Origin of the sequence: Streptomyces sp. NPDC018947, from assembly GCF_044390505.1 — a bacterium.
GTDB lineage: Bacteria > Actinomycetota > Actinomycetes > Streptomycetales > Streptomycetaceae > Streptomyces.
The window spans coordinates 1-110,132 of the sequence record NZ_JBIRZD010000017.1 but is presented as its reverse complement, the minus strand read 5'-3'; the positions used below and the strand labels follow the sequence as shown (position 1 = coordinate 110,132).

The following is a 110,132-nucleotide window of genomic DNA, read 5'->3' as shown; positions in this document are numbered from 1 at the left end:
GCCTTCGAGACTGCCGGGCGCGGATCAGCAACCGATCAGCGCGCGACCGCCGCCCACCGACCAGCGCGCGTACCGTGGTGATCTCGGACCACGGCGGAGCGGGGCGGACGGAACATGGAAGCGGTCACCTTCGGGGTGCTCGGAACCGTCGTCGCCGCACGCGACGGCGAGGCGCTCGACCTGCGCGGCCCCCGGCACCGGGCCCTGCTGGCCCGCCTGATCGCGGCCCGGCGGCGGGTGGTGCCGGTCGCACGCCTGGTCGACGACCTGTGGGACGTACCGCCCGCCCGCGCCGTGGGAACCGTACGCACCTTCGTCGGCGACCTGCGCCGGGCCCTCGAACCGGGCCGGCCGCCCCGCGCACCGGCCCGCCTGCTGATCACCGACGGCCCCGGCTACGCGCTGCGCGCCGCCCCCGGCGCGGTCGACGCCTGGCGCTTCGAGGAGGCCGTCGCCCACGCCGACCGGCTCCCGCCCGCCCAGGCACCGGCCCGGCTCGGCGCGGCCCTGGAGGAGTGGCGCGGCCCCGCCTACGCCGACTTCGGCGACGAGGCGTGGGCCCGGGGCGAGCGCGCCCGGCTGACCGAACTGCGCCTGCGCGCCGTCGAGCGGCGGGCGGAACTCCTCCTCGGCCTCGGCCGGGCGGCCGACGCGGTCCCCGACCTGGACGCCCACCTCGCCGAGCACCCCTGGCGCGAGGAGGCCTGGCGCCTGCTCGCCCTCGCCCTCTACCGCACGGGGCGCCAGGCCGACGCCCTCGCCGTGCTGCGCCGGGCCCGCACCCTGCTGGCCGGAGAGCTGGGCATCGACCCCGGACCCCGGCTGCGCGAGCTGGAGGCCGCCGTCCTCGCCCAGGATCCGGCCCTCGATCCGCCCGCCGAGCCCGTGGACGCGGCGGCCCGCCTGTGGTCCCGGGCGACCGAGGCGTACGACCGCGCCGTCGCCACCGGGGCCCGGGCCCGCCTGGAATCGACCGTCGGCCTGCTGCGCGACCTCGCGGTCACCGGCGGCGGCGGCCTGGAGGCGGCCCGGGAGCACCGTACGGCGGTGGTCGCCGCGGCCGAGGAGACCGGCGACGCGCGGCTCGCGGCCCGGGTCATCGGCGCCTACGACGTCCCCGCGCTCTGGACCCGTGCCGACGACCCCGAGGCGGCCCGGCGCATCGTCACGGCCGCCGAGCGCACCCTCGCCGCGCTGCCGGACGATCCCTCCGCGGCCCCGGCCCGCTGCCGGCTGCTCGCCACCGTGGCCCTGGAGTCGCGCGGCGTCCGCTCCCCGCGCGGACCCGAGGCCGCCGCCGAGGCCGAGCGGATCGCCCGCCGCCTGGACGACCCCGCGCTGCTGGCGTTCGCCCTCAACGGCACCTTCCTGCAGTCCTGCACCCGGGCCGGCCTCGCCCCCCGCCGCGACGCGATCGGCGCCGAACTCGTCGCCCTCGCCGCCCGGCACGGCCTGGACAGCCACGAGGTGCTCGGCCACCTGATCCGCGTCCAGGCACGCGCCGCGCTCGGCGACCTCACCGCCGCCGACGCGCACGCCGACGCCGTGGACCGCCTGGCCGCACGGTACGAACGGCCCCTCGTCGGCGTCTTCACCACCTGGTACCGGGCTCTGCGGCAGGCCGCCGGCGGTGCCCCGTACGACCGGGCCGAGGCCGCCTACCGGGCCGCCGCCGCACGCCTCGACGGCGCCGGAATGCCGGGTCTGGAACGCGGGCTGTTGCCCCTCGCCCTGCTCGGCCTGCGCCTGGCCCACGGACGGCCCGCGGACGTGGACCCGCGGGTGGACTGGGGGCCCTACCGCCCCTGGGCCGAACCGTTCGCCCTGCTGGACGAGGGCCGCGACACCGAGGCCCGGTCGGCCCTGCGGGCCCTGTCCGAGCCGCCGCCCGACCTCTTCCACGAGGCGCTGTGCTGCGCCGAAGCCGCCCTCGCCCTCGCCCTCGGCGACCGGGCCGCCCAGGACCGGGCGTACCGCAGGCTGCTGCCCGCGGCCGGTGAACTCGCCGGTGCGGGCAGCGGATTGCTCACCTTCGGGCCCGTCGACGACTGGCTGGCCGCGCTCGGCCGGGCCCGCGGCACGACCGGCACGCCGCCGGACCCTGGCCGCTGACACCCGCCCCGGCGGCGTGTCGGCCGTACCGCGCCGGGTACCCGGCCGTACGTGGAGCGGCGGCGCGCGACGGCCGTGTTCCGGGCCGACGCGGCCTGGCCGGAAGCGCCGGACACATCGTGCCGGGTCCGCCGCCGCAGGACGGTTTACCGGCCCGGGTACGGGCTACGCGGCCCGCACACGGGCACCGTACCGACCCCCAGGGAGGCGCGACCATGACACAACGCGTCCGCGACGTGATGACCCCCGCCGCGGTGGCCGTCGAACCCATGACCACGGTGACGCGGGCCGCCCGGCTGATGCGCGAGGAGAACGTCGGCGACGTCCTCGTGACCTACGACTGCGACCTGTTCGGCCTGCTCACCGACCGCGACATCGTGATCCGCGGCATCGCCGAGGGCCGCGACCCGGACGAGACCACGGTCGGCTCCGTCTGCACCCCGCCGCCCGTCGTGACCCTCGCCCCCGACGACACCACCGACCGCGCCGTCGAGCTGATGCGGCGCCACGCCGTCCGCCGGCTCCCCGTCGTCGAGCACGGCGGCGTCCCCGTCGGCGTCATCAGCCTCGGCGACCTCGCCGCCACCGAGGACCCGCGCTCCGCCCTGGCGGACATCAGCACGGCCGCCCCCGGTCACTGACCCCGGGGACGGAACGGAGGAAGCGACATGTGCCCCCAGGCACGCACCGACGACCGCCGCGCAGCCACCCGCACCGCCCGGCTGCGCAGCCGCATCCCCGAACCCGACGAGGAACCCGACCTCCTCGGCCAGTACCTGGCCCAGATCGGCGCCACCCCGCTGCTGACCGCCGAGGAGGAGGTACGGCTGGCCCAGCGCATCGAGGCCGGCGTCCGGGCCGGGGAGGAACTGGAGGCGGCCGACACCGGCGAGCCCGGCCCGGAACCCGAGCGGCGCCGCGCCCTGGAGGCCGCGGTCCACGACGGACTGGCGGCCAAGGACCACATGGTGCGGGCCAACCTCAGGCTCGTCGTCTCCATGGCCAAGCGGCACGCCCACCGGGGACTGCCCCTGCTGGACGTCATCCAGGAGGGCAACCTCGGACTGATCCGGGCCGTCGAGAAGTTCGACCACACCAAGGGCTTCAAGTTCTCCACCTACGCCACCTGGTGGATCCGCCAGGCCATCGAACGGGGCCTCGCCACCCACGCGCGCACGGTGCGGCTGCCGGTGCACGTCGTGGAGCAGCTCCAGAAGCTCGCCAAGGTCGAGCGCAAGCTGCGCGCCGCCCTCGACCGCGAGCCGACCGTCGAGGAGGTGGCCGCCGAGAGCGGCGTCGACTCCGAGAAGGTCGTCTGGCTGCGCCGCGTCGGACGGGACGCCGTCAGCCTCGACACGCCGGTCGACGAGACCGGGGAGACGGTCGTCGGCGACCTGATCCCCGACACCGAGGTGCTGCGCGCCCCGGAGGTCGCCGAGTTCCGGGCCCTCGCGGAGGAACTGCGGGAGGCCGTCGGCACCCTGGCCCCGCGCGAGGCCCTGATCCTCAGCCTGCGCTACGGACTGCACGACGGCCGGCCCCGCACCCTTCAGCAGGTCGCCCAGCACGTGGGCCTCACCCGCGAACGCGTCCGCCAGCTCGAGAAGGAGTCCCTCGCCGACCTCCGCGCCCCCGAGAAGCGGGAGCGCCTGCTCGACTGGGCGGGCTGACCCGGCCGTCCGCCCCGCTCAGCCGGCGTCCTCGGGCATCCGCAGCCGGGCCCCCTGCCGCAGCAGCTCGTGCTGCACCATCCGGTACGGCAGCCCGCGCGGCCCCCGGCCGTGCCGCACGGTCAGCGCGGCGCACACACCGGCCGCGTGCCCGGTCGCCATGGCGATGGGCATCACCCGGTACGACGAGTGCGCGACGTGCGTACCGGAGATGCAGCGCCCGGCCACCAGCAGCCGCTCGGTGCCGCGAGGGATCAGGGAGCGCAGCGGGATGTCGTAGAAGCTGCCGCGCGGCACCCGCTTCAGGACGGTTCCGGTACCGCGCGGGTTGTGGATGTCGACCGGGTAGGCGCCGTGCGCCACCACGTCCCGGAAGGTCCGCGCGGCCAGGATGTCGTGACCGGTGAGCTGGTAGTCGCCGAGGACACGCCGGCTCTCCCGCACCCCGACCTGGGTGCCGCTCTGCATCACGTACGACTCCTCGAAGCCGGGCACGCGGGTGCGCAGGAAGCGGTCGATCTGGGAGAGCTGGCGCCGCGCGGTGTACTCGGCGCGGGTCAGGTCCCACACGCTGGTGCCGAGCACCCGGTTCACGCGGGTGCTGTTGACGGCGACCTCCCGGGGGTGCGGGGTGGCGAAGAACAGGATGTCCTCGCGCGGCAGCCTCAGCTCACCGGCCGCCCTGGCCTCCTCGATCAGGTCCCACAGGCCGTGCACGCCGCGCCACTGGTCGGGGTGCGCGCGCACGTACTCCGCGAAGTCGGGCCGCGCGAAGTCGGCGACGCGGAACATCAGCGTCATCGGCTGCACGAGCCCGTCCTCGGGACGCCCGATCTCGTACGCCGCCCCACAGGCGGTCGCCACGTCCCCGTCGCCGGTCGCGTCCACGACCACCCCGGCGTCGATCACCACCGGCCCGGACTTCGTCTCGAACACCACCCGCCAGCCGGAGCCGTCCTCCAGCGGCAGCGCGCCGGACGCGAAGGAGTGGAACAGCATCCGCACCCCCGACTCGTCCATCATCTCCAGCAGCGCCAGCTTGAACAGCTCCGGGTCGAAGGGGACCGTGTACCCGGTTTTCGGGGACGGCGGCAGGCAGCCCCCGCGGCCCATGAGCCGGTCGAGCAACTGCCACAGCACGCCCGCGACCACCGGCTCGCCCTCGCCGTGGTCGGTCGGCAGCAGCCGCGAGGTGTCCCCGGCCTCGGTGAACGCGGCCTGCTTGTGCTCGTTGTGGAACGACATCAGCGGCATCACCAGGGCCACGGTCGCGTTGCCGCCGAGGAACCCGTACCGCTCGACCAGCACCACGTCGGCCCCGGCGTCCGCCGCGCCCACGGCCGCCGCGAACCCGGCCGGGCCGCCGCCGACCACCAGGACGTCGCAGCGGCCCCCGTGCCGGGCGGGGCGCGGGGGCAGGGTGACCGTGCGCTGCTCGCGGGGCTCTTCCAGGATCGGCATCGCACTCCTCGGGCGGTCGGGCCTGCGGGCGGCGGGGGCCGCGGGCGTCAGGCGTGCAGCGGGCGCGGCTCCGCGACGGCCGGCCGGTGGTAGTGAGCCGTCTGCTCCGCCCGCCCGCCGTCGACCTCGTCGAGCAGCGAGCCGCAGCGCACACAGGTCTCCCGCGCCGCCGCCGACAGCTCCCGTATCCGAGCCGCCAGGTCGTCACGGCGCCGCGGATACTCGTCCCACAGCCGGTCCACCTCCGCCAGCAGCAGACCCGCCTGCTCCCGGGCCACGCCCACCAGGGCCGGGGCGCCGAGCCGGCGCGCGAAGTCGAAGACCTTGCCGGAGTACGGCAGCGGCAGCACCGGCACCCCGGAGAGCGCCGCGAAGATCACGAAGTGCAGCCGCATGCCGACGGCCAGGTCCAGATGGCGCATGAAGCCCAGGACCTGCCCGGGGCTGTAGTCGCCGTGCAGGATCCGCCCCTTGTCCGGCGCGGTCATGTGGGACAGCACGGCGTGCGCGTGCCGTACGTCGTGCCGCTCCATCGGCAGGAACACCACGTGCGCGTCCAGCCGCCGCACGAGGAAGTCCGCCACGTCGGCGAGCAGCGCGTGGTAGTCGCCCTCGTCGAGCTTCTCGGCGGCCCGGCCCGGCTCCCGCACGGACATCCCCACCAGCCGGACACCGGTGCGGATGCCCTCGTCGCGCATCATCGCCTCGGTGAAGGGCTCCGGCTCCAGCAGCAGTGCCGGGTCGGCCGTGACGGTGACCTCGCGTTCCAGGCCGACCTCCTCCAGGACGAGCCGGGACTCCTCGTCCCGCACGACCACGTCGTCCATGTCGGCCAGGACGGTGCGCACGGCCTCCCGGTCCTCGGCGTCGGTCAGCGGCCCCGCCCCCACGGCGTAGGCGAAGGTGGGCACGCCCCGGGTCTGCGCCGCGCGCACGACCCGCAGGTAGCGGCGCGCCTCCCCGTTGTAGAGGATGCCGCCGCCGCCGAGCACCAGCAGGTCCAGGCCCGGCAGCACGTCCAGGACGTGGTTGCGGCTGACGCCCTCCCACGGCACCACCTCGTCGGCGTCCGGGTGATGGGCGCGGGTGTGTTCGGCGTCCCGGCTGAGCACGACGAGGTGCGCGTCGGGCCGCTGCGCGCGCAGACAGCTCAGCACACACGTCAGGATCGCCTCGTCGCCGGTGTTGAACCCTCCGTAGGAGCCGAGCACGCCGATGCGTGGGCCCGGCCGGGCGGAGCGCGGGGAGTAGGGGGCAGTTGTCATCCGGGGGCTCCTGTTGCGTCGGAGTCGGCCGGCCAGCCGGGCCCGGCACGCGGACGGCCCTCGTCCGCAGGATGCCGGGTTGCCTGCGCCGCCCTGCGGAAACACCCCGTTGCTCCCGTACCGCCCCCGGTTCCCCCTGTGCCGGTGCGAGCGGCGGGCCGGGTCCGTCAGATCACGGCGTCCGCGCGCAGCGCCGCGATGTCGGCCCGGGAGCGGCCCAGCTCCGTGAGGATCGCGTCGGTGTGCTCGCCGACCGCCGGTACGGGGTCCATGCGCGCCGACAGCCCGGCGAGGTCGGCGGGCGGCAGCAGGGCCCGTACCGTGGCGCCGCCGGGCACGGTCACCGGGCGCCAGCGGTCACGGGCCTCCAGCACCGGGTGGTCCAGGAACGCGGCGACGTCGTTGACCCCGGCGCAGGCGATGCCGAGGTCCTGCAGCTCCTTGAGGACCTCGCCGCTGTCCGAGCGGGCGATGCGGGCGGCGACCACGGCGTCCAGTTCCTCCCGGTGGGCGACGCGGTCGGAGCCGGTGGCAAACCGGGGGTCGTCCGTCAGCTCGGGCCGTCCGAGGAAGCCTGCGCACAGGGCGGCCCACTCGCGCTCGTTCTGGACGGAGAACAGCACCTCCTTGCCGTCCGCGGCCCGGAAGGCGCCGTAGGGCGCGATGGTGGCGTGCCGGGTGCCCAGGCGCGGGGGCTGGCTGCCGCCGTACTCGGTGTAGTAGGCGGGCTGGCCCATCCACTCCGCCAGGGCCTCGAACAGGGAGACCTCCACCGGATGCGCCCGGCCGGTGGTGGCGCGGGTGTAGAGGGCGGTGAGGATCCCGCTGTAGGCGTACATCCCGGCGGCGATGTCGGCCACGGAGATGCCGACGCGGGCGCTCTCCTCGGGGGTCCCGGTGAGCGACACCAGCCCCGTCTGGCACTGGACCAGCAGGTCGTAGGCCTTGCGGTCGGCCCACGGTCCGCTGGTGCCGTAGCCGGACACCGTGCAGGGGATGAGCCGGGGGTGGCGCTCGGCGAGGGTCGCGGCGTCCAGGCCCAGGCGTCCGACGGCACCCGGTGCGAGGTTCTGCACGAACACGTCGGCGCCGTCGAGGAGCCGGTGCAGGATCTCCAGGCCCCTCGGGTCCTTCAGGTCGAGGGTGAGGGACTCCTTCGAGCGGTTCAGCCACACGAAGTAACTGGAGTTGCCGTGCACGGTGGTGTCGTAGCGGCGGGCGAAGTCGCCCTCGCCCGGCCTCTCCACCTTGATCACCCGGGCGCCGAGATCGGCGAGCTGCCGGGTGGCGTAGGGCGCCGCCGCGGCCTGTTCGAGGCTGACCACCGTGACCCCGGCGAGGGGAAGCCGCTGCACGCTGATGTCTCCTGCCGCCGAGCCGGACACCCGCGGGCGGTGCGCCCTTTGGGCCTTGTCCGCTGATTTCTACGGCGCCCGGACGGCGGATGTCAACGGTGCCGGGCTCCGCCACGGCCGCCCCCACCTGCGCCTTCCCCGTCGGCCCGGCCCGTCAGGGGCCCGCGGGGCGCGGTTGGGCGGGCGAGGGGGTGCCGCGGGAGACGACGCGCGTCCCGCGGTCGTCGACGACCCGGGCCTGCAGCGAACCGCAGGCGCACCGGGTCCACACCGTGCCGCCCGCCGCGGTGGCGTGCGTGGACACCACCTGGAAGGGCTCGGCACCGTCGGGCCACCCGCAGTGCGGGCAGACGGCCCCGGTCGTGCTGGGCATGGCGGCTCCTTCGGGATTCGGTGACGCGTCGGACGAGGACGGGTGGAGTGACGCGCCGCAAGGACAGTGGTACGCCGGTGGGGGAGTGGTACGTCAAACGGGCGGTGCCCGCCGGAGGGGGCCGGCGCGCCGGGAGGTGACGGAGTGCCGGCCGGGAGCGGCCGACACGGACAGAGTGCGGCCTCGCCTCCGTTCACGTCCAGGTTGACTTCCCGGACCCGATTGTGAAGCGTGGGCTTCATGATTGACCTGCGCAGGCTGCACGTCCTGCGGGCGGTCGCCCACTACGGCACGGTCACCGCGGCGGCCCACGCCCTGCACTTCACCCCGTCCGCCGCCTCCCAGCAGATCCGGCAGCTCGCCCGCGACCTGGGCGTCGAGCTGCTGGAGCCGCAGGGCCGCGGGGTGCGGCTCACCCCGGCCGCCGAGATCCTGCTCTCCCACGCCGACGCCATCCGGGCCCGCTGGGAGGAGGCGGAGCTGGAGCTGCGCGCCGGGGAGGGGGTGCCCGCGGGGCCGCTGCGGGTGACGGGGTTCCCGGCGGCCGTCTCGGTGCTGCTCGCGCCGCTGGCCGTGCGGCTGGCGGAGCGGCATCCGCGGCTGTCCGTCCGGATCCGGGAGGCCGGGGTGCGCGAGAGCTTCGACCTGCTCTTCGAGGGGGAGAGCGATCTGGCCGTGGTGGAGGCGACGCCGGACAACCCGCCGGCGGCGGACGCGCGGTTCGACCAGCGGCCGCTGCTGGACGACCCCTTCGACCTGGTCGTGCCCGAGGGCCATCCCCTGGCCGGCCGGGACGTCGCCGGCCTGGGGGAGGCGGCCCACGAGCCGTGGATCGCGCCGGTGCCCGAGAGCCCCTGCCGCCCGCACGTGACGGCGGCCTGCGGCGCCGCCGGGTTCACCCCCGACGTGGTCCACCACGCCCTGGACTGGAACGTCACCGCCCACCTCGTCGCCCACGGGCTCGGCGTCGCGCTGATCCCGCGGCTCGCCGGGCCGGCGCCGGACCTGCCGATCGTCCGGGTGCCGTGCGCGGAGCGGCCCCACCGCACGCTGCTCACCTGCACGCGCAGCGGCGGCCACCGTCGCCCGGCTCTCGCGGCGGCCCTGGAGGAACTGCGCGCACTGGCGTCGGAGGCGGTGGGCTGAGGGGCCCGGCGGTCCGTGCGGGGGAGTGCGGGGCCGGCCCGGACACACGTCAGGACCGGAACCCGGTGAGTTCCGGTCCTGTGCGTCACCTCGCGGCGGGTCAGGCGGCGGCGACCTCACCGGCGTGGCCGTGCAGGCGGGCGACGACCTCGGTGAGCTGCTCGGCGACCTCGGTGTCGTCCGCCGGGTGGGTCTCGGCGAAGCGCGTGAGGGAGCCCGGGATGGACAGCTTGACGTCCTCGAGCACCTTGCCGCCGGCGATGCCCACGGCCTTGCGGGTGTCGTCCTGCGCCCACACGCCGCCGTACTGGCCGAAGGCGGTGCCGACCACGGCGGCGGGCTTGCCGCTGAGGGCGCCGGCGCCGAAGGGGCGGGACAGCCAGTCGATGGCGTTCTTCAGCACCGCCGGGATCGTGCCGTTGTACTCGGGGGAGAAGAAGAGGAACGCGTCGGCGGCCTGCGCGGCCTCGCGCAGCTTCACGGCGGCGGCGGGGACGCTGCCCTCGACGTCGATGTCCTCGTTGTAGAACGGCACGTCGGCGAGGCCCTCGTAAAGCTGCACCTCGGCACCCTCCGGTGCGAACTTGGCGGCCGCCTCGGCGAGCTGGCGGTTGTGCGAACCGGCGCGAAGGCTGCCGACGAGCGCAAGGATGCGGACAGACATGAGTACTCCCACTGCTGATACAGGGCTGCTGAAACGGCCGATGCCGGGACACCGCCGACGATCCGGACCGAGGTCCGTTTAATTTCTAACATCCTAAGCGGACCGCGGTCCAGTTTTGTTCCCGATGCTTTACGCTGTTTTCATGTCCGCCGCCCCGCCGCCCCTTCCCCCGGCCCAGGAGACCGACGGCTCACCCGAGTTGCTCCAGCTCGGCACGGGAGCCGACCTCGACGGGCCCTGCCTGCGCGCCGACGCCGCGCGCAACCGGGCCCGACTGCTGGAGGCCGCGGCGCGGCTGGTCGCCGAGCACGGCGCGGCCGGCCTCACCATGGAGGCGGTGGCCGCGGCGGCCTCGGTGGGCAAGGGCACGGTCTTCCGGCGCTTCGGCGACCGCACCGGTCTGCTGATGGCGCTGCTCGACCACTCGGAGAAGCAGTTCCAGGCCGCCCTCCTCGCCGGGCCGCCGCCCCTCGGCCCCGGCGCCCCGCCGGTGGAGCGGCTGCGGGCCTTCGGCCAAGCGATGCTGCGCCGCAGCGTCGACGAATTGGCCCTGCAACTGGCCGCCGAGCCGAGCGCGGAACGCCGCCACACCTCCGCCCCGCGCCGCTTCCTGCGCGGCCACGTGGCCCTGCTGCTGCGCCAGGCGGCCCCGGACGCGGACAGCGAGCTGCTCTCCCACACGCTGATGGCCTACCTCGACGCGGCCCTCATCCACCACCTCACCGAACAGTGCGGGGTGCCCGTGGCGCGGCTGGAGGCGGGCTGGCTGGACCTGGTGGCCCGGGTGACGCGCACGGAGCAGGTCAACTGACCGCGCGGCGGCGGGATTTGGTCCCATCCGGACGACCGTCCCCCGCCCGCGCAGGGCACCCGGGCCTCTGCCAAGATGCCGTACGTCATGGTGCAGATACCGAAAACGCCCGCCCCCGCGTCCCTGGCACCGCACTCCGTCCCCACGAGTGCCGATGTGGCCCGCCTGGCCGGCGTCTCGCGCGCGACCGTCTCCTACGTCCTCAACAACACCGGCGCCGTCCGGATCAGCGAACCCACCCGCCGCCGCGTCCAGGAGGCCGCCCGCGAACTCGGCTACGTCCCCCACGCGGCGGCCCGTTCGCTGCGCGCCGGACACAGCCGCACGGTACTGATGCCCGCCCCGGCCTTCCCCGTCGGCCGGCTCTACAGCCGGTTCATCACCGACCTCCAGTCCTCGCTCGGGCGGCTCGACTACACCGTCGTGCAGTACGGCACCGCGGCCGCGCACGACGACGAGGCCGCCCGCGCCTGGGCCGAACTGCGGCCCGTGGCCGTCCTCGTGCCCGGCTCCGGTCTCGGCCCGCGCGGGGTGGAACTGCTCAAACGCTCCGGCGCCCGGGCCGTGGTCACGCTCTCGCCCGAGCCCGTCGAAGGCGCGCACGCCCTGCTCATGGACCACGAGGCGGTCGGCCACTGCGCGGGACGCCACCTGTACGACCGCGGGCGCCGCCGGATCGGCGTCGTCGTCCCGGCGGAAGCCGGCCTGGAGGTCTTCTCGACGCCCCGCCTGCGGGGCCTGCGCCGTGCCCTCGACGGCACCGGCGCCACCGTCACCGAACTGCCGCTCGCCTACGAGGAGCGGGACGCCGCCCGGCTCGCCGCCCGCTGGCCCGCCCTCGGCCTCGACGCGGTGTTCGCGTACAACGACGAGTACGCGATGCTGCTGATGCGGGCCCTGCAGGACGCGGGCGTGGACATCCCCGGGGCCACGGCCGTGGTCGGCGCCGACGACCTCATGATCGGCCGGCTGCTGCGGCCACGGCTCAGCACCGTCCACCTCGAACTGCCCTCCGGCCGCGAACTGGCGGCCCTGGTCGACCGCGCGGTGCACGACCCCGGCGCCGCACCGGAACTGCACACGGTGCTCGGCGCGAGGGTGGTGCACCGCGAGTCGAGCTGACGGGCAGCCGGACCCTACTGGCCGTCCTGCCCGGGCTGCCCGTCCTGGCCCGCCTGGGCCTGCTGCGCGGCGACGGCCTTGCGGACCTCGTCCATGTCCAGATTGCGCGCCTGGCCGATGACGTCCGTCAGCGCGGCCTCCGGCAGCGCGCCCGGCTGCGCGAACACGGCCACCTGGTCACGGACGATCATCAGCGTCGGAATCGACTGGATGCCGAACGCCTGCGCCAGTTCCGGCTGCGCCTCGGTGTCCACCTTGCCGAACACCAGGTCGGGGTTCTCCTCCGCGGCCTTCTCGTAGACCGGGGCGAACTGACGGCACGGCCCGCACCAGGACGCCCAGAAGTCGATCAGGACGAACTCGTTGTCCGTGACCATCTGGTCGAAGTTCTCCTTGGTGAGCTCCACGGTGCTGCTCATGACGTGTTCCCTCTTCCTGGTGTCGGCGTCAAGCCGTCCGCACAACACGGCCGAGCGGGCGGCTATTCCGCGCACGTACCCATGTGGCCACGCCGCACACCACCCACCACACTGGCCCCATGACGGAAACGGAATCCAACGCGTACGACGTCGTGGTGATCGGCGCGGGCCCCGTCGGCGAGAACGTCGCCGACCGCACCCGGGCGGCGGGACTGTCCACCGCGATCGTGGAGAGCGAACTGGTCGGCGGCGAATGCTCGTACTGGGCGTGCATGCCCAGCAAGGCCCTGCTGCGTCCGGTCATCGCCCGCGCGGACGCCCGCCGTACGCCGGGCCTGAGCCGGGCGGCCGAGGGCCCCCTCGACGCCGCCGCGGTCCTCGCCCACCGCGACGACTACACCTCCCACTGGAAGGACGACGGCCAGGTCCGGTGGGTCGAGGGCATCGGCGCCGACCTGTACCGCGGCCGGGGGCGCCTCACCGGCCCGCGCACGGTGGAGGTGACCGCCCCCGACGGCACCCGCCACGTCCTGACCGCCCGGAACGCCGTCGCCGTCTGCACCGGGTCCCGGGCCGCGCTGCCGGACCTGCCGGGACTCGCCGACGTACGCCCCTGGACCAGCCGTGAGGCGACGAGCGCCCAGAGCGTGCCGGGCCGGCTGATCGTGGTCGGCGGCGGAGTCGTCGCCGTCGAGATGGCGACCGCCTGGCAGGCCCTCGGCGCCCGGGTGACGATGCTCGTCCGCGGCAAGGGGCTCCTCGCCCGCATGGAACCGTTCGCCGGCGAACTCGTCGCCGAGGCGCTCACCGAGGCCGGCGCCGACGTCCGCACCGGCACCTCCGTGGAGTCCGTCGCCCGCGAGAACGGCACCGTCGTCGCCGTCACCGGCACCGGCGACCGCGTCGAGGCCGACGAGATCCTCTTCGCCACCGGCCGCGCCCCGCGCACCGACGACATCGGCCTGGAGACCGTCGGCCTGGAGCCGGGGTCCTGGCTCCCGGTCGACGACAGCCTGCGCGTCGACGGACACGACTGGCTGTACGCCGTCGGCGACGTCAACCACCGCGCCCTGCTCACCCACCAGGGCAAGTACCAGGCCCGCGTCGCGGGCGCCGCCATCGCCGCGCGCGCCTCCGGCGAGCCCGCCCTGGATTCCGGTCCGTGGGGCGCGCACGCCGCGACCGCCGACCACGCCGCCGTGCCCCAGGTGGTCTTCACCGACCCGGAGGCGGCCGCCGTCGGTCTCTCGCTGGCCGAGGCGGAAGAGGCCGGCCACCGCGTCCGCGCCGTCGACGTCGACCTGTCGACCGTGGCCGGCGCGGGTCTGTACCGCGACGGCTACAAGGGCCGCGCCCGCATGGTCGTCGACCTGGAGGACGAGACCGTCCGCGGCGTCACCTTCGTCGGCCCCGGCGTCGGCGAACTCATCCACTCCGCGACGATCGCCGTCGCGGGCCGGGTCCCGGTCGCCCGGCTCTGGCACGCGGTGCCGTCCTACCCGACGATCAGCGAGGTGTGGCTGCGGTTGCTGGAGGCCTACCGGGACAACTGAGGCCGCTGGTACGGAGCCGGCGACGGGCCCGGGGAGCAGGCGGCGGTGGCGGGGTTCTGGGGCGCGTGCGTCCCGCCGTCCGGCGCCTGGAGCGGGGCACGGCGCGCGGGGCCGCGGGTGTCGCGGGACAGGGGGCGGGTGCGTCCCGCCGTGCCCGCGGTGAGCGGGGCAGGGCGCGCGGGCCCGGCGGGCGTCGCGGGACCGGTGGTGCGTGCGGCCGGTCGTCGTCCGCGGCGTCAGGGGAGACCGGTCGGCCGGGGCGGTCGGGTGATCACGGCGGGTTCGCCGGGCGCGGCAGGCGAGGGGCCGGGGCGGCCGGGACCGGGGCGGCCGAGACCCGGGGCGTGCCGGACGAGCGGCCGGCCCATGGCGACGCGGCCGGCCCCGCTGACGCGGTCGGCCCGCTTGAGCCGGCGGGCAGCTCAGGGCAGGTCGAATCCCAGGGCCGCCGCCGCCCGGTCCGGAGTCGGCTGGGCCCACAGCTCGGCCATCGCCCGCGCGCCCGCGAAGGAGCGCAGCTCGGCCCGGTCCAGATACAGGGTGCCGTCGAGGTGGTCCGTCTCGTGCTGCACGATCCGGGCCGGCCAGCCCGAGAACACCTCGTCCACCGCGCGCCCGTGCTCGTCCCGGGCGGTCAGCCGCACCTCGGCGTGCCGCGCCACCACCGCCTGCCAGCCCGGCACACTCAGACAGCCCTCGTAGAACGCGGCCCGGCGGTCACCGACCGCCTCGTAGCGCGGATTCACCAGCACCCGGAACGGCTGCGGCACCCGCCCGCGCGCCGAGCGCACCTCGTCCGGGACGGGTGCCGGATCCTCGATCACCGCGATCCTCAGCCCCACCCCGACCTGCGGCGCGGCCAGGCCGACCCCCGGCGCCGCGCGCATGGTGACGCGCAGTGCCTCCACGAACCGGGCGAGCAGCGCGGGCTCCAACTGCCCGTCGAACGGCTCGGCGACGCGCCGCAGCACCGGGTCCCCGGCGGCGACGATCGGCAACGGGCCGCCCGTGCCGAGCAGTTCCTCGACCCGCTCGGCAAGAGGCGTGCGCCCACTCGGAGTTCCCATCGGGCCAGGATGCCACGGCGACCCGGTGAACGACGGTGCCCGGCTCCCCTCGGAGGAGCCGGGCACGTCACTCACCTCGCGGCACCGGTGCGGAGGGCCGCCGGGCACTCTCCGCTCAGATGTCCTCCGGGAAATCGCCGGCGAGCGCGGAGGCGATCCGCAGGTGCGTGTCCGCCTCCTCCTGACGCCCCTGCCGTTCGAGGGTGCGGCCCAGCATCAGCCGGGCGTAGTGCTCGACCGGATCGCGCTCGACGATCACCCGCAGCTCGGCCTCCGCACGCCGGAGCTGGGCCGAGTGGTAGTAGGAACGCGCCAGCAGCAGCCGCGGCCCGGTCTGCTCGGGCACCTCCTCGACCAGCCCGTCCAGGACGCGCGCGGCGGCGGCGTAGTCCTTGGCGTCGAAGAACATCCGCGCGCGCTCCCAGCGCTCCGCATGCGTTCCGTGGTCGTAGTACGTCGTGTCCACTGGTGACCTCCTTCGGACGCTGCAACCAGGGAGCTTCGTTGAAAATTCCACCAGTCGCCGGCGCGGCTCCGTGCCCCGCCACCGGCGGTACTCCGCATGTCTGTGCGCGAGGGTGACGGGGCGGCGAGGGACTGACGCCGTCGGCGGTGCGGGGCTAGGTTTGCGGCATGAGCAATCTCGACCGCGAGGCGGTCCCCTCCGTGTGCGGCGGCCGCGGCTTCGTGGTGGCGGAGCCCGTACGAGAACTCCTCAGCCCGCGCCGGGTCAAGCTCGGTGAGTCCACCGAGGTCCGCAGACTCCTGCCCAACCTGGGCCGGCGCATGGTCGGGGCGTGGTGCTTCGTCGACCACTACGGTCCCGACGACATCGCGGACGAGCCCGGCATGCAGGTTCCGCCGCATCCGCACATGGGCCTGCAGACGGTGAGCTGGCTCCACGAGGGCGAGGTGCTGCACCGGGACTCCACCGGCAGCCTCCAGACCATCCGCCCGCGTCAACTGGGCCTGATGACGTCCGGCCGGGCGATCAGCCACTCCGAGGAGAGCCCGCGCTCGCACGCCCGCTACCTGCACGGCGCGCAGCTCTGGGTCGCCCTCCCCGACACCCACCGCCACACCGACCCGCGCTTCGAGTTCCACGCCGAGCTGCCCCGGGTCACGGCCCCCGGCCTGACGGCCACCGTGCTCCTCGGCGCACTCGACGGCACGGCCTCGCCCGGCACGACGTACACCCCCCTCGTCGGCGCCGACCTCTCCCTCACCCGCGGGGCGGACGTACGCCTCCCGCTGGAGCCCGACTTCGAGTACGCCGTCCTGGCCATGTCCGGGGAGGCCCACGTCGACGGCGTCCCCCTGCTGCCGGGCTCGATGCTCTACCTCGGCTGCGGCCGCCACGACCTCCCGCTGCGCGCCGACACGGACGCGGGCCTGATGCTCCTCGGCGGCGAGCCCTTCGAGGAGGAGCTGATCATGTTCTGGAACTGGATCGGACGCTCCCAGGAGGAGATCGCCCAGGCCCGCCGCGACTGGATGGAAGGAACACGGTTCGGCGAGGTCAAGGGGTACGACGGGGACCCGCTGCCCGCGCCGGTGCTGCCGGCGGCGCCGTTGAAGCCGCGGGGAAGGATGCGCTGACCTGCGGGAACGTCTGAAGCATGCCTGAAATGACCCACTCGGACGCACTTCGGCACGGGACCGTCTGTCACGGCATGCGCCTTCGCACCCCCCGATCACACCGCCCCTGTGGCTCGTTCGCCCTCCGGACAGCGGCGAGCCGGTGTCCAGGACAGGGCGACGAGGCGCGCGTTGCTTCAGGCCCCGGCCGCCTGCCGAAGCCGTGCGAGGTGCTCGTCTTCGGCCGGGGGCCGGGTGAGGTCCGGGCGGGCGGCGCGGAGCCGCGTGTGACCTGTCGGGCGCGAGGCGCCTCGGGTGACCGGCGAGGTCTTGTCAGTGAGCGGTCACCCGGATAGGACTGTCCCTGTAACTGATCACCGGGCGGTGACACCTCTCCATGTCGCCTGCTCGGTGATGCCGTGTGCGCGGGAGGGGCGGTGCCGTGAGGTCGGCCGACGCCACGGCGTGACGGCCGCCGGACACGCGGTGCCTCAAGTCGCCGTCCTCCTCCACACGGACCGTTGAGGCTCGTAGGAAGGTGGGGCAGCTCATGCAGCACGCGCAGTTCACCGGGGTGAGCCGACGCCGCGTCCTCGGCACGGCGGCCGGGCTCGCCGCCGCCGCGACGGCCCTGCCGGCCGCGACCGCGGTCGCCGCGGACTCCGCGCCCACCGCCGCCCGTTGGCGCAGACACGTGGCACGCGTGACGATCACCCGGGACGACTGGGGCGTCGCGCACGTGCTGGGCGAGAGCGACGCCGACGCCGTCTTCGGCATGATGTACGCCCAGGCCGAGGACGACTTCAACCGGGTGGAGACCAACTACCTGGTCGCTCTCGGCCGCCTCGCCGAGGCCGAGGGCGAGAGCGCGATATGGAAGGACCTGCGCCAGCGGCTCTACCTCGACCACGAGGAGCTGAAGAAGGCGCACGCGCGCTGCCCGGCCTGGTTGCGGGCGCTGACGCAGGCGTGGGCGGACGGGCTGAACTACTACCTCGCCACCCATCCCGAGGTACGTCCCCGGGTCATCCACCGTTTCGAACCCTGGATGCCGCTGAGCTTCTCCGAGGGCAGCATCGGCGGCGACATCGAGTCCGTCCCGCTCAGCCAGCTCGAGGCCTTCTACCGCGGGCGGAGCCTGCCGATGACCGACGAGGAGCGCGGTCTGACGTTCCGGGAACCCACCGGCTCGAACGGCATGGCGATCGCACCGAGCCACACCCGCGACGGCCATGCGCTGCTCCTCATCAACCCGCACACCAGCTTCTTCTTCCGCGCCGAACAGCATGTGACGAGCAAGCAGGGGCTCGACGTCTACGGAGCGGCCACCTGGGGCCAGTTCTTCATCTACCAGGGCTTCAACGCCGACACCGGATGGATGCACACCTCCAGCGGCGTCGACAACATCGACAACTTCGCCGAGACGATCGTGACCGGCGACGACGGCGAGCACTCCTACCGGTACGGCGACGAACTGCGCCCCGTGACGACGAAGCAGGTCACCCTCTCGGTACGCACCGAGGACGGCGGCCAGGAGGAGCGCCGGTTCACCACCTACGCCACCCACCACGGCCCGATCGTCCGCGAGGAGGACGGCAAGTGGATCGCGTGCGCGCTCATGAACAAGCCCGTCGACGCGCTGAAGCAGAGCTACCTGCGCACCAAGACGCGGGACTACGACGAGTACATCGGCGTCGCGGAGCTCAAGGCGAACAGCTCCAACAACACTCTCTTCGCCGACTCCAAGGGCGACATCGCCTTCCTGATGCCGCAGTTCATGCCGAAGCGCGACGACCGCTTCGACTACCTGAAGACCGTCGACGGCAGTGACACGGCGACCGACTGGAACGGCCTGCACAGCCTGGCGAGCATGCCCCAGGCCGTGAACCCGAGGAACGGCTGGGCGTTCAACACCAACAACTGGCCCTGGACCGCGGCGGGGGACGACAGCCCCGACGCGGCCGACTACCCGCGCTACTTCGACCGGTTCGGCGAGAACCCGCGCGGACCGCAGGCGATCCGGGTGCTGACCGCGCGCAAGGACTTCACGCCCCAGACCTTGATCGACGCCGCCTTCGACCCGTACCTCACCGCCTTCGCCCGGCTGATCCCCGGACTCGTCGCCGCCTGGGAGGCCCTGCCCCGAAGCAGCGCGCGCAGGAGGCGGCTGTCCGCCCCGATCGCCCTGCTGCGCGACTGGGACACCCGGTGGTCCGCCGAGTCGACCGCCATGTCGGTGGCCGTCTTCTGGGGCGAGGACCTGTGGGCGATGACGACCCGGGCGGCGGCGGACGCCGGGCTGTCCGGCTGGGACTACATGGCCGAGCGCGCCACCGACACCCAGCGCCTCGACGCCCTGGACACGGCGGTGGCCCGCCTGGTGCGCGACTTCGGCAGCCAGGAGGTGCCCTGGGGCGACATCAACCGCTACCAGCGCAACGACGGCGCCATCGTCCAGGAGTTCAGCGACGACAAGCCGAGCGTCCCCGTCCCCTTCGCCTCGTCGCGCTGGGGCTCGCTGGCCTCGTTCGGGGCCAAGAGCTACCCGGGGACGAAGCGGTACTACGGCACCAGCGGCAACAGCTTCGTGGCGGTGGTGGAGTTCGGGCCCCGAGTGCGCGCCTGGGCGGTGACGGCGGGCGGCGTCAGCGGTCACCCCGACTCGCCGCACTTCGCCGACCAGGTCGAGCGCTACGCGAGCGGTGACCTGCGGCGGGTCTACTTCCATCCCGACGAGCTGACGGGTCACATCGAGCGCAGGTACCGGCCGGGCGACTGAGAGGGCGGTCGGCGCGAGGAGGACGGTGGACGCGCCGCCCTCCCCGGCGCCGGTCGGCGCCGTCACGGGGTCTCCTGCGCCGTCCTCACGGTGGGGTCGCCGGCGGCGAGGCGGTCGACCGGGTGGCGGTCGGGTCCTGACCCGCACCCGGCGCGGCGCAGGTACTCGAGCGGCCCCCGCATCCGCCGCACGAGAGGGGACTACGACATGCAGTACACCCACCTCGGCCGCAGCGGCCCGAAGGTCCGCCTCGCGTCGCCCGCTCGGACCGTTTCAGCCAGGCGTTCCCACCGGAGGAAGCCGCCGATGGCGGTCGTCATGACCGTCAGGGACAGGTGTCCCGTCCCTGGTCACGTCGCCCGGGACGGTGTCCGGCCCGCGTCCGGCAGGTGGCGCCGGAACCAGGTGGTCAGGCCGGCGTCGACCTCGCGGGCCAGTGGGAGCTGCGGCGCCGGGTCGATGCCGGGCTCCTCGGCGAGCGGATGCCCCAACCCGGGGATCGACAGCAGTGCGGACCGTTCCCCCAGCGCGTCGACGAGATCCAGGGCGTCGGCACGCAGCGCCGGGTGATCCGACTCGCCGCTGACGACCAGCAGTGGCGCACGACCGGCGATGGCGCTCGCCCTGGCGACGAAGTCCAGACGGTCGACGACCTCCTCGGATTCCGCGTCGTACGGGTAGTCCCCCGGGAACAGGCCGACAACGGACCGCATCCGGACGGCGGCGTTCACGACGGCGGCCGCGAAGACCGGAATCCCGGTGTCCGCGAGGACCCGCAGCGCCACGGCCCCGCCCAGCGAACCGCCGAGCACCCCGATCGGGCCGTCGCCGACCGGCAGTTGCTCACGCACCGACGCCAGCGCGGCCGGGAACTCCTCGGTCGCCTGTCGGACGAACGGGTGCAGGTAGGACATCAGGGGGTCCTCGCGCGCCAGCTCCATGACGGCCGTCGTGCTGCCGCCGACCATGCGCGCCCCGCACATCGGCATGCCCAGGTGCACCCGCCACGCGGGCAGGCCGTTCATCGGTAGAGCGGCGGCGAATGCGGCGTCCGACCTCGGCGCGTCCAGCATGTGCCAGGTGACGATCAGCGGCGCGGAACCGTTGCCGGCCGGTGGAAGAGCGGTGAACGGTACACCGGCGGCCGTGCCGGTCAGTGAGGAGTCCATGCGCGCCACGGTAGGTCCCCGGCCGCACACGGGAGCCGGTATCGCCGCCGGCGAAACCGCACGGCGCCGGCGGGTACCGCGAGACGGCCGTCATCGGGATCCCGCCCGGCGCGGACCGGAGGTTCCGTGGCACCCGGCGGGCCGGGCCCCGCGCCCGGCCACGGGACCGCACACGTCAGCCCCCGCCCGCGAACCGGTCAGGCACGGAGGGCGGGAGCGCGATCCCGTCCGGCAGCGGCCCCGAGATCCGGGGCACCGCGGCCCGCGTCCCCGAGAGCGAGCGGACGTCCGCTTCCGGTCGAGGATGCGACGGGCGCTTGTCAGGGACACGATCGGCCGTTACGTTCCCGACGTGTCACCCGACCCGGCCCGGCGTCCCGTGCGGGCTCCCACCCCCCCACCCAGGAGCACTCGTGAGGTTCCTCAGACGTCTCGCGGTCCTGGCCGTCGCGGCCCTGACGGCGTTCGCAGGACTGTCGGCCGCCCCGGCGCACGCCCGGGAAGCCGGTGCGACGGCCGCCCCCGTCTTCAAGGCGCCCTACCCCTGCGGCCAGCGATGGACGTACAGCCACCACTCGGCCGAGGTGCGGCGCGCGCTGGACTTCGTGCGGGCCGACGGCGGCTCCACGGCCGGCACGCCGGTGCTCGCGTCGGCCGCGGGCCGGGCAACCCGTCACTGGCAGGCCGACGGCGCCGGGAACTACATCGTCATCGACCACGGCGGCGGCTGGGCGACCTACTACTTCCACCTGGCGGCGTTCTCCGTGCCGAGCGGCACCTCGGTGGCCCAGGGCCAGCAGATCGGCACCACCGGCAGCACGGGCAACTCCTCGGGGGCGCACATCCACTACGAGCAGTTGCTCAACGGGGTGGGACAGAACATCGTCATCAACGGCGCCGGGCTCCCGTACCCCGGCAGCTACCACCAGGCCTACCTGACCAGTGACAACGGCTGCGGCGGTGCAGGCACCGTGTTCAGCACCTGGGGGGCCGGGGTGAACGTCCGTTCCGACGCCCGCCTGAGCGCCCCCGTCGTCACGACCCTCTCCGGTCCGACCACCGTGCGCGTCGTGTGCCAGAAGCAGGGCGACACCGTCACGGCCGAGGGCTACACCAACAACTGGTGGAGCAAGCTCCTCGACCAGAACGGCTTCATCACCAACATCTACATCGACCACCCGGACGCGAAACTGCCCGGAGTCCCACTCTGCTGAGCCCGGCCTGATCGCCTGGCCGCCCTCGCCCCGCAGGCGGGTGCCGCCCCGCGCGGTCCGGCGGGACGGCACCCGGTGCCCTGCGCGCCCCTCCCCGCGGGACGGGGGCGCGGTCGTCGTGCTCGTGGTCGTGGAGCCCGGTGACCCTACGGTGCGACCTCCTCCAGGGGGCGGCCGCTCGTCTCCTCCGCCCAGGCCGCCGCCGTCAGCGAGCCGGCCAGGGCCACGGCCGCCAGGGCGACGAACACCGTGCCGATGGCGCCTCCCGCGTAGAGGGCGCCCACCACGATCGGGCCGAGGATGACGCCCAGGCGGTTCATCGCGCCGCCCACGCTGGAGCCCAGTGCCCGGATCCGGGTGGGGAAGAGTTCCGGCGTGTACAGGTAGAGGCAGATGTTGGAGCCGAAGAGGAAGACGGAGGCCAAGGACGTCCAGGCCAGCACACCCGTCGCCGAGTCGCCGGCGAGCAGGCCGAGGAGCAGCAGGCTGAGCGCCGCCGCCGCCATGCACCAGATCACCGTGTTGCGGCGGCCGACCCGGTCGACGGTGAGGGCGACGACCAGGCAGCCGGCCAGGCCCGCGCAGCTCGTCACGGTCGAGTAGAGGAGCGCCGTGGACAGGTCGAGGCCGAAGTGGTCCTTGTAGATGGTCGGCAGCCACGAGGTGATGCCGTAGTTCGCGAAGTAGCCCGTGAACCACAGGAGTCCGACGACCAGTGTGCGCCTGCCGTACTTCCCGTGGAGCAGTTCGCGCAGGCCGCCCCTGCCCGGTGGCGGGCCGGCGGGGCGGGCCGGGGCGGGGGCGGGCAGGGGGGCGCCGGTGATCCGCTCGACCTTCTCCTCGATCGACGCCATCGTCGCCAGGGCCTCGTCGTGCCGGCCGTGGTCGGCGAGCCACCGCGGTGATTCCGGCACCCAGCGGGCGAGGGCGAGGCACAGCAGGCCGGGGACGGCCGCGAGGCCGAACACCCAGCGCCAGCCGAGCAGCGGCACCAGCCAGGCGGCGAGCAGCGCGCCGGCGGTCAGGCCGGCCGGGAAGACCAGTTCGTACAGGAGGACGAAGCGACCGCGCCGGTGGGCGCGGGTGATCTCCGCGATGAAGGTGGCCGCGATCGGCACCTCACCTCCGATGGCCATGCCCTGGACGAAGCGGATCGCCATGAACGGCTCGGGGGAGGTGCAGAGCGTCAGGGCCAGGTTGCAGAGGCCGGACAGCGCGATGCAGCCGGCGATGACCTTCACCCGGCCGATCCGGTCCGCGAGCCGGCCCGAGGCCAGCGCGCCGATCAGCATGCCGATCGAGCCGACGGTCATCAGGGCGGTGATCCGGGTCGTGCCGAGACCCCACTCGCCGCGCAGATCCGGAAGCGCGTAGGCGATCAGGAGCTGGTCGAACGCCTCGAAGAAGGTGACGGCGCCGACGACGAGCCGGACCATCACCTGCCAGCGGCACAGGGGCAGTCGTTCGAAGCGGGCGCCGATGGCGGCCGCGAGGCCGGCGGAGTCGCCCTTTCCGCCGGTGGCAGCACGGGCTGCGTCGATCGTCATGTGTGGTCTCCGGTGCCCGTACGGTGAGAAACACGCGAGCCCGCACGGGAGGGTTCGGGCCGTGCGGCACGGCGGAGCAACCGCATGCCGGGCGGCGATGAGGGGCTGGAGAGGTGCGGCGGGGCGGGACGGGCGGGCTGCACGGACGGTGCCGCCGACCCCAGTTGTGTAGGCGCTGAATGTCTCAGGGCTTAAGTTCTACCGGTAGTCCGCCACGGTTAGGCAAGCCTTACTCCTGACCTCGCGAAAAATTCACCGCCCGGGGTCCCTTGCGGCCCAATTAGTTAAGCCCTTAGATTCCCAGTGCCTAGACACCGCGGTTCGGGGCAACGCCCCAGTCCTGTCCGCGAGTTCTCCCACCGTCCTTTCCCGGAGGCCCCCATGCCGCGCATCCCAGCCGACGAGATCCTCATCGCCGGGCACTGGCGACGCGGCGGCGGGCTGCCCGTCCGGACGGTGGACCCCGCCGACGGCAGCGTCATCACCACCGTCCACGCCGCCTCGGCGGACGACGTGGACGAGGCCGCGCACGCCGCCGCCGCGGCCGCCGCCGCACCCGAGTGGCGGGACCTCCCGCCCCATCGCAGGGCCAGGGTCCTGTACCGGATCGGCGACCTGATCGAGGAGAACGCCGACGCGCTGTCCGCCCTGCAGACCGCCGACACCGGCAAGACCCTCGGTGAGACCCGCGCCCTCGCGCTGAGCGCCGCAGGCACCTTCCGGTACACGGCCGCCGCCCTGGAGACGGCCGAGGACGCGCTCACACCCTCGCGCGGCCCCTACGTCACGATGAGCACCTACGAACCGATCGGCGTCGTCGGGGCGATCAACCCCTGGAACTCGCCGATCGCCTCCGACGCCCAGAAGGTCGCCCCCGCCCTGGCCGGCGGCAACGCGGTCCTGCTCAAGCCCGCCGAGTGGACCCCGCTCGTCTCCCTCGCCCTCGGACGCCTCGTCCACCGGGTCCTCACCGGGGAACGGCTGCCGGCCGCGCTGCTCGCCGTCCTGCCGGGCAAGGGCCGCATCGTGGGCGACGCGATCGTGAAGCATCCGCTCGTCGGCCGGATCGGCTTCACGGGCGGCACCGCCACCGGGCGCGCCATCGCCCGCGCCGCCGCCGGCAAACTCGTCCCCGCCTCGCTCGAACTGGGCGGGAAGTCACCGACGATCGTGCGCGAGGACGCGGACACCGAAATGGCCCTCGCGGGTGTGATGTACGGGATCTTCTCCTCCAGCGGCCAGTCCTGCATCGCCGGTTCACGTCTCTTCGTCCACGCCTCGCGCTACGACTCCTTCGTCGGCGAACTGGTCGAGCGGGTCCGCCGACTGCGGGTCGGCCCGGGCACGTCCCCCGACACCCAGGTCGCGCCGCTCGTGCACCACGCGCACCGCGACGCCGTCGCGGCGGCGGTCGACCTGGCCCGTCAGGAGGGCGGCCGGGTGCTGTGCGGCGGATCCGCGCCCGAGGGCGAGCGGTACGCGAAGGGCGCCTACTACCTGCCGACCGTCATCGACTCCCTGCCGAACTCGGCCCGCGTCTGCCAGGAGGAGGTCTTCGGGCCGGTACTCGTCGCGCTGCCCTACGAGGACGAGGACGACCTGGTCGCCCAGGCCAACGACTCCGTCTACGGGCTGGCCTGCGGCATCTGGACCCGCGACGCGCGGGCCGCCTGGCGGCTCGGCCGGCGGATCGAGGCCGGGACCGTCTGGATCAACACCTACAAGCAGTTCTCCGTCTCCACCCCCTTCGCCGGGATGAAGGACTCCGGGCTCGGCACCGAGAAGGGCCGCGACCTGATCCGCGCCTACCAGCGGCAGAAGTCCCTGTACTGGGGCACCGACACCACGCCCCTGCCCTGGGCCAACTGACCCACCCCTTGGGAGATTCCGCTATGAACCACCCCCCGATCGGCCGGCTGCGCGCCCTGCGCTCCGTCGAGCTGCTCACCCCGAACTTCTCCGAGGCCGTCGACTTCTACGAGGAGGTGTGGGGCCTGCGGGTCGTCGAGGCCGAGCACAGCGCGAGCTGGCTGCGCGGCACCGGCGAGGAGCACCACGCCCTGCACCTGACCCGCTCGGAGACGATCGGCCTGGGCCGTCTCGTCTTCGCGCTCGGCACCCCCGCCGAGGTCGACGAGGCCGCACGCCGGCTCCGGGCCCGCGGCATCGCGCTCGCCACCGAACCCGGCCCCCTCGACCAGGTGGGCGGCGGCTACGGGCTGCGCTTCCACGACCTCGACGGGCGGCTCGTCGAACTGTCCGCCGACACCTGGGCGGTCACCGGGCGCAGCCGGGACGTGCCCCTGCCGGTGGGCGTCACCCACGCCGTCCTCAACACTCCCGACATCGACGCCTCCGTCGCCTTCTACCGCGACGTGCTCGGCATGCGCGTCTCGGACTGGTCCGAGCATCAGATGGCGTTCCTGCGCTGCGGCTCCGACCACCACTGCGTCGCCTTCAACCAGGCACCGTGGGTCTCCCTCAACCACGTGGCCTACGAGATGACCTCGATCGACCACTTCATGCGGGGCCTCGGCCGGCTCCGGCACCACGGGATCACCCCCGAGTGGGGACCCGGCCGGCACGGCCCCGGCAACAACACCTTCTCCTACTTCACCGACCCCACCGGTCTGGTGTGCGAGTACACGAGCGAGGTCGCGCAGGTCGTCGAGGAGACCTGGATCTGCAAGGTGTGGCGGCGCACCCCCGAGCTGTCGGACCTGTGGGGGACCGCGGGCCCGCCGTCGCGGCGCATCCGCGCCCACATGACGGGCACGCCGGACGGCAGACCCGTCGTCGCGCCCGTGGACGCCCCCGCGGGCACCTCCGCCCGCACCGAAGGAGCGGCGGCATGAACGGGCCGACGCGCAAGGTCGGACTCATCGGCTGGGGCGCCATCGGCCGCACCGTCGGCGGCGCGCTCGCCGCGGGCGAGGTGCCCGGCGCCGAACTGGCGGGCATCGTCGACAACCGGCCGCTCGGCGACGCCGTCCCCGCCCCGCAGCTCACCGTCGAGCAGGCCCTCGCCTGCTGCGACCTGATCGTCGAGGCCGCGGGACAGGGCGTCGTACGGGAATGGGGCGAGGCGATCCTCGCGTCCGGCACGGACCTGCTCGTGGCGTCCACCGGAGCACTCACCGACGAGGAGCTGTCGAAGCGGCTCCTGGCGGCCGGGCCCGGCCGGGTGTACTTCACCGGCGGCGCGGTCGGCGGGCTCGACCTGCTGCAGGCCGTGCGCGCCATGGGACCGCTCGGCGAGGTCACGCTGACCACCACCAAGCTGCCGTCCACCCTGGAACAGCCCTGGATGGACGAGGAGACGCTCGCCCGGCTGCGCTCCACGACCACGCCCGTGGAGATCATGCGCGGCACCGCGCGTGACGTGCCGGTCAAGTTCCCCAGGTCCACGAACGTCGCCGCCTCGGTGGCACTCGCGGTCGGCGACCTCGACGCCGTACGGGTACGCGTCGTCGCCGACCCCGCGGCCTCGCACACCTCGCACGTGATCGAGGCGAGCGGGCCGCACGGCTCGTACCGCTTCGAGATGCGCCACGTACCCGACGCGGCCAACCCGGCCACCAGCGGGGTCGTCCCCCACGCCGTGCTGCGCTCGCTCGCGGCCCTGGCCGGACGCCGGGGGCAGATCCTGTGACCGCCCACGACCTCGCCGGGCTGCACCTGGAGGAGGCCGGCCGCGAAGGTCCGCTGGTGCTCTGCCTGCACGGCATAGGCTCCTCGTCGGCCGCCTTCGCCCCGCAGACCGAGGCGCTCGCGGGCGCCCACCGGATGGTGGCCTGGGACGCGCCCGGGTACGCCGGGTCGGCCGACCCCGAAGGGGACCTGACCCTCGACGACTACGCGGACACCGCCGCCGGCGTCATCCGCGCCCGTGGCACCGAGGCCCACGTCGTCGGCGTCTCCTGGGGCGGCGTGATCGCGCTGCGGCTCGCCACCCGGCACCCCGGCCTCGTCGCCTCCCTCACCGTCGCCGCCTCCACACCCGGCTCCGGCACCGACCCGGAGAAGGCCGCCGCGATGCGCGCCCGGGTCCCCGAGCTGGAGAGCCTCGGCCCGCGCGCCTTCGCGGAGCGGCGCGGCCCCCGTCTCCTGTCCGAGGACGCGCCGCCCGACCTGGTTCGACGCGTCGTCGACACCATGGCCGGCGCGGTCCGGCCGCCCGGCTACCGGCAGGCGGCCGAGTCGATGGCCCGCACCGACCTGCGCGGCGAACTCGCCCACGTCACCGCGCCCACCCTCGTCCTGTGCGGGGAGAAGGACCGGATCACCGGCCCCGACGCCTCACAGGTCCTGGCCGGCGGTCTGCACCGGACCGCCTACGTGATCGTCAAGGACGCCGGTCACCTGGCCAACCAGGAACAGCCCGAGCGCTTCAACGCCTGGCTGCTCTCGCACCTCCACATCGTCACCAGCACCCGCACCAGGAAGGGCTGACCACCATGCCGCTGACCACCACCGAGTACGACAACGGCGGGGACCTCGCCAAGTACACCGACTCCCTGATCGCCTCCAAGGCGTCCCGCGAACCGGACTGGGGCACCCTGTCCTTCCAGGAGAAGGCGGGCCCGCAGTACAGGCGGGCGCAGATCCGCTACGTCGGATCCGGAGCCACGGGAAACCACGAGGACGACGGCCGCATCATCCCCTCCGGCGGCTTCACGTTCTCCAACATGCTGCTGCCGCCCGGCGCCGAGGGCCCCGCCCACACCCACCACGACGTGGAAGAGGCCTTCTTCGTCCTGGAGGGCGAGGTCCGCGTCGGCATCCACCGCGGCCCCGACGAGACCGAGTACCGCACCCTCGGCTACCGCGACATGATCGTGGTGCCGGCCGGCGTGACCCGCTCGCTGAAGAACGAGGGCGACACGGACGCGCTGTTCTGCGTGATCATCGGCACCCGCAAGCCGCAGGTGCCGACGTACCCCGAGTACTCCCCGCTGTACGGCGTCACCCGTGACTGACCCGGCGACCGGGCGTCGCACGGTCGTCGTGACCGGCGCGGGCCGTGGCCTGGGGGAGGCCATGGCCCGCCGGGCGGCGGCGGACGGGTACCGGGTCGTCGTCGCCGAGCTGAACGAGGAGTGGGGCTCTGGCACGGCCGCGGCGATCCGCGACGCGGGCGGCGAGGCCCGGTTCCTGCCGCTGGACGTCGCCGACCCGGCCTCCGTGGAGGCGCTGGCCGCCCGCCTCGCCCCCGGCGGCCCCGTGTACGGGCTGGTCAACAACGCCGCCCTCGCCAACGGCGTGGGCGGCCGGGAGTTCCAGGACATCGACGTCGCCACCTGGGACCGGCTGATGGCCGTCAACGCGCGCGGCCCCTGGCTCGTCGCCAAGCACCTGCTGCCGCTGATGCCCGGACCGGCGCGGATCGTCAACATCGCCTCGGACGCGGCGCTCTACGGCTCCCCGCGCCTCGCCCACTACATCGCCTCCAAGGGCGCGGTCATCGCCCTGACCCGGGCGATGGCCCGCGAGCTGGGGGAGCGGGGCATCACCGTCAACGCGGTGGCACCGGGCCTGACGGAGGTCGAGGCGACCGAGACCGTCCCGGCCGAGCGGCACGCCCTGTACGCGGCCAACCGGGCGATCCCGCGGCCGCAGCGGCCCGACGACCTGGTGGGGCTCGTCGCCCACCTGCTGGACGAGGAGTCCCGCTACCTGACCGGGCAGGTGATCGCCGTCAACGGCGGCTTCACCATGCACTGAACCCCCGCCCGCACCCTGGCCCCCCGCCCCTGCGCACCACCGTCAGCACGACCACCCGCAAGGAGTAACCATGGATCTCGGCCTCGCCGACCGCACCGTCCTGGTCACCGGCGGCAGCTCCGGCGTCGGCCTGGCCACCGTCCGCGCCCTGCTCGCGGAAGGCGCCCGGGTCGCGGCCTGCGGGCGCGACGCCGACCGGCTCGACAAGGCCGCCTCCGGTCTCGGCGCCGGCCCGGACCGGCTGTACACCGGCGTCTGCGACGTCCGGGACGCCGACGCCGTACGGGACTTCACCGAGCACGCCGCCGCCCACCTCGGCGGACGCCTCGACGGCCTCGTCAACAACGCCGGCCAGTCCCGCATGAAGACACTCGACGAGACGACCGCGGACGACTGGCGCGACGAGCTGGAACTGAAGTTCGCGGGCGTCCTCAACCCCCTCACCGCCGCCCGCCCCCACCTCCGCGCCTCCGACGCCGCCGCGATCGTCAACGTCAACGCCGTCCTCGCCAAGCAGCCGGAGACCCGGCTGATCACGACCAGCGCCGCCCGCGCCGGCATCCTCAACCTCTCCGCCTCCCTGGCCCGCGAACTCGCCCCCGAGGGCATCCGCGTCAACTCGGTCTGCCTGGGCCTGGTCGACACCGGCCAGTGGACCCGCCGCCACGCCGCGGCGGACAGCGGGCTCACGTACGAGCAGTGGCAGGCGGAGATCGCCGCCGACCGGGGCATCGCGCTGGGGCGGCTCGGCCGCGCCGAGGAAGTCGCCTACGCGATCGTCTCGCTGCTCTCGCCGCGCGCCTCCTACATCACCGGAACCAGCATCGATGTCTGCGGCGGAGTCGGCCGCGGCATCCTGTGAGGAGTTCGTATGCGTTACGACCACGGGGGCGGACTCCTGGCCGCCCACCTCAAGTCCCTCGGCGTCGACACGGTGTTCGGCATCGTGTCCGTGCACAACCTCCCGCTGGTGGAGGCCGTCGAGGCAGACCCGCACCTGCGGTTCGTTCCGGTGCGGCACGAGGCGAGCGCCGTCAACGCCGCCGACGCCCACGGCCGGGCCCGCGGCTCGATCGGCTGCGCGCTCACCTCCACCGGCACCGGCGCCGGCAACGCCGCGGGGTCCCTGATCGAGGCGTTGTCCTCGGGGACGGCGGTGCTGCACATCACCGGGCAGGTCGAGTCCGCGTACCTCGGCAGCGGGCGCGGCTTCATCCACGAGACCAAGGACCAGCTCGGCATGCTCACCGCGGTGTCGAAGTACGCCGCGACCGTCACCTCCGCCCAGGACGCGGGCCGCGTCCTGCGCGAGGCGTCCGCCGCCGCGCTCACCGCGCCGGGCGGGCCCGCGAGCGTGGAGTGGCCGATCGACCTGCAGTACGCGGCCCAGGAGGACGACGGCGACGGCCCGCCCGCCCGGGAAGTCCCGGTGCCGGACGCCTCCGCACTGACGGCGGCACGCGACCTGCTGGCCTCCGCGCGCCGCCCGCTGATCTGGGCCGGCGGCGGCGCGGCCACCGCCCGCGACCAGCTCCTCGCCCTGCTGGAGGCGACCGGCGCCGGCCTGCTCACCTCCAACTCCGGCCGGGGCTCCGTCCCCGAGGACCACGACCAGGTCATCGGCAACTTCGCCACCACCGCGCCCGCGCGGTCCCTGCTCGCGGACGCGGACGTCCTCGTCACCGTCGGCACCCACTTCCGCTCCAACGAGACCGCCGACTACGGGCTCCCGCTCCCCGAGGCACACATCCAGATCGACGTCGACGCCGCCGCTCTCGGCCGCGTCCACCCGGCCCGGCACGCCCTCCACGGCGACGCGAGGGCGGTCCTGCCCCGGCTCACCGAGGCGGCAACACCGGCCGACGCGGACTGGACGGCCCGGGTGCGGCAGGTACGCGGGCGGGTGCGGGCCACCCTCCACGACGCCATCGGCCCCCAGGCGGCGATCTGCGACGCCCTCGCCGCCGCCCTGCCACGCGGCGCCGTCGTCGCCCGGGACGTGACCATCCCCTCGTCGGCCTGGGGCAACCGCCTGCTGCCGATCCACGATCCGCGGGCCAACGTCTTCCCGCGCGGCGGCGGCATCGGCCAGGGCCTCGCCATGGGCATCGGCGCCGCCCTCGCCCGCCCCGGCGAACCCACCGTGGTCATCGCCGGGGACGGCGGGCTCGCCGTCCACCTGGGCGAACTGCTCACCCTCGCCCAGGAGCGGCCCCGGCTGACCCTGATCGTCTTCAACGACGGCGGTTACGGAGTGCTGCGCAACATGCAGGCCACCTACACCGAACGCCGCTCCGGTGTGGACCTGTTCACCCCCGACTTCGCTCGGCTCGCCGCCGCCTGCTCCCTCCCGTACGCGCGGATCGGCGACGCGAGCGAGGCCGCGAAGGTCGTCGACGTGGCCCTCGCCTCCGACGGGCCCACCCTCGTCGAGGTCGACCTGGCCGCGCTCGGCCCCATGAAGAACCCGTTCACCCCGCCCGTCAAGATCCCCACCCGGTAGGGAGGCCCGCCGACATGAGCACCACCGAAGAGCAGGAACTGGACCTCCTCGTCCACCGCATGACCTGGGAGGCGGACGGAGTCCTCTCCGTCGAACTCGTCCACCCGGACGGCAAGCCGCTGCCCGCCTGGACGCCGGGCGCGCACCTGGACCTGCGCACGGGCGGCCACATCCGCCAGTACAGCCTGTGCGGCGACCCGCAGGACACGGGGGTCTACCGGCTCGGCATCCTCGACGAGCCGTCCTCACGCGGCGGTTCCCGCCACGTGCACACCAAGGTGCGGCCCGGCCAGACGGTGCGCGTGGCCGGGCCGCGCAACCACTTCGCCCTCGAACCGGCCGCCTCCTACGTCTTCGTCGCCGGCGGCATCGGCATCACACCGATCCTGCCGATGGCCCGCCGCGCCGAGCGGGACGGCATCCCGTACCGACTGGTCCACGGCGGCCGTACGCGCGCCTCGATGGCGTTCGGCGGCGAACTCGCCGCGCTCGGGGGCGGCGAGGTGACCCTCGTACCCCAGGACGAACAGGGCCACATCGACGTGGCCGGCATCCTCGCGGACCTGCCGGCCGGCACGCTGGTGTACTGCTGCGGTCCCGAGCCGCTGCTGAAGGCCGTCGAGGAGGCGGTGCCGCAAGGGCAACTGCGCACCGAGCGCTTCGCGGCGCCGGCCGTGGCACGCGACGACGGCGACGACAGCGCCTTCGAGGTCGAGTGCCGGACCTCCGGGGTGACCCTGAACGTCGGCCCCGGCACCTCCATCCTGGAGGCCGCCGAGAACGCCGGGCTGAGCGTCGCCTCCTCCTGCCGCGACGGCATCTGCGGCTCCTGCGAGACCCGCGTCCTGGGCGGCACCCCCGACCACCGCGACTTCCTGCTCAGCGACGCCGAACGCGCCACCGGCGAGACGATGATGATCTGCGTCTCGCGCTGCGCCTCGGACCGCCTCGTCCTGAACCTCTGACCCCTCACGGAGAACCCGATGCCCGCGACCTGGCCCTTCCTGGAACCCCACCAGACCCGCGACCACGAGCCCACCCCGTACGAGACCAAGCTCGCGCGCACCCTCGAGGACATCTTCACCAAGGACGGTCACGAGCTGTCCGACGTGATCGACGGCCTCAACTCGCGCCAGTTGCGCACGCCCACGGGCGAGCCCTGGACCGAGGAGTCCTTCCGCGCCGAGATGCACCGCCTGGGAGCCTGACATGACCCTCTCGACCCGCGACACCGCCGACCACATCTACGCGCACGGCCTGCGCAACCAGTGGCACCCCGTCGTCCCGTCCCGCTTCGTCGAGCCCGGCGGCATGCGCAGGGTGACCGCCCTCGGCGAGAACTGGCTGCTCTTCCGCAAGCCGGACGGCGCCCTCTCCATGCTCGCCGACCGCTGCCCCCACCGCGGGGCGCCCCTGTCCCTCGGCAAGCACCTCGGCGACCGGGTCGCCTGCTGGTACCACGGCGTCGAGGTCGACGGCACCGGGACGGTCACCTCGGTCCCCGGCCTGCCCGGCTGCAACCTGGAGGGCAAGACCCTCGTCGCCTCCCTGCCCGTCCGCGAGGCCGGCGGCGCGATCCTCGCCTACTTCGGCGACGAGGAGCACCCCGACCCGGTGGAGCTCACCCTCCCCGGCCCGCTGGCCGACCCGGAGATCTCGGCCTTCCTCTGCTACGCCGAGTGGAACGTCCCCTGGCGCTTCGCCATGGAGAACCTGCTCGACCCGATGCACGGCGCGTTCCTGCACTCCGAGTCGCACACCATGTTCGCCGGCGACACGTCCGCCAAGTTCCGCATCCGGGAGACCGAGCGCGGCTACTTCTTCGAGAAGACCGACCAGCGCGGCGTCAACTTCGACTGGGTCGAGCTGTGCCACACCGGCGTGGACTGGGTGGACCTGTCCATCCCCTACCCGCCGTCGGCGGGACCCGGCGGCCCGTTCGGCATCGTCGGCATGGCCTGCCCGGTGGACGCCGGACGCACGGGCGTCTTCTTCTGGCGCTACCGGAAGGTGAGCGACTGGCGGCGCGACACCTGGCGGTTCCTCTACAAGACCCTCATCGAGGCCCGCCACTGGGAGGTTCTGGAACAGGACCGCGCCATCCTCGAAAGCATGCCCGCGGACGCCGACCAGCACGAAAACCTCTACCAGCACGACCTGGGCGTGGTCCGCCTGCGCCGCCTCTACCAGGCCCAGGCCAGGAGGCAGTCGACGGCGGAGGCGGTGACCGCCGCCGGGTGAGCGTGCCGCGGGCGGCGCTCAGCCCGTCCCGGTGCGGTCCGTCCGCCCGGCCGGGGCGTCGTCGGACTCCACGATCGAACGCTCCAGCCTGGACAGCAGACGGCTCAGTTGACGACGCTCGGCGGGTGAGAGCCCGCCGAGCATCCGGCGTTCGTTCTCCAGGTGCTCGGCGAACACCTCGTCCACCTTGGCCAGCCCGGCCTCGGTGAGCCGCGAGTACACCACACGCCGGTCACCGGCGTCGCGTTCGCGCACGAGCAGGCCGTCCTTCTCGAGCCGGTCGAGACGCAGGGTCACGCCCGCCGAGGAGACCAGCCCGGAGTCCGCGAGCTGCCCCGCGGTCAGCCGGTACGGGGCTCCGGCCCGGCGCAGTGCGGTGAGCACGTCGAACCCGGCCACGGACAACCCGTGCTCGTCGAGCCGTGAGGCCATCCGCGACTGGTACTGCAGATAGGACCGGTGCAGCCGGGCGAGTACCTCCAGCGGAGAGGTGTCCAGTTCGGGCCGCTCCCGCGCCCAGTCCCCGACGATCCCCGCCACGGCGTCCGGCCGCTTCGCCGCCCTCCCCTGAGCCATGTCTTCCCTTCGCGGCATGTGTTCGGTGCTGAAATCTTAGCCCTGAGGGAAATCGGCGTCCGCGGCGCACCGTGCAGCGGCCGCCGAGGCCGATGGCGCGGTGGCGGTGATCTCGGGCGGGACGTCCGGCGCCTGTCCCGCACCCGGCGCGGCCTCGCCCACCGGCGTGGCCCCAGCGCCCGTGCGGGCGGCCTCCCCGCCCGTGGCGCCGTCCGGGGTGACCAGCACCGTCACCGCGAGGCGCGCGGGCCCCGGCCGAGCGCGCCGGCAGGGGCCGGGGCGTCGGCCGGGGGGAAGCGGACCGTCAGGTCTTGCGCAGGTCGGGGGCGGGCACACCGATGAGCAGGCGGCGTACCGCATCCCAGGCCGTGCGCATCGCGCGGGCCACCGCAGGCGGTTCGCTGCCCATGATCCGCGTCCAGGCTCCGCAGTCGTCGGGCAGGACGCTCACGCCGAAGTCCAGGCCCGTGGTCAGCAGGGCCTCGTACAGCGTGTCGGCGACCTCCGGGGCGGGAGCGAGCGGGGTCACCGCGTAGAGCGTGGCCATCAGGTCGTGGCCGCCGAAGACCGCCGGACCGGTCACCGAGCCCGGCTCACGGGGATCCAGCCGGACGGTGTCCACCACCACCGACTCGCCGCCGGGGCGGCTGATCTCCAGGTCGCTGTACAGCAGGCGGTAGGAGTGCCGTTCACCGCGCGCCAGCCGGCCGGCCGCGATCGTCTCGCCCAGCAGCACGGTGGCCGTGGGGTCGGCGGTCACGCAGGTCTGCTGGTAGAAGCGCGCGTCCCGGTAGGGGATCAGCGGGTCGGGCAGGTACTCGACGTAGGCGTCGGCCCCCACAGTGAGGTTGACGACCTGGGTGGCGTGGTCGAACTCCGCCCGGTGCAGCTTGGTGGCGGCCTGTGTCGTCAGGTGCACGGCGGTGCCGGGCCCGCAGTCGATGTCGAGGCGGTTGCGGTCGGCCTGCACGATGCCGCCGCCGGTGGACATCAGATACGTCACCGGCAGGTCCGGCCGCAGCGGGTCCACGTACAGCGGCCGCATGATCTGCAGCGGCGACTTCTGGTAGCGGTCGACGAGCTCGGTGCGGTCGCCGACGCGAGCGTAGCGCAGTTCCAGCAGGCCGACCTTGCCCGGGCGCCCGGCGGCCAGGGTGTCCGGAGTGCCGGTCAGGCCGAGCATCCGGGCCGGTACCCGCCGGGGTTCGTAGTGTGCGGGGTCCAGCCGCGCGGGCGCCTCGGTCATGCGGAGGCCGTCTCCCGGCCGGCCGGCCGCGCGGCCTCGTCGGCCAGCACGAAGTCGGCGATGGCGTCCAGGCCCTCCCCGGTCAGGGAGTTGGTGAGCACCACCGGCCGCCCCTGCCGTACCTCGTGGGCGTCGGACTCCATCCGGGCGAGGTCGCACCGCACGTACTGCGCGATGTCGATCTTGTTGATGACGAGCAGTTCGCACTCGGTGATGCCCGGCCCCCGCTTGCGGGGCATCTTGTCGCCCTCGGCGGTGTCCAGCACGAACAGGAACAGGTCGACCAGGGCCGGACTGAAGGTGAGCGTCAGGTTGTCGCCGCCGCTCTCGAACAGCAGCGTGTCCACCTCGGGGAAGCGCTCCAGGATCTCGTCGGCCGCGGCCTGGTTCATCGTCGGGTCGTCGCGGACCGCGGTGTGCGGGCACGCTCCGGTCTCCACGCCGACGATACGGTCCGCGGCGAGGATCCCGTCCAGGGTGCGCCGCACGTGGGCGGCGTCCTCGGAGGTGTAGATGTCGTTGGTGATCACTGCGGGGGTCCGGCCGCGCCCGATCAGCACGGGGACGAGCGCCTCGATCAGCGCGGTCTTGCCGGAGCCGACCGGTCCGGCGACGCCGACGCGCAGCACGCCGTCCTTGGGGCGCCGTACGAAATCGTCGTGGCCGTGGTGGTGGGAGCCTCGGACCTGTGTGGGGTCGTGCATGGTGATCCTTGTCCGGAGTGGTGTGTGTCTGGTGGCGGGAGGGGGCCGGCCGGGTTCAGCTGGCGAACAGGCGGGCCTCGGCGCGTTCGTGACGCCCGGCCATGACGTCGGCCAGGGGAACGCATCCGCCGAGGTCGGCAAGTTCCCGGTCGAGGGCCGCCTGCACGGCCTCCTCGATCACCGGGGCGGCGCCGTGCAGGACGACCTGGGCGCGGCGGTGGTCGGTGAGCCGCAGTCGCAGGGCGGCGCCCACGAAGCTGGCCGCGAAGGCGAACAGCTCGCAGGTGACCGCCTGCCGGGTCGTGAGGCCGTTGCCGGCGTGGACGACGCCGGCGACGACCGGCTGGCAGCCGCGCACGGCGCCGTCGAGGTAGAGCGTGCGGTACCTCTCGATCCGGGGCGTCGCATAGACCTCGCCGGCCAGGTCGAGCAACTGCCGGCCGGTGCGGACGCAGGCCTGCCGGGCCTCGCGGCCGAGCTTGGTGGCGTGCAGGCGTCGCTCCACGGCCACCACCCGGTCCCAGTCGTCCGCCGTGACCGCGCGGTGGGCGAGGGCGAGGGCGGTGGCGTCCGACGGCCCCGCGCTGTGCCGGAGCAGATCGTGCAGGAGCGCGGGCAGGCTGCGCGGGGTGACGGCACGGGCCTGCTGGAAACCCTCCAGCCCGTGGGAGAGGGTGTAGTAGCCGCTGGGAAAGGCCGAGTCGGTGAGCTGGAGCCCGGTCAGCAGCGCCGGGATCGGCATCGGTTCGTCCATGCCGGGTCTCCGTTCCTGCCGGACGGCCCTGCGTGGGGGTCCGGCCGTGGAGGGCCGCAGGACACGCGGGTGCCCTGCGGACCGTCGCGGGGTGGGTCAGACGATGTAGAAGAGCTGGTTGAGCGGGAGCCGCTCGGCCGGCTCGATGGTGGCGGGCTCGCCGTCCACGGTCACCTTGTAGGTCTCCGGGTCCACCTCGATCCGCGGCAGCGCGTCGTTGCGGACCATGTGCCGCTTGCCGACGGTCCGGCAGCGCCGCACGGGCTCGATCCGCCGCTGCAGGCCCAGCTCGCCGGGGACGCCGGCGGCGATGGACGCCTGGGACATGAAGGTGACCGAGGTACGCGTCCGCGCGCGGCCGTAGGAGCCGAACATCGGCCGGTAGTACACCGGCTGGGGCGTCGGCAGGGACGCGTTGGGGTCGCCCATCAGGGCCCAGTTCACCATGCCGCCCTTGATGATCAGCTTGGGCTTGGCGGCGAACGAGTGGATCGGCCAGAGCACGATGTCGGCGAGCTTGCCGGGCTCCAGCGAGCCGATCACATCGGAGGCCCCCACCGCGATCGCCGGGTTGATGGTGAGCTTGGCCAGGTAGCGCAGCACCCGCGCGTTGTCGTTGCGGGAGCTGTCCTCGGCCAGCGGACCGCGTACCTCCTTGCAGTGGTGCGCCGTCTGGAAGGCACGGGCGAAGGACTCGCCGACCCGGCCCATGGCCTGGGAGTCGGAGGAGAAGATGCTGATCACGCCGAGGTCGTGCATCACCGTCTCGGCCGCGATGGTCTCGGCGCGCACCCGGCTGTCGGCGAACGACACGTCCTCGGGGATGTCGCGGGACAAGTGGTGGCAGACCATCACCATGTCCAGCAGCTCGTCCACCGAGTTGATGGTGTACGGCAGGGTGGGGTTGGTGGAGGAGGGCAGCACGTTCGGCTCGCCCGCGACCCGCATGATGTCGGGGGCGTGGCCGCCGCCCGCGCCCTCGGTGTGGAAGGTGTGGATGGTGCGGCCGTCGATCGCGGACAGGGTGTCCTCGAAGAAGCCGCCCTCGTTGAGGGTGTCGGTGTGGATGGCGAGCTGCACGTCGTGCTCGTCGGCGACGCTCAGCGCGTTGTCGATGGCGGCGGGGGTGGCACCCCAGTCCTCGTGCACCTTCAGGCCGGACACGCCCGCCTCGACCTGCTCGCGCAGCGCCTCGGGCAGGCTGCCGTTGCCCTTGCCGAGCAGACCCACGTTGACCGGCAGTTCCTCGACGGCCTCCAGCATGCGGTGGATGTTCCACGGGCCGGGGGTGCAGGTGGTGCCGTTGCTGCCGTCGGTGGGGCCGGTTCCGCCGCCGAAGAAGGTGGTGATGCCGTTGGACAGGCCCTCCTGGGCCTGCTGCGGCGAGATGAAGTGGATGTGGGTGTCCACACCGCCGGCGGTGGCGATCAGGTGCTCGCCGGAGACGACCTCGGTGCCGGGGCCGATGACCAGCTTGGGGTCCACACCGTTCTGCGCGTGCGGGTTGCCGGCCTTGCCGACCCCGACGATCAGTCCGTCGCGGACGCCTATGTCGCCCTTGACGACGCCCAGTACGGGGTCGAGGACCACCACGTTGGTGATGACCAGGTCCAGCGCGCCCTCGCGGTTGAGCGCGGCGGGGTCCTGGGCCATGCCGTCGCGGATGGCCTTGCCGCCGCCGTAGACGGCTTCGTCCCCGTAGGAACCGGCGTTGTGGTCGTACTCGACCTCGACCACCAGGTTGGTGTCGGCCAGGTGGAACCGGTCGCCCACGGTGGGGCCGAACAGGTCCGTGTACTGCTTGCGCGGGATGATCGCCATCAGTGGTCGGTCCCCTCGTTCTCGGTGGCGGCGGCTGCGCCGCTGTGGGCGAATCCCAGGTGTTCGGCGCGGCGGAGCGCGGCGCGGCGGGTGTCGCCGGCGTTCAGACCGCCGTTGACGAGCCCGGCGAAACCGACGAGCCGTCGGGTTCCGCCGAAGGCGACCAGCTCCACCTCGCGGGTGTCTCCGGGCTCGAAGCGCACGGCGGTGCCGGACGGGATGTCCAGGTGCATGCCGTACGCGGCCTCGCGGTCGAACCGCAGCGCGCGGTTGACCTCGAAGAAGTGGTAGTGGGAGCCGATCTGAACGGCACGGTCACCGGTGTTGGCGACGGTGAGACTCACCTTGGCCCGGCCGGCGTTGATCTCCACGGGGTCGTCCCCGTAGAGGTAGTGGGCTCCACCCGACATTGTTGTCTCCTCGTTTCCGGCGGCGTTTCAGGCGCTGATGGGGTCGTGGCAGGTGACGAGCTTCGTCCCGTCCACGAACGCCGTCTCGACCTGGAGGACGGTGAGCATCTCGCGCACGCCGGGCATGACGTCGTCGGCCGAGACGACCTGGCGGCCCAGCTCCATGCACTCGGCGACGGTGTGACCGTCGCGGGCGGCCTCCAGGACGGCCTCTGTGATCAGCGCGGCCGCTTCGCTGTAGTTGAGCTTGGTGCCCCGGGCCCGGCGGCGCCGGGCCAGGTCGGCCACCACGTAGACATGGAGCTTGTCGATTTCGCGCGGTGCGAGGTTCATGGGTCACTTCGCTTTCTCGAACGAGATGCCCGGCCGGTCCAGGGCTGGAACGGCCGCCAGGAAGAGCCAGGTCGTCACGACGAACGGCCAGGTGAAGGGGGAGCCGCCGGACGGCTGGGCGAAGGCCTGCCAGGCGGCCGTGAAGGGGACGGAGGCGAGGACGGCGAGCGCGGCGTAACCCGCGGTCCACGGAGTGAGGGCCAGGAAGGTCGCCGCCAGCGCGATGGCGACGAGCACCCCGTTGTAGCCGTACAGACCGGCGCTGATCCGGTCGGCGGGCAGGCCCATGGCGCAGGCGGTCACGATCGCGGCCACGCTGCCGCAGGCCGCCGCGGCGGCGGCGGTCCGGGAGGCGACGAGCAGCCCGAGGAGCAGGATCAGTCCCGCGTACCACGTGTCCAGGAAGAAGACCTGACCGATGTTGTTGCAGAAGGCGTCGCCGAGTTCGGAGGCCGACAGGCGGGTGATCCCGTCGCCTCCGGCCGGCGGCGCGGCTGCGGGACGGGTGGCCGGAAGGGCGATCTCCAGCACCCCGGCGACCAGGCAGAACGGGGCCGTCAGCGGGGGCAGGCCGATCCGGCCCAGCAGACGGCCGGCCGCCGCGCTCAGCACCGCGCAGACCGCTCCGGCGAGGACGGCGAGCAGCGCGGTGCGCCATGAGGCGCCGAACCGGACGACGACGGAGATGGCGGTCAGACAACCGCAGTAGCCTTCCAGTCCCTTGGCCAGGCCGTCCCGGTCGGCGCCCAGCACGGACGCGGCCGCGGTGGACGCCGCCGCGCCGAGCAGGCCGTAAAGACCGATCCGCCAGTCGTCCGTGAAAAGCGCCGCGGTGAACAGCAGACCGGTCAAAGGGCTGGCGCTGAGGGCGACCTGCGCGATGCCTCGCAGAGGTATCCGCCCCGCGTCGGCGCCGGCCCGGCGTCCGGGCCGCGCCACCCCGCCTGCAGTAGGCATGCCTTCTCCCTGATGGGGACACGTGGAAATGAGCCAACATCCGTCGGACACAAGGGCGGTGACGCCCGATCAACAACTTGTTGAACCCTACGCCCACCATGGCCGACCAGTGCACATGACAGTCGGTGACCGCACGGGTGCGCATGGGAATAGTCGCTGATCACCAACGTGAGGGGGCGTATCGGTATGCCGATGGCTCGACGTGGTGAGCGAACTCTTGGGAATTCTTTGGGATTTCCGTGGTGAAAGTTCGACTCGGACCGAAGAATTGCTGTGCCGTACAAATACTTTCTCTTTGAGCGGCCGAAACCCTCGGGTCGGGAACGTGGGGCGGAATCACGCGGCGACGTTCCCGCAGTACGGCGGGAGGGAGCGGCGGACCATGACGGCGTACGCGCAGCGGTGATCCCGGCACCGTCCGCGCCGGTGAGCTTCCGGGTGCGCCGGCCCCCGCGACGTTCCGGCGGCCGGTGAGCCGGGAGACGGCCCCGGGGACCCGGCGGCCGAGGTGGTCAGCGGCCCGGCGCCCCGGTCGCCGACCGGCGCCCGGCCCGGCCGTGAGCAGGCAGGTCGTCCGTGTCGCGGCCTGCGGCGATCTTGAGCTGGCGTACCAGCATGAACAGGCCGTAGCTGGCGATCAGGGCCAGGAGCGGGGCGCCGACGATGTACGCCCACACGTGCCGGATCCCGAACCGGCGCCCCTCGACGATCATGTAGGCGCCGAGAGCCGCCCAGGTCAGCACCAGATCGGCGTAGATGAACCGGGAGGCCGGATTGGAGGTCGCGTCCCGGAGGAAGGCGGTGACGACCCCGCCCGGACCCGCGTCCGCGTTCTCCACGACGAACATCACGGCCAGCGTGCCCATCACGGCGACGCCGATGAGCGCGGACACCCCGTACAGCACGCACAGGGAGCGGTCCCGGCCCCGTACCTCACGAAAACGCATCGCCTCGGTCCCCCCAGCAGTGATCGTCGAGTGGTCGGCAGGTCGCGGGATCATCGTCCGTACCGGTAGTCGTCCAGGTCGAAGTGCCTGGCGCGCCACGCCGCCTCGAAGGTGAAGGCCGGGCGGACGGCCGGAGCGTCCCCGTGGTCGTCGAGGTAGTAGGTGTTCGACCCCCGGCAACTGGGGTCGAGGAACACGGTGTTCTCCTGCCGCCGCAGCGTCCTGCGGAACGACGCGTCGTGCTTCTCGGCGCGGACGACCGCTTCCGTGGCGCGCCGCCGCCGCGCTTCGCCGATCACGCGCAGGACGTGGGTCACCTGGTAGTCGATCATCCCGAACCACGAACCCCCGGTGAAGGAGTACGGGCCGACGATGAACCACAGGTTCGGGTATCCCTTGACGGACGTCCCCTCGTACGCCTGGAAGCGCTCCGTCCGCCAGAACTCCCTGAGGTCCCGCCCGCCCTTGCCGTGCGTCGGGAACGGGGGCAGGTTGTCCAGGACGTGGAAGCCGGTGGCCAGGATCAGCACGTCGACGTCCCGCGTCTCGCCGTCCGCGGTGCGGATGCCCGTCTCGGTGATCTCCGCGATGGGCTCGGTGACGAGGTCGACGTTCTCCCGGGTGAAGGTACGCCAGTACCCCTTGGCCAGGGACGGCCGCTTGCACCCCACGCGGTAGGAGGGCGTGAGCCTGCGCATCAGCTCGGGGTCTCCCTTGACCTGACGGCGCAGGTAGAGCCGGGACGCGGCCTCGCCGGCCCTCACCAGGAACGGGAAGCGGCGGTAGTGGACCATGGCGACGACGAAGCTGACCTCGGTCGCCACGTCGGTGAGCAGCCGGACCGTCCGCTGCGTCCACGGAGCCGTCGCGAACATCCGGCGGACGGCCCGCGGAACGGCGAGGTCGGGCTTGGGCAGGAGCCAGATGGGCGTGCGCTGGTAGACGTGGAGGTGCTCCACCCGCGGCGCGATCTCCGGCACCACCTGCACACCCGAGGCGCCGGTACCGATCACCGCCACGCGCCGGCCGTCCACTTCCAGCGACGGATCCCACTCCGCCGTGTGCACGATGTCGCCCTTGAACCGGTCGAGGCCCGAGATGGCCGGCTTCCTGGGCTTGGTGAGCCACCCGGTGGCACAGACCACGAAGCGGGCCGACAGGGAGGTCCCGTCGTCCAGGAACACCTCCCACAGGTGCGCCGACTCGTCGTACCTCATGCGGACGACGGTGGAGTCGAAGCGCAGATGCGGCCGGAGGCCGTACTTGTCGACGCAGTGGTCCGCGTACGCCTTCAGCTCCTCTCCCGGCGGGAACAACCGGGACCACGACGGGAAGGGGTCGGAGGCGAAGGAGTAGGAGAACGCCGAGATGTCCACGGCGATGCCCGGGTACCGGTTGGCGTGCCAACTGCCTCCGACGTCGTCCCGCTCCTCCAGCATCACGAAGTCGTCGATGCCGGCCCGCCGGAGACCGATGGCGGTCCCTATGCCGGAGAACCCCGCACCGATCACCAGCACCTCGTGGTCCGGCTTCATCGCGCCACTCCTCCGCTTCACAGGATCAGACCGGTCGCCTGAAGGCTCCCGAACACGAGGAGCAGCAGGCAGGTGTGCTCCAGTGCCGGGATCAGTTCGCGGCCGCCCGCTTTGCCGACCACCCTGCGCAGCGGGAAGACGGCGAACGGCACGGCGCCGAGGACGAGCAGGACCCAGGGACGGCTGAAGGCCATGAGCAGCGCGGACACGAAGGCGCCGGCCACGCAGAACACGTAGAGCCGGCGCGTCCGTCCGGCACCCAGCCGCACCGCGAGGGTGATCTTCCCGGCGGCGGCGTCGGTGGGCAGGTCCCGCAGGTTGTTGGTGGTCAGCAGCGCGCACGCGAGCAGGCCGACGGGGACGGAGGCGGCCAGGGCCGAGCCGGGGACACCGCCGGTCTGGACGTAGACGGGCGTGCAGACGAACACGACGCCGTGGTAGAGGAAGATGCTGATCTCGCCGAGGCCGCGGTAGCCGTAGGGCCGCGAACCTCCGGTGTAGAACCAGCCGCCGAGTCCGACCAGCAGGGTCACCGGGAGGAGCCACCAGGAGACCGTCACGGCCAGCATCGCGCCGGCCAGGGCGCCGATGCCGTACAGGACCGCTCCGTGACGGAAGACCTGCCGCGGTGCGGCCCGTCCCGAGCCGACCATCCGGGTGGGCCCTTGGCGATGGTCGTCCACCCCGCGGATTCCGTCGCTGTAGTCGTTGAAGAAGTTCGTGCCGAGGACGAAACCGAGTACGAAGACGACGGTCAGGGCCGCGCTCCACCACTCGACGGCGCCGGAGGTGTGGGCGAGGGCGAGACCCACGGCCAGTGGCGCGTAGGTGACCGGCAGTGTCTTGAGCCGTGCACCGATCACCCAGTTGTGCACGGCCGCGCGCAAGGGTTCCTGGTGAACAGTCACTTCTTGGTCCCCGCACCCAGGTAGAGGACCGAGGTGGACCGTGTGCGCACCATGCGGACCTCGTCGAGCCGCCCGACCGCGTAGCGGGCCATGTCGCGCATGCGCGGACGCAGGCCGACGAGGCGCAGCTCCACGCCGTGTTCCCGCGCGGCCCGGGCCAGCCGGTCCCGGTTGACGAAGAGACGGTGATCGTGGGTGCCGCGCGGCGGGCGGCCGGCGATCGGGACGTTCTCGGCCAGCGTGATGGAGACGAACCGGGCCACCCCGGTGTCGGCGATGGTGTCGACGACGAGCGTGCCTTTGGGGCGCAGCACCCGGCATGCCTCCGCCACCACCGTGTACGGGTCCGGGACGTGTTCCAGGCACTGTCCCGCGGTGACCACGTCGAACGACGCGTCGTCGAAGGGCAGGCCGGTGACGTCGGCCCGCACGACCTCGTCGAAGCCGTGCCGGAGGGCTTCGCGCAGCGACAGCTCCGACAGGTCGACGCCGACCGCGCGATACCCCTTGGCGACCGCGTGCGGACCGAACAGCCCGCCGCCGCAGGCGATGTCGAGGAGCCGGGCCCGCTCGTGGCCCGCGGCGGGGACGAAGTCGGCGCGGGCACGCGCGATCCAGCCCAGCGGTGCGAGCGCCCCGCGCGGATCCCACCACTGGTCGGCGAGTCCGTCGTAGTCGGAGATGAAGTCCTGCCTGATCCCCGACACGTCTGCCTTGCGCCCGAGCATCGGCCTACCCCCTTCGCGCTGCCTTCGGCCACGGTCCTGTCGATCGGCGCACACGCAAGTCCCGGCTCGCCCGTGAAAGGGGAAAGGCCGGCGTTCGTGATCTCGAAACCCCTTGAGTCGCGGCAGCCCGAGGACGTCATCGCCGGGCTGGAGCGCCGAGGGGAATTCCTGAGGAGTACGAGGAGCGGGAATGCGGAGGACCAGCCCGCTCGCATTCGAGCGGACGCGTGGCGGTCCGTCCTAGTTATCCATCAATCGGGGCGCGCCGGGACCGGCTTGATCCGCCGGTGGTCCGGCCTTCAGTGCACGCCTGAAGAAGACGTTCACCGATGCTCCCTTCCCCGGTGGTTCGCGCAGACGACCGTGCGAGCTGTGGACCCACGGTAGGAAGCCGGACCCTGTCGCGCAACGGTCGGGAATGGAACGGGCAAGAGAATGTCAGGTTGCCTCACTCCGTTCCTCCGACCTGCTGCGCACGGTCCTCGTCGTGGTCTACGGTGACGGCCACGACCGCTCGCCACGGCCCGGCGTCACGCCATGTCGTGCCCGCGACGGTCGGTTTCCCGCGGGCGTCCGCCGGAGCCGGCCCCGGCCCGGTGCCCACTTCTGACAGGCGCGACCTCCTACTGCCGCACAGTCACAGGCCGAGTCGGAAAACCGACGGCGTGAAAAGGGTGGAGCCAGGTGAAGGAATTCAGCCGGGACTTCGGGCGCACTGCTGTCATTTCCCCGGAGAAAGTGGTCCGGGACGGTGACGACGGAGGCGTCGAGGACATCATGAGAAAGGCGGCCGCGGCCGGACAGGAAATGGCGGTGCGCGGAGCCGGCCGCTCGTGCAACACCCAGACGCTGTCTCCCGGAATCGTGCTCGACAACTACCGCCCGGACAGCTCGCCGGAGTTCACCGGGGAAGAGCACCTCGTCCGGACCCCGAGCGGCATCACCTGGCTCGAACTGGAGAAATGGCTGAACCGGCACGGCCGCTCCAATCCGGTCCTTCCCAGTTATCTCGGCATGACGGTCGGGGGCAACCTCTCCGTGGGAGGATTCGGCCTCGCGTCCGTCCGGTGCGGACTGCAGAGCGATCAAGTCGTCGAACTCGAACTCGTCGACGGACGTGGGCAGTCGCTGAGCTGTTCCCGCCGGGAGAACTCCGAGCTGTTCAGCTTCGCCCTGGGCGGGCTGGGCCAGGTGGGGTTCATCAGGAGCGTGGTGCTGCGGACGGTTCCGTACCAGCCCGTCACCCGGGCGGCCAGGATCCAGCACGGTGGCCTCGGCGATCTCGTGGACTTCATGATGAACGGCGCCCAGGATCCGGCGGTGTCCAGCTACTTCGGCATGTACGAGCGGGACTCCTGGTACTCGTACGTGTCGCTCGGCCCCGACGCCCCCGAGCCCGAGGGCCTGGGGGAGACGCTGTCGGTTCCCGACTACATGCTGTTCAGCCACCGGGAGACGGAGAAGCAGCTCCACCACCTGCTGGAAGAGGACTCCCACGCCAACATGTGGGTGGACCACGTCTTCGACGAGGCCGGGTTCCGCGCGTTCGTGAGGACGGTGGAGGACCGGGTCGGTGAGCATCCGCTGTCCGACACGCTCGTCGCCCTGTACTTCCTGGTCATACGGCGGCCCCACCGGGCCACCCGCTTCCCGCTCGCCCCGGTGGTGGACGCCCCGGTCCAGTATCTGATCGGCATCTTCACCGCGGCCGAGAGGTCGGACGCACGCGGGATCTCCGAGACCAGGCGCGTGCTGCGGGAGCTGCTGGAGGCCTGTGCGGAAGCCAGGGGGCGCCCGTATCTCTACGGCACGCACGACTTCGACGCCGGCCTGCTGGAACGCTTCTACGGCGCCCCGGCACTCGAGCGCCTGGAGGAACTGCGCGTGCGGCACGCGCTGACCCACTTCAACCGCCGGGCCTTCGGCGGGATCCGGCCGTAACGCCCGCACGAGACTCAGCCACGGCAGTCACGGGGAAGGTGTCACACGATGCGCGAATTCAGCAGCGACTTCGGGCGGTCCCGCTCCATGTCCCCCGAGAAGGTGGTCCGGGAAGGAGAGGACGGGACCATCGAGGAGATCATGCGGGAGGCTGCCGCCGCCGGTCAGGACATGACCGTGCGCGGCGCGGGCCGCTCGTGCAACACCCAGACGCTCACCCGCGGGACCGTACTGGACAACTTCCGTGACGGTGCCACGCCGCGGTTCACGGGCGAGGACCATCTGGTGGAGGTTCCCAGCGGCATCACCTGGCTGGAGCTGGAGAGCTGGCTCAACGAGCGCGGCCGTGCCAACCCCGTGCTCCCCAGCTATCTCCGCCTCACGGTCGGGGGAACGCTGTCCGTCGGAGGCTTCGGCCTCGGGTCGATACGGTCCGGTCTCCAGATCGACCAGGTGCGGGAGATCGAGATCGTCGACGGAGCGGGCCGCACGCACCGGTGTTCCGGCCACGAGAACTCCGAACTGTTCCGCTTCGCCCTCGGCGGTGCGGGGCAGGCGGGGTTCATCAGGACGGCGGTGCTGCGGACCGTCGCGCGCGAGGCCGCCGTCCCGGTCTCCCGGATCGAGCACGGCGGCCTCCACGACCTCGTGAAGTACCTGCCGGGCGTCGCCCGGGAGCCCGGGGTCGGCGGGTACTTCGGCATGTACGACCGGACCTCCTGGTACTCGCAGGTGTCCTGGACGGCCGACGCCGCCGAGGTTCCGGAACAGGCGCACCCCGTACCCGACTACGCGTCGCTGCTGCACCAGGAGGTGGAGCAGCACCTGTCCCCGCTGCTCCACGGGGAGACCCACGCCAACCTGTGGGCCGACTACGTACTGGACGAGGCCGGGCTGGAGAGGTTCGCGGCGGTGCTGGAGGGCCTGATGTCCGAGCCCCCGCTGACCGAGACGCTGATCAGCCTGTACTTCCTGGTGGTACGGCGTCCCGAGCCCGCGATCCCGTTCGCCTTCGCACCCGTACTGGACGCGCCCGTCCAGTACGGGATCGGCGTGTTCGCCTCGGCGGCCGGATCCGACACGGGCGCGGTCTCCCGGACCAGGCAGGTGCAGCGGCAGCTCCTGGAGGTCTGCGCGGAGGCCGGAGGCCGGCCGTATCTCTACGGCGCCCACACCTTCGACGAGGAGCTGCTGCGCACCTTCTACGGCGCGCCCGCGCTGCGAGGACTCGAGGAGCTGCGCGTGCGGCACGGGCTGACCCACTTCGGCCGGCGGGCCTTCGGCGGGGTCAGGCCGTAGCACCGGGCTCCGTCCTTCCCGGCGGTGCGCGGCGTATCCGATGCCGGCGCTCAGCCCGGGGCGGCACCGGCTCCCGCCCCGGGGGGCCTGCCGCCCAGCCCCGGGATCAGCACCCCCGCCACCGCCAGGTGCATCAGCGCGAGGGCGGCCCGGGTGCCGCCGTCCATGCCTTCCCCGGTCAACGGCAGGAAGGACACGACCAGCAGGGCGCCGGCCACCGCGGTCCGGACGGCGCGGGCGCGCGGCGCCGCGAGCCGCTCCAGGGCGGCCAGCAGCCCCCAGCCGGAGAGTGACGCGACCAGCGCGACGACCGCCACGGGCACGGCGCCGATGTCCAACGTCTGCTCGCCGTCGACGATCCGCAGCCGGTGCCCCAGCAGCGGGTCCGCGACCAGCCACACCAGCACGGGGACCAGGACGGCGAGGACCGTGACCGCCGGGCGCCGTCTGCGGGTGCTCACCCGGCGCCGCCCGACAGCGCCCCGTGCAGGAAGACCTCCACCAGCTCCTGAGCGGTCAGGTCGGGCTCGTCGTCCGTACGCGGCTGGATGAAGAGCAGCCCGAAGAAGAGGGCCGCGATCCGCTCCGGCGGCAGACGCAGGGCGGCCCTGTCGGGCTCCAGCAGCTCCACGAGGGCCGCGCGGATACGGGCCGTCGACTCGTCGCGCCCCGCGCCGCGCACCGTGCCGGGGTGCTTGCCACCGCGATGTCCCAGCGAGCCGATGATCGCGCCCATCCGGGACATGTGCGCCTGGAGCGCCTCCGCCGCCTCCGCGAGCCGGGTGGGCAGCGGCTGGGACACGTCGATCGCGTCGAGCTCGCGCACCGCGTGCTCCGGGGAGAGTGCCTCGGCGACGCAGGCCTGGAGCAGCTCGTCCTTGTCGGCGAAGACGCGGAAGATCGTGCCCTCGCCGATGCCCGCGGCCCGGGCGATCTTCGCCGTCGTCACCGCGGCACCGTACTCGGCGATCAGCGGGATCGCGGTCTGGATGATCATCGCGCGGCGCTGCTCCGGCGACATGCCGGGGGCGCGGCGACGGGTGGTCCGGTTTTCCTCGGATGCTGTCATGACGACGAGCCTACGGAGTGAGTACTCACTCCGTCAATGAGTGAGTACTCACTCCGTTCATTTCCCCCGGGAAAGCCCGCCCGGACGGATGCGGAGTGGTGCGGCTTCACCGTCCCGTGGGAGGCGGTTGGCCGGCGAACGCGGAGGCGAGCCGGTCGTGGAGGAGTGCCGTCCAGGGGTGGGCGTCGCGGCGCGGTGCGATCGTGTAGACGCCCCGGGCCGGGGGGTCCACGAGGGCGACCGTGGTGACATCGGCCCGCAGCGCGCACGTCAGCACTCCGGGGATCAACGCGATGGCGTGACCGGTGGCGACCAGGGCGAGCTTGCCGGGCAGATCGGCCGCGGTGAGGTCGATGCGGGCGCTGACTCCGGCGCGGTCGGCGTGCCGGCGCAGCAGCGCCGCCGAGCCCTCGTTGTCCTCGACCCACATCTGGTCGGCCAGCGCCCGGACGTGCACCGGCCCGGGCCCGGCCAGCGGATGGCCGACGGGCAGGACGACGACCATGTGGTCCAGCCCGAGGAACCGCCGGTCGACCCGGGGGTCGACGGTCAGCCCCGGCGGGGCGTCGGTGACGACGGCGATGTCGAGATCGCCGGCGAGCACCCGGTTGTGCAGGTGTGCGCTCAGCGCCGGAAGCAGGCTCCACCGGATGGATCCGGCCCGCTCCAGGACCCCTCGGACGGCCTCGGGGACGATCCCCGCGGCGAGAGAGGGCGTCGCGCCGATGGCCAGGGGCCGATCCCCCACCCCGTCACGAACGTCTCGCACGGCGCGGACGGCGCGGTCCGCCTCGTCGAGCGTCGCCAGGGCATGGCGCCGGAACACCTCACCGGCCGGCGTCGGACGCACCCCGCGCGCGTGGCGCTCCACCAGGGTCACGCCGAGCTGCCGCTCCAGCCCGGCGATCTGCCGGGAGACGGCCGACTGCGTGTGGTGGAGCTCGGCCGCCGCCGACGACAGCGACCCGAGCCGGCACACCGTCACGAAGGTTCGCCATACGGTCAGATCCATGGCAGCAGTATGACCAGCGGATATGCGAGCAGCGCAGGGCGGCCATGCGAACTCTGCGCTTGTGGCACCCCTCGGCGTTCACCATCGTGGCGCGCATGACCACACTGCAAAGGATCGCCGTCCTCGGTCTGGGGCGCATGGGCGAAGCGATCGCGACGCGACTGGCCGCCCAGGACCGGGAGGTCGTCGGCTGGACGCGCTCAGGGCGCGCGTCGGCCACCGTCAGGACGACCGGAGACCCGAACGAGGCGGTGGCACGGGCCGACCTCGTACTCCTGGCCCTGTTCGACGGCCCGGCCTGCCGGCAGGTCCTCGACGACGTGCGCGCGTCGCTGCGCGCGGACACCGTCGTCGTCAACACCAGCACCGTCGCTCCCGCCGAAGCCTCGGCACTGGCCCGGCGACTCGGCCCCTCCTACGTCCACGCGCCCGTGCTCGGCTCCGTTGCGGCAGCCGAGGCGGGCACCCTGCGGATCCTCGCCGCCGCCGGCCACCACACGCTGGACGCGGCCCGGCCGGTACTGGAAACGCTGGGCACCGTGCGACGCGTCGACGACGCCTCCACCGCCGCCGCGCTCAAGCTGATCGCCGACAACAGCCTCGCCGGAGCCGTCCTCGCGCTGCGCGACTCCCTGAGGCAGGCCGACGCCCTCGGCCTGCCCCGCGCCCAGACGCTGGACATCCTCGAACTCGGGCAGCTCGGAGGGCTCGTGGCCCGCAAGCGAGGCTTCCTCCTCGGCGAACCTCCCGCCCCTACGGCGCAGTCCAGCATCGCCGCTCCGGCCAAGGACGTAACTCCGCCGCCCGGCGCTTCGGACGCCCCCTTGCGCGGCGCGACGGGCCTGACCGGCACCTCCGCCGACGCGCAGGCCGGCATCGCCGTCGCCGCCACGGTCCCCGCCGTGGAGGACGCCGTGCTCGAACCGCTCCGCGCCTACGTCCGCGGACACGCCACCGGCGACCCCGCCCACTTCCGCGAGGCGTTCCTTCCCACCGCCCATGTCGAAGGGATCAGGGACGGCACGTTCGTCTCCTGGCGCCTGGACGAGTACTGCGCCCTCTTCCCGGGCCGGCCCGCCCCGGACGAACCGGCCCGCACCCGGCGCATCGACGCCGTCGACGTCCACGGCACCGTCGCGACCGCCACCATGACGCTCTCGCACGGCGCGGACACGTTCACCGACGTCTTCCTGCTGGTCCGCGCCGACGACGGCTGGCGCATCGCCAACAAGGCGTACCACCGCCACTCCTGGGAGAGCGGCTCCGTACGCGTGGACGTCCCTCACGGGCTCAGCACTGACGGTCGGCCGCCGACGAGGCCAGTTCCGCCAGTCGGTCGCCGCCCGGCAGGCCGGTGAGTTCGGCCCGTGCCCGTTCGGCGCAGGAGGACGCCATCCGGGATCGGTCAGGCCGTCGATCAGCGCGTACGAGTGAAGACCGCGCCGTGAACGGGGCTCGGCCGGGGTGGCCGTCCGCGTACGCGGGAACCGGCGCCGAGATCCGCCGTCCCGTCAGCTCGTGGTGACGGCGGTGCGGGCCGATGCGTCGACGTGGAGGGTGAAGACGTCGGGGCGGGCGTAGTGGCCCGTGACGTCGAGGTCGAAACGGGCCCGGGCCAGGTCGTCCAGGTCGAGTTCGGCGGTCAGGATGCCCTCGCCGTCGCGGAGCGGCCCGGCCAGGACCTCGCCGAGCGGGGAGACGATGACGGAGCCACCGCCGATCAGGACCGTGTCGGGCTCGTCGCCCTGGCCGGTGTCGACCACGGGGAGGGTGGAGCCGTCTCCCTGTCCCCACACGTAGCGTTCGGCGGCCGTGGGCATCAGCTTGCGGTGCAGGCCCAGGTAGCCGCCGGGTCCGAAGAAGAGCGCGACGCAGTACAGCGTGCCGCCCCGGCGTTCGACCGCGCCGACCACGGCGTGGCAGCCCAGCTCGCGGGTGAGCGCGGCCAGAGCCTCGACCTCCGGCCCGGGGACCTCGACGGCCGCCGCGTGGTAGCGGCGGAACAGGTCACGGCCGGCCGGGGTGCGGCTGCCGACCGTCACGTCGAAGTCCAGCCCCTTGGGGTAGCCGCCGAGGAACGCCTCGGGGAGGACGACGACCTCGGCGCCCCGGCCGGCGGCCTCGCGGATCAGTTCCTCGGCGCGGGCCAGCGCGGTCGGCGTGTCGAACAGCGGGGCGGACGCCTGGACGACGGCGGCCGTCACGGTGCGGCGGGGCGTGGAGGTCTCGGGACTCATGACCCGAAGCTAGGAACGCCACCGCGCATTTGGCAAGCTCCGTCGACGATCCCGGAGGCCCACGGACGGGAACGCGGGTTGATCGCCTCCAGAACCCGGGGCCGCGCGACTCAGCGGAGGATGCTGTCACCGTCGCGGGCCCAGTCCTCCGCGAGGAGGCCGAGGATCACCTCGTCGGCCCATGCGCCCCAGACCCATGAGCTACGGCGCAGCGTGCCCTCGACGGTGAACCCCGCCCGTCGCGCGGCCCGGAGCATCGGTGTGTTGTCCGCGAGGGTCTCCACCTGGAGCCTGTGGAGACCCCGGACGGCGAAGCCGTAGGTGCACAGGGCGGCCACCGTGTCGGTGGCCAGTCCACGACCGCGGAACCCCGGGCGCAGCGCCAGGCCGAGGTGGGCGGAGCGGTTGTGGAGGTCCGTGCCCCACACGATCGCCTCGCCCGCCACGTCGTGCGAGGCCACGTCCTCCACGGTGAAGCAGGGGGTCTCGTCATCGGGCGGAGGCACGGCGAAGGGCGATCGGTCCCCCGCCGGCAACGGCCGCCACGGACGGCTGTCACCACGGACTCGGGTGGCGACGTCCTCGTACAGCTCTCGGTGGAGAACGTCCACATCGCTCTCGCGCCGCGCTCGAAGCAGCACCTTGCCGTTTCTGATCACGGCCCCATCCCTACGGGCAACGGGCCGATGGCCACAAGTGCTTTACGGCCCTGTGGGTCCAGGAGCACCGGCACGCGGCCCGGCCGGCTGGCCGGTACGGAGGAGTTCAACGGGGTGGAAGTCGTCGTGTTCCCGGATGCGGCCCCCTTCGAGGAGTGGCCGGCCGAGCACCACGGCCGACGCGAGGGCGTGTGGGTCGAGGTCGCGAAGAAGGCGTCGGGGATCGCGTCGGTCACGGACGGCGAACTGGTCGACGTGGGGCTGTGCTGGGGCTGCATCTCCGGGCAGCGGCGGGGCCTGGACGAGCGGTACCACCTGCAGAAGTACGGGCCACGGCGGCCGAGAGCCTGTGGTCGCGCGTGAACGTCGAGAAGGTCGCGGCGCCGGCGGCGGGCCGGATGCGGGAGCCCGGTCTCGCCGAGGTCCGACGGGCCCGGGAGGACGGCCGCTGGGACCGCGCCTACGCGCTCGACCGGACCGCGCGTTACCTCGCGATGCTCCCGCTGCTCCGGGCCGCGACGCCAAAGACCGGCGTACGCGGCTGGAGCGGGCGGTAGGGGACCTGGCGGAGGGACGGCGGGCGGCGAAGGCTGAGGGGCCCGGCGGAACTCCCGGACCACTGTCGCCCGGACCGCGGACGCTCACACTCCTTTCGTTCGGGGCGGGGCTTCGGGGCGGGACACGGGGGCGCCTGGCTTCCTGGCTGTCGAGTCGGGCGGGGACGGGCACGGGGCTCCAGCGAAGGTAGGTGAGGAAGCCGTGCCCCGGTAGGGGCCCTTCCGTGATGCCGTCATAGCCGGCGTGTATGGGTGGGGGAGTGCGCCGCCGGGGCACGCGGCCGCGCCGCTCGCGCCCCGGCGGAGTGGGGCGATCAGCAGCAGCGGCTCTGCGGGTTGGCCTCGCGGTGACGCGTCCGGTGGCGTTCGTACGCCCGCCGGGTGGGCACCGGTTCGCCGGGATGCCGCTCCCTGTGCCGCCGGCAGTGGCGTTCGTAGTCCGCCGTGCCCGAGATCTCCCGCAGATACCAGGCGAGTCCCCCCAGCAGCCGGGTCAGCGGGCCGGGAAGCGCGATCCGGCTCACGGCCTGCCCGCCGGCTCGGCGGACGCGTCGGCGAGGGCTCCGGAGCGGGACGCCGGGACGGTGATGGCGGATTCGACGTGGGGCGCCTCCGTCGTGGGCAGCGGCTCCCGGGACCGTACGGCGCGGACGCAGATCACGGCGGCGTGCCCGACCACGAGTACCACCATGACGAGGAAGGCGGCCATGACGACGCCGTCCACCGTCGAGTTGAGCACCACCGTCTCCATGTCCTGAAGCGACTTGGCCGGGGCGAGGATCTTCCCCTCGTCGAGCGCGTCCGCGTACAGCGAGCGCTGCGCGAAGAAGCCGATCTTCGGGTCGTCGGCGAAGATCTTCTGCCAGCCGGCGATGAACGTGACCGCCAGGTCCCACACCAGCGGGACGCCCGTGACCCAGGCCCAGCGCAGCTTGCCGGCCTTGATGAGCAGCGTGGTGCACAGGGCCAGCGCGATGGCCGCCAGCAGTTGGTTGGCGATGCCGAACAGCGGGAAGAGCTGGTTGATCCCGCCGAGCGGGTCGGTGGCGCCGACGTACAGGAAGTAGCCCCACATGGCGACCATGACGGCGCTGGTGATCCAGATGCCCGGCTTCCAGGAGACCCGGCCGATGGGCTTCCAGACGTTGCCGAGCATGTCCTGGAGCATGAAGCGGCCGACCCGGGTGCCGGCGTCCACGGTGGTCAGGATGAACAACGCCTCGAACATGATGGCGAAGTGGTACCAGAACGCCTTCATGGCGGCGCCACCGAAGATCCCCGAGAAGATCTCCGACATGCCGAGGGCCAGGGTGGGCGCGCCGCCGGTGCGGGCGATCAGGGTCTGTTCCTCCACGGACTTGGCCGCCGCCGCCAGGTCCTCCGGGCTGATGGTGAAGCCGAGGTTCGCCACCGCCTGGGAGGCGCTGTCCACCGTGGTGCCGAGCAGGCCCGCCGGTGCGTTCATGGCGTAGTACAGGCCGGGGTCGAGGACGGAGGCCGCGATGAGCGCCATCACGGCGACGAACGACTCCATGAGCATCGCGCCGTAGCCGATGAGCCGTACCTGCGACTCCTTCTGGATGAGCTTGGGGGTGGTGCCGGAGGCCACGAGGGCGTGGAAGCCGGACAGCGCGCCGCAGGCGATGGTGATGAACAGGAACGGGAACAGCGCCCCGGCGAAGACCGGTCCGGTGCCCGAGGAGGCGAACTGGCTCACGGCGTCGTTCTTCAGCAGCGGTGCGCTGAACACCACGCCGACGGCGAGCAGCACGATCGTGCCGATCTTCATGAAGGTGGACAGGTAGTCGCGGGGCGCCAGCAGCATCCACACGGGCAGGACCGAGGCGACGAAGCCGTATCCGATCAGGCAGAAGACCAGCGTCGTCGGCGCCCAGGTGAACGTGCCGGCGAGCGAGGAGTTCTCGACCCAGCCGCCGCCGACGATCGCCAGCAGCAGGAGGGCGACGCCGATGAGGCTGGTCTCGAGGACCCGGCCCGGCCGCAGGTAGCGCATGTAGAAGCCCATGAACAGGGCGATGGGGATCGTCATGGTCACCGAGAACGTGCCCCACGGGGACTGCGCCAGGGCGTTGACGACGACGAGGGCGAGTACCGCGAGGATGATGACCATGATGGCGAGGACGGCGATCAGCGCGGCCACGCCGCCGACCCTGCCGATCTCGTCGCGCGCCATCTGCCCGAGACTCTTGCCGTCCCGTCGCATCGAGACGAACAGCACGACCATGTCCTGGACCGCTCCGGCGAAGATCACTCCGACGACGATCCAGAGGGTGCCCGGGAGATAACCCATCTGCGCGGCCATGACGGGTCCGACGAGCGGGCCGGCTCCCGCGATGGCGGCGAAGTGGTGCCCGAACAGGATGCGCCGGTCGGTGGGCTGGAAGTCGATGCCGTCGTCGAGGCGTTCGGCCGGCGTCGCTCTCGTGTCGTCGAGTTCGAGGACACGGCGGGCGATGAAACGCGAGTAGAAGCGATAGGCGATCGCGTACGAGCCGAGGGCCGCAGCGACCAGCCAGATCGCGGAGACGTCCTCCCCCCGGGACAGGGCGACCACGCCCCACGCGGCGGCGCCGACCAGGGCGACGCCCGTCCATATGAGGATCGATTTCAGGGGTGGCCGCGTGCTGCGGGCGCCGTTGACGGACACGGTGGCTCCAAGTGGTCGGGGATGCGGGCGCATCTCAGTAAGGGGGTCCCGTCGGCGGGCAGTTGCCCTGCCTCGCCCACGGGCGGGCGGTGCCGGGCCGGGCCGGCGTTGCTCCCGGTGCCGCCGGCAGCGGGGCGCCAGGGTGCTTCTCAGCCAGCTCAGCGTCGTGATCCACGGACATCCGCGGCGGCGTTCGGGCAGGTGATGCCCTTCGCCGCGGCCGTGTACCGCTCTGCGTCGATGGGCTGTTCATTGGCTGGAATCAGTGGTTCACTCCTCAGCGGTCAGGGTCGATCTCGCTCGACGCTGATGGCTTCCGGCCTGACGACGGCCTCCTGGCACGGGGTTCGCGTCCGGTAGTTGCTCGGTGACCCGAGAGGGTTTACCGCGACTCGGCCGAGTTCTCTTCCCGGCGGCACAGGGCGTCGCTCCCGGGGAACGGGACCGGCCGCGCTCCGGACTGACATCGCGTCACTTCGAGCGTGGAGGAGCCATGAACAGCCCTGGCGCTGTCATCACTTGTTCGATCGTCGTCCTCGTCGGGTCGGCGATCGCCTTGCGGGGTGCCCGCCCGGCTCCGGGAGGAACCGGGGCCGGGACGGAACTCGAGGACTGGGCCCTGGCCGGCCGTGGGCAGGGCAGCGGTCTTCTCTGGTGCCTGCTCGGCGGCACCGTGTACACGGCGTACACCTTCACCGCCGTGCCGGCCGCCGTCTTCACCTCCGGCGGCATCGGGTTCTACGCCCTGCCCTACACGGTGATCATCTGTGCGATCGGCTTCGTCCTGCTGCCGCGGCTGGCGGCGACGGCGCGGGCCCACGGGCACGTCACCGTCGCCGACTTCGTGCGGGTGCGCTACGGGTCGCCGCTCCTCGCCCTCGCCGTCTCGCTGACCGGCATCTTCGCCCTGATGCCGTACATCGCGCTCCAACTGCTCGGCCTGCGCGCCGTGCTCAGCGTGCTGGGGATGCGGCAGGACGGGCTCATGGGCGACCTGGCCCTCACCGCGGTGTTCGCCGTGCTCGCCGTCTCCACCTACCGTTACGGACTGAGAGCCCCCACCCTGGTCTCGGTCGTCAAGGCGGCGCTCGTCATCGGCGCGACCGTCGCCGTCGCCGGACTCGTCCTGACCGGACTCGGGTCGCCGGCCGAGCTCTTCGCCCGCGCCGAGGCGGCCTTCTCGGCCCAGGAGGGCGCCGCCGCGCTCGTACCGGACCCCTCGCTGACACCGGCGTACGTCTCGCTCTTCGTGGGCTCGGCCCTGGCGCTGTTCGCCTTCCCGCACGTCCTCCAGGTCGCGTTCTCCGCCCGCTCCGGCGACGTGCTGCGCAGGACGTCCGTCGCCCTCTTCGGGTGGACGGCGATGCTCGGCCTGTTCGCCCTCTTCGGCATCGCGGCCCTCGCGGCGGGAGTGAACCCCCCGCAGGGGCGCAGCGAACTGGCGATCCCGCTGCTCGTCCGCGAACTCGCACCTGGGTGGGCGGCCGGGCTGATCCTGGGCGCCGTCGTGGTGGCGGCGCTGGTGCCGGCCGCCGTGATGTCCATCGGCGCGGCGACCCTCTTCGCCCGGAACGTCTACCTGGAGTTCGTGAACCCCACGGCCACCGGTGCGCAGGTGACCCGGACGGCCCGGCTGATGTCGTTGGTCGTCAAGGTCGGGGCGCTGGCGTTCGCGCTGGGGGTGCGCGACCAGGCCGCCATCAACCTGCATCTGCTGGGGGCGGTGTGGGTCCTCCAGATCCTGCCCTCGATCGTGCTGGGGCTCCTGCACCGCACCCCGCACCGCGTCTCCCTGCTCTCGGGCTGGCTGCTGGGCATGCTGGTCGGCACCGCGCTGGTGAGCCGGGGAGGCTTCTCCTCCCTCGTGCGGCTCTCGTACGGCCCGCTGGACGTCCAGGTGTACGCGGGCGTCGTCGGCCTCGCCGTCAACCTCTCGGTGGTGGCGGTGACGAGCCCGCTGCTGGACCGCGTCGGCGTGCCCCGCGGACTGTCGGGGCTGCTCGGACCGGCCGGCGGCGCGGTGCGCCGGAACGGGGTGGCCAAGTGAGGGAGACGGACAAGCCCTGGCGCCGCACCGACGGCCGCACGACGACGCTCGGGGACCGGATCCCCGGCCCCCCGGGCGCCGCGGACGGCCCTTCGCTCCCGGCCGGCACCGAACCCGGCGTGGACCTGCGCGACGTGGAACGCGAAACCGCGATGATCCGGCTCTTCGACGGCCACCACGCCCAACTGGTGCGGCTGGCCGTGCTGCTGGGAGCCGACCAGGACGCCGAGGACGTCGTGGCGGAGGCGTTCTGCGTGCTGCACAGCCGCTGGTACCGACTTCGTGCGCCGGAGTCCGCGGCCGCGTACCTTCGTTCCGTGGTGTGCAATCTCGTCCGGATGCGGATACGGCGTCTGCAGGTCTCGCGTCGCCATGCGGACGTGCAGCTCGAGACCATCGCCTCCGCCGAGTCGACCGCGATGCTGCACGAGGACCAGCGGCAGGTCGTCGACGCACTGAAGAACTTGCCGACACGGCAGAGGGAGGCTCTGGTGCTGCGGTACTGGATGGACCTCAAGGAACGGGAGATAGCCGACGCCATGGGGATCAGCCCCGGCGCGGTCAAGTCGCACATCTCCCGTGGCATGCACGCCCTCTCGCGTGCCATGGGAACGCATCGATGAGTGTCGACGACCCCGAGACCCGGCTGCGCGACACCCTCGACTCGCTCGCCTCGACGGTGGTGCCGTCACCGGACACCTATGCCCGGGCGCGAGAGGAGTGGCAGCGCCGGGACCGCAGGCGGCGGCTGGTCATGCTGGTGCTGGCCGTGCTGATCGTGGCCGTCGCCGACGTGGTGGGGCTGTGGGCGCTGAACTCCCTCAGCGAGCCGGACCCGGCCCCGCGTCACGAACGCATCGACGTGGTCGTCCAGCCCTGAGGCCGCGGCGCGGGCCGCCGGGCGCGGGACGCGACGACGCCGAGGGGCCGCGGAGTCGATCCGCGGCCCCTCGGCGTACGCAGGGTCAGCTCATGTCGCCGGAGAGCCGCCACAGTGCTTCGACCACACGCTCCACGTCCTCCTCCTGGTGGAAGAGGTGCGTGGAGATGCGGACCGCCTGGTGCGGTCTGGCGGATCCGACGACCGGGAAGTCGCTGGTGCGGATCACGATGCCGTACTCGTCCTTGAGCCGTGCGACGAGCTTGGCGGTCTTCGCCGCGTCGTGGACGTCGCGCGGGTCGCGGAACGGCGCGAGGGAGGTGAGCCCGCAGACCAGCCGGGGGTCGTCCTTCGGCGAGTAGAGGGAGCCGACGCCCCAGCGCTCGGCGATCAGGTCCTTGGTGTACGCGGAGAGCTGGAGGACGCGTTCCTGGATCCTGTCGCGTCCGATACGGTCCCAGATCTCGCAGACGTTGCGGACACCGCTCATGATCGCCAGGCTGCTGTTGCCGACGCTCTGGAGCATCGCGGCGATGTCGTAGCTCGCCGTCGCTCCCGACGTGCGCGGCGGCACTCCGCCCTCCGCCGGGTACGAGCTGGAGACCACGGGCCAGAACTCGGGCAGCGGGTTGGGGTTGTAGCGGGGGAGCACCTTGTTGCGGATGTAGAGCACGCCGGTACCGCCCGGCCCGCACTGCCACTTCGCCGCGGAGCCGGCGAGGAAGTCCACGCCGAGTTCGTGGAAGTCGTACGCCATCATGCCCGGTATGTGGGCGCCGTCGACGACGCTGATCAGGCCGTGGTCCTGGGCGAGCTTGGCCAGCATCGCGACGGGCAGCATCGTGCCCGTCTTGTAGGTGGGCGCGGAGAACATCAGCACCTTGGTCCGCGGGGTGATGGCCCGGCGGAACAACTCGACGTAGTCCTCGGCCCGTTGCCCGTTGCCGACCGGGAGGGCCACCCGCTTGATCACGACCCCGTGGCGGTCCCGGGCCAGCGCGATCGGCACGTTCCCGCCGGAGTGCTCGTGGTTGGTGGTGAGGATCTCGTCGCCCTCCTTCAGGGCGAGCCCGGCCAGGATCTTCGACATGCCGTCGCTGGTGTTGTGCGTGATGACGACCTCGTCGGGATCGCACCCGTATCCCTGCGCCGCCACGGCCCGCACGTCGGCGAAGTCGCTGTAGGAGGAGGTCGCCTTGACGGCCACCTCGCGGTGGACCCGGTCGAGGGTGTCGAGCACCTCGCGCGGGGGCGAGCCGACGGTGCCGACGTTCATGAACAGGACCTTCTCGTCCAGCACGAACAGCCGCTCCACGGCCTTCCAGAACTCCGGCGAGGAAGCGGGCGGAAGAGCGGCGGACGTCGCGCCGCCGGCGGCCGCGGCAGGTGAGACGCCGACCGACCCGATGCCGACGGAGGCGGCACCCGCGCCCAGCAGGCCGACGAATCCGCGCCGTGAGACCCCGGCGCCCGCACGGGAGTTCAGTTTGGTCAGGGACATGTCATTCTCTTTTCGGTGATCGCTCAGCGGACGGCGATTGCGGAGATCTCGACCTTGGCGTCGCGCGGCAGTCGCGCCACTTCGACGGTGGCCCGGGCGGGCGGGGCGGAGGAGCCGAAGAACTCGGCGTACGCGGCGTTGAAGCGGGCGAAGTCGTCCAGGTCGGCCAGATAGACCGTGGTGTTCACGACGTGGTCCAGCGACAGCCGGTCGGCCTCGAGGACCGCCTGGACGCTGCGCAGGGCCCGGCGCGTCTGCTCCTCGACGGAGGCGTCCGCCGGAATCTGCCCGGTCGCGGGGTCGATCGGGAGCTGTCCGGACACGAAGACGAGGTTCCCGGCCGAGATGCCCTGCGAGTAGGGCCCGATGGCGGCCGGCGCGTCCGGTGTGGAGATGGCCCTGTGCCATGTGTGATCGGTGTCGGCGGACGCTGCTCCCGCGCCCGCGATCAGGACGGCGGCCGCGCCCAGGGCGAGCAGGGTCCGCCGGGAGTTGCGGCGGCCGCCCTCCGCGGGTCCGGGGCGGGGTGGTGAGTGGGGCGCTGTCGTCACGAGGTTCCTCCTGATCGTCAACACGTACGCCTGCGCGGCGTGGTGCTTGTTGGTTGCGGCAGGAGGGGGAAGGTTTACGGGAGCCGCGACTTTCTCACCGCGCGGCGGATCACCGGCGGACCCGGGGCCGGCGCGCCGCCCGTCGTCCTCAGGCGGGGGAGGCGGGCGGCGCGACGTGACGCGGCGCCCGCGCGGGCAGGGGCCGGGGCCGCACCGCCTGCTTCATCACGATGGTCGAGTTGAGGCTGCGCACGCCCGGCAGGTGGATGAGCACGGTCTCGTAGAGGTGCTGGTAGGACGGCAGGTCGGCGGTGACGACGCGGATCAGGTAGTCGGGTTCGCCGAACAGCCGCTGCGCCTCGACGATCTCGGGGATGTCCGCGAGCGCCGCGTCGAAGTCGGTGATCGCGTCGGGCCGGCCGAGGGTGGCGAACGCCAGCACCTCGAATCCGTATCCCATGGCCGCCGCGTCGACGACGGCACGGTATCCCCGGATGACACCGGCCGCCTCCAGGTCACGGACGCGTCGCTGGCACCGGGAGACGCTGAGCCGGACCCGCTCGGCCAGATCGGTGAGCGTGATCCGGCCTTCGGCCTGGAGGAGGGCAACAATCTTGCGATCCATGGCGTCCATGCGCGAAATATTAGCCCTGGCAGCCCCGGGGTGGGCAAAACTCACGAACACTTTGCGCGGTGTCGTGGCTAGCATCCAGCCATGGCAACCGACCCCACCTCCCGTGACCGGATACGACCGGCCGTCCCGGCCCGCACCGGCGGACCGGTATTCGACACCGTCGTCGACCGCAGGAACAGCAACTCCATGAAGTGGGCCTGCGCCCATCAGCTCCTGAGCCCGGAGGAGGCCGCCGCCGACCCGCTGCCCATGTGGGTCGCCGACACCGACTTCAAGGCACCCCAGGTCGTCATCGACGCGCTCCACGAGGCCGTGGACCACGGCGTCTTCGGTTATCCCGGCGGGGCGACGGACAGCTATACGGACGCCGTGACCGGCTGGCAGGCCAAGCGGTTCGGCTGGGAGGTGCCGCGCGAGTGGGTGATGCAGACCCCCGGCGTCATCACCACGCTCAAGACGGTCGTGCAGGCGTTCTCCGCGCCGGGCGACTCGGTCCTGATCCAGCCGCCGGTCTACGCCCACTTCCACGACGACGTCCTGCGCAACGGCCGCCACCTCGCGTACGCGCCCCTGCGGAGGACCGACGACGGCTACCGGTTCGACGCCCGGACCTTCGAGGCCGCCATCCGCCCCGACACCAAGCTGTTCATCCTCAGCCACCCCCACAACCCCACCGGAAACGTGTGGACCGAGGACGAACTGCGGACCATGGGCGAGATCTGCGCCCGCCACGGCGTCCTGGTCGTCTCCGACGAGATCCACCAGGACCTCGTCCTCGACCCGGGCAGGAAGCACATCCCGTTCGCCTCGCTCGGCGAGCGGTTCGCGCGCAACAGCATCACCTGCACCGCCCCCAGCAAGACGTTCAACCTCCCCGGCCTGCAGAGCGCCAACGTCTTCGTCCCCGACCCGCGGCTGCGCGCCGAACTGGCCCGCCAGTACGAGCGCAACATGATGCCGCTGGTCAACGTGCTGGGCATGGTCGCCGCCGAAGCCGCCTACACGCACGGTGAGCCGTGGCTGGAGGACCTGCTCACCTACCTGCGGGCCAACCACGCCCACTTCGCGCGGACGGTCAACTCCGCCACGTCCAAGGTGCGCGTCCTGCCCGCCGACTCCCTGTACCTGGCGTGGATGGACTGCCGGGGCCTCGGGATGGACGCCGAGTCGCTGAACACGTTCATGCTCACCAAGGCCCGGCTGTGGCTGGACAAGGGACAGAAGTTCGGCATCGAGGGCCACGGATACATGCGGGTCAACCTGGGCTGCCCCCGCTCCACGGTGGACGAGGCCATCGGCCGGCTGCTCACCGCCGTCGGGAGCCTCTGACAGGGGAAACCTGGAGGGGACCTCGGGGGCGGGTGGGGGATGTGCCCGACGGCCCAAGCGGCTCGACCGGAAGCCTTGCGGCATGTCCCGTCCCAGGCGCGTTCCCCCTCGTCGTCGGCTCGCGCGCCGTCGTCCTCGCCGTCGTCGCCGGCGGGCTCTTGTGGCGGACCCTCGGCCGGGTGACGGGGTGTGCCGTTCGTACGCATCGGAGCCCTCCGGCGTTTCGCGACGACGGTGATCGGTTACCCCAGTGAACTCCGGTCGGCACCCGAGGTGGCCGGCCACGCGTACCTGAGGTGACCCATGCGTCTGCTGCTCGTCCACCCCAGCGCTCTGATGTACTCGGAGATCTTTCTCCGGCTGGAGCCGCTCGGGCTCGAACGTGTGGCCGGCGCGGCGCGCGAGCTGGGCCACGAGGTCCGCGCGGTCGACCTCCAGGTGCTCTCGCACCGCGACCTGGACAAGGAGATCGCCGGATTCCGTCCCCAGGCACTCGGCATCTCCCTCAACTACCTGGCCAACATCCCCGAGGCCATCGAGATCGCCGCACGGGTGAAGGCCGCCCTGCCGGACTGCTTCGTGTTCTTCGGCGGGCACAGCGTGTCCTTCGTCGCCGACGACGTGCTGGAGCAGGCGCGGGGGGCCGTCGACGCCGTGGTGAAGGGCGAGGGGGAACCCGCCGTCGGACCCCTGCTGGAGGCCGTACGCGACGGCGGGGTCGAGGGCGTGCCCGGCGTCGTCACCCCGCACGGCCGCGGCCCGGCGCCCACGCTGATGCACGGCATCGACACGCCCCGCCCCGCCCGGGACCTCATGCGGCGCCGCAACCGGTACTTCATCGGGGAACTCGATCCGTGCGCGTCCATCGAGTTCACCCGGGGCTGCCCGTGGGACTGCTCGTTCTGCTCGGCGTGGACCTTCTACGGCCGCAACTACCGCAAGGCGTCCCCGGAGGCGGTCGCGGACGAGCTGGCGAGCATCCGGGAACCCAACGTGTTCGTCGTCGACGACGTGGCGTTCATCCGGCCCGAGCACGGCGACGGCATCGCCGCCGAACTGGAGCGCAGGCGCATCCGCAAGCGCTACTACCTGGAGACCCGCGCCGACGTCCTGCTGCGCAACACCGAGGTCTTCGAACGCTGGGCGCGACTGGGTCTGAACTACATGTTCCTCGGCATGGAGGCACTCGACGAGGAGGGCCTGGACCAGTTCCGCAAGCGGATCAGCCCCGACGAGAACTTCCACGCCCTGGAGACGGCCCGCAAGCTGGGCATCATGGTGGCGATCAACCTCATCGTCGACCCCGACTGGGACTCCGCCAGATTCCGGCTGGTGAGGGAGTTCGCCCTGTCCGTGCCGGAGATCGTGCACCTGACCGTGATGACGCCCTACCCGGGTACGGAGATCTGGCACACCGAGGCGCGGCGGCTGACCACCCGGGACTACCGGCTCTTCGACATCCAGCACGCCGTGGTGCCGACCCGGCTGCCGCTGGAGGAGTTCTACCGGGAGCTGGTGCGGACCCAGTCGGTGATCAACCGCAAGCACCTGGGGCTGCGCACGGCGCTCGGCGCGGGTCGGGTCCTGGGCCGGAACCTGCTGCGCGGGCAGACCAACTTCGCGCGGATGCTGTGGAAGTTCAACAGCGTCTACAACCCCGCCCGGCAGCTCGCCGACCACCGGCGCCCGGTGCGCTACGAGCTGCCCCTCCCTCCGCAGGTGGAGATCGGCGACCGCCGGGAGCTGTACGTCCACTCCCGTCCCCCTCGGGCCAACGGCTGAGGGGCGGGGCGGGGCGCCGGCACCGCGCCCGTCGAGTGATGCGAACGACGCGGGGCACCTGGGTAAAATTGCGAACAAAGTGCCGCAGAGTGTCCGGTGGGCCGAAGAGCCGCACGGCGTGACGCGCCCTCGGTGGCCGCACCGGCGAGAAGAGGTGCGCCATGGATCCATGGCTCGTCTGGCTGATCGTCGCGGCCGTTCTGGCGGTGGCGGAGATCTTCACGCTCACCGCCGCGCTCGGCATGCTGAGCGCGGCCGCGCTGGTCACGTCCGGATGCGCCGCCGCCGGGTTGACGGTGCCCTGGCAGTTCTTGGTGTACGCCGTGGTCGCCACGATCACGGTCCTGTTCGTGCGCCCGGTCGCGCTGCGCCACATGATGCGGCAGCCCCAGGCGGCACGGTTCGGCATCGACGCGCTGGTGGGCAAGTCCGCCTACGTCACCTCGGAGGTGACGGGCATGGGCGGCAGGGTCCGTATCGACGGTGAGGAGTGGACGGCCCGCGCCTATGACGAGACGCTGGTGATCGCCCCCGGGTCGACCGTCGACGTCATACGGATCAGCGGCACCACCGCCTTCGTCTACCCACGGGACTGAAGTCATGGAAATGTCCGCGTCCATCATCGCCGGCGTGATCGTCGCGCTCATCGCGATCTTCACCGTGATGCGGGCGGTGCGCATCGTGCCCCAGGCGCGCGCTCGCAACGTCGAGCGGCTCGGCCGCTACCACCGCACGCTGACCCCCGGGCTCAGCCTGGTCATCCCCTTCATCGACCGGGTGCGTCCGCTGATCGACCTGCGGGAACAGGTCGTCTCCTTCAAGCCGCAGCCGGTCATCACCGAGGACAACCTCGTCGTCGAGATCGACACGGTCCTGTACTTCCAGGTCACCGATCCGCGAGCGGCCTTCTACGAGATCGCCAGCTTCCTCCAGGCCGTCGAACAGCTCACCGTCACCACGTTGCGCAACGTGGTGGGCTCGATGGACCTGGAGAAGACGCTCACGTCCCGGGACACCATCAACAGCCAGCTCCGCGGCGTACTGGACGAGGCCACCGGCAAGTGGGGGCTGCGCGTGAACCGGGTGGAGATCAAGGCCATCGACCCCCCGCAGTCCATCAAGGACGCGATGCAGAAGCAGATGCGCGCCGAACGGGACAAGCGCGCGGCGATCCTCGGCGCGGAGGGCCAGCGACAGTCGCAGATCCTCACCGCCGAGGGCGACAAGCAGGCCGCCGTCCTGCGCGCCGAGGGCAACCGGACCGCGGCCATCCTCCAGGCCGAGGGTCAGTCCCGGGCCATCGACGAGGTGTTCCAGGCGGTCCACCGCAACGACCCCGACCCCAAGCTCCTCGCCTACCAGTACCTCCAGGCACTGCCCCAGCTCGCGCAGGGTGAGGGCAACAACTTCTGGGTCATCCCCAGCGAGATCACCTCCGCGCTCCAGGGTGTGTCCCGGGCCTTCGGCGAGGTGCTGCCTCCGTCGGCGGCCACCCGGGAGAAGCCGACGGACGACGACATGGCCGCCCAGGCCGCGAGCGACACGGCGCAGGCGGCGGAAGCCGCCGCGGAGGCGCTGGCCGACGCGGCCAAGGCCGACGGGGCCGCCCCGCCCGATCAGCTCCCGCCCCAGTCACCGCCCTGACAGCCGGCGCCGGTGCTCCGGCGCCGGGGCCTACGGGGCGAGCGGCGGTCAGCCGTGGTAGGTGATGTAGCCGTTGCCGTCGCGGTCGTCGGCCTTCTTGGTGTACGCGTGGACGTCGGCGCGGGCGCCGCCCGGCTTGTACAGGTAGACGGTGTCCTTGTCGTTGTTCCACAGGAAGTTGCAGTTCTGCCGGTAGGCGACGTTCTTGGCGTCGCTGTCGGTACCCCGGCCGCCGCGCAGGCTGACCTGGTCGCCGGGCTCGAGGACGTGGTTGCTCCTGAAGGTGTAGGTGTTGCCCGCGGCGTCCTTGACGACGTAGCCCTTGAGATTGACGTTGCCGCGCGAGTAGTTCTTGATCGTCAGGTACTCGTTGTGGGTGTTGCCGCCCGAGCACTTGTTGGAGTCACGGCCGGGCGCGTCGTACTGGATGCCCTTGATCTTCAGGGCCGAGGAGTACTCGGCGGCCTGGACCGGAGCGGCCCCGGCGAGGCCGAGCGCGGTGACGGCGGCGGTGGCCGCGGCGGCGGTCAGGGTACGGGGTATGCGCATGAGGTCCCCCCTCAGTGGTGCGAATGGTCCCCAGGAGCATACGTGTGGTGATCATTCGATGAAGAAGAAATGAAGAAATTGTGATGACTCGGGGCTGCCCCGCGGTACGCGCCGGGCGGACACGCGTGACAGCGGCGGAGGACGAGCGGAAGGCAGGTGGGGGCCAACCGCACTCATGAGCAGGGGAGTTGAGGACCTCGACCGTCACCATGTGTCATGCTGCGATCATGACTGACCGAGACGACTGGAGCAGCAGGCTGCAGACCGATCGTCCCCACTCGGCGCGTGTGTGGGACTACCTGCTCGGCGGAAAGAACCACTACCTGGTGGACAGCCGGGCCGGCGACCTGATCCTCGAGAACTTCCCCGAGTTCGCGGCCATCGCCCGTGTGCAACGGCGCTTCCTGGAGCGGGTGGTGCGTTTCCTGGCGCGCGACGCCGGGATCCGCCAGTTCCTCGACGTCGGCACCGGGCTGCCCACCGCCAACAACACCCACGAGGTCGCCCAGCGCATCGCGCCCGAGAGCCGGGTCGTCTACGTGGACAACGACCCCATCGTCCTCGCCCACGCCGACGCGCTGCTGCACAGTACGCCGGAGGGCAGGTGCGCCTACCTCGACGCCGATGTGCGCGATCCGCGCAAGATCCTCGATCAGGCGGCTCACACGCTGGACTTCGACCGGCCCGTCGGGCTGATGCTGCTCAACATCATGGGCCAGGTCTCGGACGAGGAGGGGCCCGAGCGCATCGTGGCCGAGCTGGTCGACGCCCTTCCCCGGGGCAGCTACGTGGCCCTCAGCGACGGCACGGCCACCAGCGACCGGCTCAAGGTGGCCGTCGAGGCGTACAACGCGCAGTCCGTCAACACGTACCACCTGCGCGCGCCCGAGCGGATCGGGAGCTTCCTGCGGGGGCTGCGGCTGGTCGAACCGGGTCTGGTCAGGTCGGCCGACTGGCGCCCGGACCCCGAGTCCGAGGCCGTCACCCGCGAACAGGGCCACGCCGTCGGCGCGGTGGGGGTGAAGGAGTAGGGGCTCCTTGCGGGCCGCCGCCGTCGGAGCGCGAGCGCGTCGAGCGGGACGGAAAGCGGTCGACAGCGGTCGTGACGGGAGACGATCATGCGGTCATGCCTCTGAGAGACACCCTCGCCCGTGTCGACGCGGACCTGGCCGCCGGCCGGGTCCCCGTCGCGCGTCAGCGTCTGCGCGGGCTGGTGTCGTCCTTTCCCGACGACCTGGCGCTGCGTCGGCGCCTGGCGGAGGTGTACCGCCTGTACGGGGAGCCCGCGGAGGCGGGCCGCTGGATGTACCTCGAACAGGACCGGGACCCGGCCGAGACCTCCGCCTTCGAGGCGAGATACCGCACGGGGCCCCGGCGTATGCGGGCCCTCGCCTGGCGGGGCCCGGAGTCGCTCGCCGGCACGGCGTTCGCCGCCGGGCAACTGTCGGCGGTGCGCACGGCCTGCTCCGCGGCCGTCGGGCGCCACGTCGACTGGGACACGGTGCCGTCCGGCGAGGGGACGGGCGGCGAGGGAGGCACCGTCGGCGGCTTCCTCGCCGGGGCGGGATGCCTGGTGGCCGCCCTGGCATTCCTCGCGATCCGGATGAACGGACTCCTCGCCCTCTTCCGGTGACCCGGCCCGGGGTTACCGTCCTGCCATGCCCCGAACACCCGAGAACGGCCCCACCCGGCACCCCGTCACCCCGGACGACCTCGACCTCGCCGTACGCCTCGCGGTGACGCTTCTCCACGAGGCGCCCCCGGCCGCGTGGGAGGCCAGGGCCGGTTCGCTGGAGTGGGACTGCTGGGAGACCGTCGAGCACCTCGCCGACGACCTCTTCGCCTACGCCGCCCAACTGGGCCCGAGCACACCGCCCGCCGACGGCGAGGTGCCCTTCGTGTGGGAGAGCCGCCGGGCCGGTGGTCCCGCGAACGCCGTCCACGCCGACCGCGCGGCCGGGCCCGCCGGCCTGCTCCAGGTCCTGGAGGCGTGCGGCGCGATGCTGGTCGCCATGGTGCGCACGAAGCCCCCGGGGACCCGCGCCCACCACGTCTTCGGCGCCTCGGACCCCGAGGGCTTCGCAGCGATGGGGATCGTCGAGACCCTCGTGCACACGCACGACCTGGCCGACGGGCTCGGACTCACCTGGGCCCCTCCCGCCGACCTGTGCGCACGGGTGCTCGCCCGGCTGTTCCCCGGCGCACCGGACTCCGCCGACCCGTGGCCCACCCTGTTGTGGGCCACCGGACGGGCGGAACTGCCGGGACATCCCCGACGGGTCACCTGGCGGTGGGACGGCACACCCCGGCCCTGACGTCATACCGGTCCGCGCCGCGATCTACAGTGCTGTAGAAAAGCCTCCGGAGCATGATCGTTCACCGCATCGGCCCGCCGGCGCCCTCACCCACGCGGGGGCCGGGCCGACCGTCGTGCCATGTGAAGGAGACAAGGCAGCAGGATGCCGCACAGACAGATCCCCACCTCCCGCACCGTCCTGGCCGAGCGGTGCGGCGCCATCGTCCGGGCCCGCTGGTTCGCGGTCACCGTCTTCGTCCTGATCCTCGTCAACGCCGCGCTGCTCGGCGTCGAGACCTACTCCGGACTCGTCGCCGACTGGCACCACTGGTTACGTCTTGCCGAACACGCCTGCCTGGCGGCGTTCACCGTGGAGATCCTGCTGCGGATCGGCGCGCACGCCGACCGCCCCGGGGGGTTCTTCAAGGACCCCTGGAACCTCTTCGACCTGGCCGTGGTCCTGTGCGCCTTCCTGCCCGCCGTGCGGGAGAACACGACCGTCCTGCGCCTGCTGCGCCTGGCCCGCGTCCTGCGGACCGCCCGCTTCCTGCCGCAACTGCGCGTCGTGCTCCTGGCGGTGGCCCGCAGCCTGCCCGGCACGCTCAGCTTCCTGCTCGTCGGCGCCCTGCTGCTGTACGTGTACGCGATGGTCGGCTGGGTCTTCTTCGGTGCCCAGGACCCCGGGCACTACGGATCCATCGGCCGTGCCGTGCTCACCCTCTTCCTGCTGATGACCCTGGACGGCATCGGCGACGCCGTCCACGCGGGCCTGGACATCTCCCGCTGGAGCCTCCTCTACTACGGCTCCTACGTACTGCTGGCATCCTTCGTCCTCGTCAACGTCCTCATCGGTGTCGTCCTCACCTCCCTCGACGAGGCCCGCGAGATGGACGCGTCCCCGTCGCGCGAGGAGCGGCGGCCTCCTGACGGGCCGGACGGCCCCGTGCTGGCCCTGCGCATCGAGGCGGCCCGCCGGGCCCTGGACGAACTGGAACGCGAACTGGCGCGGACGGCCCCACCCCCGGCCGACGGCGCGGATCCCCCGGTCCCCACGGCGCGAAGACGCGAATGAGCCCCCGCCGAACCCGCTCGACACCGGCGTGCGCCGCCTGCCGGTCACCTCGCCGCAGGGCCGGTACGCGTGACGGGCGGAGCCTCGCGGCCCGCCCTCCGCGTCCCCGCCCGGGCCGGAGGGCGGGGCGTTGTCAGTGCCCGGTGGCAGGATCCGCCCCATGACGAACTCCGCCGCGATCAGGGCGTACTGGGACGCCGCCGCCGACGAATTCGACGCCGAGCCGGACCACGGGCTGCGCGACGAAGCCACCCGGGAGGCGTGGGCCGAGCGCCTGGCCTCCTGGCTGCCCGGCACCGCCGCCGACGTCCTCGACGCGGGCTGCGGGACGGGCTCGCTCTCGCGCCTGATGGCCCGCGCGGGGCACCGGGTCACCGGGGTGGACCTCGCGCCGCGGATGGTCGGGCGGGCCCGCGCCAAGCTGGCCTCCGCCGGGCTGGCGGGCCGGTTCCTGGTGGGCGACGCCGCCGCTCCGCCCACCGGCGACGCCCGGTTCGACGTCGTGCTGTCCCGGCACCTCGTGTGGACCCTGCCCGATCCCGGGGCCGCGCTGCGGGAATGGACCGGGCGGCTCCGGGCGGGCGGCACGCTGATCCTGGTCGAGGGCCGGTGGCGCGAGGCCGGGCAGAGCGGGCAGCCGTACGTGGCGGGCGGCGGGACCCTGCCGTGGCACCGCGGCGTCGCCGCGGACGAACTCGCCACCGCCGTCCGGCCCCTGGTGGCCGGCCTGCGGGTGGAGGACCTCAGCCACGACGCCCGGCTGTGGGGCCGCGCCGTCGACGACGAACGCTACGCCCTGATCGCGTGGGTGGCCTGACCGGCGGACCGCGCACCCGGGGGCGGGCCTCAGCAGTGCGCGTGGAGCCCGTCGGCCGCATCCCGGTGGCTGTGCCGCCAACCCCCGGGCACCCGTACGGCGTCCGCGAGGTGGGGGTGACCCTCGTCCAGGTCGACGTGCTCGTGCTCCACCGGCGCCGCCCGGTCCCGCTCCCGCGACGGCCACAGCCGGACCGCCAGCAGCCCGGCGGCCAGCGCGACGAGACCGAGCACGACGACCGCCGAACGCAGCCCGGCTGCCGCGCCGAGCCAGCCCGCCAGCGGATACGTCAGCAGCCAGCAGGCGTGCGACAGCGAGAACTGCGCCGCGAACGCCGACGTACGCCCGCCCGCCGGGACGGCGGACCGGACCAGCCTGCCGGCCGGCGTGAGCACCGCCGAGCAGGCGGCGCCGAAGGCGGCCCAGGCCAGCAGCAGCGCGGGCCAGCGCCAGTCGCCGCCGGGGGCCGAGGTGAGGACGCCGAGCCCGGCGAAGACCGGCGTGAGCAGCAGGGCGCCGCACAGCATCACCGTGCGGTCGCGGACCCGGTCCAGCAGCCGGGGCAGTACCAGGGCGGCGGCCATCGAGCCACCGCCGTAGGCACCGAGGGCGAGCGAGAGGTCGGTGGCACCGCGGCCCAGCAGATCGCGGACGTACACGACGCTGTTGACGGTCACCGTCGCGCCCGCCGCCGCGACCGCGAGGTCCAGGGCGAGCAGGGCGCGCAGCCGGGGGACACGGAAGAAGAGCCGGCTGCCCGCCGTGGCCCCGGCGCGGGCGCTCCCGCTGTCCGGCCCGGCGGCGGCCGGCTTGGGCAGGACCGCCGCGACCACCAGCGCCGCCGAGGCCAGGAAGCCGGCCACCGTGCCCAGGAACAGCCAGTCGTACGTGACCAGGGAGAGCAGCGCGGCGGCGAGCGCCGGGCTGAACAGGCTCTCCAGGTCGTAGGCGAGGCGGGAGAGCGACAGCGCCCGGGTGTAGTCCCGCTCGGCCGGCAGCACGTCGGGGACGACCGCCTGGAAGGTGGGCGTGAACACCGCCGACGCCGACTGGAGCAGGAAGATCAGGACGTACACCTGCCACACCTGGTCCACGAACGGCAGCATCACCGCGACCCCGGCCCGCGTCAGGTCCGCGCCGACCATCAGGGTCCGCCGCGGCAGCCGGCCGGCGATCGCGCCGACGGCCGGGGCGATCGCCACGTAGGCCACCATCTTGATGGCCAGGGCGGTGCCGAGCACCTGTCCGGCGTCCGCCCCCGCGAGGTCGTACGCCAGCAGGCCGAGCGCGACCGTCGCCAGGCCGGTGCCGCTCAGGGCGACGACCTGTGCGGTGAAAAGGCGGCGGTACGTGCGGTCGCGCAGGACGGCGAGCATGCGGGAACCCCCTCGGCCGGCGGTGTGAGCACCAGGGACCACCACCATAGCCACATGTGCGCATCTGCGCACCTGACGAGGACGGGGCAGTGGGCGGCCGTCGGCGCTCACGGCGCCCTCGGGCCCTTAGGCTGTGTCCATGCCTGCTCGCGAACCCCTGCCTACTGCGCCCGGTGCGCATCTGCGCCCGCCGGACAGCGCGCGCCTCGCGGAGGCGACCGAGGTGTTCGCCCTGCTCTCCGACGTGACCCGGCTGCATCTGCTCTGGCTGCTCGCCCACGGGGAGTCGGACGTCGGTTCGCTCGCCGAGCGGTGCACGGCCTCCCGCACGGCGGTCAGTCAGCACCTGGCCAAGCTCCGGCTCGCCGGGCTGGTCGACACGCGGCGGGAGGGCAGGTACGTGTACTACAGCCTCCGCGACGGGCACCTGCGGCGGCTGGTGATGGAAGCCCTCAGTCACGCGGACCACCGGGTCAGCGGACAGGCGCCGCACGACTGACCCCCGGCCGGCGACGGGGGAGGTGCCGGGCACCTGGGGCGCCGGGGCAGGGTGACTCGAGGCGAATTCGCCCGCGAACCCCTCTAAAATGGCACGAAGACCGTGTCACGCCGCCTCCGGCAAGAGGACCAGGAATGTCCGGCGAATCCGAGCCCCGCACCGCCGATGCCCGACGCGCCCTGGAACAGGAACGCGCCGACCTGCGAGCGGAACGGGAGAAGGTCGCGGCGACGCCGGCGGACTCCGACGCGGAGGTCGGCGACCGCGCCGACGCGGCCGAGGAACGGCAACGCGCCGACGTGCTCCGGCGGTCGGACTCCCGCATCGCGGACATCACCACGCGCCTCACCGGTGCCGCGGACGCCGGTCCGCCCCCGGCCGACGTGGTGGGCGTGGGCAGTTCGGTCACCGTGCGCCACGGCGACGGCACGCGGGAGACCCTGCGCGTCGGCGAGCGCGCCGAGGCCCCGGACCGGGAACCGGTCACGGCCGACAGCCCTCTCGGGAGCGCCCTGACCGGCCACCGGCCCGGGGACACGGTCGAGTACGACACCCCCGAAGGACGCGAGAGCGCCGTCGTCGTGTCCCTGGGCGGGGCGTAGCCGCGCCCCGGCCGACAGCCCCCGACGGGAGGATCCGCCGTGGCCGTGCAGATCACCTACCGCAGGATCTACGAGGAGCCGTCGTCGCAGGACGGCAGGCGGGTGCTCGTGGACCGCCTGTGGCCGCGCGGTGTGAGCAAGGAACGCGCCCACCTGGACACGTGGCTGAAGGGCGTGGCGCCCTCGACCGGTCTGCGCCACTGGTACCACCACGACCCCGGACGCTTCGCCGAGTTCCGCCGCCGCTACGTGGCCGAACTGGACGATCCCGAGCACGAGGACGCCGTCCGGGAGTTGTGCGCCCTGGCCTCCCACGGCAAGGTCACGCTGCTGACCGCCACCAAGGACGCGGACCACAGCGAGGCGGCCGTCCTCGCCGAGTGGCTGAACGACCGCACCGGGAGGCACAAGGGGTGAAGCGCACCGGCCCCGGTCAGGTCCGCCTGTCGACGGTGCAGTGGAGGGAGTCGTCGCGGACGTCGGCGACGATGGTGTCACCGGGGTCCGCCTCCCCGCCGAGCAGCAGGTCGGCGATGCGGTTGTCCAGCTCGGCCTGAATGGTGCGGCGCAACGGGCGGGCGCCGAACTCCGGTTGGTGCCCGTGGGCGATCAGCAGTTTCTTGGCGGCCTCGGTGACCTCCAGCTTCAGGCCCTGCGCGTGCACCCGGCGCTCGCTCTGGCGCAGCAGGTGGTCGACGATCTCGCCGAGGTCGTCCTCGGTGAGGCCGTGGAAGACGATGATGTCGTCGATGCGGTTGAGGAACTCCGGCAGGAACCTGCTCCGCAGGTCCCCCATCAGCTCGTCCCTGAGCTCGGACACGTCGCCCTTGTGGTCGAGGATGCGACGGGCTCCGATGTTGGACGTCATGATGACGACACAGTGCCGGAAGTCGACGGTGCGCCCCCGGCCGTCGGTGAGGCGGCCGTCGTCGAGGATCTGCAGCAGCGTGTTGAAGACGTCCGGGTGCGCCTTCTCCACCTCGTCGAACAGGACGACGCTGTACGGCTGCCGGCGGACCTTCTCGGTGAGCTGGCCCGCCTCCTCGTATCCGACGTATCCGGGAGGGGCGCCGACGAGGCGGGCGACGGTGTGCTTCTCCTGGAACTCGCTCATGTCGAACCGGACCATGCGGTCCTCCTCGCCGAACAGCAGCTCGGCGAGGGTCTTGGCCAGCTCCGTCTTGCCCACGCCGGTGGGGCCGAGGAAGAGGAAGGAGCCCACGGGACGGTTCGGGTCGCCCATGCCGGCCCGGTTGCGCCGCACGGCCCGGGAGACGGCCGTGACCGCCTCGTCCTGGCCGACGATGCGCTCGTGCATCTCCTCCTCCAGCCTGAGGAGCCGCTCCTTCTCGTCGGCGGTGAGCTGGGACACCGGGATGCCGGTGCGCCGGGAGATCACGTCCGCGATGTCGTCGGCGGTGACGGACACGACGCCCTCGCGGCGTTCCTCGATGCCCGCCAACTCGCCCTCCGCCTCGGCGATGAGCCCCTTCAGCTCCGCGGCCCGCTCGTATTCCTGCGCGGCCACGGCCTGGTCCTGCTCGCGACGCAGCTCGGCGATACGGTCCTCCAGGGCGACCACCTCGGTGGAACGTCCGGCGCTGCGCAGCCGCACCCGCGCGCCTGCCTGGTCCATCACGTCGATCGCCTTGTCCGGCAGGAACCGGTCGGAGACGTAGCGGTCCGACAGTTCCGCCGCGGCCGCCAGCGCGCCGTCCGCGAACCGCACCTGGTGGTGGGCCTCGTACGCGTCCCGCAGCCCCTCCAGGATCTGCACCGTCTCCTCGACCGTCGGCTCGGGCACCATCACCGGCTGGAACCGGCGCTCCAACGCCGCGTCCTTCTCGACGTACTTGCGGTACTCGTCGATGGTCGTCGCGCCCACCACGTGCAACTCCCCTCGTGCGAGGGCGGGCTTGAGCATGTTGCCCGCGTCCATCGACCCCTCGCCCGTGGCGCCGGCGCCCACCACGGTGTGCAACTCGTCGATGAACAGGATGATCTCGCCGCGCGCCTGCTGCACGTCCTCGATGACCTTCTTCAACCGCTCCTCGAACTGGCCCCGGTACTGCGCGCCCGCCACCATCCCGGACAGGTCCAGGGCGACGACCCGCTTGTCCTTCAGCGTGTCCGGCACCTCGCCGGCCACGATGCGCTGCGCCAGCCCCTCCACGATCGCCGTCTTGCCGACGCCGGGCTCACCGATGAGCACGGGGTTGTTCTTGGACCGCCGCGACAGGATCTCGACGGTCTCCTCGATCTCCTCGGCGCGTCCGACGACGGGGTCGAGCTTCCCCGCCTTCGCCTCCTCGGTCAGGTCCCGCCCGAACTCGTCCAGCGTCGTCGCGGGCTGCCTCGGCTCGGCGGGCCGCCCCTCGGCGCGGGCCGCCCGCTCCGCGAGACCGGCCAGCTTCTTCACGTCCTCGCCCTCGGCCTTCAGCAGCCGCGCGGCCCCCGTGTCGGCGCCGTCCAGCAGCGCGCCGAGGATGTGCTCCGGCCCGATGTAGGACACGCCGGCCGCCTGCGAGCGGGCGTACGCGGTGGCGAGGGTGCGCTTGGCGGCCGGGGTGAGACCGGGCTCGGAGGACGGCTCGCCCGACTCGCGCGGCAGCACCGCGGCGATCTGGGAGGCGAGCGCGTCGGGATCCGCGCCGGCCTGCGCGAGAAGCCCCCGCGCGGGGTCGACCTGCGCGGCCGCCCACAGCAGGTGCTCGGTGTCGAGGTCGGACGTCCCGTCCTCCAGCGCACGGCGCGCCGCCAGGTTGAGGAGTTCCCGCGACGACTCGGTCAGCAGCCGCCCGATCGGCACCCGCTGCACCGCCGGCGGGGAGGACGTGGGCGACATGCCGAAGAACCGGTTGAAGAGTTCACTGAACGGGTCGGGCGAGCCGAAACCGAAGGACGACATCGACATGACAGCTCCAGGGTGCGGCGAGGGGGTGTTCCCACCGAAACGCGTCACCGGCGCCCCCGCAAGCGGAGTGGACTCGGGCACGCGCCCGGCGGCCGTGACGCCCTCGGGAAGCGTCGGCACCCACCGGTCACGGCCGCCCCGCGCACGGTGCGGGGTACCCGGAGCCGGACCGGCTGCGAGCCCGGCCGCGGCGACCGAGCGCCTCGGGGGCCGCTTCCGGTTTCTAATGTCGAGCATTAATATGAGGGCATGGCGAGAACATCCGGAGCCGAGACCCGGGAGAAGCTGATCCGGGCGGCGGAGCAGCTCTTCGCCGAGCAGGGCGTCCACGGAGCGCAGTTGCGGGACGTCGTCGCCCTCGCGGGCCAGGGCAATCCGTCGGCCGTGCAGTACCACTTCGGCTCCCGCGCCGGGCTCCTGGACGCGGTCATGGCCGACCGTCAACGGCGCACCGAGCGGGTGCTCGCGCCGCTGCTGGAGACCGCGCCGGACGAGGTGGACGCGCTGATCGGCGTCCTGGTCGCGACGGAGGCAGGTGAACTGCGCACCGACCGCGGGCGGCGGTGTCTGCGGATCTCCACGCAGCTCAGCCACGAGAGCGGCGTCCGCGCCCGCGAACCCCACCCCACCCTCGCCGGCACGGCGTACTGGCGCCTGATCGAGCGGACCGAGGCATGCCTGGCCGCCGACGGACTGCCCGAGCCGGTGCGCCTGGAACGCCTCGATCTGGCCCTCACCGTGGTGGGCGCCGCCATGGCCGACCGTGCCCGGCAGTACCTGGACGGCACCGAGCCCCTGATCGGCGAGGAGCTGTTCCTCGCCGACCTGGTCGCCACCACCACGGCACTGCTCCGGGCCCCGCGGCCCGACCTCCCCGGCCCCCCGACCGGCTGAACGACCCCGAACAGCCCGGAATCCACCCCCACCGGCCGCGAAGCGACCCCGAGCGGGCTCCGCTGCCGGCCCCCGACGGCCGTCACCGGCCCGAAAGGCAGGACCTCTCATGAACGACCTCACCGGCAAGACCGTGCTCATCACCGGCGGCGCCCGCGGCCTCGGCGCCGAGGCGGCCCGGCAGGCGGTCGCGGCCGGAGCGAACGTGGTGATCACCGACGTGCTCGACGAGGACGGCGAGGCCACGGCCGCGGCCCTCGGCGACCGGGCCCGCTTCCTCCACCACGACGTGACCTCCGAGGACGACTGGGCGGCGGCCGTCGCCCACGCCGTGGCCGAGTTCGGCGGGCTGCACGGCCTGGTGAACAACGCCGGCATCTCCACCGGCACGCTCCTGGAGAACGAGTCCGTCGAGCACTTCCGCAAGGTCCTCGACATCAACCTGACCGGCGTCTTCATCGGCATGAGGACCGCCGTCCCCGCGATGAAGGAGGCCGGCGGCGGATCCATCGTCAACATCTCCTCCGCCGCGGGCCTCATGGGCCTGGCCCTGACGGCCGGCTACGGCGCCTCCAAGTGGGGCGTCCGCGGGCTCACGAAGATCGGCGCGGTGGAGCTCGGCACGGCCGGGATCCGCGTCAACTCCGTGCACCCGGGCATGACGTACACCCCGATGACCGCGGCCGTGGGCATCGAGCGGGGCCCGGGCAAGTACCCCAACACCCCGATGGGCCGGGTCGGCGAGGCCGACGAGATCGCCGGCGCCGTGGTCTTCCTGCTCTCCGACGCCGCCTCGTACGTCACCGGTGCGGAGCTGGCGGTGGACGGCGGCTGGACCACCGGTCCGACGGTCAAGTACGTCATGGGCCAGTAGGACGGTGCGGCGCCGCCGCACGCCCCGGCTCGACGCCCGAGTACCGGCGACCGGTCCCTCACTCCGCGGGGGGCCGGTCGCCGTCGTTCGTGGTGCGGCGGAGCCGGTCGGTGCGGCGGATCAGGGTGTCGACGCGGTCGGCCAGGTCCGAGTGGTCCGCCGTCAGGTGGTCGCGGGTGTCCGTCAGCGGACTGACGAGGACGGCCGCGTCGTCGTTGCCGAGCGCGTCGGTGAGGGACGTACGGGCGTCGGAGGGGAGCGCGGCCACGGCACTGATCTGCCCGGCGAGCCGGCGCAGATCGGCGGCGTTCTCGCGGGCCCACGCGGCGACGGCGCGGTCGGCGGCCCGGCGGTCGCGGGTGGCCCGCACACGCTGCTCGCCGGTGGTGCCGGGGGCTCCCGGGCGCAGGCGCAGATAGCGGCGTTCGGCGGCCTGCCGGCTGGAGACGCCGAGCGGGCGGGCCAGGTCGGCCCAGCTCGCGCCGGCCTCCCGGGCCGTCTCGATCAGGTCCGTCTCCCAGGTCGCGAGCTCGTCGCGCATCTCCCGCAGGAGCAGCAGCGCGGCCAGTACCTGGTCGGAGCTGACCTCGGAGGACGGCGGATCGCCGGGCCGAGGGTTCCCGGCGCCGCGCACGGCGTCCTCGATCGACGCGAGCGCCGCCATGGCGGCGAAGAAGGATGCGGGCCCGGAGCCCTCCCTTCGCTGGTCTGGAGACATGCTCACTCCGCTCGACGGTGTCACCCGGAGGGTGACAGGAGAACTTGTCATCGTTTCGATGACATGCTACAAGAAGAACAAGAAGCAGCGCATGAGCGGAACTGCCCGAAGTGGAGGTGTCTCACGATGCTGATGCGCACTGATCCCTTCCGTGAGTTCGACCGGCTGACCCAGCAGCTTCTGGGCAGCACGTCCGGCACCTGGTCCCGCCCGTCGGCCATGCCCATGGACGCCTACCGCGAGGGCGACGCCTATGTGATCGCCCTGGACCTGCCCGGCGTGGACCCGGAGGCGATCGACATCGACGTCGAGCGCAACATGCTGACGGTCAGGGCCGAACGCCGGCCCGTCACCAGGGCCGACGACGTGCAGATGGAACTGTCGGAGCGCCCGCTCGGCGTCTTCTCCCGCCAGGTGATGCTGGCCGACACCCTCGACACCGAGCACATCGCCGCCGACTACGACGCGGGTGTCCTCACCCTGCGCATCCCGATCGCCGAGCGCGCCAAGCCGCGGAAGATCTCCATCACCACCGGCACCACGGAGCGCAAGGAGATCTCCGGCTGAGGCAGCGCCTCGTCGCGAGCAGCGGGGCGGCGGACCGGACTCCCCCTCACGGTCCGCCCCCCCGGTACCGGCCCAACCCGTCGGACGGTGAACGTCCGTCATGAGCGAGAAAGGTGTCACGCACCGATGCAGTCCAAGACGGCTCCGGCGATGATCGACGACGCCCCGGTCATGTCGTTCGGCCAGATGCTGGAGCAGGTCCGCTACAACGGCGCCTACCCCACCCGTGAGCGGGCCGAGGAAGTCGTCTCCGCCGTCCTGGCCGCGCTGGGCCGTCGCATCACCGGCGAGGAACGCGTCGAACTCGCCGCCCGCCTGCCCTACGAGGCCGCGCGGATCTTCGCCGCGCAGGTCCCCGGGAACGACTCCCCGACCGGCTGGGCGTTCGTCAGGGACCTGGCCTCGCGCACCGGCGGCACCCTGGCCACCACCCGCTGGGACGTCGGCTCCGTCCTCGGCGTCGTCGCCCGACTGGCCGGGCCCGGCCTGCTCGACCGCATCCTCGCCCAGCTCCCCACCGGGTACGCGATCCTCTTCGGCCGCGCGGAGCTGACCCGGGCGGCCTAACCCTCCACGGTGCGCCCGCCGGGCGGGCCGACGCCCGTGGAGGCGCCTTGAAATCAGACCAGTTCGGGCCGCGGTTCCGTGGGCGCCGGTCCAGGTCCCGGTTCCGGCCCCGTCTCCGGCGTCGGCGACGGCACGGCCTTCGGGTCCCACCGCCCGGTGGTCCGGACATAGTGGTGGACCACCGAGGCCATCGCCAGGACGAGCAGCGGCCCGGCCAGCCACGGGAGTTCGGCCATCCGGCTCGGCAGCCGGAGATAGGACACCAGCATCAGGACGAAGACCACCGTGCCGTGGACGACGAGCCGGGTGGCCGAGCGGTCCCAGCCGCGGGCCTGCCCGCGCATCGCCGCCTCCACCGTGAGCGCGAACACCACGCCGGCGACGAGGTCGGCGCCGTAGTGGTAGCCGAAGCCCAGCGTCGCGGTGAGCGTGGCGACCAGCCAGAAGGTGCCCGCCCAGCGCATCGCGCGTGAACCCTTGCGGGAGTGGACGAACAGCGTGGTGGCCCACGCCGTGTGCAGGCTGGGCATGCAGTTGCGCGGGGTGATCCCGTCGAACGGCATCGGGTGCGGGGCGCCGATCGACGGCACCGTGTCGGGCCACAGGGCGCCCGCCGCCCAGGCGCCGCCGTCGGCGCCGTACGCGTAGACCGGCCCGACCACCGGGAAGATCATGTAGACGGCCGGTCCGAGCAGCCCGATCACCAGGAACGTGCGCACCAGGTGATGGCGCGGGAAACGGCGCTCCACCGCCACGCGACGCAACTGATAGAGCCCCACCAGGGCCGCCGCGAGCGGGAGTTGGCCGTAGACCAGGTGGAGGACGTGGTCGCCGACCGGTTCGGTGGCCCGGACGAGCCTGCCGACCAGCCACGACGGGTCGCCCAGCGCGTGGTCGGCGGTGGCCACGTACGCGTCGAGCACCGTCGGCCGGGTCTTCGAGGTGATGAGCAGCCAGGTGTCACCCGTCTTGTGCCCGGCGACCAGCAGCAGACCGAGCCCGCTGCCCTTCAGCAGCAGCGCGCGTTCGGGGCCGCTGCGGCGCGTGACGGCGACGACCGCGCAGCCGAGGACCACCCAGAGCGCGCCGTTGCCGAAGTTCATGTCGGCGCCGACCGCCCAGCGCACCAGCCAGAAGACGACGTCGATGCCGACGGCGGCACCGGCCGCGAGCAGCCGCTGCCGCCAGGTGAGCACCACCATCGTCAGGGCCATGCCGGCGTACAGCAGCGGCCCCGAGTCGGGGGCGAAGACCACCTCGCGGGCCTGCGTGGTGATCGGACCCGGCAGGCCGTAGTGGCGCGCCGCGCATTCCAGCGCGACGAGGAACCCGAGGGTCACCACCCCCGCGGCGGCCCACAGCACCGCCCGCGGCCGGCGCCACGCGGCGGACACGGGAGAGCGGTCCGGCCGCGGGGTTATTCGTGTGCGAGTTGTTTTCACCTGTGCGGCTCGTCCGTGGGGAGTCGTCTGAATGGGGCGTTCATCGTGCGGTTGGGCATGGTCTTCCGGTGAAGAGCCGACGATCACACGATCGTCGTGAGTTCGAACATGCTAACGGCATGATGCGGGCGTTCCGGGCGGCGGCCGGCCGGGTGACGGACCGCGGCGGTCAGGCGCCGGGGCCGATGAGCAGCAGGGCGATGTCGTCGGTCGGGCTGGGCGCGTGCCGGATGAGGGTGTCGGCCATGCCGTCCAGGTCGTCCGGGTCCGCGTGTTCGAGGAGCCCGGCGAGCGCCGCGGTCGCGTCGTCGAGGTCCACGCCGGGGGCCTCGACGAGCCCGTCGGTGTAGAGCGCGAGGACGCAGCCCGGCGGCAGCGGCACCTCCAGGGCCGGGTAGACGCTGTCCGGGTCGATGCCCAGCAGCAGGCCGGGCGGCACCCGCACGAGTTCGGTGCGTCCGTCGGCGTGGCGCAGCAGCGGCGGCGGGTGCCCGGCGGTGGCCAGCCGGGCGCGGCGGGTGCCGAGGTCGATGCGGACGTAGACGCAACTCGTGAACAGGCCCGGGTCGAGGTCGGTGAGCAGACGGTTGGTGCGTGCCAGGACGTCGCCGGGGGAGGAGCCCACGGCGGCGTGCGCGTGGACGGCGGTGCGGACCTGGCCCATGAGCGCCGCGGCGTCCACGTTGTGTCCCTGGACGTCACCGATGGCGGCGCCCGCCGTGTGCGCGTCGAGGCGGATGAGGTCGTAGAAGTCCCCGCCGATGCCCAGCCCCCGGGCGGCCGGCAGATAGCGGGCGGCGACCCTCAGCCCCGGGATCCGGGGCAGCGTGTGCGGCAGCAGGGCGGACTGCAGGCGGTGGGCGAGGTGGTCCTTGCTGTCGTAGAGGCGGGCGCGGTCCAGGGCCTGCCCGATCAGGCCCGCCAGCGAGGTGAGCACGGCCCGCTCCCCGGGCGGGAACGTGCGCGGCCGGTCGTAGGCGAGCAGCAGGGAGCCGATGGGGCGGCCCGACGCGATCAGCGGCAGGATCGCCCAGGAGGCCATCCCGTCCTCGTGCACCGTGGCGGGATAGTCGCGCGCGAGGTCGGCGAAGCTCGTGAAGAACGCCGGTTCGCCCGTGGCCAGGACCTCGCTGCCCGGGATCTCCGAGCTGAGGGGGAGGGCGTCGTAACGGTCCATCAGTTCCGCCGGGTAGCCCCGGTGGCCCAGGATCCTCAACCGCCCGTCCTCCGCCGCCATCACGGCCAGGGCCTGTGCGCCGAGCGCGGGCAGCAACTGGTCCGCGGCCTGCTCGACCACGTCCTGGACGCCGACCGCCTCGGTCAGGGTCGCGGCCATGTGCATCAGGTTGTAGAGCACGGTGGCGCGGCTCGGGCCCGCGGTCGGGACGGACGGCGCCGGGGGAACCTCCTCGGCGGGATCGCTCCTGCCGATGCGGACGCTGATGCCGGTGGAGTCCGGATACAGCTCGAAGGACAGCCACACGTCCGGGGGCCGCACCACGGTGAACGCCTGCGGCCGGCGGCTGACCAGCGCGGCCCGGTAGCGGTCCTCGACCTGGGGCACGTCCATCCACGGCAGCGCCTCCCAGGGCAGGGAGCCCACCAGGTCGGCCGGGTCCCGCCCGACCAGCTCGGCGGCGGCCGGGGTGATGAAGGTGATGCGGCCGTCCAGGTCCAGGGCGCAGGAGCCGCCGGGCAGCCGGTCGACGAACGCCGAGACCGTCTCGGCCTCGCCGGGGGACAGGGGGCGCCGGGGCGGCGGCGGCAGCGTCCGCGGACGTCCGGCGGGCAGCACCGGTTCGGCGCGGTCGGCCGCCTGCTGGAGCAGGTCGCCGAGCCGTCGGCAGCCCTGCTCGACCGCCTCGCATTCGGCCGGGCCCGGCGGGGTCCGGCCCCCGGGCCACAGCAGCACCAGGCCGCCCCGCAGTGTGCTGTCCGAGGCCACCGGGGCGGCCACCAGCGAGAAGTCGTACGGCAGGACGAGCGCCGGGCGCGGGTACTGGCGTGCCATGTCCTCCTGCCCGCCCACACGGACAACGCGCCGCTCCCGCACGGCGTCCGCCACCGGCATGGGGTCGGTCAGCGCCACCCGCCGCCACGGAGTCGCCATCTCCTCCGGCACCCCCGCGATCAGCTCCAGCCACAACGCCTTCCCGCCCGGCAGCAGCACGTACAGCATGCCCCCCAACGCGCCGGTCTCCCGCACCACGGCGGCCATGGCGGCGTCGATCACATGCCCCACGGACCTCACGGCCGCACCGCCCTGCCACCCCCGTCCGCCGGCACCCTCGCCCCGGTCGTCCGGGCGCGGCCGCGCGGACCCCCGCCCGCCGTCGGCCCGGCGGGGCCCGAGACGCACCCGCCGTTCCGCGCGGGCTGCCGGGCCGGCCGGTTCGGGGCGCGCTCGCGCTCGTCGTGGCCCGGTGCCGGCTCCGGCGGTTCCGTGACGCCTCGGCCGTGTCGGGCGGGCGGACGCCCCGGGGCGCGATCGGTCCCGGCCGTGCGGACGCGTCCGTGTCCGCCGCCTTCCGCCGGCTCCGGCAGGGCCGCGCCGCGCCGGCCGTACCGAACATCACCCATACGCGGACATTACGCCCTGCCCGGCGTCGAGGCATCCGGTCGCGGGAAAGAGCCGGTGCGCCTCCCCGGCGGCGGGTGTCCCCTCCCCGGGGTGCGCCGCCGCGGCTGCGCCGGGGCCTGCCCGTTCGTAGCACGGTGGACACGTCCGGGCACGCGCACTGGCCGACGCCCTCGACCTGACCGGCGCGCGGCGGGCGCCCGGTCGCCATGGCCGGACCGGGCGGCGGGGCCTCCGCGTTGCCGCTCGGCCGCCGGGGACGGCGGAGGCGCGCCGAGGGCCGGAGGCCGGCACGATCTGCGGCCGGCTGCTCGTCCTGCTCGTCCTGCCGACCTGCGGGCCGGGCGCGCGGTGCGGCCCGGCCCGCCCGGACTCACTTGAGCGGCTGGGTGAAGCGGAGCATGTTGCCCGCGGGGTCGCGGAACGCGCAGTCGCGGACGCCGTACGGCTGGTCCATCGGCTCCTGCAGCACCTCTCCGCCCGCCGCGCTGACGCGCTCGAAGGTGCCGTCGCAGTCGTCCGTCGCGAAGATGACGCCGCGCAGCAGCCCCTTCGCCATCAGTTCCGCCATGGCCCGCTTGTCGGCCGGTGAGACGTTCGGATCGGCGGCGGGCGGCTCCAGAACGATGTTCACGTCCGGCTGCGCGGGCGACCCGACGGTCACCCAGCGCATGTTCTCGAACCCGACGTCGTTGCGCACCTCGAGACCGAGCACGTCGCGGTAGAAGGCGATCGCCTTGTCGTGGTCGTCGACGGCGATGAAACACTGGGAAAGCTTGATGTCCATGCCGCTCACGCTACGGGCGGGCGGCGGCGTCCGCTTCTTCGTTCCTGACCGGTTCCCTGTTCCTGACCGGCCTGGTGTGGATCTTGGCGATGCAGGCCGGGATCGCGGCGCCCGTGCCGTGGTCGCGGGCCCGGTAGGCGCTCGGACTCTCGCCGACCAGCTCCGTGAACCGCGAACTGAACGACCCCAGCGACGTACACCCCACCTCGAAGCAGACCTCGGTCACCGTCAGATCGCCGCGCCGCAGCAGCGCCTTGGCCCGCTCGATCCGGCGGGTCATCAGATAGCTGTACGGCGTCTCGCCGTACGCGGCGCGGAAACTGCGGGAGAAGTGCCCCGCCGACATCAGCGCCTCCCGCGCCAGCGCCGGAACGTCCAGCGGCTCGGCGTAGTCGCGGTCCATCCGGTCCCGTGCCCGCCGCAACCGGACCAGGTCATCGAGCTCCAGCCGTCCCATCCGACGAGTCTCCCATACTGGGCCGTTCGGCACCGGCGGCCCGCGGCCAGGGGACATACTGCTCGCACACAGAGACGAGCGATGGCGACGAAGGGCCGTCCAGGCGGCCCCGCCCGACAGATGGAGTCACGATGAGCAAGGCCACGCGGACCATGACCAGCCCGCCTGCGCCGCACGCCGCCGACAGTCACGACATGATCCGCGTGCACGGCGCCCGGGAGAACAACCTCAAGGACGTCAGCATCGAGATCCCCAAGCGCCGGCTGACGGTGTTCACCGGGGTCTCCGGATCGGGCAAGAGCTCACTGGTGTTCGACACGATCGCCGCCGAGTCGCAACGGCTGATCAACGAGACCTACAGCGCCTTCGTCCAGGGCTTCATGCCGAACCTGGCCCGGCCCGAGGTCGACGTCCTCGACGGCCTGACCACCGCGATCAGCGTCGACCAGCAGCGCATGGGCGGCGACCCCCGCTCCACCGTCGGCACGGCCACCGACGCCAACGCGATGCTGCGCATCCTGTTCAGCCGGCTCGGCGAGCCGCACATCGGCCCGCCCAGCGCGTACTCCTTCAACACCGCCTCGGTCCGGGCGAGCGGCGCGATCACCGTCGAGCGCGGCAACAAGAAGGCCGTGAAGGCCACCTACGAGCGCACCGGCGGGATGTGCACCCGCTGCGAGGGCCGGGGGACGGTCTCCGACATCGACCTCACCCAGCTCTACGACGACTCCAAGTCGCTGAGCGAGGGCGCGTTCACCATCCCCGGCTGGAAGTCGGACAGCCAGTGGACCGTGCAGGTCTACGCCCAGTCCGGCTTCGTCGACCCGGACAAGCCGATCCGCGACTACACCGAGAAGGAACTGCACGCCTTCCTCCACGGCGAGCCGGTCAAGGTGAAGGTCAACGGCGTCAACCTCACCTACGAGGGCCTGATCCCCAAGATCCAGAAGACGTTCCTGTCCAAGGACAAGGAGGCGATGCAGCCGCACATCCGGGCCTTCGTGGAGCGGGCCGTCACCTTCACCACCTGCCCCGAGTGCGACGGCACCCGGCTCAGCGAGGGCGCCCGCAACTCGCGGATCGGGAAGGTCAGCATCGCCGACGCCTGCGCCATGGAGATCCGCGACCTGGCCGCATGGGTCCGCGGCCTCGACGAGCCGTCGGTCGCGCCGCTGCTCACCGCGCTGCGCGACACCCTCGACTCCTTCGTGGAGATCGGCCTCGGTTACCTCTCCCTGGACCGGCCGGCGGGCACCCTGTCGGGCGGCGAGGCACAGCGCGTCAAGATGATCCGCCACCTCGGCTCCTCGCTCACGGACGTCACCTACGTCTTCGACGAGCCCACCATCGGTCTGCACCCGCACGACATCCAGCGGATGAACGACCTGCTGCTGCGCCTGCGCGACAAGGGCAACACCGTGCTGGTCGTGGAGCACAAGCCCGAGACGATCGCCATCGCCGACCACGTGGTGGACCTCGGCCCCGGCGCCGGCACCGCGGGCGGCACCGTCTGCTTCGAGGGCACCGTCGAGGGACTGCGGACCAGCGGCACGATCACCGGCCGCCACCTGGACGACCGGGCAGGACTCAAGGAGTCGGTCCGCAAGCCCGCCGGCGCCCTGGAGATCCGCGGCGCGACCACGCACAACCTGCGGGACGTGGACGTCGACATCCCGCTCGGTGTGCTCTGCGTGGTCACCGGCGTGGCCGGCTCCGGCAAGAGCTCGCTGATCCACGGGTCGCTCCCCGCCAAAGCGGACGTCGTGTCCGTCGACCAGAGCCCCATCAAGGGCTCGCGGCGGAGCAACCCGGCGACGTACACCGGGCTGCTGGACCCGATCCGCAAGGCGTTCGCCAAGGCCAACGGGGTCAAGCCGGCCCTGTTCAGCGCCAACTCCGAGGGCGCCTGCCCCACCTGCAACGGCGCCGGCGTCGTCTACACCGACCTGGCGATGATGGCCGGCGTGGCCACCACCTGCGAGGACTGCGAGGGCAAGCGGTTCCAGGCGTCGGTGCTGGAGTACCGGCTCGGCGGCCGGGACATCAGCGAGGTGCTGGCCATGCCGGTGAGCGAGGCCGAGGAGTTCTTCGGCACCGGCGAGGCCCGCACACCGGCCGCGCACCGCATCCTCGGCCGGCTCGCCGACGTGGGCCTCGGCTACCTCACCCTCGGCCAGCCGCTCACCACGCTGTCCGGCGGTGAACGGCAGCGGCTGAAGCTTGCCACCCACATGTCCGACAAGGGCGGCGTGTACGTGCTCGACGAGCCGACCACCGGCCTCCACCTCGCCGACGTCGAGCAACTGCTCGGTCTGCTCGACCGGCTCGTGGACTCCGGCAAGTCCGTGATCGTCGTCGAGCACCACCAGGCGGTCATGGCCCACGCCGACTGGATCATCGACCTCGGCCCCGGCGCGGGCCACGACGGAGGCCGCGTCGTCTTCGAGGGCACCCCCGCCGACCTCGTCGCCGCCCGCTCCACCCTCACCGGCGAGCACCTCGCGGCCTACACCGGCGCCTGAGTCGGCGCGTGCCCGGACGCCCTCCCGTCCGGGCACGCCCGAGTGGTGGAGCGGCGGCACGCGGTCCACGCTGGACGGGCAGCGTGAGAGCGCACGGAGGGAGCACCGGGATGGCGAAGCACCGCGGCGGGGGCAAGGGACCGAAGAAGGGCGACAAGGTCGCCTGGAGCAGTCACGGCAGTGAGACCGAGGGCACGGTGGAGAAGAAGATCACCGAACGCACCGAGGCCGCGGGCCGCACGGTGGCCGCCTCACCGGACGACCCGCAGTACGAGGTGCGCAGCGACACGTCCGGCAAGTCCGCGGTGCACAAGCCGTCCGCCCTCAAGAAGAAGTGAGCGGTCGAGGAGAGGGCGACGGCCCGCCGACGGGGCGGCCCGCGACACCGCGGCGGAGGGACCTTCCCATGACGGATCCGCACCGGCGTCCCGAGGGCGTCGGCGACGAGACGGTGGAGGCCCTCGGCTCCCTGTCCAAGGCGCTGGAGACGACCGAGCGCGCCCGGGGGAGCCTGTTCGACTTCCACCAGCTCACCGGCACCGCCGACCTGGAACTGGACCGCGCGGTGGAACTGCTGCGCAGGGCGGGACACCCGGAGTGGGCGCGGCGCGTCGAGACGGAGATCCTCGGGCGCAACGTCATCCCGGGCCACTGGACGTTCCAGATCGTCGAGGCGTACGACCGGACGTACTACCGGGCGTTCAGGGACCTGGCGCACGAGGCGGTGGAGCGACTCGCCGAAGGCCGGGACCACTTGTACGAGGCGGAGATGAAGGAGGCACGCCGCACCCGCGACCACCCGGACCACACGGCGCGCCCCGACAGCCCCTGACCCCCGGCCGCCGATCGCCCGGGCACAGAGGGCCGTTCGCTCACTCGCGCCCGCGCGCCCGCCGGAAACGCGCCAGTCCCTCGGCGAGGTCCACGACCGGGTCGGGGTACGCCGCGCAGGCGGCACGCGCCGGGCCGTCCAGCTTCCAGGGTTCGTGCACGGCCGGCCCGTCGATCCCGGCCAGCTCGGGCACCCAGCGGCGCACATAGGCGCCGTCGGGGTCGAACCGCCTGGCCTGGACGACCGGGTTGAGGACACGGTGGGGGCGGGTGTCGGTACCGGTGCCCGCCGTCCACTGCCAGTTGAGCTGGTTGTTGGCCACGTCCCCGTCCACGAGCAGCTCCAGGAAGTGCCGGGCGCCCACCCGCCAGTCCACGTAGAGCGTCTTGGTCAGGAAGGACGCGGTCAGCAGGCGGCCGCGGTTGTGCATCCACCCCTCGTGGCGGAGCTGGCGCATGGCCGCGTCGACGATCGGGTAACCGGTGCGGCCCTCCTTCCACGCCCGGACGTCCCGCCGTGCCTCGGCGCCGGTGCGCCAGTGGTCGTCGCGGGTGCGGTAGTCGCGGGCGGCGGCCCGCGGACGGGCGGCCAGGACCTGGCGGTGGAAGTCGCGCCAGGCCAGTTGCCGTACGAACGCCTCGGCGCCGGGCCCGCCGGCGCGGCGCGCGCGGTGGACGAGTTCGACGGGGGAGAGGGCACCGAAGTGCAGGTCGGGGGAGAGGCGTGAGGTGGCGTCGCCGGGCAGGTCGTCGTGGTGGTCGGCGTAGCCGTCGACGGGGCCGCGCAGCCAGGCCGTCATCCGCCGGCGCGCCGCGCTCTCGCCGCCCGCGGGCAGGGCGGGGGACAGGTGCGCGGCTTCCGGGCGCGACGGCAGCGGCCGCGACCCGACGCAGTCCGGGACGCGGATCCGGCGCGGGGCCGCCAGGACGTCCCGCGGGCGTTGCTCCGCCCAGCGCCGCAGGTACGGCGTGAAGACCGCGTAGTGGTCGGAGCCCGCGGGGGTGACGGCGCCGGGGGCCAGCACGGTGGACACCGTGTCGTGCACGTTCAGCCGGCAGCCCTCGGCCTCCAGGGCGTCGCGCAGCCGTTCCTCCCGGCGGTGGGCGTACGCGCTCACGTCGGCGGCCATGTGGACGTCGCGGGCCCCCGTCTCGCGGACCACCGCGCAGACCTCCTCGACCACGTCCCCGGACCGCACGACCAGCCGTCCGCCCCGCTCGCGCAGCCGCTCGTCCAGGTCCGCGAGGCAGTCGGCGAGGAAGGCCAGCCGGTTGGGCGCCGCGAACCCGGCGGCGTCCACGGCCCGGTCGCGGACGAACAGCGGCACCACCTCGCCGCCCCGGCCGAGGGCGGCGCGCAGCGGCGGATGGTCGTGCACGCGCAGGTCGGAGGTGAACAGGACGACCGGGACGGTCATGGTGCTCCTTCGCCGAGAAGTGGGTGCCTCAGGTGGCCGGCGTCCGGCGGGGCGGCCCGGGAAGGGGGTTGCGGGCGGCCGCGCGGGCGATGTTGCGGGCCATGCCGCCGAACACCACCGAGTGGAACGGCCACACGCTCCACCAGTAGGCGTGGCCCGCCAGCCCGTGCGGATGGAACAGGGCCCGCTGCCGGTACCGCGTCCGGCCGTGACCGTCGGTCTCGGCGTACATCTCCAGCCAGGCCAGGCCCGGCAGCCGCATCTCGGCGCGCAGCCGCAGCAGCCGGCCGGGGACGATCTCCTCCACCCGCCAGAAGTCCAGGGAGTCGCCCGCCCGGAGCCGGGCGGCGTCGCGCCGGCCGCGGCGCAGGCCCACCCCGCCGACCAGCCGGTCCAGCCAGCCGCGTACCGCCCAGGCGAGCGGGAACGAGTACCAGCCGTTGTCGCCGCCGATGCCCTCGATCACCCGCCACAGCGCCTCGCGCGGGGCGTCGACGCTCAGCGTGCGGTGGTCGGTGTACAGGCTGCCGCCCGCCCAGTCGGGGTCGGTGGGCAGCGGGTCGCTGGGCGCACCGGGGACGGACGCGGACGACCAGCGGGTGGTGACGCGCGCCTCCCGCACCCGCCGCAGCGCCAGCCGGAGGGCGTCGTCGAAACCGAGGGGATACCCGGGCGGCGGCGGAACGTACCGCTCGATGTCGTTCTCCCGGCACACCACCTCGTGGCGCAGGGATTCGGTGAGCGGACGCGCGATGGACGCCGGCACGGGGGTGACCAGGCCCACCCAGTGGCTGGACAGGCCCGGGGTGAGCATCGGCACCGGCAGGATCAGCCGCCGCGGCAGCTCGGCCACCTCGGCGTAGCGCACCATCATGTCCCGGTAGGTCAGGACGTCCGGGCCGCCGATGTCGAAGGTCCGGTTGACGTCGTCCGGCAGGTGCGCGCTGCCGGCCAGGGCGCGCAGCACGTCCCGGACGGCGACCGGCTGGATGCGGGTGTGGACCCAGCTCGGCGTCACCATCACCGGCAGCCGCTCCGTGAGGTAGCGCAGCATCTCGAAGGAGGCCGAGCCCGATCCGATGATCACGGCGGCCCGCAGGACGGCCGTGGGCACGCCGGAGTCCAGGAGGATCCGGCCGACCTCCGTGCGGGAGCGCAGGTGCGGCGACAACTCCCGCTCCGGTACGCCCGGCGGGGTGAGTCCGCCGAGGTACACGATGCGCCGGACGCCCGCCTCCCGCGCCCGGTCGGCGAAGACGCGGGCGGCCCGCCGGTCGGTCTCCTCGAAGTCCCGGCCGCTGCCGAGCGCGTGCACCAGGTAGTAGGCGACGTCGACGCCCTCCATCGCCCGGGCCACCGAGTCCGCGTCCGTGACGTCCCCCCGCGCCACCTCCACGTCCTGTGCCCACGGGTGGTCGCGCAGCTTCTGTGGGGAGCGGGCCAGGCACCGCACCCGGTGGCCGGCGGCGAGCAGTTCCGGCACGAGCCGGCCGCCGATGTACCCCGTGGCGCCGGTGACCAGGCACCGGGTCCCCGGCGCGCCGTCACCGTGCGTGTTGCCAGGTCCTTCGTGTCCTTCGCTTCCCTCGCGCATGGGGCTCCGTCTCCCGTGGTGCGGCCGGCACGGTGACCCTTCCCGCAGGTCCGCGCCCCATGGCGCGACGTGGCCGGATGTGACCCTTCTATACGCTGATCGCGTGGCGACAGCGAACCAGCGCGGACGGCGCGCGCACGAACGGGGGACCGGATCCGGTGCCGAGACCGGGGACCTCCATGCCCTCGCCGCCGAACTGCGGCGCATGAACGGTGAGATCAACCGCCTCGTGCACGGCTTCGCCGCGACCCACGGGCTGCACGCCACCGACGTCCAGGCGCTCGCGGCGATCCTGGACGCCGCGGAACCGATGACACCCGGACGGCTGCGCGAGCACCTGGGACTGACCTCGGGAGCGGTGACCGCATGCGTGGACCGGCTGGAGCGCGCCGGGCACGTCCGCAGGGTCCGGGAGAGCGCCGACCGCCGGGTGGTCCATCTGCACTACGTGTCCGGTGCCCGGGCGGCGGCGCGGACCTGGTTCCGGCCGCTGGCGGAGGCGGCCGCCGCGACCCGGGACCGGTTCGACGCGGACGAGCTGGCGGTCGTCGTGCGGTTCATGGCGGCCATGAACGAGGAACTGCGGCTCGCGCGCCCGTCCGACCCCCGCTGACCCGCTGACCTGCTGACCTGCTGACCCGCTGGCCCGCTGACCCGCTCGCCCGGTTGGACGATCCGTCCGCATCGGCGGACGGATCGCGGGCACTTCTGTTCCTGCCGCGACGGCGGCGGCGCGAGATAACTCGATGATTGAGATTGTTTATGATCGAGTCACCTTGCCGGCCGGTGCCCCCGGGAACGGCCGACGCCCGCACCAACGGAAGACCTGGAGACCCATGTCCCCCGCCTCCCGACGCGCCCGGTGGCTCGTCCCCCTCGTCCTGCTCCTGGTCTGGCTCGGCATCGGCGGGGCGCTCGGCCCGTACGCCGGGAAACTGGGCGAGGTCGCCACCAACGACCAGGCCGCCTTCCTGCCCCGCAGCGCCGAGTCCACCCGCGTCATCGACGCCCAGAAGGCGTTCCGGCAGGACGAGACACTGCCGGTGATCATCGTGTGGACCGCGGACGGCGGCGACGGCGTCACCGGCCACCGCGCGCAGGCCACCCGTCTCGTCGCGGGCCTGGAGGGCGACTCCGGGATCGTCGGCCCCGCCACGCCCGCGTTCCCCTCCGAGGACGGCCGGGCCCTCCAGGCCGTCGTCCAGGTCGAGGCCGGCCTCGGCGAACGCCTGCCCGAGGTCCTCGGGCACATCCGCGACGCCGCCGGCCAGGTCCCGGGCACCCGGGCGCAACTGGCGGGACCGGCGGCCTCCCAGGCCGACCTCTCCGACGCCTTCTCCGGCATCGACGGGCTGCTCCTCGGCGTCGCCCTGGTCACGGTGCTCGTGATCCTGCTGCTCGTCTACCGCAGCGTCCTGCTGCCCCTCGTCATCATCCTCGGCGCGGTCTTCGCGCTGGGGCTGGCCTGCGCGATCGTCTACGCCCTCGCCGACCGCGGCGTCGTGCGCGTCGACGGGCAGGTCCAGGGCATCCTCTCCATCCTCGTCATCGGCGCCGCGACCGACTACGCGCTGCTGCTCACCGCCCGCTTCCGCGAGGAACTGGCCCGGCACCCGGACCGCTTCGCCGCCGTGCGCGCCGCGCTGCGCGCCTCGTGGGGCGCCATCGTGGCCAGCGCGGCGACCGTCGCCCTCGGCCTGCTGGCCCTGCTGCTCAGCGACCTGACCAACAACCGCGCGCTCGGACCCGTCGGTGCCATCGGCATCGTCTGCGCCGTCCTCTCCACCCTCACCTTCCTGCCCGCCGTGCTGGTCCTGCTCGGCCGGGCCGCCTACTGGCCGGCCAAGCCCGTCAAGGCCGACGACCCGGAGGGCGGCCACCCGCTGTGGCACCGCGTCGCCGCACTGGTGGACCGGGCGCCGCGCCGCGTCTGGGCGGTCTGCCTCGCCGCGCTGCTCGCCTGCGCCGCCTTCTGGCCCACCCTCGAGTCGAAGGGCGTGCCGCTGGACGAGATCTTCGTCAACGACGCCCCGTCGGTCGCCGCCCAGGAAACCCTGGCCCGGCACTTCCCGGGCGGCTCCGGAAACCCCGCCGTGATCATCGCCGACGCGGACCGGGCGGCTCCCGTCCTCGCGGCGGCCCGCGGCACGAGCGGCGTCGCCTCCGCCGACGCGGTGACCGCGTCGGGCCGCCCCGGCGGCGGCCCCCCGAAGGTGGTCGACGGACGCGTACGCATCGACGCGACCCTGCGGGCGCCGGCGGACAGCGACGCGGCCAAGGAGACGGTGGCGCGCCTGCGGACCTCGGTGCACGCCGTGCCGGGCGCGGACGCCCTCGTCGGCGGCTACACCGCCCAGCAGTACGACACCCAGCGCACCGCCGAGCACGACCGGACGCTCATCGTGCCCGTGGTCCTCGCCATCATCCTGGTCATCCTGATCGGCCTGCTGCGCTCGCTGCTGATGCCGGTGCTGCTGGTCGCGACCGTGGCGCTGAACTTCCTGGCCACCCTCGGCGTCTCCGCCCTGGTCTTCCGCCACGTGTTCGGCTTCAGCGGCACGGACGCCTCCGTCCCGCTGTACGGCTTCGTGTTCCTGGTCGCCCTCGGCGTGGACTACAACATCTTCCTCATGTCCCGGGTGCGGCAGGAGTCGCTGCGCCACGGGGTGCGGCAGGGCATCCTGCGCGGCCTGACCGCCACGGGCGGCGTGATCACCTCGGCCGGTGTGGTGCTCGCCGCCACCTTCGCCGCCCTCGGCGTGATCCCGCTGGCCTTCCTCGTGCAGATCGCCTTCATCGTCGCCTTCGGCGTCCTGCTGGACACGCTGGTCGTGCGCTCGCTGCTCGTGCCGGCCCTGGCCCGCGACATCGGCGCGGTGGCGTGGTGGCCGGGGCGCCTCGGCCACCGGGCACCGGACCGGGAGCCCGGCGCGTCCGGCTCCCGCCCCGCGCACGAACGGACCGGCGGCGTGTGAGACGGCGCCGCGAACGGGAGCGCCGGGCGGGGGAGGGGCGGCTCACCCGGCCGGGCCGTCACCCGCCCCCGGCGCGTCCGGGCGGGGGCGGACCGTGCCCAGCCAGCGCCGCACCTCGATCTCGATGACGACCCGGGCCGGGTTCGCCCGCGGCTGCCGGTAGCGGGCCGCGTACCGGGCCTCCGCGTCCCGGACCGCTTCGGCGTCGTCCCGTACGGTCGCCACGCCCTCCAGCGTGGACCAGCGCCGGCCGTCCACCTGGCTCACGGCGACGGCGGCCCGGCCGGCCCGCCGGACGTTGCGCACCTTCGCCGTGTCCCGGCTCGTGATGACGCGTGCCGTGCGGGTGGTGTGGTCGTACGTCACACCGACCGGGACCAGGTGCGGGGTGCCGTCGGCACGCGGCGTCGACAGGAAGCACACCCGGCGCTCCTGCCAGAAGGCGGTGAAGTCCGCGTCGGCGTCGTCGTGCTGCCCGGTGTCCATGGCTCTCCTCGGTCTCTCCTCGGCCCGGCCCGCACCGCCGCGGGTGACCGGCCCGCTCGCAGCCTCACCCTACGACGCGGGCGTACCCGGCCCGTCACCCGAGCGGTGGAAAACGCGGGCCGGTTCCCGCCGGACCGTGACATGGACCCGTCGGGCGGGGAAACCGTGTCCCGGAAGGTCCGCGCGCACCCCAGACGGAACGGAGACCGGGCATGGCCACCACGACGGGCGAGACCCGCGCGGCCACGACGCGACCGCACAGCATCCGGCTGCCCGGCATCCTCCTCGGGGTCGGGCTCGGCGGCTTCGTCGACGGCATCCTGCTCCACCAGCTCCTGCAGTGGCACCACATGCTCACCAGCACCGATCACGACCGCATCGGGGTCACGTACTACGACCCGGGCACCGTCTCCGGTCTGGAGATGAACACCGTGTGGGACGGCGTCTTCCACACGGTGTGCTGGATCTCCGTCCTGCTGGGCCTCGCCCTGCTCCACGCCCGGGTCACCCACGGCCGGCGCGCGGTGTGGCGGTCGAGGGTGCTGTGGGGCTGGGTCCTCAGCGGCTGGGGCCTGTTCAACCTGGTCGAGGGCCTGCTCGATCACCAGGTCCTGGGCATTCACCACGTCCACGGCGGCCCCCACCAGGCGTGGTGGGACGCCGGGTTCCTCGTGCTCGGCGTGCTGCTCCTGGCCGCCGGCCACCTGCTGCGGCGCGGGAGCCGGCCCTTCGACCCCGATGCGGCCGGGGGCCGCGCCTGATGGGCCCGGCGGACGGCGCGCACTCCCCGCACCACCACGGCCCGGCCGGCGACACCGCGCCGGGCGCCGGGACGGCACCGCTCGTCGCGCTGCTGGTGCTGACGCTCCTGGCCGCGGCCGTCTGCTACCTGCTCGCCGTGCGCCGGGCCCGGCGCCGCAACCCCGCCCGGAGCCGGTACGGCCGGTGGCAGGCGTCGTTCCTCGGCGGACTGGCGGTGCTCGCCGTCGCCCTGCTGCCCCCGATCGGGCCGGCCGCGCACACCGACTTCCGGGGACACATGGCCCAGCACATGCTCATCGGCATGTACGCGCCCCTGCTGCTGGTCCTCGGGGCGCCGGTCACCCTGCTGCTGCGCACCCTGCCGCCGGCGCACGCCCGCCGGGTGACCGGGCTGCTGCACAGCCGTCCCGCACGCCTGGTCACCCACCCCGCCACGGCGCTCGCCCTGAGCACGGGGACCCTCGGCCTGCTGTACTTCACCCCGCTCTACGACACGGCCATGGCCCATCCGGCCGGTCACTGGCTGATGAACGCCCACTTCCTGGTGTCCGGATGCCTCTTCGCGCACGCCGTCGCCGGCCCCGACCCGGCGCCCGCGCGGCCCGGCGTCCCGGCCCGGCTGGTGTACCTCGGCATCGCCGTCGCCGCCCACGCCCTGATCGCCCAGGCGATGTACGGCGGATTCCTCGTCCGCATCCACGCGCCCGTCGACCAGGTCAGACAGGGCGCGGAGATCATGTACTACGCCGGTGACATCGCCGAGCTGCTGCTCGCCGCCGCCCTGGTGTCCACCTGGCGGCCCGAGAGGCGCGCCGCCCGGGTCCGGGCCCCGCGGGGGGTACCGGAGTCAGGCGGCGTCCCGGTCCGCTGAGGCCGAGGACCGGCCGGCAGGCGCCGTGCCGCGGCCCGCTCCGGCTCTGCCGCCGGGGATCAGCCGCAGATGGCGGCGCCGGGCGTGCCGGGCGGGCTCCGTGTCCCTGAAGAGCCGGTCCTCCAGCCATGTCATGGAGAAGAGCAGCAGCCCGAGTCCGGGCAGCAGCAGGACGGCAACGGTAACCACGACGATGGTCCCCTTCGCAGTGGGCGACTGCCTTTCCGGATGCCCGGAGCCGGTCCGGGGATGAGTCCGGGTTCCGTGAAGATGGCGCGACCTTCGGACCGTTGCCGCGAAACGGGAGGGAAATGGATGATCCGGACGCGTCGTGCTCTCGTGTCATGTTCGGGTGACCCGTGGGTAGGCGGGCCCGACGGCTGAGACGTACGCGCCGAGGAACGGAGCACTTGAGGCGATGACGCACGCGACGACACCCGCCGGCCCGCCCACGGACCCCCTTCTGGCGGCCTCGTGGACGGACTGGGCGGGCGACCACACCACCGCCCTCGTCGGGGTTCCGTTGCGCATCGCGCTCATCGTCGTGGTCCTGCTGGTGGTGAGGGCCGTCGCGAAGCGGGCCATCACACGGGTCGTGCAGCGCGTGCTGGAACCGTCGGCGGGCGAGGCCGAGCGGAGCAGGCCGCGCCGGGGGCCGGCCGTACTGCACCGGGACCGGTCCCGTGCGAGGCAGCGTCGCGAGCAACGGGCCCGCACCATCGGCTCGGTGCTCAGCAGCGCCGTGACCATCGTGCTGTTCATGGTCGGCGTGGCGATGGTCCTCGACCAGGTCGGCATCGCGCTCGGCCCGCTGCTGGCCAGTGCCGGAGTGGTCGGCCTGGCGATCGGGTTCGGCGCCCAGAGCCTGGTGGCCGACTACCTCTCCGGCCTGCTCATCATGATCGAGGACCAGTACGGCGTCGGCGACTCGGTCGACCTGGGGGAGGCCGTCGGCGAGGTGGAGCACGTCGGACTGCGCCTGACGCACGTGCGCGACCTCAACGGCGGTCTGTGGCACATCCGCAACGGCGAGATCATGCGGGTCCGCAACGACAGCCAGGAGTGGGCGCGTGCCGTCCTGGACATCGCCGTGACCTACGACGCGAACCTCGACACCGTCTACCGCGTCCTGGAGGACGCCGGCCGCAAGCTGCGCGAGGACCCGGACTTCACGGACCTGCTGCTGGAGGACGTCGCGGTGTGGGGCGTGCAGTCCCTGGACCCCGACGGGGTCGTGGTGCGCGTCGCGGTCAGGACCGTGCCCCTCCAGCAGTGGGGCGTCACCCGCGAACTGCGCCGCCGGGTCAAGGACGCCCTGGACGAGGCGGGCATCGACATCCCCTTCGCGCGCAACGTGTGGGTGCGCGGCGACGCCTCCGACTCCGGCTCCGCCGCCCTGCGCTGACGCCGAGGCGTTTGCCGTTTCGGCAAGGTCGCTCGCCGTCGGGGACCGGGCCGGTGCAGCCTGCACCCTGGAGGGGCCGCGCATCGGGCGCGCCCCGCCGAGCAGACGACCCCGTCCGCCCCTCGGGAGGCACCCATGAGCGACACGTCCGCACCGGCCTCGGCCGCCGGCTTCTGGGAGGCCCGCTACCGCGACACCGGCCGCGTCTGGAGCGGCCGCCCCAACGAACTGCTCGTCCGTGAGGCCGGCCACCTCACGCCCGGGACCGCGTTGGACCTGGGATGCGGCGAGGGCGCGGACGCCGTGTGGCTGGCCGCCCGCGGCTGGCGGGTCACCGGCGTGGACATCTCCGCCACCGCGCTCGAACGGGCCGCCGCGCACGCCGCCGAGGCCGGGGTCGGCGACCGTGTCACCTGGGAACGCCACGAGCTGGGGCGCTCCTTCCCCGAGGGCTCCTTCGACCTGGTGAGCGCCCACTACCTCCAGTCCCCGGTGCCGCTCGACCAGCCGGTGGTCCTGCGCGCGGCGGCGGGCGCCGTCGCGGACGGCGGCACCCTGCTCCTCGTCCTGCACGCCGGCTGGCCCTCGTGGCAGACCGAGCCGCCCTTCGACGCGGTCTTCCCCACCTTGGAGTCGGTCCTCGCCGAACTCGCCCTCCCGGCCGGTGAGTGGACTGTGGAGACCAAGGAGACCGTCCGCCGTGCGAGCGCCTCGCCGGACGGAGCCGAGGGCTTCCGCGAGGACCACGTCTGGCGCCTGCGGCGGACGCGGGGGAGCCGCGGAGGCCGCTGATCCCCCGACGCCGTCCGGCGGCACCCTCACGGGCGGCCGTGGGTCGGGCGGCCGTCAGACCCGCTGCCAGAGGGCCGGCGTGTTCTGCGGCGACCTGGCGCCCTGCGCCTGGTGGTTCTGCAGGCACCGGTAGCGCTGCCCGGCGTAGGAGACCGTGGCGCCGGTCTCGTAGACCCGGCCCGCCCTCCAGGCGTCCGCCGCCGCGTTGTCCTGCGGCCCGGGCGTCAGGGCTTCGGAGGCCGTGGTCGTCAGGGTGAGGCCGAAGGCGCTCAGCACCGGGTTGACCGGCTGGTAGTACGTGGTGCCTCCGCCGGTGCAGTCACCGGTGCCGCCCGACGTGGTGCCCTGCGCCTGGGTGCCCGAGACGAACGGGCCGCCGGAGTCGCCGGGTTCGGCGCACACCGTGGTCTCGGTCAGCCCGTCGACGGTGCCCTCGGCGTAGCTGACGCTCGTGTCGTGCTGCCGTACCGTGCCGCAGTGCCAGCCGGTGGTGGAACCGGAACGGCACACCGACGCGCCGACGAGCGCCTCCACCGAGCCGGTGACCTGGATCTTCTGCCCGTCCTGTGCGGTGACGTCGGGCGTGGCGGTCCAGTCGGCGTTGACGCCCACCCACGCCATGTCCTTGCCGGGGAAGGTGGAGGCCTGCACGGTGCCCTGGTCGCTCTGGTCGGAGCCGGTCGTCGTGGCCCCGGGGCCGCCGCAGTGACCGGCCGTGGCGAAGCCCTGCTGCCCGCCCTTGGTGACGGAGAAGCCGATGGAGCAGCGGGCCTGGGCGTCGATGTAGTAGGCGTCGCCGCCGACGAGGTCCTTCAGCACCCGCGGCCGTTCGGCGACGACCCGGACGTCCACGGTCCCGCTCTCCACTCCGGCCGCCTTCACGAAGTCCGCCGCGGCCGCCTCGTCGGTGGCCCGGAGGACGACCCGGTTGGTCTTCACGTCGACGAACCAGACCGGCGTCCTCCCGGTCCCGGTGCGGACGGCGGCGGCGTCCAGCTTCTGCTTGACCGCGGTCAGCTCGGCCAGCGTCTTCGTGACGACCGCCGCCCTCGCGCCCTGCGCCTCGATGGCGGCGGTGTCCGCGGCGTCGGTCGTGGCGACGGTCAGTTCGGCGGAGGTCGCGCCGCTCACCCAGGCCCCGGCGAACCGGTCGCCCAGCGTGTTGCGCAGCAGGCCGGCGCGGGTGCCCGCCTCGGCCTCCTCGACCAGCCGGTCCGACGCCTGCTGCGGCGTCAGTCCGAGGTCGCGTTCCATCGCGCGCAGCATCTGCGCCGGCGGCCGGGCGGCGTCCGGCGTCCGCGCGGTGCCGGGCAGCGGTCCCGGCACGGTCGGCGGGGCGGCCGACGCGGCCGCGTTCAGTGAGGTCAGGACGAGGGCGCCGAGCGCGGTCAGGGCGGCGCGGCGGCTGCGCGCGGCATGTCTGCCGACCATGCGATGTGCCTCCTTCGAGGGCGGTGCGAGAGCGCGGAACAGTGGGCGACCGTGGGGACGGTGCGACCGCGCGGAGCCACAGGCCTTGCCGCAAAGACCCGCGGCGATGCGGCACACGGGGGCGTTTTCGCGCGATGGGGGACGTGGCGGGCGGCAAGTGCAGTACGCGCCCGCCCCGGCCGGCGGCGGATCAGGCGGGCTTCAGGCCCGGGACGCCCGCCTCGGTCACGAAGGACGCGGCCGTGGTGACGGGAGCGCCGGGCGTGGAGATCGCGGAGACCGTCCGGAAGTCCAGACGGGCCGCCCGGCGGCCGAGTTCGACCCGGACGTAGCCGCGCCTGCCGTCGTAGAACCTCAGATGCGGATTGGCCCGCATGTAGGTGTCCCAGGTGGCGGGCCGCTCCGCGCCGTCCCGGCCGCTGGCCACCGAGGTGCAGGTGACCTCCGTGCCCAGGGTGGCGGACCGCGGGTCGTCGAAGTCGTCCTTGATGTCGAAGGCGTAGGCCACGTGGACGTCGCCGGTCAGGACCAGCCAGTTGTCGATCCCGGCCGACTTGGCACCGGCGATCACCCGGTCACGGGAGGCGCGGTAGCCGTCCCAGGCGTCCATGGACACGGCGGCGTCCGCGGTCACGTCGAACCTGCGCTGCGAGAAGCAGACCTGTTGCGGCGTGACGTTCCACAGCGCCGTCGAGTTCCGCCAGCCGTCGATCAGCCACCTCTCCTGCGCGGCGCCGGTGAGCGTGCGCGACGGATCGTCGGACTCGGGCCCGGGGGCCTGCGGACGGTCGTCGTAGGCCTGGTCGGAGCGGTACTGCCGGGTGTCCAGCACGTCGAACTGGGCGAGCGTGCCCCAGTGCAGCCGGCGGTAGAGCCGGGCGTCGGGGCCCTTGGGGAGCTGGGCGGCCCGCAGCGGCTGGTTCTCCCAGTACGCGCGGAAGGCGGCGGCCCGGCGCAGCAGGAACTCGTCCGGCGGCACGTCGTTCTCCGGGACGGCGCCCGCGTAGTTGTTCTCCGTCTCGTGGTCGTCCCAGGTGACGACGAAGGGGTGCGCGGCGTGCGCGGCCCGGAGGTCCTCGTCGCTCTTGTAGAGGGAGTAGCGCAGCCGGTAGTCGGCGAGGGTCATCGTCTCCCGGTTGAACACGCCGGGCAGCGTGCCGGAGGGGTAACGCCGCTCCCCGCCCGCCGGGTCGACGGCGTACTCGTACAGGTAGTCGCCGAGGTGGAAGACCACGTCGACGTCGTCCTCGGCGACGTGCCGCAGGACCGTGTAGTAGCCGTCCTGGTAGGCCTGGCAGGCGACGGCGGCCAGTCTCAGGGAGGACGTGCCGCTACGCGCCGAGGGAGCGGTGCGGGTGCGGCCCGTCGGGCTGATCCACGCCCCGGCCCGGAAGCGGTAGTGGTACACGGTGTCCGGGGTGAGGCCCCTGACGTCGGCGTGGACGCTGTGCGCGTACTCGGCGTGGGCGTCGGCGGTGCCGCGGGACACGACGGCCGCGAAGTGCTCGTCCAGGGCCATCTCCCACTCGACCGTGACCCGTTCGGTGCCCATCCCGCCGTCCTCCGCGAACGGTTCGGGCGCCAGCCGGGTCCACAGCAGCACGGAGTCGGGCAGGGGGTCTCCGGAGGCGACGCCGAGGGTGAACGGGTCCTTGCGGATACGGGCGCCGCGTTCGGGGGCGGCGACCGCGCCGCGGGCCGGCAGGTTGGTGGAGAAGGCGAGCGCGGCTGCGGCCGCGGTGACCGTGAGGAAGCGCCGGCGGCCCGGGTGCCGGGCGGCGGCGCCCATCACGGCGTCGTGCGGGGAGAAGGCGTGCTCGGCCAGAGCGCGGTGACGGCCCGTGGGCGCCATCTGGTGGTCCTCTCGTACGGGGCGGGCGGTCCGGGGGCGGGTACGGCACGGGCGGGGGGCCCGGGCGGTCGCCCCCCGCACGCCGGTACGGGGACTCGCGCGCGGAGGCACCGATGCGCGCGGTCCACGCCCGGGCCCCGTCGCGCGGTGACGCCGGCCCGCGATGCGCGGACCCCGCATGCTATGCAGACGGAACGCCCGAAACGGCCGGGACGTGCGGGAGTGATCACACAGGAGGCGGTACGCGGGTGTGACCGGCCGCCGCCCCGGGCACCCGGAGCGGGGACGAACGCGACGCGGCATCGGGAAGGCGGCGGGCGGAGCCGATGGCCAGGACACGGCGCTACGAGGTGGCGGCCTCCGGGAGCTGGTGGGACGAGGAGGACAACCGCCGGCTGCCGGCCGGCGAGGTGCACGCCTGGGAGCAGGGCACGAACCAGACCGTCTGCGGGCTCTCCCTCCACCGCTCGCGGCTCGCCCGCTTCCCGGCCGTCGCCTGGGCCGACGTGCTGCCCGAGTCCGGCGGCGCGGCCGACGCCGTACGCAGGGTCTGCCCCCGCTGCTCCGCCGTGGCGGGCCGCCGGGGCGCGGACGCCCGTCCGGCGTGGCGGCGCACGAATCCGCGGCCGTAGGCGGGACCGTGCGGCCCGGCCCACGGCCGTGGGAGCGTCCGCCTAGGCGGGCAGCGGCGAGCGGCTGACGCGGATCTTCGACTGGCCGTGCGGCCGCTTCTCCCAGTCCTCCATGAACCGCGCGTGCAGTCCGTGCCGGCGGGCGAGCGCGAGGAGGGTCTCGGTGCGGTAGTAGAAGTCCTCGCGGAGCACCTGGTGTTCGGCACCCTCCGTGCGGTCGAAGGTGAAGTCGAAGAACCCGGTGTCCGTCAGCACCCGCCCGACGTGCGCGAGGCACTCCTCGATGACGCTGAGCGGAGAGTGGGAGAAGACGCTGTGCGCGTGGACGACGTCGAAGTGGTCGTCGGGCAGGAAGTCCAGCGTCAGGTTGCCGGTGATGGTCAGATGGGGCAGCTTGGCCTGGAGCCCCCGCTCGGTCAGCGTCTTCTTGGCGGCGATGAGGATGTCCGGCGAGATGTCGATGCCGTAGTAGTCGCCGGTGTCGAGGTGGTCGATGAAGCGCCAGCCGCCGCGCAGGTTGCCGCAGCCGATGTCGAGCATGCGGTGCCCGGGACGCAGCCCGTGCTCGACCAGGTAGTCGAACTGCATCTGCCCGAGCGCCAGCCAGCGGTCGTGCGTTCGGCTGCCCACCGCGGCCTCGGGGTTGCGGCGGGTGTCCGAGGCCATCACCGCCCGGTAGTAGCCGACGTGGTCGGGGTGCTTCAGCCGCAGCCAGGCGTCCCGGCCGGCCCGGCGGACGTAGGGCGCGACGCGCTCGGGGTGGCGCAGCGCGTAGCCCACCTTGTGGGTGAGCGCGGCGCGGTTGCTGCGCAGTTTCTTCGGGGACTTGGCGTCCTTGGGCATGACGGATCGACCTCCGTGCGAGGAAACGGGGGAGAGGGAACGGGGGAAGGGGCGCCGACGGGGGGTCAGACCCGGCGGCGCAGCAGCAGGACCACGGCGACGGTGAGTGCCAGGGCCAGTGTGCCGAGCAGAGCCGTGTCGATCCACTGGAACACCCAGTAGTCACCGGCCGGATTGGCTTCGTAGTAGCGGGCGGCGTAACCGTGCTCCGCCATGCAGGACCGCAGCTCCCCTCCGGAGGGGTAGGGGCAGTTCAGTACGTCCTCCCGGCGCCCCGAGGCGGTGATCAGGCCGTAGTGACCGGTGGACCACTTGTCGCCCATGGGCGGTTTGGGCCGCCACCCCTGGCTGACGTACCGCTCGGGCGGCACCAGCAGCCGGGCGCGGTGCGTCCACTGCACCAGGACCGCCACCGCCGACGTGATCAGCAGCGTCCACGCCATCGCGGACAGCACCCGGCGGGCCAGCAGTCCGGCCAGGGTGCCCGCGGCCAGGCCGAACAGCGCGGCGGCGACCGCGCTCGGACCGGAGCCGGTCAGGGCGGTGGCCTCGTACCAGAACAGGCCGTAGCCGCGGTTGGCGGCCGGCTCCCACCACCAGCGGAACAGCAGCGCGAGCGCGCCGGAGAGCGCCACGGTGCACACCGCGGCCAGCGCGAACCGGGTGACGAACCACTGCGCCCGGCTCACCCCCTGCGACAGCACCAGCCGGTGCGTGCCCAGTTCCCGGTCCCGGCCCAGCAGCGGCGCGCCCCAGAACATGCCGATCAGCACGGGCAGGGCGATGTTCAGCGCCCCGAGGAGCTTGAGCGGCTCGATGTCCAGGAACCGGGGGAGGCCGTCCTCCGGCCCGGTGCAGTACAGCGGTCCGGGGCCGCAGTGGTCGAACATCCCGCTGCGCAGGTCGTCGAGCATGCCCGAGCGGAAGTACGCGGCCAGCAAGGCGGCGGCCACCAGGACGGCGGCCCCGCACACGACCAGTGCCCGCTGCTGGCGCCAGGCCAGCCACAACGAGCCGTTCACGCCGCCTCCTCCGTGTCGCCGGCCGGGCTCTCGGCGCTCGCGCGCAGGTGGCCCAGCAGGATCTCCTCCAGGGTGGGCCGCTCGACGTGCCAGGCACCGCCGACCGGGCCCCGCCTGCGGACCAGCGCGGTGAGCTGACGCCCGTGCGTCCGGCGGTGCACCACGGTGTGCCCCTCCAGCGCGGGCTCCTCGTCGACGTGCCCGGTCACCAGGGCGTGTTCCTCGTGCAGCGCGTCGGCGTCCTCGCTGAGCGCGACCCGTCCGCCGCGCAGCAGCACCACCCAGTCGCAGGTCTGCTCCAGGTCGGGCAGGACGTGCGAGGACAGCACGATGCTCACCTCGCGCTCGGCCGCCTCGGACATCAGCGCCGCCATGATCTCGCCGCGCACCACGGGGTCGAGGTCGGCGAGCGGCTCGTCCAGCAGCAGCAGTTCGGGCCGCTTGCCGAGGGCCAGCGCGAGGGCCACGCGGGTGCGCTGACCGGGCGACAGCTCGCCCACGCGCGCCGTCGGCGCGATGCCGCCCTCGCGCACGACCCGCTCGGCCACCGCGTGGTCCCACACGGAGTTGAGCCTGCCGCCCATGAGCAGCGTGTCGGCCACGGTGAAGCGGGGGTAGAGCGGCTTGTCCTGGGTGACCAGCGCGACCCGGGCGCGCGCCCCGGCCGTGTCCGGGACGGTGTCCAGCACCCGGATCGCGCCCAGGGTGGGGCGCAGCAGCCCCCCGGCCAGGTGCAGCAGCGTGCTCTTGCCCGCGCCGTTGCGCCCGACCAGGGCGGTGATGCGGCCGCGGGGCACCGTGAACGCGCAGTCCCGCAGGGCCCAGCCGCCGCGGGCCCGGTAGCGGTGGCCGAGGTTCCTGGCGCTCAGCGCGGCGGGCTCGTCGGGCCCGGTCATGCGTCCTCCTGTTTCCGTCCCCGGTCGTCCGGGTCGTGCTCGTGTCGCTGTTCCTGCTCGTGCTCGTGCGTGTGTTCGTGCCCGTCCAGGGCCGCCGTGACCAGTGCCAGCACGTCGTCGCGGTCCAGCCCCGCCGACCGGGCCCGTGCGACCCACTCGGTCAGTTCGGCGCGCAGCGGCGAGTCGTCCTCCGCGCCGGGCCGCGCCAGCGACCGCGTCACGAAGGTCCCGAGCCCGCGCCGGGACTTGACCAGGCCGGCCTGCTCCAGGTCCCGGTAGGCCCGGAAGACGGTGTTGGGGTTGATCGCGGTGGCGGCGACGACCTCCCGGGCCGTGGGGAGCTTGTCCCCGACCCGCAGCACGCCCATCCGGAGCGCCTGCTCGGTCTGCCGCACGATCTGCACGTAGGCCGGGATGCCGCTCTGTCGATCGATCCGGTACTCGACCACGTCACCTTCCATGCTTTCATTAATTCATTAGTAGAAGCATGGAGAGGGGAGGAGGGGATGTCAAACGCGGGGCACTGCACACTTCTCGCAGGCCCGCACCGAGGCCGCCCGGCAACCGAGCCCGCTGGAGGACACGCGTGACGACCACCACCCCACCAGTCACCCTCGACGACGTCCGTTCCGCCGCCGCCCGCCTCGACGGTGTCGCGCACCGCACCCCCGTGCTGCGCTCGCGCACCCTGGACGCCCTCGCCGGCGCCGAGGTCTTCCTCAAGTGCGAGAACTTCCAGCGCGTGGGCGCCTTCAAGTTCCGCGGCGCCTACAACGCGGCCTCCCGGCTCAGCCGCGAGGAACTGTCCCGGGGCATCGCCGCCTACTCGTCCGGCAACCACGCCCAGGCCGTCGCCCTCGCCGCCCGGGAGCTGGGCACCACCGCCGTGATCGTGATGCCGGAGGACGCCCCGCCGTCCAAGCGCGCCGCCGCGGCCGGCTACGGCGCCGAGATCGTCACCTACGACCGCTACACCGGCGACCGCGTCGCCCTCGCCGAGGCCCTGGCCGCCGAACGCGGCCTCACCCTGATCCCGCCCTACGAGCACCCCCACGTCATCGCCGGGCAGGGCACCGCCGCCCTCGAACTCGTCGAGGAGACGGGCGGACCGGACACCCTGATCGCCCCGGTCGGCGGCGGCGGGCTGATCGCCGGAAGCGCCATCGCGGTCAAGGGTCTGCACGCCGGCACCCGCGTCATCGGCGTCGAACCGGAGGCCGGGGACGACACCAAGCGTTCCCTGGAGGCGGGCCGCCGGGTCTCCGTCCCCGTGCCGCGCACCATCGCCGACGGCCAGGCCCTGCACACACCGGGCGAGCTGACGTTCTCCCTCAACCGGCGGCTGGTCGACGGGATCGTGCTGGTCTCCGACGACGAGATCCGGGAGGCGATGCGGTTCGCGTTCGAGCGGCTGAGGATCGTGCTGGAGCCGAGCGGTGCCACCCCGCTGGCCGCCCTGCTCACCGGCCGGGCCGGCCCGCTGAGCGGCCGGATCGGCGCGATCCTGTCCGGCGGCAATGTGGACGCCGAACGGTTCGCGCGGCTGTGCGGCACCGGCGGCTGACCCCGGCCGTCCCCCGGATGGCGGTCCCGACTTGTCAGGCGGACGATGGAGTGGTGGGCCAGGGAAAGGAGGAGCGTCATGCTGGACGTCAAGACGCTCGACAAGCCGGACGAGCGGCGCGATTTCCCGCGCGGGCACATCGAGGCCGTGCACCTGGAGGGGCTCGACTTCGCGGTGGCCACCTTCGAACCGGGCTGGCGCTGGTCGGAGTCCGTCGGCCCCATCGCGGGCACGGAGAGCTGCCAGATCCACCACAACGGCTACGTCGTGAAGGGCCGCATGCGCGTCCGCATGGACGACGGCGCCGAGCGCGAGGTGGGCCCCGGTGACGTGTTCGTCTGCTCGCCCGGGCACGACGCCTGGGTCGTGAGCGACGAGCAGTGCGTGCTGTACGACTTCGCGGGCGGCATGGCCCAGGAGTACGCCAAGTCCGGCTGAGCGGGGACACGGCGGCGGCGCCCGCGCTTCCGAGCCGCGCGCGGTGCCGCCGCCGTACGCGGAAGCGGTGCCGGGGACGCCCGGCGGACCGCCGCCCGGCACCTGTGCCCGTCGCCGCGTCACACGGCCGGCACGACCGCCCGCGACCACGCGCCGTCATGGCGACCCGTGTGCAGGGGTGCCGGGACCTGGTCCGGCAGCACCTGCCCACGACGGTGAACGGCACGATGCCCGCGGGCGCGGCTGCCGTGCCCACACCGGCCCCGTGGCGGAGCACGGCCTCGGTACCGACCACGGCGCGCGCCTGTCCGGGCGTCGCCCCGCCCGCCGCCGCTGCCCGAACCCACAGCGCGGAAGTCCGTCCCCGCGCCCGGTGACGCGGCCGGCCGCGGCGCCTCGGGACGGGGCCGGGGCCATGGCCGTTTCGTACGCCGGTGCCGGACATCGTCCTCACCCTCCGCGCGGCGTGCGTCCCGTGCGCTGACTCCCCCGACGCCACGGAGCCGGCCCGCCCCGCACACGGGGCGCGGAGCCCGGTTCGGGGGTGACCTCGGTGACATCCGGGCACGTCGTACGACACGATGACCGCCATGACCGACGGAATAGCCTGGCTCTCGGCACCCGCGTCCCTCGCCCACGGCGGCTACAGCGTGGTGATGTCGCGCGAACTCGCCTCGGAGGAACTGGTCGCGCGGATCACCCGGACCGCGCGAGGACCCCGGCGCGGCGCGCACTCCCTCGGGGAACTGACCGGCACCCAGCTCCACGACGTGCTGGAGGGCTTCTACGGGGAGGCGCGCGACGGCCTCGCCCTGCGGCACGGGGAGGTCGGAGAGTGGTCCTTCGCCGTCAAGTACGGCGGCTGGTACGGGGTGTTCGGCGACCAGCCGCCCCTGTCGCGAGGCGGCGCCCACATCTTCCACCTCGAGTACGAGGAGGAGAACGGCAAGCCGGTGCCGCCCCGCTTCGCGTACACGCACGACGGCCGTCCGATGTGTGTGTTCAACCTCTACCTGGACCGCTCCTGGGGCGACGGCGAGGTCACCGGGGACCCGGCGGTCGCGCCCCGGGTCGAGGCGGTGCTGAAGGCCGCGGGGCTGCCCGGCGACGGCCTGGACCGGCGCACGGCGCACCGCACGTCACTGGAGGTCCTGGAGGGTCTGTTCGAACTGTCGCTGCCCCGCCGGGAGATCCTGGAGGACACGCTGCCCGCCGTCGTCCTCAGGACCGGGTGACCGGCCGGGCCGACGGCGCGCTCACCCGGTCAGCAGCACCACCTCCAGGGTGCGCGGGCCGTGCACCCCCTCGACCCGGTCCAGTTCGATGTCGCTGGTCGCCGACGGACCGGAGATCCACGTCAACGGGCGTGCCGGATCCAGGCGTCCGAGGGCCTGGGGGACGGAGGCGGCCACCTGGCCGGGGACCCGGACGACGCAGATGTGGTGGTCCGGGACGAGCGTGATACGGCGGCGGCCCTGGTCGGGCGAACCGTCCAGGACGAGGGTGCCGGTCTCGGCGATGGCGACGGCGCAGCCCGTGACCACGCTCTCCACCCGGTCGAGTTCGTACGGGGTGCTCTCGGCCCGGTCGCCGACACGGGTCACGTCGGCGGCCGACATCCACTCAGCCGGCAGCCCCGACGGCACGAGCACCTGCCGCGAGCCGTGCTCCGCGAGCAACCGCGCGATGAGCGGCGGCAGTTCGCCGAAGGTCGCCCGGTGCACGACAGCCCGGTAGTCCGCCAGGTTCTCGGCGAGCAGGTCCACCGTCTCCGCGGGCGTCCGGTCCCCGTGCCGAAGCGCGTAGTCCCGGACGACCGCCCGTTCGTACGGGCTGTCGTCGCGCGGCACGTCCGCGAGGGCGCGCCGTACCCGTCCCAGGATGCGTTCCCTGCTGCTCACTTGCTCCCGTCCTCTCCACCACGCGTGCGCCGCCACCAGTCCCGGAACGGTTCGGCGGGCACCTCGGGCAGATCCCGGCTGCCGCTCCACGCCCGGCCAGGGCCCGGCAGGGTGCGCGGATGCAGACGGCGGGTCCGCGACGCCGCGCGCTGCCCGGTCCGCAGCGCCCCCGGGTGCGTGAACGCCCACCGCGCCGCCCGCATCGCCGCCCGCTCGGCGGCATGGCCCTTCGCCGGTCTGAGGACGACCCGGTTGCCCTCCCGGACGGCCGGCCCGCCCTGGACGACCCGTTCCCGCAGGTGTACGAGGACTTCGGGGATGTCGATGGCGACGGGGCAGACCTCGTAGCAGGCGCCGCACAGGGACGACGCGTAGGGCAGGGAGGC

General features: G+C 73.2%; 110 protein-coding genes. 58 read left to right on the top strand and 52 right to left on the bottom strand.

Annotated elements, in window-relative coordinates; all coding sequences use genetic code 11:
- Positions 1-114 precede the first annotated feature (114 nt).
- The 3 genes from ACH499_RS28525 to ACH499_RS28515 all read left to right on the top strand — a co-directional run bounded on the left by ACH499_RS28525 (position 115) and on the right by ACH499_RS28515 (position 3,782).
- Positions 115-2,112 (top strand): BTAD domain-containing putative transcriptional regulator, encoded by a 1,998-nt coding sequence (locus tag ACH499_RS28525; protein WP_399019306.1) that lies wholly within the window; start codon positions 115-117, stop codon positions 2,110-2,112.
- A 215-nt stretch (positions 2,113-2,327) separates the two neighbouring features.
- Positions 2,328-2,753 (top strand): CBS domain-containing protein, encoded by a 426-nt coding sequence (locus tag ACH499_RS28520; RefSeq protein ID WP_356205818.1) that lies wholly within the window; start codon positions 2,328-2,330, stop codon positions 2,751-2,753.
- Between the two features lie 27 nt (positions 2,754-2,780).
- A complete protein-coding gene (locus ACH499_RS28515; protein ID WP_399019304.1) occupies positions 2,781-3,782 on the top strand; it encodes an RNA polymerase sigma factor RpoD/SigA in 1,002 nt (333 codons plus the stop codon).
- 18 nt (positions 3,783-3,800) lie between these two features.
- On the opposite strand, the gene ACH499_RS28510 is transcribed toward ACH499_RS28515, so the two are convergent.
- The 4 genes from ACH499_RS28510 to ACH499_RS28495 form a co-directional block, all read right to left on the bottom strand.
- Positions 3,801-5,243, bottom strand: coding sequence for an FAD-dependent oxidoreductase (locus tag ACH499_RS28510; RefSeq protein ID WP_399019302.1), 1,443 nt, complete (start codon positions 5,241-5,243; stop codon positions 3,801-3,803).
- Between the two features lie 47 nt (positions 5,244-5,290).
- Positions 5,291-6,508, bottom strand: a complete 1,218-nt coding sequence (locus tag ACH499_RS28505; protein ID WP_399019300.1) for a polysaccharide pyruvyl transferase family protein — start codon at positions 6,506-6,508, stop codon at positions 5,291-5,293.
- A gap of 167 nt (positions 6,509-6,675) precedes the next feature.
- Complete coding sequence (locus ACH499_RS28500; protein ID WP_356205847.1) at positions 6,676-7,869, bottom strand: CaiB/BaiF CoA-transferase family protein; 1,194 nt, start codon at positions 7,867-7,869, stop codon at positions 6,676-6,678.
- Positions 7,870-8,017: 148 nt separating this feature from the next.
- Positions 8,018-8,236 (bottom strand): hypothetical protein, encoded by a 219-nt coding sequence (locus ACH499_RS28495; RefSeq protein ID WP_356205814.1) that lies wholly within the window; start codon positions 8,234-8,236, stop codon positions 8,018-8,020.
- Positions 8,237-8,476: 240 nt separating this feature from the next.
- On the opposite strand from ACH499_RS28495, the gene ACH499_RS28490 reads away from it, so the two are divergent.
- Entirely contained in the window at positions 8,477-9,382 is a 906-nt protein-coding gene (locus ACH499_RS28490; protein WP_399019298.1) for a LysR family transcriptional regulator, read from the top strand.
- Positions 9,383-9,482: 100 nt separating this feature from the next.
- On the opposite strand, the gene ACH499_RS28485 is transcribed toward ACH499_RS28490, so the two are convergent.
- Positions 9,483-10,046, bottom strand: a complete 564-nt coding sequence (locus ACH499_RS28485; RefSeq protein WP_356205812.1) for an NAD(P)H-dependent oxidoreductase — start codon at positions 10,044-10,046, stop codon at positions 9,483-9,485.
- 142 nt (positions 10,047-10,188) lie between these two features.
- Here ACH499_RS28485 and ACH499_RS28480 point away from each other — a divergent pair, with 142 nt between their 5' ends.
- Both ACH499_RS28480 and ACH499_RS28475 read left to right on the top strand, forming a co-directional pair.
- A complete protein-coding gene (locus ACH499_RS28480; protein ID WP_356205811.1) occupies positions 10,189-10,857 on the top strand; it encodes a helix-turn-helix domain-containing protein in 669 nt (222 codons plus the stop codon).
- Between the two features lie 87 nt (positions 10,858-10,944).
- Positions 10,945-11,979: a LacI family DNA-binding transcriptional regulator gene (locus tag ACH499_RS28475; protein WP_399019295.1), complete on the top strand. Its 1,035-nt coding sequence runs from the start codon at positions 10,945-10,947 to the stop codon at positions 11,977-11,979.
- A gap of 14 nt (positions 11,980-11,993) precedes the next feature.
- On the opposite strand, the gene trxA is transcribed toward ACH499_RS28475, so the two are convergent.
- The gene (trxA, locus tag ACH499_RS28470; protein ID WP_356205809.1) at positions 11,994-12,398 is read right to left on the bottom strand and encodes a thioredoxin; all 405 of its coding nucleotides are present in this window, start codon (positions 12,396-12,398) and stop codon (positions 11,994-11,996) included.
- A 119-nt stretch (positions 12,399-12,517) separates the two neighbouring features.
- On the opposite strand from trxA, the gene ACH499_RS28465 reads away from it, so the two are divergent.
- Positions 12,518-13,951: a dihydrolipoyl dehydrogenase family protein gene (locus ACH499_RS28465; protein ID WP_399019293.1), complete on the top strand. Its 1,434-nt coding sequence runs from the start codon at positions 12,518-12,520 to the stop codon at positions 13,949-13,951.
- A gap of 422 nt (positions 13,952-14,373) precedes the next feature.
- On the opposite strand, the gene ACH499_RS28460 is transcribed toward ACH499_RS28465, so the two are convergent.
- A complete protein-coding gene (locus tag ACH499_RS28460) occupies positions 14,374-15,018 on the bottom strand; it encodes a peptide deformylase (protein ID WP_399019290.1) in 645 nt (214 codons plus the stop codon).
- A gap of 115 nt (positions 15,019-15,133) precedes the next feature.
- Positions 15,134-15,484, bottom strand: a complete 351-nt coding sequence (locus ACH499_RS28455; RefSeq protein ID WP_399019288.1) for a tetratricopeptide repeat protein — start codon at positions 15,482-15,484, stop codon at positions 15,134-15,136.
- 167 nt (positions 15,485-15,651) lie between these two features.
- Between ACH499_RS28455 and ACH499_RS28450 the strand changes: the two genes are divergently transcribed.
- Together ACH499_RS28450 and ACH499_RS28445 are read left to right on the top strand one after the other, a co-directional pair.
- Positions 15,652-16,617, top strand: a complete 966-nt coding sequence (locus tag ACH499_RS28450) for a pirin family protein (RefSeq protein WP_399019286.1) — start codon at positions 15,652-15,654, stop codon at positions 16,615-16,617.
- A 529-nt stretch (positions 16,618-17,146) separates the two neighbouring features.
- Positions 17,147-19,375, top strand: a complete 2,229-nt coding sequence (locus ACH499_RS28445; protein ID WP_399019284.1) for a penicillin acylase family protein — start codon at positions 17,147-17,149, stop codon at positions 19,373-19,375.
- Positions 19,376-19,725: 350 nt separating this feature from the next.
- On the opposite strand, the gene ACH499_RS28440 is transcribed toward ACH499_RS28445, so the two are convergent.
- Positions 19,726-20,544: an alpha/beta hydrolase gene (locus ACH499_RS28440; protein ID WP_356205148.1), complete on the bottom strand. Its 819-nt coding sequence runs from the start codon at positions 20,542-20,544 to the stop codon at positions 19,726-19,728.
- A 413-nt stretch (positions 20,545-20,957) separates the two neighbouring features.
- Here ACH499_RS28440 and ACH499_RS28435 point away from each other — a divergent pair, with 413 nt between their 5' ends.
- Positions 20,958-21,758: a peptidoglycan DD-metalloendopeptidase family protein gene (locus tag ACH499_RS28435; protein ID WP_399019282.1), complete on the top strand. Its 801-nt coding sequence runs from the start codon at positions 20,958-20,960 to the stop codon at positions 21,756-21,758.
- A 146-nt stretch (positions 21,759-21,904) separates the two neighbouring features.
- Here ACH499_RS28435 and ACH499_RS28430 read toward each other — a convergent pair whose 3' ends face one another.
- A complete protein-coding gene (locus ACH499_RS28430) occupies positions 21,905-23,305 on the bottom strand; it encodes an MFS transporter (protein ID WP_356205146.1) in 1,401 nt (466 codons plus the stop codon).
- Positions 23,306-23,686: 381 nt separating this feature from the next.
- Between ACH499_RS28430 and ACH499_RS28425 the strand changes: the two genes are divergently transcribed.
- The 11 genes from ACH499_RS28425 (at position 23,687) to ACH499_RS28375 (ending at position 33,773) form a co-directional block, all read left to right on the top strand.
- The gene (locus tag ACH499_RS28425; protein WP_399019280.1) at positions 23,687-25,174 is read left to right on the top strand and encodes an aldehyde dehydrogenase family protein; all 1,488 of its coding nucleotides are present in this window, start codon (positions 23,687-23,689) and stop codon (positions 25,172-25,174) included.
- A 23-nt stretch (positions 25,175-25,197) separates the two neighbouring features.
- Complete coding sequence (locus ACH499_RS28420) at positions 25,198-26,160, top strand: VOC family protein (protein WP_399019278.1); 963 nt, start codon at positions 25,198-25,200, stop codon at positions 26,158-26,160.
- Positions 26,157-26,957 (top strand): aspartate dehydrogenase domain-containing protein, encoded by an 801-nt coding sequence (locus tag ACH499_RS28415; RefSeq protein ID WP_356205143.1) that lies wholly within the window; start codon positions 26,157-26,159, stop codon positions 26,955-26,957. The genes ACH499_RS28420 and ACH499_RS28415 overlap by 4 nt, the downstream gene beginning before the upstream one ends.
- Complete coding sequence (locus ACH499_RS28410) at positions 26,954-27,757, top strand: alpha/beta hydrolase (RefSeq protein WP_356205142.1); 804 nt, start codon at positions 26,954-26,956, stop codon at positions 27,755-27,757. Before ACH499_RS28415 ends, ACH499_RS28410 begins: the two co-directional genes overlap by 4 nt.
- A 5-nt stretch (positions 27,758-27,762) precedes the next feature.
- Complete coding sequence (locus ACH499_RS28405; protein ID WP_399019275.1) at positions 27,763-28,284, top strand: cupin domain-containing protein; 522 nt, start codon at positions 27,763-27,765, stop codon at positions 28,282-28,284.
- Positions 28,277-29,029, top strand: coding sequence for an SDR family oxidoreductase (locus tag ACH499_RS28400; RefSeq protein ID WP_399019273.1), 753 nt, complete (start codon positions 28,277-28,279; stop codon positions 29,027-29,029). Before ACH499_RS28405 ends, ACH499_RS28400 begins: the two co-directional genes overlap by 8 nt.
- Before the next feature lie 70 nt (positions 29,030-29,099).
- On the top strand, positions 29,100-29,891 hold the full coding sequence (locus ACH499_RS28395) for an SDR family oxidoreductase (RefSeq protein WP_399019270.1): 792 nt from the start codon (positions 29,100-29,102) through the stop codon (positions 29,889-29,891).
- A gap of 9 nt (positions 29,892-29,900) precedes the next feature.
- Positions 29,901-31,532, top strand: coding sequence for a thiamine pyrophosphate-binding protein (locus ACH499_RS28390; RefSeq protein WP_399019268.1), 1,632 nt, complete (start codon positions 29,901-29,903; stop codon positions 31,530-31,532).
- A 14-nt stretch (positions 31,533-31,546) separates the two neighbouring features.
- Complete coding sequence (locus ACH499_RS28385; protein ID WP_356205137.1) at positions 31,547-32,497, top strand: PDR/VanB family oxidoreductase; 951 nt, start codon at positions 31,547-31,549, stop codon at positions 32,495-32,497.
- An 18-nt stretch (positions 32,498-32,515) separates the two neighbouring features.
- Complete coding sequence (locus ACH499_RS28380) at positions 32,516-32,740, top strand: recombinase-like helix-turn-helix domain-containing protein (RefSeq protein ID WP_399019265.1); 225 nt, start codon at positions 32,516-32,518, stop codon at positions 32,738-32,740.
- Between the two features lies 1 nt (position 32,741).
- The gene (locus ACH499_RS28375; RefSeq protein ID WP_399019263.1) at positions 32,742-33,773 is read left to right on the top strand and encodes a Rieske 2Fe-2S domain-containing protein; all 1,032 of its coding nucleotides are present in this window, start codon (positions 32,742-32,744) and stop codon (positions 33,771-33,773) included.
- An 18-nt stretch (positions 33,774-33,791) separates the two neighbouring features.
- On the opposite strand, the gene ACH499_RS28370 is transcribed toward ACH499_RS28375, so the two are convergent.
- From ACH499_RS28370 to ACH499_RS28315, 12 genes are all read right to left on the bottom strand, one after another.
- Positions 33,792-34,349 carry a MarR family winged helix-turn-helix transcriptional regulator gene (locus ACH499_RS28370; protein ID WP_399019261.1) on the bottom strand — a complete coding sequence of 186 codons (558 nt, stop codon included), beginning with the start codon at positions 34,347-34,349 and terminating at the stop codon, positions 33,792-33,794.
- A gap of 304 nt (positions 34,350-34,653) precedes the next feature.
- Positions 34,654-35,595, bottom strand: coding sequence for an urease accessory protein UreD (locus tag ACH499_RS28365; RefSeq protein ID WP_399019259.1), 942 nt, complete (start codon positions 35,593-35,595; stop codon positions 34,654-34,656).
- Positions 35,592-36,299 (bottom strand): urease accessory protein UreG, encoded by a 708-nt coding sequence (gene ureG / locus ACH499_RS28360; protein ID WP_399019257.1) that lies wholly within the window; start codon positions 36,297-36,299, stop codon positions 35,592-35,594. The genes ACH499_RS28365 and ureG overlap by 4 nt, the downstream gene beginning before the upstream one ends.
- Positions 36,300-36,354: 55 nt before the next feature.
- Positions 36,355-37,053, bottom strand: coding sequence for an urease accessory protein UreF (locus ACH499_RS28355; RefSeq protein WP_399019255.1), 699 nt, complete (start codon positions 37,051-37,053; stop codon positions 36,355-36,357).
- A 96-nt stretch (positions 37,054-37,149) separates the two neighbouring features.
- Positions 37,150-38,874 (bottom strand): urease subunit alpha, encoded by a 1,725-nt coding sequence (gene ureC / locus ACH499_RS28350; protein ID WP_399019253.1) that lies wholly within the window; start codon positions 38,872-38,874, stop codon positions 37,150-37,152.
- A complete protein-coding gene (locus tag ACH499_RS28345) occupies positions 38,874-39,284 on the bottom strand; it encodes an urease subunit beta (protein ID WP_356205130.1) in 411 nt (136 codons plus the stop codon). Before ACH499_RS28345 ends, ureC begins: the two co-directional genes overlap by 1 nt.
- A 27-nt stretch (positions 39,285-39,311) precedes the next feature.
- Positions 39,312-39,617, bottom strand: a complete 306-nt coding sequence (locus tag ACH499_RS28340) for an urease subunit gamma (protein ID WP_356205129.1) — start codon at positions 39,615-39,617, stop codon at positions 39,312-39,314.
- 3 nt (positions 39,618-39,620) lie between these two features.
- Positions 39,621-40,574 (bottom strand): urea transporter, encoded by a 954-nt coding sequence (locus ACH499_RS28335; protein WP_356205128.1) that lies wholly within the window; start codon positions 40,572-40,574, stop codon positions 39,621-39,623.
- Between the two features lie 512 nt (positions 40,575-41,086).
- Entirely contained in the window at positions 41,087-41,521 is a 435-nt protein-coding gene (locus ACH499_RS28330) for a DUF2834 domain-containing protein (RefSeq protein WP_399019250.1), read from the bottom strand.
- A 50-nt stretch (positions 41,522-41,571) separates the two neighbouring features.
- Positions 41,572-43,056: a flavin-containing monooxygenase gene (locus ACH499_RS28325; RefSeq protein ID WP_399019248.1), complete on the bottom strand. Its 1,485-nt coding sequence runs from the start codon at positions 43,054-43,056 to the stop codon at positions 41,572-41,574.
- 17 nt (positions 43,057-43,073) lie between these two features.
- Positions 43,074-43,964 (bottom strand): 1,4-dihydroxy-2-naphthoate polyprenyltransferase, encoded by an 891-nt coding sequence (locus tag ACH499_RS28320; protein ID WP_399019246.1) that lies wholly within the window; start codon positions 43,962-43,964, stop codon positions 43,074-43,076.
- Positions 43,961-44,692, bottom strand: a complete 732-nt coding sequence (locus tag ACH499_RS28315; protein WP_356205124.1) for a methyltransferase domain-containing protein — start codon at positions 44,690-44,692, stop codon at positions 43,961-43,963. The genes ACH499_RS28320 and ACH499_RS28315 overlap by 4 nt, the downstream gene beginning before the upstream one ends.
- A gap of 684 nt (positions 44,693-45,376) precedes the next feature.
- Between ACH499_RS28315 and ACH499_RS28310 the strand changes: the two genes are divergently transcribed.
- On the top strand, positions 45,377-46,633 hold the full coding sequence (locus ACH499_RS28310; RefSeq protein WP_399019243.1) for an FAD-binding protein: 1,257 nt from the start codon (positions 45,377-45,379) through the stop codon (positions 46,631-46,633).
- 48 nt (positions 46,634-46,681) lie between these two features.
- Positions 46,682-47,932 (top strand): FAD-binding protein, encoded by a 1,251-nt coding sequence (locus ACH499_RS28305; RefSeq protein ID WP_399019241.1) that lies wholly within the window; start codon positions 46,682-46,684, stop codon positions 47,930-47,932.
- Between the two features lie 50 nt (positions 47,933-47,982).
- Here ACH499_RS28305 and ACH499_RS28300 read toward each other — a convergent pair whose 3' ends face one another.
- The 3 genes from ACH499_RS28300 to ACH499_RS28290 form a co-directional block, all read right to left on the bottom strand.
- Positions 47,983-48,393 (bottom strand): DUF6069 family protein, encoded by a 411-nt coding sequence (locus ACH499_RS28300; protein WP_399019239.1) that lies wholly within the window; start codon positions 48,391-48,393, stop codon positions 47,983-47,985.
- On the bottom strand, positions 48,390-49,001 hold the full coding sequence (locus ACH499_RS28295) for a TetR/AcrR family transcriptional regulator (RefSeq protein ID WP_399019237.1): 612 nt from the start codon (positions 48,999-49,001) through the stop codon (positions 48,390-48,392). Before ACH499_RS28295 ends, ACH499_RS28300 begins: the two co-directional genes overlap by 4 nt.
- A gap of 106 nt (positions 49,002-49,107) precedes the next feature.
- Positions 49,108-50,013 (bottom strand): LysR family transcriptional regulator, encoded by a 906-nt coding sequence (locus ACH499_RS28290; RefSeq protein WP_399019235.1) that lies wholly within the window; start codon positions 50,011-50,013, stop codon positions 49,108-49,110.
- A gap of 95 nt (positions 50,014-50,108) precedes the next feature.
- Between ACH499_RS28290 and ACH499_RS28285 the strand changes: the two genes are divergently transcribed.
- The gene (locus ACH499_RS28285) at positions 50,109-51,371 is read left to right on the top strand and encodes a nuclear transport factor 2 family protein (RefSeq protein ID WP_399019233.1); all 1,263 of its coding nucleotides are present in this window, start codon (positions 50,109-50,111) and stop codon (positions 51,369-51,371) included.
- 153 nt (positions 51,372-51,524) lie between these two features.
- On the opposite strand, the gene ACH499_RS28280 is transcribed toward ACH499_RS28285, so the two are convergent.
- Both ACH499_RS28280 and ACH499_RS28275 read right to left on the bottom strand, forming a co-directional pair.
- On the bottom strand, positions 51,525-52,250 hold the full coding sequence (locus tag ACH499_RS28280) for a nitrilase-related carbon-nitrogen hydrolase (protein WP_399019231.1): 726 nt from the start codon (positions 52,248-52,250) through the stop codon (positions 51,525-51,527).
- Between the two features lie 110 nt (positions 52,251-52,360).
- The gene (locus ACH499_RS28275) at positions 52,361-52,891 is read right to left on the bottom strand and encodes a GNAT family N-acetyltransferase (protein ID WP_399019401.1); all 531 of its coding nucleotides are present in this window, start codon (positions 52,889-52,891) and stop codon (positions 52,361-52,363) included.
- 132 nt (positions 52,892-53,023) lie between these two features.
- Between ACH499_RS28275 and ACH499_RS28270 the strand changes: the two genes are divergently transcribed.
- Together ACH499_RS28270 and ACH499_RS28265 are read left to right on the top strand one after the other, a co-directional pair.
- The gene (locus tag ACH499_RS28270) at positions 53,024-53,272 is read left to right on the top strand and encodes a YdeI family protein (RefSeq protein ID WP_399019229.1); all 249 of its coding nucleotides are present in this window, start codon (positions 53,024-53,026) and stop codon (positions 53,270-53,272) included.
- The gene (locus ACH499_RS28265) at positions 53,269-53,466 is read left to right on the top strand and encodes a hypothetical protein (protein ID WP_399019227.1); all 198 of its coding nucleotides are present in this window, start codon (positions 53,269-53,271) and stop codon (positions 53,464-53,466) included. Before ACH499_RS28270 ends, ACH499_RS28265 begins: the two co-directional genes overlap by 4 nt.
- A gap of 314 nt (positions 53,467-53,780) precedes the next feature.
- On the opposite strand, the gene ACH499_RS28260 is transcribed toward ACH499_RS28265, so the two are convergent.
- Together ACH499_RS28260 and ACH499_RS28255 are read right to left on the bottom strand one after the other, a co-directional pair.
- Positions 53,781-53,990, bottom strand: coding sequence for a YbdD/YjiX family protein (locus ACH499_RS28260; protein WP_365594947.1), 210 nt, complete (start codon positions 53,988-53,990; stop codon positions 53,781-53,783).
- Positions 53,987-56,167 (bottom strand): carbon starvation CstA family protein, encoded by a 2,181-nt coding sequence (locus tag ACH499_RS28255; protein WP_399019225.1) that lies wholly within the window; start codon positions 56,165-56,167, stop codon positions 53,987-53,989. The genes ACH499_RS28260 and ACH499_RS28255 overlap by 4 nt, the downstream gene beginning before the upstream one ends.
- Before the next feature lie 460 nt (positions 56,168-56,627).
- On the opposite strand from ACH499_RS28255, the gene ACH499_RS28250 reads away from it, so the two are divergent.
- Genes ACH499_RS28250 through ACH499_RS28240 form a run of 3 tightly spaced genes read left to right on the top strand, consistent with a single transcriptional unit; the run spans position 56,628 to position 59,061 of the window.
- On the top strand, positions 56,628-58,181 hold the full coding sequence (locus tag ACH499_RS28250; RefSeq protein ID WP_399019224.1) for a sodium:solute symporter: 1,554 nt from the start codon (positions 56,628-56,630) through the stop codon (positions 58,179-58,181).
- Entirely contained in the window at positions 58,178-58,804 is a 627-nt protein-coding gene (locus ACH499_RS28245; protein WP_356205114.1) for a SigE family RNA polymerase sigma factor, read from the top strand. Before ACH499_RS28250 ends, ACH499_RS28245 begins: the two co-directional genes overlap by 4 nt.
- Complete coding sequence (locus ACH499_RS28240) at positions 58,801-59,061, top strand: hypothetical protein (protein WP_356205113.1); 261 nt, start codon at positions 58,801-58,803, stop codon at positions 59,059-59,061. The genes ACH499_RS28245 and ACH499_RS28240 overlap by 4 nt, the downstream gene beginning before the upstream one ends.
- Before the next feature lie 85 nt (positions 59,062-59,146).
- Here ACH499_RS28240 and ACH499_RS28235 read toward each other — a convergent pair whose 3' ends face one another.
- The 3 genes from ACH499_RS28235 to ACH499_RS28225 all read right to left on the bottom strand — a co-directional run bounded on the left by ACH499_RS28235 (position 59,147) and on the right by ACH499_RS28225 (position 61,747).
- On the bottom strand, positions 59,147-60,562 hold the full coding sequence (locus ACH499_RS28235; protein ID WP_399019222.1) for an aminotransferase class V-fold PLP-dependent enzyme: 1,416 nt from the start codon (positions 60,560-60,562) through the stop codon (positions 59,147-59,149).
- A gap of 23 nt (positions 60,563-60,585) precedes the next feature.
- Positions 60,586-61,113 (bottom strand): RidA family protein, encoded by a 528-nt coding sequence (locus tag ACH499_RS28230; RefSeq protein WP_399019220.1) that lies wholly within the window; start codon positions 61,111-61,113, stop codon positions 60,586-60,588.
- Positions 61,114-61,261: 148 nt separating this feature from the next.
- Positions 61,262-61,747, bottom strand: a complete 486-nt coding sequence (locus tag ACH499_RS28225; protein WP_356205110.1) for an Lrp/AsnC family transcriptional regulator — start codon at positions 61,745-61,747, stop codon at positions 61,262-61,264.
- An 81-nt stretch (positions 61,748-61,828) separates the two neighbouring features.
- On the opposite strand from ACH499_RS28225, the gene ACH499_RS28220 reads away from it, so the two are divergent.
- The 4 genes from ACH499_RS28220 to ACH499_RS28205 all read left to right on the top strand — a co-directional run bounded on the left by ACH499_RS28220 (position 61,829) and on the right by ACH499_RS28205 (position 66,502).
- Positions 61,829-63,076 carry a MalY/PatB family protein gene (locus ACH499_RS28220; RefSeq protein ID WP_399019218.1) on the top strand — a complete coding sequence of 416 codons (1,248 nt, stop codon included), beginning with the start codon at positions 61,829-61,831 and terminating at the stop codon, positions 63,074-63,076.
- Between the two features lie 303 nt (positions 63,077-63,379).
- Entirely contained in the window at positions 63,380-64,858 is a 1,479-nt protein-coding gene (gene hpnR / locus ACH499_RS28215; RefSeq protein ID WP_356205108.1) for a hopanoid C-3 methylase HpnR, read from the top strand.
- A 161-nt stretch (positions 64,859-65,019) separates the two neighbouring features.
- The gene (locus ACH499_RS28210) at positions 65,020-65,454 is read left to right on the top strand and encodes an NfeD family protein (RefSeq protein WP_356205107.1); all 435 of its coding nucleotides are present in this window, start codon (positions 65,020-65,022) and stop codon (positions 65,452-65,454) included.
- A gap of 4 nt (positions 65,455-65,458) precedes the next feature.
- Positions 65,459-66,502 carry an SPFH domain-containing protein gene (locus ACH499_RS28205; protein WP_356205106.1) on the top strand — a complete coding sequence of 348 codons (1,044 nt, stop codon included), beginning with the start codon at positions 65,459-65,461 and terminating at the stop codon, positions 66,500-66,502.
- Between the two features lie 48 nt (positions 66,503-66,550).
- On the opposite strand, the gene ACH499_RS28200 is transcribed toward ACH499_RS28205, so the two are convergent.
- The gene (locus ACH499_RS28200) at positions 66,551-67,051 is read right to left on the bottom strand and encodes a lamin tail domain-containing protein (protein ID WP_356205105.1); all 501 of its coding nucleotides are present in this window, start codon (positions 67,049-67,051) and stop codon (positions 66,551-66,553) included.
- Positions 67,052-67,278: 227 nt separating this feature from the next.
- Here ACH499_RS28200 and ACH499_RS28195 point away from each other — a divergent pair, with 227 nt between their 5' ends.
- From ACH499_RS28195 to ACH499_RS28175, 5 genes are all read left to right on the top strand, one after another.
- On the top strand, positions 67,279-68,082 hold the full coding sequence (locus ACH499_RS28195; protein WP_399019214.1) for an SAM-dependent methyltransferase: 804 nt from the start codon (positions 67,279-67,281) through the stop codon (positions 68,080-68,082).
- Between the two features lie 95 nt (positions 68,083-68,177).
- Entirely contained in the window at positions 68,178-68,684 is a 507-nt protein-coding gene (locus ACH499_RS28190; RefSeq protein ID WP_399019212.1) for a DUF6584 family protein, read from the top strand.
- Positions 68,685-68,709: 25 nt separating this feature from the next.
- Positions 68,710-69,366 (top strand): hypothetical protein, encoded by a 657-nt coding sequence (locus ACH499_RS28185; protein ID WP_399019210.1) that lies wholly within the window; start codon positions 68,710-68,712, stop codon positions 69,364-69,366.
- 144 nt (positions 69,367-69,510) lie between these two features.
- Positions 69,511-70,419: an ion transporter gene (locus ACH499_RS28180; protein ID WP_399019208.1), complete on the top strand. Its 909-nt coding sequence runs from the start codon at positions 69,511-69,513 to the stop codon at positions 70,417-70,419.
- A gap of 160 nt (positions 70,420-70,579) precedes the next feature.
- The gene (locus ACH499_RS28175; RefSeq protein WP_399019206.1) at positions 70,580-71,236 is read left to right on the top strand and encodes a class I SAM-dependent methyltransferase; all 657 of its coding nucleotides are present in this window, start codon (positions 70,580-70,582) and stop codon (positions 71,234-71,236) included.
- Positions 71,237-71,265: 29 nt separating this feature from the next.
- Here ACH499_RS28175 and ACH499_RS28170 read toward each other — a convergent pair whose 3' ends face one another.
- A complete protein-coding gene (locus ACH499_RS28170) occupies positions 71,266-72,612 on the bottom strand; it encodes an MFS transporter (protein ID WP_399019204.1) in 1,347 nt (448 codons plus the stop codon).
- Positions 72,613-72,751: 139 nt separating this feature from the next.
- Between ACH499_RS28170 and ACH499_RS28165 the strand changes: the two genes are divergently transcribed.
- The 3 genes from ACH499_RS28165 to ACH499_RS28155 all read left to right on the top strand — a co-directional run bounded on the left by ACH499_RS28165 (position 72,752) and on the right by ACH499_RS28155 (position 74,130).
- Complete coding sequence (locus ACH499_RS28165; protein WP_356205098.1) at positions 72,752-73,111, top strand: metalloregulator ArsR/SmtB family transcription factor; 360 nt, start codon at positions 72,752-72,754, stop codon at positions 73,109-73,111.
- 134 nt (positions 73,112-73,245) lie between these two features.
- The gene (locus tag ACH499_RS28160; protein ID WP_399019201.1) at positions 73,246-73,713 is read left to right on the top strand and encodes a GreA/GreB family elongation factor; all 468 of its coding nucleotides are present in this window, start codon (positions 73,246-73,248) and stop codon (positions 73,711-73,713) included.
- A 39-nt stretch (positions 73,714-73,752) separates the two neighbouring features.
- Positions 73,753-74,130 (top strand): DUF488 domain-containing protein, encoded by a 378-nt coding sequence (locus ACH499_RS28155; RefSeq protein ID WP_399019199.1) that lies wholly within the window; start codon positions 73,753-73,755, stop codon positions 74,128-74,130.
- A gap of 16 nt (positions 74,131-74,146) precedes the next feature.
- Here ACH499_RS28155 and ACH499_RS28150 read toward each other — a convergent pair whose 3' ends face one another.
- A complete protein-coding gene (locus ACH499_RS28150) occupies positions 74,147-76,627 on the bottom strand; it encodes an ATP-dependent Clp protease ATP-binding subunit (RefSeq protein ID WP_399019197.1) in 2,481 nt (826 codons plus the stop codon).
- A 249-nt stretch (positions 76,628-76,876) separates the two neighbouring features.
- On the opposite strand from ACH499_RS28150, the gene ACH499_RS28145 reads away from it, so the two are divergent.
- Both ACH499_RS28145 and ACH499_RS28140 read left to right on the top strand, forming a co-directional pair.
- Positions 76,877-77,521, top strand: coding sequence for a TetR/AcrR family transcriptional regulator (locus ACH499_RS28145; RefSeq protein ID WP_399019195.1), 645 nt, complete (start codon positions 76,877-76,879; stop codon positions 77,519-77,521).
- Between the two features lie 109 nt (positions 77,522-77,630).
- Positions 77,631-78,395 carry a glucose 1-dehydrogenase gene (locus tag ACH499_RS28140; protein ID WP_399019193.1) on the top strand — a complete coding sequence of 255 codons (765 nt, stop codon included), beginning with the start codon at positions 77,631-77,633 and terminating at the stop codon, positions 78,393-78,395.
- A gap of 58 nt (positions 78,396-78,453) precedes the next feature.
- Here the strand turns inward: ACH499_RS28140 and ACH499_RS28135 are convergent, their stop codons facing one another.
- The gene (locus tag ACH499_RS28135) at positions 78,454-79,113 is read right to left on the bottom strand and encodes a type III effector protein (RefSeq protein ID WP_356205091.1); all 660 of its coding nucleotides are present in this window, start codon (positions 79,111-79,113) and stop codon (positions 78,454-78,456) included.
- Positions 79,114-79,239: 126 nt separating this feature from the next.
- Between ACH499_RS28135 and ACH499_RS28130 the strand changes: the two genes are divergently transcribed.
- Both ACH499_RS28130 and ACH499_RS28125 read left to right on the top strand, forming a co-directional pair.
- Positions 79,240-79,680 carry an Hsp20/alpha crystallin family protein gene (locus ACH499_RS28130; RefSeq protein ID WP_356205089.1) on the top strand — a complete coding sequence of 147 codons (441 nt, stop codon included), beginning with the start codon at positions 79,240-79,242 and terminating at the stop codon, positions 79,678-79,680.
- Positions 79,681-79,806: 126 nt separating this feature from the next.
- On the top strand, positions 79,807-80,247 hold the full coding sequence (locus ACH499_RS28125; protein ID WP_356205087.1) for a DUF2267 domain-containing protein: 441 nt from the start codon (positions 79,807-79,809) through the stop codon (positions 80,245-80,247).
- Positions 80,248-80,300: 53 nt separating this feature from the next.
- On the opposite strand, the gene ACH499_RS28120 is transcribed toward ACH499_RS28125, so the two are convergent.
- The 4 genes from ACH499_RS28120 to ACH499_RS28105 form a co-directional block, all read right to left on the bottom strand.
- Positions 80,301-81,641, bottom strand: a complete 1,341-nt coding sequence (locus tag ACH499_RS28120) for a phosphatase PAP2 family protein (protein ID WP_399019190.1) — start codon at positions 81,639-81,641, stop codon at positions 80,301-80,303.
- Between the two features lie 217 nt (positions 81,642-81,858).
- Positions 81,859-83,907: a SpoIIE family protein phosphatase gene (locus ACH499_RS28115; RefSeq protein WP_399019399.1), complete on the bottom strand. Its 2,049-nt coding sequence runs from the start codon at positions 83,905-83,907 to the stop codon at positions 81,859-81,861.
- Positions 83,908-84,640: 733 nt separating this feature from the next.
- Complete coding sequence (locus ACH499_RS28110) at positions 84,641-85,054, bottom strand: VOC family protein (RefSeq protein WP_356205085.1); 414 nt, start codon at positions 85,052-85,054, stop codon at positions 84,641-84,643.
- A gap of 10 nt (positions 85,055-85,064) precedes the next feature.
- A complete protein-coding gene (locus ACH499_RS28105; RefSeq protein ID WP_356205083.1) occupies positions 85,065-85,511 on the bottom strand; it encodes a helix-turn-helix transcriptional regulator in 447 nt (148 codons plus the stop codon).
- 131 nt (positions 85,512-85,642) lie between these two features.
- On the opposite strand from ACH499_RS28105, the gene ACH499_RS28100 reads away from it, so the two are divergent.
- The 3 genes from ACH499_RS28100 (at position 85,643) to ACH499_RS28090 (ending at position 88,865) form a co-directional block, all read left to right on the top strand.
- Complete coding sequence (locus tag ACH499_RS28100; RefSeq protein WP_399019188.1) at positions 85,643-88,033, top strand: ATP-binding cassette domain-containing protein; 2,391 nt, start codon at positions 85,643-85,645, stop codon at positions 88,031-88,033.
- Between the two features lie 110 nt (positions 88,034-88,143).
- The gene (locus ACH499_RS28095; RefSeq protein WP_356205079.1) at positions 88,144-88,371 is read left to right on the top strand and encodes a DUF2945 domain-containing protein; all 228 of its coding nucleotides are present in this window, start codon (positions 88,144-88,146) and stop codon (positions 88,369-88,371) included.
- Between the two features lie 68 nt (positions 88,372-88,439).
- The gene (locus ACH499_RS28090; protein WP_356205078.1) at positions 88,440-88,865 is read left to right on the top strand and encodes a hypothetical protein; all 426 of its coding nucleotides are present in this window, start codon (positions 88,440-88,442) and stop codon (positions 88,863-88,865) included.
- 40 nt (positions 88,866-88,905) lie between these two features.
- Here the strand turns inward: ACH499_RS28090 and ACH499_RS28085 are convergent, their stop codons facing one another.
- Together ACH499_RS28085 and ACH499_RS28080 are read right to left on the bottom strand one after the other, a co-directional pair.
- Complete coding sequence (locus ACH499_RS28085) at positions 88,906-90,282, bottom strand: cryptochrome/photolyase family protein (RefSeq protein ID WP_399019185.1); 1,377 nt, start codon at positions 90,280-90,282, stop codon at positions 88,906-88,908.
- 28 nt (positions 90,283-90,310) lie between these two features.
- On the bottom strand, positions 90,311-91,876 hold the full coding sequence (locus tag ACH499_RS28080) for an SDR family oxidoreductase (RefSeq protein ID WP_399019183.1): 1,566 nt from the start codon (positions 91,874-91,876) through the stop codon (positions 90,311-90,313).
- Between the two features lie 103 nt (positions 91,877-91,979).
- On the opposite strand from ACH499_RS28080, the gene ACH499_RS28075 reads away from it, so the two are divergent.
- Together ACH499_RS28075 and ACH499_RS28070 are read left to right on the top strand one after the other, a co-directional pair.
- Entirely contained in the window at positions 91,980-92,489 is a 510-nt protein-coding gene (locus ACH499_RS28075; protein ID WP_399019181.1) for a MarR family winged helix-turn-helix transcriptional regulator, read from the top strand.
- Positions 92,490-92,712: 223 nt separating this feature from the next.
- Entirely contained in the window at positions 92,713-94,851 is a 2,139-nt protein-coding gene (locus ACH499_RS28070; RefSeq protein ID WP_399019179.1) for an MMPL family transporter, read from the top strand.
- 42 nt (positions 94,852-94,893) lie between these two features.
- Here ACH499_RS28070 and ACH499_RS28065 read toward each other — a convergent pair whose 3' ends face one another.
- Positions 94,894-95,337, bottom strand: coding sequence for a PPOX class F420-dependent oxidoreductase (locus ACH499_RS28065; protein ID WP_356205068.1), 444 nt, complete (start codon positions 95,335-95,337; stop codon positions 94,894-94,896).
- A gap of 212 nt (positions 95,338-95,549) precedes the next feature.
- Here ACH499_RS28065 and ACH499_RS28060 point away from each other — a divergent pair, with 212 nt between their 5' ends.
- Both ACH499_RS28060 and ACH499_RS28055 read left to right on the top strand, forming a co-directional pair.
- A complete protein-coding gene (locus tag ACH499_RS28060) occupies positions 95,550-96,098 on the top strand; it encodes a DUF2243 domain-containing protein (protein ID WP_399019177.1) in 549 nt (182 codons plus the stop codon).
- Entirely contained in the window at positions 96,098-96,970 is an 873-nt protein-coding gene (locus tag ACH499_RS28055) for a cytochrome c oxidase assembly protein (protein WP_399019175.1), read from the top strand. Before ACH499_RS28060 ends, ACH499_RS28055 begins: the two co-directional genes overlap by 1 nt.
- Here ACH499_RS28055 and ACH499_RS28050 read toward each other — a convergent pair.
- Positions 96,947-97,159: a hypothetical protein gene (locus ACH499_RS28050; protein WP_399019173.1), complete on the bottom strand. Its 213-nt coding sequence runs from the start codon at positions 97,157-97,159 to the stop codon at positions 96,947-96,949. The two genes, ACH499_RS28055 and ACH499_RS28050, sit on opposite strands and share 24 nt — an antisense overlap.
- Positions 97,160-97,388: 229 nt before the next feature.
- On the opposite strand from ACH499_RS28050, the gene ACH499_RS28045 reads away from it, so the two are divergent.
- Positions 97,389-98,375, top strand: a complete 987-nt coding sequence (locus ACH499_RS28045) for a mechanosensitive ion channel family protein (protein ID WP_356205063.1) — start codon at positions 97,389-97,391, stop codon at positions 98,373-98,375.
- A 135-nt stretch (positions 98,376-98,510) separates the two neighbouring features.
- A complete protein-coding gene (locus ACH499_RS28040) occupies positions 98,511-99,167 on the top strand; it encodes an SAM-dependent methyltransferase (protein WP_399019170.1) in 657 nt (218 codons plus the stop codon).
- A gap of 54 nt (positions 99,168-99,221) precedes the next feature.
- On the opposite strand, the gene ACH499_RS28035 is transcribed toward ACH499_RS28040, so the two are convergent.
- Positions 99,222-100,598 (bottom strand): carbohydrate-binding protein, encoded by a 1,377-nt coding sequence (locus tag ACH499_RS28035; RefSeq protein WP_399019168.1) that lies wholly within the window; start codon positions 100,596-100,598, stop codon positions 99,222-99,224.
- 190 nt (positions 100,599-100,788) lie between these two features.
- Positions 100,789-102,450, bottom strand: coding sequence for an alkaline phosphatase D family protein (locus tag ACH499_RS28030; protein ID WP_399019166.1), 1,662 nt, complete (start codon positions 102,448-102,450; stop codon positions 100,789-100,791).
- 326 nt (positions 102,451-102,776) lie between these two features.
- Here ACH499_RS28030 and ACH499_RS28025 point away from each other — a divergent pair, with 326 nt between their 5' ends.
- The gene (locus ACH499_RS28025) at positions 102,777-103,082 is read left to right on the top strand and encodes a hypothetical protein (RefSeq protein WP_399019164.1); all 306 of its coding nucleotides are present in this window, start codon (positions 102,777-102,779) and stop codon (positions 103,080-103,082) included.
- Positions 103,083-103,124: 42 nt separating this feature from the next.
- Here ACH499_RS28025 and ACH499_RS28020 read toward each other — a convergent pair whose 3' ends face one another.
- From ACH499_RS28020 to ACH499_RS28005, 4 genes are all read right to left on the bottom strand, one after another.
- A complete protein-coding gene (locus ACH499_RS28020; RefSeq protein ID WP_356205053.1) occupies positions 103,125-103,925 on the bottom strand; it encodes a class I SAM-dependent methyltransferase in 801 nt (266 codons plus the stop codon).
- A 65-nt stretch (positions 103,926-103,990) separates the two neighbouring features.
- Entirely contained in the window at positions 103,991-104,947 is a 957-nt protein-coding gene (locus tag ACH499_RS28015; RefSeq protein WP_356205051.1) for a transporter, read from the bottom strand.
- A complete protein-coding gene (locus ACH499_RS28010; RefSeq protein WP_399019162.1) occupies positions 104,944-105,843 on the bottom strand; it encodes an ATP-binding cassette domain-containing protein in 900 nt (299 codons plus the stop codon). The genes ACH499_RS28015 and ACH499_RS28010 overlap by 4 nt, the downstream gene beginning before the upstream one ends.
- Positions 105,840-106,304, bottom strand: a complete 465-nt coding sequence (locus tag ACH499_RS28005) for a GntR family transcriptional regulator (RefSeq protein ID WP_356205049.1) — start codon at positions 106,302-106,304, stop codon at positions 105,840-105,842. The genes ACH499_RS28010 and ACH499_RS28005 overlap by 4 nt, the downstream gene beginning before the upstream one ends.
- Before the next feature lie 125 nt (positions 106,305-106,429).
- Between ACH499_RS28005 and ACH499_RS28000 the strand changes: the two genes are divergently transcribed.
- The 3 genes from ACH499_RS28000 (at position 106,430) to ACH499_RS27990 (ending at position 109,080) form a co-directional block, all read left to right on the top strand.
- The gene (locus ACH499_RS28000; protein WP_399019159.1) at positions 106,430-107,407 is read left to right on the top strand and encodes a pyridoxal-phosphate dependent enzyme; all 978 of its coding nucleotides are present in this window, start codon (positions 106,430-106,432) and stop codon (positions 107,405-107,407) included.
- Between the two features lie 78 nt (positions 107,408-107,485).
- Positions 107,486-107,845 carry a cupin domain-containing protein gene (locus tag ACH499_RS27995; RefSeq protein WP_356205045.1) on the top strand — a complete coding sequence of 120 codons (360 nt, stop codon included), beginning with the start codon at positions 107,486-107,488 and terminating at the stop codon, positions 107,843-107,845.
- A 590-nt stretch (positions 107,846-108,435) separates the two neighbouring features.
- Complete coding sequence (locus tag ACH499_RS27990) at positions 108,436-109,080, top strand: DUF6461 domain-containing protein (protein WP_356205043.1); 645 nt, start codon at positions 108,436-108,438, stop codon at positions 109,078-109,080.
- A 21-nt stretch (positions 109,081-109,101) separates the two neighbouring features.
- Here the strand turns inward: ACH499_RS27990 and ACH499_RS27985 are convergent, their stop codons facing one another.
- Positions 109,102-109,746: a lactate utilization protein C gene (locus ACH499_RS27985; protein WP_399019156.1), complete on the bottom strand. Its 645-nt coding sequence runs from the start codon at positions 109,744-109,746 to the stop codon at positions 109,102-109,104.
- A partial coding sequence (locus ACH499_RS27980) for a lactate utilisation protein LutB domain-containing protein (protein WP_399019154.1) occupies positions 109,743-110,132 on the bottom strand: 390 nt, incomplete at its 5' end. The genes ACH499_RS27985 and ACH499_RS27980, both read right to left, overlap by 4 nt.

What these genes read in the sequence shown, in the direction of transcription:
- ACH499_RS28235 (WP_399019222.1), bottom strand. Translation starts at nt 60,562, where the DNA reads ATGTCCCTGACCAAACTGAACTCCCGTGCGGGCGCCGGGGTCTCACGG.
- ACH499_RS28020 (WP_356205053.1), bottom strand. Translation starts at nt 103,925, where the DNA reads ATGCCCAAGGACGCCAAGTCCCCGAAGAAACTGCGCAGCAACCGCGCC.
- ACH499_RS28285 (WP_399019233.1), top strand. Translation starts at nt 50,109, where the DNA reads ATGACCACACTGCAAAGGATCGCCGTCCTCGGTCTGGGGCGCATGGGC.
- ACH499_RS28080 (WP_399019183.1), bottom strand. Translation starts at nt 91,876, where the DNA reads ATGCGCGAGGGAAGCGAAGGACACGAAGGACCTGGCAACACGCACGGT.
- ACH499_RS28510 (WP_399019302.1), bottom strand. Translation starts at nt 5,243, where the DNA reads ATGCCGATCCTGGAAGAGCCCCGCGAGCAGCGCACGGTCACCCTGCCC.
- ACH499_RS28110 (WP_356205085.1), bottom strand. Translation starts at nt 85,054, where the DNA reads ATGGACATCAAGCTTTCCCAGTGTTTCATCGCCGTCGACGACCACGAC.
- ACH499_RS28030 (WP_399019166.1), bottom strand. Translation starts at nt 102,450, where the DNA reads ATGGCGCCCACGGGCCGTCACCGCGCTCTGGCCGAGCACGCCTTCTCC.
- ACH499_RS28025 (WP_399019164.1), top strand. Translation starts at nt 102,777, where the DNA reads ATGGCCAGGACACGGCGCTACGAGGTGGCGGCCTCCGGGAGCTGGTGG.
- ACH499_RS28290 (WP_399019235.1), bottom strand. Translation starts at nt 50,013, where the DNA reads ATGGATCTGACCGTATGGCGAACCTTCGTGACGGTGTGCCGGCTCGGG.
- ACH499_RS28450 (WP_399019286.1), top strand. Translation starts at nt 15,652, where the DNA reads ATGAGCAATCTCGACCGCGAGGCGGTCCCCTCCGTGTGCGGCGGCCGC.
- ACH499_RS28205 (WP_356205106.1), top strand. Translation starts at nt 65,459, where the DNA reads ATGGAAATGTCCGCGTCCATCATCGCCGGCGTGATCGTCGCGCTCATC.
- ACH499_RS28140 (WP_399019193.1), top strand. Translation starts at nt 77,631, where the DNA reads ATGAACGACCTCACCGGCAAGACCGTGCTCATCACCGGCGGCGCCCGC.
- ACH499_RS28195 (WP_399019214.1), top strand. Translation starts at nt 67,279, where the DNA reads ATGACTGACCGAGACGACTGGAGCAGCAGGCTGCAGACCGATCGTCCC.
- ACH499_RS28010 (WP_399019162.1), bottom strand. Translation starts at nt 105,843, where the DNA reads ATGACCGGGCCCGACGAGCCCGCCGCGCTGAGCGCCAGGAACCTCGGC.
- ACH499_RS28185 (WP_399019210.1), top strand. Translation starts at nt 68,710, where the DNA reads ATGCCCCGAACACCCGAGAACGGCCCCACCCGGCACCCCGTCACCCCG.
- ACH499_RS28095 (WP_356205079.1), top strand. Translation starts at nt 88,144, where the DNA reads ATGGCGAAGCACCGCGGCGGGGGCAAGGGACCGAAGAAGGGCGACAAG.
- hpnR (WP_356205108.1), top strand. Translation starts at nt 63,380, where the DNA reads ATGCGTCTGCTGCTCGTCCACCCCAGCGCTCTGATGTACTCGGAGATC.
- ACH499_RS28255 (WP_399019225.1), bottom strand. Translation starts at nt 56,167, where the DNA reads ATGCGCCCGCATCCCCGACCACTTGGAGCCACCGTGTCCGTCAACGGC.
- ACH499_RS28460 (WP_399019290.1), bottom strand. Translation starts at nt 15,018, where the DNA reads ATGGGAACTCCGAGTGGGCGCACGCCTCTTGCCGAGCGGGTCGAGGAA.
- ACH499_RS27995 (WP_356205045.1), top strand. Translation starts at nt 107,486, where the DNA reads ATGCTGGACGTCAAGACGCTCGACAAGCCGGACGAGCGGCGCGATTTC.
- ACH499_RS28225 (WP_356205110.1), bottom strand. Translation starts at nt 61,747, where the DNA reads ATGGACGCCATGGATCGCAAGATTGTTGCCCTCCTCCAGGCCGAAGGC.
- ACH499_RS28440 (WP_356205148.1), bottom strand. Translation starts at nt 20,544, where the DNA reads ATGGACTCCTCACTGACCGGCACGGCCGCCGGTGTACCGTTCACCGCT.
- ACH499_RS28525 (WP_399019306.1), top strand. Translation starts at nt 115, where the DNA reads ATGGAAGCGGTCACCTTCGGGGTGCTCGGAACCGTCGTCGCCGCACGC.
- ACH499_RS28375 (WP_399019263.1), top strand. Translation starts at nt 32,742, where the DNA reads ATGACCCTCTCGACCCGCGACACCGCCGACCACATCTACGCGCACGGC.
- ACH499_RS28130 (WP_356205089.1), top strand. Translation starts at nt 79,240, where the DNA reads ATGCTGATGCGCACTGATCCCTTCCGTGAGTTCGACCGGCTGACCCAG.
- ACH499_RS28515 (WP_399019304.1), top strand. Translation starts at nt 2,781, where the DNA reads ATGTGCCCCCAGGCACGCACCGACGACCGCCGCGCAGCCACCCGCACC.
- ureG (WP_399019257.1), bottom strand. Translation starts at nt 36,299, where the DNA reads ATGCACGACCCCACACAGGTCCGAGGCTCCCACCACCACGGCCACGAC.
- ACH499_RS28365 (WP_399019259.1), bottom strand. Translation starts at nt 35,595, where the DNA reads ATGACCGAGGCGCCCGCGCGGCTGGACCCCGCACACTACGAACCCCGG.
- ACH499_RS28165 (WP_356205098.1), top strand. Translation starts at nt 72,752, where the DNA reads ATGCCTGCTCGCGAACCCCTGCCTACTGCGCCCGGTGCGCATCTGCGC.
- ACH499_RS28210 (WP_356205107.1), top strand. Translation starts at nt 65,020, where the DNA reads ATGGATCCATGGCTCGTCTGGCTGATCGTCGCGGCCGTTCTGGCGGTG.
- ACH499_RS28405 (WP_399019275.1), top strand. Translation starts at nt 27,763, where the DNA reads ATGCCGCTGACCACCACCGAGTACGACAACGGCGGGGACCTCGCCAAG.
- ACH499_RS28345 (WP_356205130.1), bottom strand. Translation starts at nt 39,284, where the DNA reads ATGTCGGGTGGAGCCCACTACCTCTACGGGGACGACCCCGTGGAGATC.
- trxA (WP_356205809.1), bottom strand. Translation starts at nt 12,398, where the DNA reads ATGAGCAGCACCGTGGAGCTCACCAAGGAGAACTTCGACCAGATGGTC.
- ACH499_RS28045 (WP_356205063.1), top strand. Translation starts at nt 97,389, where the DNA reads ATGACGCACGCGACGACACCCGCCGGCCCGCCCACGGACCCCCTTCTG.
- ACH499_RS28220 (WP_399019218.1), top strand. Translation starts at nt 61,829, where the DNA reads ATGGCAACCGACCCCACCTCCCGTGACCGGATACGACCGGCCGTCCCG.
- ACH499_RS28390 (WP_399019268.1), top strand. Translation starts at nt 29,901, where the DNA reads ATGCGTTACGACCACGGGGGCGGACTCCTGGCCGCCCACCTCAAGTCC.
- ACH499_RS28415 (WP_356205143.1), top strand. Translation starts at nt 26,157, where the DNA reads ATGAACGGGCCGACGCGCAAGGTCGGACTCATCGGCTGGGGCGCCATC.
- ACH499_RS28385 (WP_356205137.1), top strand. Translation starts at nt 31,547, where the DNA reads ATGAGCACCACCGAAGAGCAGGAACTGGACCTCCTCGTCCACCGCATG.
- ACH499_RS28315 (WP_356205124.1), bottom strand. Translation starts at nt 44,692, where the DNA reads ATGCTCGGGCGCAAGGCAGACGTGTCGGGGATCAGGCAGGACTTCATC.
- ACH499_RS28395 (WP_399019270.1), top strand. Translation starts at nt 29,100, where the DNA reads ATGGATCTCGGCCTCGCCGACCGCACCGTCCTGGTCACCGGCGGCAGC.
- ACH499_RS28430 (WP_356205146.1), bottom strand. Translation starts at nt 23,305, where the DNA reads ATGACGATCGACGCAGCCCGTGCTGCCACCGGCGGAAAGGGCGACTCC.
- ACH499_RS28465 (WP_399019293.1), top strand. Translation starts at nt 12,518, where the DNA reads ATGACGGAAACGGAATCCAACGCGTACGACGTCGTGGTGATCGGCGCG.
- ACH499_RS28330 (WP_399019250.1), bottom strand. Translation starts at nt 41,521, where the DNA reads ATGCGTTTTCGTGAGGTACGGGGCCGGGACCGCTCCCTGTGCGTGCTG.
- ACH499_RS28495 (WP_356205814.1), bottom strand. Translation starts at nt 8,236, where the DNA reads ATGCCCAGCACGACCGGGGCCGTCTGCCCGCACTGCGGGTGGCCCGAC.
- ACH499_RS28170 (WP_399019204.1), bottom strand. Translation starts at nt 72,612, where the DNA reads ATGCTCGCCGTCCTGCGCGACCGCACGTACCGCCGCCTTTTCACCGCA.
- ureC (WP_399019253.1), bottom strand. Translation starts at nt 38,874, where the DNA reads ATGGCGATCATCCCGCGCAAGCAGTACACGGACCTGTTCGGCCCCACC.
- ACH499_RS28180 (WP_399019208.1), top strand. Translation starts at nt 69,511, where the DNA reads ATGCCGCACAGACAGATCCCCACCTCCCGCACCGTCCTGGCCGAGCGG.
- ACH499_RS28200 (WP_356205105.1), bottom strand. Translation starts at nt 67,051, where the DNA reads ATGCGCATACCCCGTACCCTGACCGCCGCCGCGGCCACCGCCGCCGTC.
- ACH499_RS28325 (WP_399019248.1), bottom strand. Translation starts at nt 43,056, where the DNA reads ATGAAGCCGGACCACGAGGTGCTGGTGATCGGTGCGGGGTTCTCCGGC.
- ACH499_RS28190 (WP_399019212.1), top strand. Translation starts at nt 68,178, where the DNA reads ATGCCTCTGAGAGACACCCTCGCCCGTGTCGACGCGGACCTGGCCGCC.
- ACH499_RS28065 (WP_356205068.1), bottom strand. Translation starts at nt 95,337, where the DNA reads ATGGACACCGGGCAGCACGACGACGCCGACGCGGACTTCACCGCCTTC.
- ACH499_RS28060 (WP_399019177.1), top strand. Translation starts at nt 95,550, where the DNA reads ATGGCCACCACGACGGGCGAGACCCGCGCGGCCACGACGCGACCGCAC.
- ACH499_RS28340 (WP_356205129.1), bottom strand. Translation starts at nt 39,617, where the DNA reads ATGAACCTCGCACCGCGCGAAATCGACAAGCTCCATGTCTACGTGGTG.
- ACH499_RS28335 (WP_356205128.1), bottom strand. Translation starts at nt 40,574, where the DNA reads ATGCCTACTGCAGGCGGGGTGGCGCGGCCCGGACGCCGGGCCGGCGCC.
- ACH499_RS28445 (WP_399019284.1), top strand. Translation starts at nt 17,147, where the DNA reads ATGCAGCACGCGCAGTTCACCGGGGTGAGCCGACGCCGCGTCCTCGGC.
- ACH499_RS28250 (WP_399019224.1), top strand. Translation starts at nt 56,628, where the DNA reads ATGAACAGCCCTGGCGCTGTCATCACTTGTTCGATCGTCGTCCTCGTC.
- ACH499_RS28135 (WP_356205091.1), bottom strand. Translation starts at nt 79,113, where the DNA reads ATGTCTCCAGACCAGCGAAGGGAGGGCTCCGGGCCCGCATCCTTCTTC.
- ACH499_RS28295 (WP_399019237.1), bottom strand. Translation starts at nt 49,001, where the DNA reads ATGACAGCATCCGAGGAAAACCGGACCACCCGTCGCCGCGCCCCCGGC.
- ACH499_RS28355 (WP_399019255.1), bottom strand. Translation starts at nt 37,053, where the DNA reads ATGGACGAACCGATGCCGATCCCGGCGCTGCTGACCGGGCTCCAGCTC.
- ACH499_RS28115 (WP_399019399.1), bottom strand. Translation starts at nt 83,907, where the DNA reads ATGGCCGCCGTGGTGCGGGAGACCGGCGCGTTGGGGGGCATGCTGTAC.
- ACH499_RS28150 (WP_399019197.1), bottom strand. Translation starts at nt 76,627, where the DNA reads ATGTCGATGTCGTCCTTCGGTTTCGGCTCGCCCGACCCGTTCAGTGAA.
- ACH499_RS28125 (WP_356205087.1), top strand. Translation starts at nt 79,807, where the DNA reads ATGCAGTCCAAGACGGCTCCGGCGATGATCGACGACGCCCCGGTCATG.
- ACH499_RS28505 (WP_399019300.1), bottom strand. Translation starts at nt 6,508, where the DNA reads ATGACAACTGCCCCCTACTCCCCGCGCTCCGCCCGGCCGGGCCCACGC.
- ACH499_RS28305 (WP_399019241.1), top strand. Translation starts at nt 46,682, where the DNA reads ATGCGCGAATTCAGCAGCGACTTCGGGCGGTCCCGCTCCATGTCCCCC.
- ACH499_RS28085 (WP_399019185.1), bottom strand. Translation starts at nt 90,282, where the DNA reads ATGACCGTCCCGGTCGTCCTGTTCACCTCCGACCTGCGCGTGCACGAC.
- ACH499_RS28090 (WP_356205078.1), top strand. Translation starts at nt 88,440, where the DNA reads ATGACGGATCCGCACCGGCGTCCCGAGGGCGTCGGCGACGAGACGGTG.
- ACH499_RS28100 (WP_399019188.1), top strand. Translation starts at nt 85,643, where the DNA reads ATGAGCAAGGCCACGCGGACCATGACCAGCCCGCCTGCGCCGCACGCC.
- ACH499_RS28145 (WP_399019195.1), top strand. Translation starts at nt 76,877, where the DNA reads ATGGCGAGAACATCCGGAGCCGAGACCCGGGAGAAGCTGATCCGGGCG.
- ACH499_RS27990 (WP_356205043.1), top strand. Translation starts at nt 108,436, where the DNA reads ATGACCGACGGAATAGCCTGGCTCTCGGCACCCGCGTCCCTCGCCCAC.
- ACH499_RS28520 (WP_356205818.1), top strand. Translation starts at nt 2,328, where the DNA reads ATGACACAACGCGTCCGCGACGTGATGACCCCCGCCGCGGTGGCCGTC.
- ACH499_RS28490 (WP_399019298.1), top strand. Translation starts at nt 8,477, where the DNA reads ATGATTGACCTGCGCAGGCTGCACGTCCTGCGGGCGGTCGCCCACTAC.
- ACH499_RS28035 (WP_399019168.1), bottom strand. Translation starts at nt 100,598, where the DNA reads ATGGTCGGCAGACATGCCGCGCGCAGCCGCCGCGCCGCCCTGACCGCG.
- ACH499_RS28160 (WP_399019201.1), top strand. Translation starts at nt 73,246, where the DNA reads ATGTCCGGCGAATCCGAGCCCCGCACCGCCGATGCCCGACGCGCCCTG.
- ACH499_RS28040 (WP_399019170.1), top strand. Translation starts at nt 98,511, where the DNA reads ATGAGCGACACGTCCGCACCGGCCTCGGCCGCCGGCTTCTGGGAGGCC.
- ACH499_RS28005 (WP_356205049.1), bottom strand. Translation starts at nt 106,304, where the DNA reads ATGGAAGGTGACGTGGTCGAGTACCGGATCGATCGACAGAGCGGCATC.
- ACH499_RS28380 (WP_399019265.1), top strand. Translation starts at nt 32,516, where the DNA reads ATGCCCGCGACCTGGCCCTTCCTGGAACCCCACCAGACCCGCGACCAC.
- ACH499_RS28240 (WP_356205113.1), top strand. Translation starts at nt 58,801, where the DNA reads ATGAGTGTCGACGACCCCGAGACCCGGCTGCGCGACACCCTCGACTCG.
- ACH499_RS28280 (WP_399019231.1), bottom strand. Translation starts at nt 52,250, where the DNA reads ATGAGTCCCGAGACCTCCACGCCCCGCCGCACCGTGACGGCCGCCGTC.
- ACH499_RS28070 (WP_399019179.1), top strand. Translation starts at nt 92,713, where the DNA reads ATGTCCCCCGCCTCCCGACGCGCCCGGTGGCTCGTCCCCCTCGTCCTG.
- ACH499_RS28175 (WP_399019206.1), top strand. Translation starts at nt 70,580, where the DNA reads ATGACGAACTCCGCCGCGATCAGGGCGTACTGGGACGCCGCCGCCGAC.
- ACH499_RS28105 (WP_356205083.1), bottom strand. Translation starts at nt 85,511, where the DNA reads ATGGGACGGCTGGAGCTCGATGACCTGGTCCGGTTGCGGCGGGCACGG.
- ACH499_RS28420 (WP_399019278.1), top strand. Translation starts at nt 25,198, where the DNA reads ATGAACCACCCCCCGATCGGCCGGCTGCGCGCCCTGCGCTCCGTCGAG.
- ACH499_RS28370 (WP_399019261.1), bottom strand. Translation starts at nt 34,349, where the DNA reads ATGGCTCAGGGGAGGGCGGCGAAGCGGCCGGACGCCGTGGCGGGGATC.
- ACH499_RS28425 (WP_399019280.1), top strand. Translation starts at nt 23,687, where the DNA reads ATGCCGCGCATCCCAGCCGACGAGATCCTCATCGCCGGGCACTGGCGA.
- ACH499_RS28485 (WP_356205812.1), bottom strand. Translation starts at nt 10,046, where the DNA reads ATGTCTGTCCGCATCCTTGCGCTCGTCGGCAGCCTTCGCGCCGGTTCG.
- ACH499_RS28480 (WP_356205811.1), top strand. Translation starts at nt 10,189, where the DNA reads ATGTCCGCCGCCCCGCCGCCCCTTCCCCCGGCCCAGGAGACCGACGGC.
- ACH499_RS28475 (WP_399019295.1), top strand. Translation starts at nt 10,945, where the DNA reads ATGGTGCAGATACCGAAAACGCCCGCCCCCGCGTCCCTGGCACCGCAC.
- ACH499_RS28055 (WP_399019175.1), top strand. Translation starts at nt 96,098, where the DNA reads ATGGGCCCGGCGGACGGCGCGCACTCCCCGCACCACCACGGCCCGGCC.